We start from the raw sequence: 115343 nt of genomic DNA on the forward strand, positions 1-115343 counted from the left end.
AAATTAACAGACAAAAGGAATTATTATGAATAAGGCAATTATTGCGCTCGTATTATCAGCAGCTTCATTTGGCGTGTTAGCTAACAACCATGCTGGCGGATTTGTTTCGAATGATGGTTCTGTTGGTCCAAAAGGTGGGTTTGTTGCAACGGCTCAAGCAGTGACAACTGTCGTTCAAGCGAAAGAGCTTCCTGATGATGCATGGGTTTCACTTGAAGGTCATATTGTTAAACAGATTGGTAAAGAGCTTTACGAATTTAAAGATAGTACTGGCTCAATCGCTGTAGATATTGATGATAGACGCTGGCGTGGACAGGTTGTGACGCCTGAAACAAAAGTTCGTTTAGATGGTGAAATTGATAAAGAGTGGGCTTCATTAGAAGTTGATGTGAAGCGAGTAACTATTATCAATAAATAATCGTAAATCTTTAATGAGCCCCATGATCGGGGCTTTTCTGCAATGAAAACTCCGCTTGCTAGCTTCTGTCTAATTCGTATGTTAGTTAGATAGCTTTATCTATCGCTCTTTCAATCGCTTTACATTCGGGACTATTTCCACTGGACTGTTCTATTTTCCCAGGTAAGTTACCTTCGGGAGTATCCATTTTTATCTCGCAAGTATCTGACTTAGTTTGGGGTTTAGTGTTTGATGAACAAGCTGTTACTAAAGCGATAACAAAACATACTAATATAGCTTTGTTTTTATGCATACTGTCTATCCTGTTTTAAAGGGGGTATTCTGAGGCTACAAAGGTTAAGTGCAAAGCGCAAAGAAATCCATGAGGTTGTGCTGTGTGGTTTTTGTTTTCTATAACAATAAGGTAACTTCAAGTGGTATGCCTGTCAAAAACTCCTTACTTTGGATTATTGGTTAGTCCTTACTTTATCTACAGTGCTTATAACTTCGGTGTTTTCCCTCATTAGAATACTTCGAGATTGTTTTTATTTAATTCTACAAATGCTATGCATTGAGTAGTATTTGTAGAATTTGGTATACCAGATTAACTACCTATGACTGCTTTCATTGCTTCGTTTTGTTTCGTAATTGCATTCAGGTAAGCGGGACTCGATTTTAAATTATCATGATGGTTAATAATATTTTGAGGTATTTTGAATTCTAAATTCAAAGGCTATTGAGTTGTTTGGAAAAGGAAAATATCGGCGATAGAAAATTTATTATTCGCGATGTATATCACAATTTATCCCACTTATAATCAAGAAGATAAAAGGATTGGAAGCGAATATTGAGTTTGGCGTCAAAGAAAACTCTTGGGAAGACTACAGGTAGAAAAGGATTCCGTTTCTCGCTATTTCAAGATAACAGATATAATCAATCTCCTGTGATGTAGATATTTAATTATGATTGTTCTTTCGAAAGTGCTGCAAAGATTGCCGTTTCCATTTTTTCAGGGGTAGTATTGGGTGCAAAGCGCTTGAGCGGGGTGCCGTCACGACCAATCAAAAACTTAGTAAAATTCCACTTAATTCTCTTACCTAGCAAACCGGGCAGTTCGTTCTTAAGATAGCGAAACACTGGATGTGTAGCGGCTCCATTGACTTCTATTTTCTCGAACATCGGGAAACTCACACCATAGTTAATATAGCAGGTCCGTGCGATTTCATCAGCGTTGCCAGGTTCCTGTTTCCCAAACTGATTGCAGGGGAAACCAAGCACCACCAAACCTTGGGCGGCGTATTTCTTGTAGAGAGATTCAAGTCCACCGTATTGTGGTGTAAAACCGCAATGACTGGCTGTATTAACGACTAGAACCACCTTACCTGCGTAGTCTGCCATAGAGACAAGCTGGCCACTAAGACTTCTAGCCGTTAATTGGTAAAAGGTACTCATATTCTAGTCCTCAAATGTGTGCGATGTAGCATTGAAGATATTGATGGTACAGTTTAGTGCTTTAATTTTATTATTTACATAAATAATTATTCGCAATTGCCATCCCGAATTTTGTCATAAAGCTTAAGAAATTACAGCTTGTGATAATCATAACCTCTATGAACTTAATAAGCTCCAGCGAGAATTTGACGACCTTTCTTTCAGGAACAGGGGCAACCTTGAGCAATATTTCCCCTTCCAGTTTTATGGGTGAATAAGTTCGGCGCACTGCAGCAGCGGATTGCTGGAGGGTGGACTTATAATTTTCGTTATGCTTTTTTGATTTAAATCAAAGTTGCATGCTATTTGCAATTTATTAATTGACCATTAATTAGTCCCTAAACTATAAATGGTAATGATACTGATTATTATTATTATCATAAAGGTTAACTATGCGTACGGATATTAATGGAACATTTTTACTCAGCTCATTAGCGCTTTTTGTTAGTCAAGGAGCCTTCTCTGCATCAACGCCTCCACCGCGTGCCCATATTGATGCCAGTGAAACGATGGTTGTCACATCAACTCGAAGTGAAAGTAGTTTATGGAATAGCCCAGTAACAATGCAAGTCATTGATAAGCAACAGCTTGATAGTTCGACAAACATAGCGCTAGCAGATGATTTACGCGATATTCTAGGTGTTGAAATTACCGATAATGCCTTAGCGGGACGTAAACAAATTCGCATTCGTGGGGAAGCATCTTCTCGAGTATTGATCTTAATTGATGGGCAAGAAGTCACTTATCAACGGGCAGGGCAAGATTATGGTGCTGGGCTGCTTATTGATGAATCCGCATTGGAACGCATTGAAGTGGTGAAAGGCCCCTATTCAGTACTTTACGGCTCTCAAGCTATTGGTGGTATCGTTAATTTCATAACCAAAAAAGGTGGCAATAAGCCATTGGGAGGCACTGTTAAGGCGGTATATAACTCCGCAACGACAGGGTGGGAAGAGTCAGCAGCGGCATGGGGGAGCATAGGTAAGTTTGATTATCGGCTCAACGGAAGTTACTCCGATCAAGGTGACAGAGATACTCCCGAGGGGCGCCTAAAAAATACGGACCATCGCAATAATAGCCAAGGTATGTGGTTAGGTTACACCGAAGGTAAACATAAATTTGGTCTTTCCCTTGATAGATATAAATTGTCGACACAAACATGGCATGAAGACCCAAGCTATGAACACTTCAGTGTCAAAATTCCTGATTTAACTCGTGAAAAAATTGGTCTTTTTTATGATTATCAAGCGGATGGTGAATATATTAAAAATATTCATTTAGATGCTTATGAACAAACTATTGAGCGTGATTTTGAAAATAAGCTGGCGGTTGTGACACCAACAGGGAGCCCAATGATTGGCGATTTACGAGTAGCTAATCAGACTCAATCGAATGACAAACAATATACTCAAGGGATCACACTACAAACAGATATTACACTACCCGCGAATAATCAACTGGTTGTGGGAGCTCAGCTTCAGCGCGACCGTGTAAAGCAGTCTTCAAAAAGTTCAACAGAGTCCCAAAGCTCAACGCAGTTCCCTCCTGCCGTCAATTATACAAAAACCAGTGATTCACATAATCGAACAGAGCAAACAAACTGGTCGATATTCGCTCAAAATCAATATGCTTTTGCAGATGATTGGAAGTGGACATTAGGGGCGCGGCAATATTGGTTAAGTTCGGAGTTGTTAAGTGGTTTTGAAAATACAAATCACTCAACAACGGGGAACACTTATCATAACCTTAAAAGCTCAAAAACGCATGATAATCAATTTATTACATCAACAAGCTTACGGTATTCAGGGTTTGAGAATACAGAGCTGCGTATCGCATTCGCTCAAGGTTATGTATTTCCAACATTGAGCCAATTATTTATGCAAACCTCAGCGGGGGGAAGTATCAATTATGGAAATGAGGGACTAAAAGCAGAGCGTTCTAACAACTATGAAATCGGTGCGCGTTATAACGGTAATCAATGGTATATCGATAGCGCTTTATATTATTCTGAAGCGAAGGATTATATCGCTTTAGTCACATGTTCAGGGCAGTCAATATGCAGTGGAAACAGTAATTCTTCACGAACAGGATATCACTATTATGACAATATCAATCGTGCGAAAACATACGGGCTAGAAATGACCGTCGAATACCAAGGATGGGATATCACTCCTTATGCCACAGGGAATTATTTACGTCGTCAATTTGATGGTGTGAATATAAAAACTTGGGATACCGGAGAGCCTAATGTTAGTGGGCGCTTTGGAGCTAAACATCAATTGATTCTAGACCAAGTGAACTTAACCTCAGATTTATATCTTCGAGCTGCTGCAAAAGCACAGGATAAAACGGGTGAAAAGCCAACGAGCACAGCAGGCTGGGCCACTCTTAACCTTGCGTTTAATACAGAATTTGGCTCAGACGATCAGTACCAAATTAACTTATCGTTAAATAACTTAACCAATAAAAAATACCAAACTGCCCACGAATCAATCCCTGCTTCTGGTTTTAGCGCTGCAACAGGCTTTGTATGGAAATTCTAAAAATGAAAAAAATAATAGCTGCACTATTTGTACTCAGTTTTTCAATAGTGAGTGCTGCGAGTGAAAGAATTGTTGTGGCAGGAGGCTCTCTCACAGAGTTAGTTTACGCTTTAGGCGCTGGAAACCAAGTGATTGGTGTTGATGAAACAACAAGTTGGCCAGTGGAAACAGCAAAATTACCTCATATTGGTTATTGGAAACAGTTAAGTGCCGAAGGAATTTTATCTTTGCATCCAACGTTGTTTGTCACTTGGCAAGATGCAAGCCCTCAATTGGTTTTTGATCAGCTAAAACTGCAAAAAGTCAGTGTATTAACGTTACCTCGAATACCAGCTACGGTTGAACAAATGTATCTCAATATTCATACCTTATCGGAGGTGTTACATAAACCGGAACAGGGGAATGCGTTGGTTAATCAGTTACGTAGCCGATTGGATAATATTGCTCAAATAAATGAAAAGAAAGGCAAAAAAATCAATGTGCTATTTATTCTTTCCGCGGGTAGTAGTGCGCCACAAATTGCAGGGAAAGGTAGCGTTGCCGATATCATTTTGACACTGGCTGGTGCGAACAATCTTGCGCAACACACACAATACAGAAGTTATAGCGCAGAAGGTTTGATTGCGGCAAACCCTGAAGTGATCATTGTAACCAGCCAGATGGTAGAAAAGGGCCTTAACCAGCTAGAACAAGTTCCCGGACTTACCCGAACTTCTGCTTGGAAAAATAAACGCATTGTGAGTATCGATCAGGCACTCATTTTAGGTATGGGGCCTCGAATTGCGGATGCCGTTGAGATTTTACACCACAATATTTGGCCAGATGAAACGGATAGTGAGTGATAATATGAAATATGATATTGATTTATCGCCTTATTTTGCATTAGAAGGCCATCAACCATTTAAAGATAGGCATGCAACAATGCCTTGGCGCGGGGCGGTACCAATTAGTGCTGATAAACGACAAGACACATGGCAGAAATTAATCAATTCGACGTTCGAACCACGTAAGCGATTGGTATAACTACATATTCCTTTTTGTGCAACACATTGTACTTTCTGTGGTTTCTACCAAAATCGCTATGATGCCTCTGAAAGCCATATTTATACAGAGTATTTGATCCGGGAGATTGAAACGGAAGCCGACAACGTATTACACCAGTCTGCCCCGATCCATGCTGTTTATTTTGGCGGTGGAACACCCTCTGCACTTTCTGCTAATGATTTAGCGCGTATTATTAATGTGTTACGCCTTCGTTTACCATTAGCTCCTGATTGTGAAATAACCATTGAAGGGAGAGTTCTTAATTTTGATGATGCACGTATTGATGCATGCTTAGATGCAGGAGCAAATCGTTTTTCAATTGGTATTCAGTCATTTAATAGCAAAATTCGTAAAAAAATGGCCCGGACATCAAATGGTGAGGAAGCTCGGAAATTTATGGAAAAATTGTGCCATCGAGATAGAGCGGCGGTGGTTTGTGATTTGTTATTTGGTTTACCTGAGCAGACAACCGAGTTTTGGGGTGAAGACCTGAGAATTGCAAGTGAGATTGGCCTAGATGGTGTCGACCTTTATGCACTTAATTTGATCCCAAGTACGCCACTTGGTAAAGCGGTTGAAAATAATCGAGTCACAGTTCCTGATCCTGCCAAGCGTCGTGACTTGTATTTACAAGGCTGCGAATTTATGGATAAACAAGGCTGGCACTGCATCAGTAATAGCCACTGGGCGCGGACAACACGGGAACGCAATTTATATAATTTGTTGATTAAACAAGGGGCTGATTGCTTGGCGTTTGGCTCTGGTGCCGGGGGCTCTCTCAATGGATATTCATGGATGGGGGAGAGGAATCTGACCTCGTATTATGAAGCAATTAATGCGAAAAGAAAACCGCTCATGATGATGATGCAGACGACCGATCCGCAGTATCAATGGCGCCATCGCTTACAGGCTGGTATTGAAACAGCGCGAGTTGTACTTGAACAATTTACCCCTCATGCGCAAATGCTGTCTCCACTCTTACAGCAGTGGTATCAGTCAGGATTAACACAAGATATTTCGACTGATTTAAGACTAACGAATGAAGGCCGTTTTTGGGCAAGTAATATTCTTCAATCACTTCAAGAGATTATCGTGAATCTTAATTCTATCCAATTCACGCAAGAAAAAATATCGTAAAGGAACATTTAATGAGTAATGTAGCGTTAGCTGATTTTTTGAAAACAGAGCCCGATGGAACATTAGAAACTATTGCAAAACAATATGATACCACCTTATTGGATGTAGTAAGACATTTGCCCGATATGGCTTTGACGATAGGAAAACATTTTGACTTGATTTGGGATGCTGTCCACACATGGGGTAATGTCACCACGCTAGTTCATACGCAGGATGTTATTCTAGAATTTTCAGGTGAGTTGCCTTCAGGTTTTCATCGCCATGGTTATTTTAATTTACGTGGTAAAAAAGGCATGACAGGGCATATCAAAGCTGAAAATTGTACATATATTGCACTAATTGAACGAAAATTTATGGGAATGGATACCGCCTCGATTTTATTTTTTAATCAATCAGGAGATGCCATGTTTAAAATTTTCTTAGGGCGTGATGAACACCGTCAATTATTACAGGAACAACTTGAAGCTTTTCGTTTATTAGTTAAGCAACTTAAAGAGAATAATTAATGGCAAGATGGTTAGTTTTTGGCACTGGTGGGCAGGGTGTTGGCAATATTATTGGCTCAGCTTTGGGGAGATGAACCTGTATCTAAATGGTTATTTTTGAATAAACCGACATCAGTACTCGATATTCACCACCAACAACATCTTTTTCGTTTGTTACGGCATCTAGTCAATACACGAAAAATAAATGTGTGTTGTGTATTACGCGATTTAAACCTTACGGCTCGCTTTGCTGATCACATTATTTTAATGCATCAAGTGCAAATTATTGCGGAGTAACTTTCATTATATTAAATCTTTAGTCCTCTATATGACAAGGAATGGTCTTTTTACTGGAACTACCCAAATTATTGGGTAGCTCAATTTTTTAATGGGGATATTAAGTATTCAAACAGTATCTATTTAGTTGGTTTTCCTTGCCAATATCCGGCGAGTAAAGAGCCCGATAAGTTATGCCAAACAGAAAACAATGCGCCTGGAAGAACAGCCATAGCACCAAAGTATTGCGCTCCTAAAGTTGCTGCTAACCCTGAGTTTTGCATGCCAACTTCAATTGCCAAAGTTCGGCAAGTTGACTCATCAAAACCAAATAAACGCCCGCCCCAATAGCCACCAATTAAACCGATTCCATTATGTAATACAACAGCAATAGCGACCATAAATCCAACAGAAGCAATATGGCTTTGGCTACCTGCAACGACAGCACTGATTATTGCTAATATACAAATCATTGATAAAGAAGGTAAAAATGGTTCAATTTTTTTCACTATTTCACTGAAAAGATGATGAATGACTAACCCTGCAATGATAGGGATAATTACGATTTGTAAGATAGACAGCAACATACCCATGACATTTACACTAATTGATGTATCTGCATATAACAGAGTCAATAAAGGTGTTGCAAATACGCCAACCAAGGTAGATACCGATGAAATCGTAACAGATAATGCCACATCCCCGCGCGCTAAATAGATCATCACGTTTGAAGCCGTTCCACTCGCCACGCTACCCACTAATATCATTCCAACGGCAAGATCAGCTGGCATATCAAAAGCTTTAGCCAAAAGCCAAGCTGCTAGGGGCATAATCAAGTAATGAATAAAGGTACAAATAATCACTGGGGCGGGTCTTGTCACGACGCGTTTAAAATCGCTAATTCTTAGTGTTACTCCCATAGTAAACATAATTAGCATCAGTAAGTAGCTAATAAACGGGGAGACCCCTGTAAATGAGTTTGGTGTATAATAAGCAAATATGGATAAGAGTAGAGCCCATAATGGGAATAATCGAGTGACTTTAGACAACATTAAGACATTCCTTTTTATCTATTTTAAGTGGTTAGGTTTTCCAATAAGAACGAGTCGATATCATGGAGAGGATTGATTTGAGTTTAATGTATCAACTCTCTATTCGAGATATAGCCTTCTGATAAAGAGCGTCGCTCATAGAATAAAGTTGGCGTTTTTTCTCCACAATCAGAACCGGACTTATTTAGCGCATTTTTAAAGTTTGTTGTTATTATATTTGTAGTTTTTTGTTCACCACGATTTGCTTGAAAATTCGTGTGGATATCATGAATCAGATACGGACTAACAACCTAGTAAACTTATCAGGATAGAAGCAAACACGCTATGAGGAAATTGAATGCATATATTCTCTGCATCTACTTTTGTAATCTTCAGCCTACGCTATTTAAACACCATTGCGACAGCGCCAACGATGCCTAAAAGGATATCAGCACCAGCAAAGGCATAGATATTTTTAACTTCTTCACTGCGAGTATCGGCAAAACGTTCAAGTGTTTTCTTGCTTGAAGGGGCTTCAACCTCTTCAAATTGCTGTATATAGCCAGCAGCTTTTGTATTTCTTGTTCGCTTGATTTAGGTTTTTTCCGACTTGATAAAAAAGCAGTAATTGTTCATGTTACGCCCTACAGGGTATTTGGTTAACTTACTAATCTTGCGTAAAGAAAAATGTTCAAACTTAGTGATTATAATCATAATTAGCACTGAATAATAATCATTGTCAATTCAATAAATTGTTAATAAACCCTAAGGGTAGTGCATTACATAGTCTTGGTATTATGAGATGAAAAACGAGAGCTTAAAACTCCCGTTTGTGCATTTAGAAAAATTCTTCGGTCATAACATAGGTTTTTGCCCAACTCGATGGCTTAGTTTCAAGTTTAAGCATGTAGACAAATCAGGGGGAAAAGGTTAAAAGGCTAGCAGCAGCCAAGCCTTTTAACATAGGTGGTAATATCTAGTTTTTCATATATACATTTAAGAATACATTTATATTTATATTAAAAATTTTAGATATGGTTATTAAATGATCTGCATAAATTGAGGTGCCTCCATGCTCATACTCTATATAATGACTTTCTGTAATATCCAAATTAATTGCCATTTCATGAGTTGATATTTTATTTTTCACTCTTATAATTTTTATATATTCACCAAGGTTCTTATTCCTTTGTGTGATTTCTTTCTTTATTATTTCTTTTTCTAGCATATTGGTGTTGGTGCAGTATTTTTGTTGATAATGAATGTTATTATAAATAAAGATATTGTTTTCTGTTGGGTAATGAATTTGAATATAAATTTAAACCCAAATCAATAATTTCACCTTCGCTCTCCAATTCTTTTAATAAAGAAACGAAGAAGGATTCTACGCTAATGTTTAATTGTATTAAAAACATTAAAATTAGACTGAATGATATAGTATTAACACCATTTTCGTAGCGTGAAACCTGTTGTTGACTGACATGAAGTAATTTGCTTATATCTTCTCCTGTCAGATCATTTTCGATACGTTTCTGCCTTAAATAATTTCCAATTAAGATGTTTACTTTGCTATTTAAAATAGCACGATCCATATTAACCCCTATAGTGAGTAAGAATTTTCTGAGATAAAAATTAATCAAATAATAATATTAAGTACAATCGTTTAAAACGCTTAATGATATATTTTTCATAGGCGCAATCGATTGAAAGAGAAAAGTCAATCGTTTGATTTTAATTTTCAGCTTGTAACAACATATTGATAAATAGCAATTAAATCAGTTTTTGCTATTTTTCCAATATTGCGAGATAAATGAATTGACAATTGTATTTACTCGTATAAAGAGTATTTGCGATTTAATTTTTATACGATACATTGAATATTAATTTTAATGATTAAATTATGCTTATTGTTTAGTATTTTATTTATTCTATTTTTTTTATTCTATATTTCTATTTAATTTATACATATATAAATATCCTTATTTACAATGCTGTATCATATTGGTAATAAAATATTACCAATTGAAATGTTTTGTTACAAATTAATTGATTGGATAATAATAAATCAGTCCAGGGAATTTTATTATGTACTGATTTTACTATGAGTAATAACGGATCTATATTAAATCTAGTCGTGATTATTTAGAATATCGGCAGTGGTTTTATATACTTGAGTAAATTAATTGTGAAGGGTGAAATTTTCATGTCTCGTTTCAATATGGAACCATGCGTTTATTATTTATTTACTGCTGAAAAATAAAACAGTATAGCTATTCATATTTCCAAAGGTAAAGGTTGTCTTTAGTGTTTATTGTTATATTCTTTAAATAATTACTTCCTATGTGAATTGAATTAGTGCATTTTTAACTAAATGTAAAAATTAGCACCCTCAAATATTAATTTTCTTATAAAATAATGGGTGAATATACATATTCAAGATTGATTAAATACACATAATTGATGTTTTATCAGTTGTAATTTTTGTATCAGATTTTATCTGCCATGATAGATACAACATCGAATGATAATAGCGAGTTTTAACAGAAAAGGGTTCATGTAAGTGCAAAACAGATATGGTTTTCTTCAAAGGATAAGCAAATCACACGCTAAATGGGGGTTATGATTGCCCTAAACGTATATTAGGAATACATTATAAGCAATTAATATCAGGAGTGGTAGCTTGTTGTGTACACCAAAATTTTGCGAGTTCTATGTGTTTTGTTGTTGATATTATTAGCCTTTATCATAGGTGTTTCAATAAACTTTAGTAAAAAACCAACCCTTATTGATGGCGCTAAACAGACAGTAGTGGATTTTATGCACCAACCGAAAGCTGCTGACATGAGAAATGTTAAATTCTATTCACATGGTTCAATGATGGGTCATAAGGTTATTGGGGATGTATGTGGTGAAGTGTTTACATTTAAAGATGATTTACCATATAAGTATAAGCGGTTTATTGTTGAAGTTGCTGCTAATCATGAAGGCCAGTGCGTGTTTTCCATTCCTTTATTTGATTTCGAGGGGGAAATGATCTCTGAGCCGGATTTTCAGAAGATTTGGGATAATCGATGTCAGTAATTAAGCACATTATTCACTATAATGGTCTTGTGGTTGCTTGGGATCATTAAAGTGATTTCTATTTAGTAACTGTTCTTTGTTAATTTATCGTTCGAAAAATAAATCTCGGTTCAATAGTTCCTCTAGAAGATTCACTGGTGATATTCATGTTGCCATAAGAATTTTAGTAAAAGAAAACTCCTTTGAGTATAACTGTATGAAATAAAGATATTGTTACAGAGCGAGCGAGAAGGCGTATAATTCCGTAGGTAAGTAATTTTATTTAATCATCATTGATGAGATGGAATGATAAAATGAACAGAAGTGAATTGATTGATTATATTCAGCATAATTATGGTGTGGAGCCTGAAACTCCATGGATGAAGTACCCTGAATATATTGTTTTTAGACGAAAAAACAACGCAAAGTGGTTTGCAGTTATTATGCGTATTTCATCTAAGAAATTAGAAATAAATAAAAATGAGGAGGTAATTAATATTATCAACCTTAAAGCTCCCCCTGAACTTATTGGTTCATTGCGGTTAAAAGATGATATTTATCCAGCGTATCATATGAATAAAGAGCATTGGATTACGATAAAGTTGCCAGGGCGCCTTACTGATGATGAACTCAAGGAGTTAATCGAAGATAGTTATAGGCTAACAGCTTAGCATTTCATTATATTGCTAGACTATCCCATCCATGGGAAAAATTTCCATACTAACTAGTTAAGCTTTCTTGCGATGATAAACAATCGAGGAAATGGCATTAAAACATAGCCATTATCTTGTGCTGGGTAAGCTTCTGTTAATAATTCATGGTAACGAGCGAGAAATTGTTCGGTTTGTTTTTTATCTAGGTTTTCAACGTAGGGTCTTAATCCTGTCGCGCTTAACCAATCAATGATTGAATCAATCGATGGCATGACGTGATAATAAGTCGTTTGCCATATATCAACAGAACAATGGGCTGCTGAAAGCAAATCATAATATTCAGCTATTGATAAAAGCGCTGTTCTATTGACGGCGGAAATCGCTTGCTCACTGGCCACTTTGCGCATTAAAGCATGTGTGGGTTCATTCCAATTATTTGGCATCTGGATGGCTAAAATACCGTTGCTTTTTAATTGATCAACAAGATGAGGGAATAATAGGTTGTGATCAGGTAACCATTGTAACGAAGCATTGGCAAATATAAGGTCCTGTTTGATTTCAGGAACCCAGGTTTCAATGTTTGCATCTATAAACTGGCAGTCAGGAAGGTTCTTTTTTGCTTCAACTAGCATGGCAGGAGAGTTATCGACCCCAATTATTCTTGCTAATGGGTACATTTCACGAAGTATTTGAGTTGAATTACCTAGACCACAACCTAAATCGGTTAAATTACATACGTTATCGGCATGAATATGGCGGATTAAGTCATATGATGGGCGAGTTCTTTCCTGTTTAAATTGCAGATACAAATCAGGGTTCCAATCTTGCATGTGCTAGCCTCATTGTTTTATTGAATAATTAAATCATAATCTATGGCCTAACATATTGTACTTCTAGTTAAATATGTATTATTCGAGTTCCCATCATGGCGGCTTGGCCGCCAACTTTCACTTGAGTAATCTTTTTCGCTTGTGAGTGAATGTTTACTTGAATCGATGAGGTGCATCCCATGGCACGACCTTGCTCAAATAGAAATTGAGTTTCATTTGGTAAGACATAATTGACCAAATAGCAGCCAAGCGCTCCGCTAGCGCTGCCTGTTGCCGATTCCTCATTTATTCCATAGAGCGGTGCGAAATTTCGGCAATGTGCTGTGATTGATGTGTCTTGATTTAACTCAAATACATGGAAGCCGATCGTATTGAATTCACGGCTTAGTTTCGCTATTGCTTCATAATTAGGCTGTAGTAAATCTAAATAACCTGTTTTTACGGGAATAATAATGTCGGGTAACCCAGTTGAAATTATCATGATAGGTAAGCTTGTTTCAGTGATAATGTCACTCGTTATGCCAAGGGCTGCTGCAACTTCATTGATATTAGGTCCATCTCGCAGGGTGGGTAGCGCTTGCTCCATAACGATATTGTTCGGGCTAACAGACACACTTAGAATACCGGCCTTGGTTTTTTGGGTGTAACACCCAGAGCAAATCAGCTTAAGTGACGCTAAAGTGAAAAACACCGCTAATGTGGCATGACCACAAAAATCGACTTCACCTTCAGCGGTGTAGAAATCTACTTCAAAATCAGTTTGTTCACCATTATAGACAAATGCTGTTTCTGAAAAACCGACTTGTTGCGCAATAGCTATTTTTTGTGAAGTACTGAGTGCTGGCGGGTTGAGAACAACACCAGCAGGGTTGCCACCAGTATTATTTTGTGTGAAAGAATTCACAAGGTATACCTGAATATCTTGCTCAATTTCGCCGGTATTTTTAATTTGCATTTATTTTCCCGAGTTCTAAATAGATATCTTAAATTTTTGAGTGCACCTTACTCATTGGTTTAAATTTCATGAGAGGTAGAAATGCTATATTAACATTAACGCATTGTGTAATAGAGTCATTATGATGCTGTCTTTTATTGATAACTTAATGAACCCATAAATAAAGTATTAATAACTTGCTTAAGCTAACATAGTGATGATGCTTAACTCGAAATGACATGGAATTTAGTTGAAGTCGGTTGTAAATTTGATATAAGGTGGATGATATTATTTTTGATTTAGGTGAAAATGATTAGATTATGTGCTGATAAAACTAACGCAGGAGAAATAACTTATGTTTCCAGAGTACCGCGATTTAATTTCTCAACTTCGTCAATCAAGCCCTCATTTTCGTGCTCTTTTTGAAAAACATAATCAGTTAGACCATGAAATTGCAAGATTGGAACATTCAGACCGAAGAGGGTATGGCGATGAGGTGGTTGAGTTAAAAAAACAGAAACTACGATTAAAAGAAGAAATATATAAAGTGCTTAAAAATCCTGATGAAGAATAAAAATTTTATTTATATGGCAATAAATTTTATTATTGCCTAGAAGTAATCGTAAAATTTAACCATTAGAACAATGTTCAAAGTTATGTTTAAGTTGTTTGATAGCATATTTTTCTATATCTCTTAAACTCATGTTCATGGTATCCAAACCTTTTATATCCATTTTAAGTGTATGAACAGAACTATCATCACCGAGTAAAATTATATGTAACCCTGTAACCTTTGTGTTTTCTTCTAATATATTTACTTGAGTTAGATTAAATCGCATAAAAATACCTTTTATAAAAGTTATAATTATTAATTAACCTACTCTAATTGCATGTTTATTTCCTTTACAAATAGTTAAAGATTGTAACTGTCATTCATCTTAATATTGTCATAATAGAAATAAAAATCCCTCAATACTTATTAATTAAGTCTGAGGGATTGTTGTTTATTTAAAGTTTATTCTTTATAAATAGATACATGAGGGATACCGTCATCACCTATAGTTCCACGGTACATACCTTCTGAATTAAATTCCATTGCGTAATTGCCAGATTTATCCAATACAATTACACCGCCACTGCCTCCGATAGCTTTAACGTCATCGAGTGCATTACGAGATGCATCAGAAAGGGTGGCTTTATTATATTTTACCTGTGCTGCAATATTATGAGCCGTTGCTGTACGAATAAACATTTCTCCAGAGCCTGTTGCGGAAACAGCTACGGTATTATTATCTGCATAATTTCCTGCACCAATAATAGGCGAGTCACCAACGCGACCATACCGTTTGTTTGTCATACCCCCTGTTGATGTACCAGCTGCAAGGTTACCTTGTTTGTCTAAAGCAACAGCTCCAACAGTGCCATATTTATAATCGTATAACATAGGGTCTACAAATAGTGCAGCTGTTTTCCCATCATGATCTAATACGACTTTTTCTTTTTCTTTCGCTTTTTGCAATTGTTCCCAGCGAAAATCAGTACGGAAATAAGATGGATCAACAATTTCAATGCCTTGCTCTGCAGCAAATTGCTCAGCACCTTTAGAAACCATCATCACGTGAGGGCTTTTTGTCATAACAGCATAGGCGGCATTGATTGGGTTTTTGATATTGGTAACACCAGCAACGGCGCCTGCTTTCAGGTTACTACCATCCATAATTGAGGCATCCATTTCATTTTTTCCATCGTGAGTGAATACCGCACCTTTGCCTGCATTAAATAAAGGCGAATCTTCCATTACATTAATGGAAGCTTGTACTGCATCAAGGCTAGAACCTCCTTTATTCAATACGTTATAACCTGCTTTTAGCGCTTCATTTAATTTATCTTGGTATGCTTTTTCTTGTTCAGGCGTGATTGTATTTTTTGTAATAGTACCAGCACCACCGTGGATAACTAGCCGGATCGGCGTTTCAGTAGCGGCAATTGCTTGCAAAGAAAAAGAAGCAGTAAGTATGCATCCTAACAAAAGTAACTTCATGATTAACCTCTTTAGGTGGTTAGCTAAGATATTTTCATAATGCTTAAAAAGTATGGGATTGGAGTATGATGTTAGCAATTAGGAGAGTCGTAAAATGAGGAAAAAGTCACAGGTTATCAATAATGGTTTTTTGGGGGATGAAATTATTTAATAAAAAAAGCCCCTGCATGCAGGGGTATCTAATGGAAATGTATATTTATAGTTATTGTTATAAGGTGTCTATTGCTTAGATAGACCATTAGATAATACCAGTGATTAGTGCTTAATCCAAATCAGAGTAATCATAAAAATGGTAAATTAAGTGGTATTTTGTAGATTAAATTACGGACAAATAAGAAATTATTGAAATATAGTATAAGAATAAAATTAAAAAGATAATAAATTGGTTTTTGACTTGAAATACAAAATAATACTCCCATAACAATGATGAAAGCTGTTTTTATGATAAGGGATAAAATATGACTAACGCACAGTGGGTAACACAAGCATTAAATGCGGTATTGGGCGAGGATATAGGTTCGTTGTCTGTGGCTAAGCAATATTTTTCAGATAAATATATCCAAGTTGTTGATGGGAAACAAATTAATTTTAATGAGTTTATTGCCCATTTGCAGGTATTGAAAGAAGCCACTGAATCAATCGTTATTACTATAAAATCGATCGCAGAAGGGGATGGGTGTGTTCATACTCAGCATCTGGCAAAAGCGACTAAAAAAGATGGTTCAATAAGTGAATTTGAGGTATTTGCTTGTTTTCAAATAGAAGATGGGAAAATTATCCGTTGCGAAGAAATGACAAGAATGATTAAAGGCAGTAATACGGATGAAGATTTGGGCTCAAGAACATAAATTTTGATTGTTTTTGTAAGGGCTTAATATTACTGGTGTAAGTAAAACCTAATGTAACACTAGGTTTTACTTTATTCTATTTTGTGTTAACTGGTTTTATATTAACTTGAGTAAGTTAACTGTAACCCTGTGCCAACTTCTTGTACGGGCGCAAATTTCGCTAAATGTATTTTGGCGTTAAGATCGGTACAGTGACATGGGTGTATAAATTTTAAATCTTGCTGGCGAAAGTAATTACCTGTTTGTTCTAAAACTTCTTCTGAGGCTTGCTGCAAATGAAACCCGCCTATCACAGTAACAATGTTATTGATGCCAGTTACATGCTTTGCATATTCAGTAATATTGCAAATTCCAGAATGAGAGCAACCCGTTATCACAATTAGGCCTTCCGATGTTTTAATGGCAAGTGCAGAGTCATCAAAGACATAGTCGTCAACGATATTATGGTTGAAGTCGAGGGTAGTACCAATGGGGTCTTTTCCTTCAAAGCTATTGGCTCTAGGAATTTGGCCTAAAAATATAATATTTTCAGAAAGATAATATGGCTTAGTCGTTTCAATACAATGAAAATAAGAAGCTAAAAACTCTTTAGGTGTATTCGCTCCGATGACTTTAGATTGAAATTTTTTTGGAATTAGGGCATCTGGATGGTATATCAGGTGCTTAGCTTCTTGTGTTTCAATGTTACGGCGGTCAAAATGTTGAATTAAGTGACTTAAGCCCCATGTGTGATCGTTGTGGCCGTGAGAAAGAACCAGATCAGTGATCTCAGCAAGGTCAATATTTAAGATATGTGCATTATCAATAAATATATCTGAATAGCCTGTATCGAATAATATTTTTTTATTATCAGCTTCGATATAGTAGCAAACACCGGGTTCACCGCAAAAATAGCTATCAATTAGGGTATTATTATCTACAAGAACAGTAATTTTTATTGTCATCATGAACTCATGTTTAATAGAAGTAATCGTAATCTGTTATATCAGATAAACTGTAAAAAGTTATTAAATGGCGATAAAACATAGTAACAAAAATTGGAGGAATGAGAGGGATATGAGAAAATTATCGGAGGCGACTATCTAAAGCCAACCTCCTAAATAAATTGCGATACAAGATAATACATGTTTAGACAAATTATTTTACTTTTTTCACCTCGTAGTGAATATCACTGTCAACTTCATGGTCACTTTTCGGTTCTGTGTGAAAAATAGAAATAATATCTTCTAATAAATCTGATTGAGACTCTAACGCTTTTAAGGATGATTGCAATTCGCGAGTCATAGCTGCATTCGCTTGTGTGGTATTATCTAACTCATTAATTGCTAAGTGTATTTGGCTTACCCCATGGGTTTGCTCATTCGAAGCAAGGGCAACACTTTGGATCATTTCATTGATATTAGATGTGTCTTGTGCAATTGAAACGATATTATCATTTGCATCCGCAGCTAATTGGAAACAGTGATTAATTTTATCGTTTGAATTATTAATTAATAGCTTAATTTCTTTGGATGCCTGAGTACAACTAATTGATAATTCGCGTACTTCATTTGCGACAACCGCAAAGCCCTTGCCATGTTCACCCACTCTGGCAGCTTCTACAGCGGCATTCAATGCTAATAAATTAGTTTGAAAAGCAATGTTATCGATGGTGGAGGTGATTTTACTGATTTCTTTGGAAAAATCGACAATATCATCCATGTTTTCTACAACATCAGAAATAAGTTCATTACTTTTATCAATCGTTACACTCGTCTCGGACATCAATTGACACGATTGGTTAGTGTGGGCCGTATTTAATTTAAAAGAGGAATCGAGCTCTTCGACACTGGCTGCTGTTTCAACAATGGCTGCGGCCTGTTGATCTGCTCGAATAGAAAGGTCGTGATTCATTTGAGTGATGTCACCAAGTTCAACTTTTATATGGTGAGTGTTGTCATAAATATTTTTGACGATATCAATCAGTTTACTTTGCATATTAGACACATGCTGTTTAAGTAACTTGATCTCATATAACCCTTTATTATCAAAGCTGTGATATAAAACGCCTTGGCTAACTTTTTCAATACCATCAATAACTTGGTTTAGTGGGCGAATAAAGAAAAGTTGTAGAATAAATCGAATAAATAGAGCTAAGAGGATAACTATTGAGATAGTAATGATTAAACCAATCAAACTTTGTTTATACAGTTGCTCACTTGCAAGAGCAATATCATGATAACTACTATTTAATTGTTGATGATAACTTACGTAGTTTTTCTCAAATGTATCCTGAAATCCTTGAGTCGGCTGGTTTAAAAAGTCATATGTTTTTCCTTGAACTAGAAAGACTGAAAGTTCATTCAATGCAGCATATAACGCTTTATATGATTTTTCTAACTCAGCAAATTTATCGCTATTTTTGTAGAGTGAGGTGGCAGTGAATGCATCCCAATAATTACCTGTTTCTGCCATTTTTTTATGATAAAACTCGATAAGGCTATCTATGTCAGTATTTGAAGTTTTCATCTTATTGATAATCAACAAATGGCGAGAGCTAGCACGATTTAAAGTATTTCGTGCCTGTAATAAAGACTGCCATGTATTATTCAACTGTGTTTGTTCGTTATAGATAGTATCGAGCTTGGTTAATGTTTCTTGATATTGTTTTAAAGAACTAAAGAAAAACCAACAGGTTGAAAGAAGAAGGGCGATAAGCAGGCCTGAAATAAACCAGACTAGGGTTGTTGTCTTAAAACCAGAAAAAGAGAATTTAGCTGAACTAAAATTAATTTTTTTTAAATTACCAGACATCATTGATTATTTCCTTTCATACCATCGAGTAGTATGTTTGTACGCATACTAAGAACGACTTCTAAACATAACGTTATTAACCATGAGCAAATCGAAGCTGTCCGATAGCTAAAAAGTTATATGTAGTCACGCGAAAGCATCAGGCGTAGGGACTAAGTAAATGTATCGGCACTAATTCTGGATACTTTATATTCAACAATTTGACTTAGCTCATAAAATTGAAAGGGATTAGGCAACTTTTACTGATAACGAGGGAATAAGAGGAAATAATTGTTGTAGATTGCTACCTACAAGAGAGTTAATTTACGAGTGATTTGTGATAATAATAGTCAACGTTTAAAATTTGAGTCTAGAGTGCGGTATGCTTTCTTTATTCTTTAAATGCCTTTTAGGTACTTTAGCCGTATTGATTATTGCACTATTTTCACGTAGTAAAATTTACTATATTGCAGGTTTAGTTCCGTTATTTCCTACATTTGCATTAATTGCTCATGTTATCGTCGTTCAAGAACAAGGAACAGAAGCTCTCAGAAAAACTGCACTGTTTGGGCTCTGGTCTCTCATTCCTTATGCAATGTATTTACTAACGGTATATTTATTAGCAACGAAAATGACCGCTTGGGGAAGTTTAAGTATGGCAACCGCTATTTGGATAATAACAGCGGCAATATTAGTTTATATATGGCAACTCACTCAATAAATAACATAGAGTAAAATAATTAGCTATAAAACATCATAAAACTAAACTCTCTCGATATGCTGACGGCTTAAACATGGTTGGCTATAGTCGCAAAAATTTAAGTATTAACTATAATGATAAGCAATGTTTTCTATTGAGCTGTACCATTAAAATGTTATTAAGAACCCTGGTATTACTGTTAGTTGCTGGCTGTGCGTATATTGCAGGAATTATGACTGAAGTTAAACTTGATGCTGAGTTAGATACTGAAAGCCGAGTGAAAAGTTCTGTCGAAGATTTTCTTGCTTACCCTTCGGCTGCAAATTATAAAAATGTTCAATATTATGTATTGACGAAAAATGAAGAAGGGGATGAAACGGGCTATTATTGCGGTGAAGTCTTTGGTTTTGAAAATGAGTTACCCCATGGCTATAAAAGATTTATCGTTAGGCTTCATAAAAATAGAGCTGGAAAAGTAATGATATCCATTCCTTTTGTAGAAAAAACAGATGATATTATTCCCGCAGAACAATTTGAAGCTGTGTGGGATAGATATTGTAAAAGAAGCTAAATTAATGATAGCTCGTTGAGTTGCTAGCAAAACGAGCGTCACTAATATTAATTTGATTTAACTGCTATCGTCGCTAGGAATGTGGGTAGATAATTGTCAACGACAAAGCGTGGATTAGGTTGCCAGTCCTCTTTAAAGCCTGTGATATGAAAACCTACCTTTATTTGCCCACCAATGAGATCTGTCAGTGAATGACCAAATACAAAAGCTTCTTGCTTTGCCTGCTTTTGTGCTATTTGCTCTGCCGATAAAGTAGATAGTTCGGAGTAAGGCATAGTGTAACTTGGCTTTATTATACCTTGTTCGTCATATTGCTTATCTCGTTCCCCAATAAAAACAACAGGATTAAAAAAACTGGATAACAGCCGTCCATTTGGTTTTAAAACACGGTAGCATTCTTGCCAGACAGGGCTAACATCCGGAATATACAGATTAGAAATAGGATGAAATATAATATCAAATGTTTCATTAGCAAACATGTGTAATGATCGCATGTCACCTTGAACAATCTCTAAGGTTAAATTATCTCTTTCTGCCACCATTTTGTCTTGGTCAAGCTGTTTCTGAGAAAAATCAAAAACAGTCACATTTGCTCCTGCTGCCGCGAGTACCGGAGCTTGCTGCCCCCCCGCAGAAGCTAAGCAAAGAATTTTTTTATCTTTTACATTCCCTAACCAAGTATCATCAACAGGAGTTGGTGTTAAATGAACTTGCCATTTTCCCTGTTTGGCATCATTGATAGTTTTGGAATCAACGGGGGTTGACCAAGCAAGTTGTGATTCAGCTTGTTTATCCCATGCTTTTTGATTTGCACTAATGAAATCTGTCATAAAATGACTCCTGTATACAATAATTTGTCACAGTGTAGCAAAAAATAAGCAAATTAAAATAAAAATGTACCAATTGGTACACAATTAACTCCCTACCATTAGATGATATGTGATGCCATTAAATTCAAAGTTAGTGGCATTGCTCATGCCTATTTTTTGATGCGCCATAAGCGATCTGAGATTGTCTGCATTAATAAAGGCAATAGGCTTTCCTTGGTTGTACGAACAAATTTTATCAAAAAGTGATTTGAGAATATTTCTCCCTCGATAATCACTATCGATACAAACAGGACCATAGAACCAGTTGCCTTGTACAATTTCTGCATGCTGTTTAATGATCAAATGTGCTATAGGGGGGAGGGATGAGGAATTAGGGTCAAAGCTAAATACGACAGCGATAATTTTATTTCCATCTCGAGCTACAACGGTAGTCAGACTTCCTGCAAACATTGCATTGACTTTGGCTTGAGGGTATTCACCGAGTAATCCACCTTGTTGAGATTCAGAATTAGATTGCAATAATTGAGCGACAGCAGGACAATCTGGTTGTGTCATTAATTCATATTTAATATTCATTATTACCTCGTAATGATTGCTAAATACGTTTAAATTTATGATATGAAGCGCAGGGGTATTTATGGGAGCACATTGTCGTGTGTTAATTCTAACCTCATAATATCGGTTATTTATTGTTTGTCTATTGAATCAGCATGTTAACTAAATTTTATCCAGTATTCTTACTTATTATTTCAAATGTATTTATGATGTTTGCTTGGTACGGCCATTTAAAGTTCACAACAAAGCCGTTGTATGTTGTTATTTTCTTTAGCTGGTTAATTGCATTGGTTGAATACTGTTTTGCAGTGCCAGCTAATCGGTTAGGGCATCAGTATTACAGTGCGGCTGAATTAAAAACAATGCAAGAGGTGATAACACTCTGTGTTTTTGTTCTTTTTTCGGTATTATATTTAGGTGAAAATTTTACCATTAACCATTTAATTGGTTTTATTTTTATTTTTGCAGGCGCCTTTTTTATCTTTAAGGGGCCATTTTAATGTAAAAAGAGCAGCTTGAACTGCTCTTTTTGGAGAGAACTTAATTTATACCCATCCTTTTTCATGAAACTGCTTTAATATCACAACAAATTGCTGCATTTCTTCGGGGGTTCCTAGTGTGAGTCTATTCCAGCCAATGGCAGGTGGGAATTCACGGCCAACCATAACATGAGCTTCAGCCATACGTTGTTGATAGGTTTTTACGTCACCTTTAACTTTATGGAAAATAAAATTAGCCTGTGATGGGGCATATTCTAACCCAATCTCATTTAATGCTTTTTCTACGATTTTTCTCGAAATATTGTTAGATTTTAGGCTGTATTCAATAAATGATTTATCCTTTAGAGACGCTATTGCAGCGACTGCTCCCGCTGTATTGGTATTATCAATAGATAAAAATTCGTCTACAGCAGCAATAATTTCGGGGGTCGCAACACCATAGCCAACTCTTAAACCTGCTAAGGCGAAAATTTTTGAGAAAGTACGTGTGACAATCAGGTTATTTTGGCCTTTTTTGACTAATTGAATAGCACTCGTAAAATTTGGGTCTTCAACAAACTCGGCGTAAGCTTCATCAACGATAAAAAATGTGTTGTCAGACTCTTTACTCATCCATTTAACCAACTGGCTATAAGGCGTGATCATTGCTGTCGGGTTATTCGGGTTACAAATATAGACCATTGATAAACCGTCAAAATCATTAGCAGCTTTTTCCATTCCTTCTAGATCAAATGATAAATCAGTTTTTAAAGGAATTTTGGTTATCTTAATACCTAATGGCAGAGAATAAAGTTCTGCATAATTGAACGTTGGATCAGGGGTGACTAGTTGAATTTTTTTACCGAGTTTGTTTGCTTTATTTGCCAACATAGCGACAACAGCTTGAATCGTTTCAGATGATCCATTACCCATACTAATGTGCTTATTAGATAAACTGTAGAGCTCACCAATATTATGCTGTAATTCAGCACGAGCGTCATCCGGATAACGAAATGCATTAGGTAACGCTTTGATAATGGCCTCTTTTGCACTCGGTGACATCCCTAATGAATTTTCATTAAAATTCAGCAAGAGAGGTTGTTTTTCACTTGGTATATTTATGTTGTTTGTTTGCGCAATGGCTTGATTAAAAAGTGAGTTAAGTGCAATTCCACCTGCAACTAGTGATGTGGATTTAAGAAACGAACGGCGATCCATAGTTATTCCCTGAAATTATTATCTTTGAAAGTATTAGATTACTCAAAATAGTTCCAAAGTAAATAATTATTTGCTTTTTATGATTACTTATTCATCTGGTTAGTTTCTGAACTATTGCAAATTTATCTACGGTAAATAAGAAAAGAAACATGTCATGCCAAGATAGCAAAGTAAGGGGGATCAATTATGGGGGGGTATAACCATTGAAGTCATATAAACAAAAAAGGGTAGTTTATTCTACCCTTGGTAAAAATTATTGGCCTTGTACTGGAAAGTTAGGTGTAATTTCTACAACCGCAACTTTAACCATATATTGTTTACCATTTTCTCCTTTAGGAGCATCTGCAGCAATTTTTTTCAGTGTTTCATCTGGTTGAGTAGTTTGAATTGATGTTGAATACTGCATCATACCACGGTGACGATTTGCATGATTAGAGTGGCGGTAATTATCGCAAGGCCTATCATTATATTGCTGTTGGTTTTGGTACCCTCCGCGGTGCCATGAACCATTACCATCTCCTGGGTAAGCGAATGTTGAAAAGCTAATCGCGATTAAACTTGCACTGAGAATTAATGGTTTTAATATATTCATGTTATATCTCCTTTAGATATTTATTGATTATTATTCTGCCATTGGAATTAATTAATTCAATTGAATTTACTTATCTAAATGAATAAACCATAATTCAGTCATGTTTCTTCCTTTATTTTTTCATAATGCAAATCATTTGTTAAATAAATGAATTTTACGTTAAATCGTTATTTTTTTAATTGGTTTTGTTTTGTTGGGTTTCATGGAAGAATTTAGCTAGTTTGCTAATTGATACAATTGATGCTACAGCAATATCTTTATTATAATCCTCACATAAAGCTAATAGTCTATCGATAGCATCTTCTTGTTCAATAGAACAAATATAATCGCCTAATGCATTTATCGCCGCTATTTTAACATCATTGTTGGTACCATGAGTTAGGCTAACAAGGTTTTTAACGATTTTTTCTTTCATAAAAATATATTAAATCAGTCAGGTAGTATATAGGCCAGTATAAAACTAAATAAATAAAAAATGTTTTTTTTATTAATGTTAATTTAATAGATATAGATTGAATCAATAATAATAGGAAGGACATTGGTTATGTTTTCAATTTAAAAACTAATTTTTATAAAGTAGTGTCAACTGGTTAGGACAAACGTAAGTGCGTAAGGCAAAAGCTCAAATTGTTTACTCAAATTGATATAATACATTTATACTAGGTTAAGTTATCATAAAGTAGAAAGGTGATGCGTTGAAACGTATAAAAACAAAATTATTAATTGTATTGCTATTGGCTTTAGGCGTATTTGCATACCATTCTTATACCAGTATTGGTGACTCAGATGTTAAAAATGAAGCGCAAAGCATGGTGGAAAAAAAGCTAGGAAATGCATCAGTAATTGAGTTCAGTGATGTGGATATAGTGCAAAAAAGCGAGTTTAAGGAAGGAGAAAGTTATCGGGTTTGCGGCTTATACCGCTTATCGAGCCAAGATAGCTCGCTACCATTTGTTGCAAATGTCAGCATTAAAGAAGGGCGTTTCTCTGAGCATGGGCAATTGATTATTAGTGAAACACCTGAATTACAATTCTCGATTGAACAGTTGTGTGTTAAAAAAACAACCAATTAATAAAAAAGCGCTCAAATTTTAGTTTGAGCGCTTTTTCTTTTTTTAAAAATTAAATGATTAAGATTTATTCAAAAGCAGTTCAGTTTGAATCTTACAAGCTGAAATGGAGTCATTTAATGATTTATTGAAGTCACCTTCATTAGCAAACTTAGATTTATTGCTACGTACGGTGTCAATCGCTGATGTTAGATTTTCGCGGAGGTCTGACTCTACAGTGGCTAATTGCTTGAGGTCGACATTTTCACTTTTCAATTTAGCAATGGTTGATTGGGTTAATTCACTGCTAGTTTTGTCAGTGCTGTATGCTTCACTTAGTGCTTGACCAGTGATCTCACAATAATCTTTGGCTATTTCACTAATATTTAATGGGGCATTATCAGCCATAACAAGGGCTGGAGCCAGGCAAAAAGCCAGTAACAAACGCTTCATAGTCATACCTCTATTTTGCACACAATGAATAATAACTCTATCTGGTACTAGAAAAATACTATAGCAGATTAGGCCTAAAATGGGGGATGACAAAGAGGGTTTTAGCATGATTTCATAAAAAAGAGCCAGTATAAATACTGGCCGCTATAATTAGCAAAAGCAATGTAAATGAAAATTACGTTATATACAGTATCATATAACGGTGTGAGGTAAAGCGATTTTAACTTGTTTTGGTGAAAGTTAAGATTAAGTATGATCTTGATCAGAGTTTGAACCCATATTAGAGGCGTGTTATCGAAATATGGGAGAAATAAAAAATAACCAGCTAGAGGTCAGGTAGACTCATAGCTGGTTTTGTTCATGTAACCTAACACGGAGATTACTGTTTTAACCAATGGCCATGTTTTAAGACATCTTCGACAAGTTCATGTAAGACAATATGGGCTTCGTTATCATCATGGAAGCCTTTAGTTTGAAAGGTTGTTGGGCCATTATCATGAGTAATCAAAAGATAGCTGCCAGGGTAAACTTCTAAAACACGTGCTTTTAGCTCAGCAATGAAGGATTCATATGATTTTTCAGGGAGCTGAGAAAGTGGGTCATCAGATAACTTGATATTAATTTCCATACGTTAACCTCTTGTCTATAAAATTTAATTAGGCTCAGTTTATTGTTAAGTGAAAGTATAAGCAACTATCTAATTGTGACGATTGTAACGTGATAGGCTTTTTGATTATAAATTAACCTCATTTATTGATTAGATATTCCAAATAATATATGAATTAAGCAAAATAAATATTACAAATATTTTTGTTAAGAAATAAGTTAATTAAGATTGAAGTGATAAAATGAATAATGGTTTTTTATTTATTTAAGTAACTTTTTGGTTAAAATAAATACTGAAAATCAATCATTTGATTTATTTCTTACTTAATCATAAAGAATTTTTTCTTGGTTAGGTTTTTCAAGGTGTTATATGTGTTTATTTGTGAGTATCTAACTTGTTTTAATTAAAATACAATGTGGTTAACGATTGATGAAACGGAAATTAATTTACATTAAAGAGAAAAAAATATAATTTCTGATAATCATATTAAGATGATTTGGCTTTTGTAGGCTAAACTCCTTTTTCTGGAGTTATGTTTTAAATGTGAGGATTTGATTTTCGATTAATACATTATTAATCGTTCTAATAAAAAAGGAGTGTAATTTGATAGAATTTATAAACTCACTAACTAATATTATTTGGGGTTCGTTACTTATTTATTTATTACTGGGAGCAGGCCTGTATTTTACGCTTCGATCAGGGTTTATTCAAATTAGGCATTTTGGCCATATGTTTAGTGTCTTAAAAAACAGTAAACAATCTGATAGCGCAGGTATTTCATCTTTTCAGGCACTATGTACAAGTTTAGCCGCTAGGGTCGGTACAGGAAACTTAACCGGGGTCGCAATTGCGCTAACAGCTGGCGGACCGGGTGCTATTTTTTGGATGTGGGTCGTTGCTATACTCGGGATGGCAACGTCTTTTGTGGAGTGTACTTTAGCACAGTTATACAAAACCAAAGATGATAAAGGAAATTATCGCGGTGGGCCTTCATATTATATGCAAAAAGGCTTAAACCAACGATGGATGGGCGTGTTATTTTCAATTTTCCTCATTATTGCCTTTGGTTTGGTATTTAATGCAGTACAAGCTAATTCTATCGCTCAAGCAACCGCAGTCGCCTTTGATTTCAATCCAATTTATGTTGGCATTGGCTTAGTTTTATTAAGTGGAATTATTATTTTTGGTGGATTGAAATCCATTGCGAGGGTTGCTGAATTAGTTGTTCCTGTTATGGCGTTAGCCTATTTGTTATTGGCATTTTGGGTTGTTGGGCACCATATTGAACGATTACCTGAAGTTTTTATGCTGATAATCCGAAATGCATTTGGTTTGCAAGAGGCAGCGGGTGGTGCTGTTGGTTATGGTGTTGCTCAGGCTATGACACAAGGTATTCAGCGAGGGCTATTCTCTAACGAGGCCGGGATGGGGTCAGCACCGAATGCAGCGGCATCTGCAGCGCCTTATCCACCTCATCCTGCATCTCAAGGGTATGTGCAGATGCTTGGTGTTTTTATGGATACCATTGTTATTTGTAGTGCGACCGCAATTATTATTTTGTCATCTGGTGTTCTAGAAAGTGGGATGGATAACATTAATGGCATTGAATTGACACAACTAGCGCTATCTTCTGCCGTTGGTAGCTGGGGAAGTACCTTTATTGCGATTGCTATCTTCTTTTTTGCGTTTACATCAATCATTGCTAACTATGCATACGCTGAAAGCAATATGATTTTTCTAGAAAATAACCATACAGCGGGTTTATTTATTTTCCGTTTAGCTGCCTTAGGTATGGTGATGTTTGGCGCACTTGCTGAAATGCCATTTATTTGGAAACTTGCTGATTTATCCATGGGGTTAATGGCAATAACAAATCTAATCGCGATCCTTTTATTATCGGGTATCGCTTTCAAACTCGCTAAAGATTATAACCAGCAATTGGTTGCAGGTAAAATACCGACTTTTGATATTAATCAGCACCCTGAATTAAAGAAACAGTTTGAGGAGGGGATATGGGAAAAAGAAGAAGTCGATAAGTGGGTTGAGAAAGAAACATCTCGCTAATATAAAAAACGTAAAGCATAAAATTCTTAGGTGAAAGCCTGAGAATTTTTTTATGAAAAATTATCAAGGTTTAATAAGAATAAATGCTTGTTTTATAATTCTTTGAGCTATAAGGTTTTTTAAGATGATAAAATAAATGTATTATCACAATATATATCATTTTCTAATTTAAATAGCCGAGAGAGTTATGAAATTGAATCAGTACGCCGCAACGCTGTATGGAGTTATTTCAATCTTGTTGTGGAGCACAATGGTAGGACTGATCCGCAGTGTAAGTGAAAATTTTGGGCCTGTCGGTGGTGCAGCATTAGTTTATACAGTCGGTTCCCTTGTGTTAGTACTTGCCATGGGGGTGCCTAAAATAACGAAGTATCCCAAACGCTACTTGCTTTGGGGAACGGTACTGTTTGTTAGCTATGAAATCTGTTTTGTATTAGCGTTAGGCTTAGCCAATAGCCGGCAGCAAGCTATTGAACTTGGTATGGTGAATTATTTGTGGCCAAGTTTTACTATCGCACTGGCTGTATTTTTTAACCGTCAACGTTTCACTTTATTATTGGGATTAGGTTTAGTTTTAGCATTTATGGGGTTGATCTGGGTAATTTCAGGAAATCAACCATTGTCGGTGCAAAGTATTTGGGCAAATATTCAAAGTAATCCACTGTGTTATTTTTTAGCCTTTATTGGGGCTATTGTTTGGTCGTTTTACAGCAATGTCACTAAGTGTATTTCTGGAGGTCACAATGGTATGGTACTATTCTTTATCATGACCTCTATTGGGTTATGGATATTGTATTTTTTCAGTACTCCAACACCGTTTATTATCAATAAAGAAAGCCTGTTATTATTAGTGGTGGCCTCAATTGCGACTGGCGGTGCGAATGCATTATGGACATTTGCGGTTATCAAGGGCAATGTGGCTTTTTTAGGGACACTCTCTTATTTTACCCCAGTTATATCAACTGCATTCGCGTCTATGTTATTAAGCACGGCATTAACGTTAAGTTTTTGGCAAGGTGTGTTAATGGTGACAATGGGGTCGGTGATTTGCTTTTTAGCGACGAGGCAAAAACCAATACGCGGTTAAAAGGTGCAGCGCGTCCCAGATAAGCGCTGCAACAGAAAATATACTGAAGTGAATTTTTGCGGGCTTATACATTAATAAATTTATTAATGGCGACGGCAACGCCATCTTCATCATTAGTTGTGGTCACAAATTTAACCATTTGGCGAATTGGCTCTAAAGCATTGCCCATTGCGACAGAAACACTGGCGTATTGTAGCATTTGGATATCATTATTTTGGTCACCAATACTCATGACTTTGTCAGGTGTAATACCCAGTTTTTCACAGATACATTGCAATGCCGCGCCTTTACTTGAGGTTTTATTTGATACCTCTAGGAAATACGGGCTTGTTCGGGTTAAAGCGTAATTATCGAAGACATTCTCTGGAAGATAACTGATACCAATATCTAATTTCTCTGGATGGTCAATCATCATAAATTTAGTAAATTCCAAAGAAGAGTCCATTTCATTAACGGGGCAATAGATAAGCGGAGTGTGAGTTAAATAAGCATCTGCAACTGTATAGTGACTAATATGGCGGTTTGCCGTGAACATGCTGTTATCCGCAAGAGCATGCATGTGAACCCCGACATTTCTAGCCAGTTCCTCAAAATATTGGAAGTCAGCGAAATCTAACAAATTCTCTGCCAGATGACTGCCATCATTGGCTTGGTGAATGACACTACCATTATTACTAATACAATAGTTATCTGCGGTATTTAAATCTAGTTCCCGTAGGTAAGGGGAGATCCCCGAAAATGGCCTACCTGAGGCTAAAATAATATGTACACCTTTTTGTTTGGCTTGAGTGACAGCCTCTTTTACTGCGGGAGATATTTGGTGTTGGGAGTTAAGTAATGTGCCATCTAAATCAATGGCGACCAGTTTGATTGACATCCAATGCCTCCTAAAATGCGTGCTTTCTGCCAATACCTTACTCCAATTATTCAGAATGTAAATTATACAAATAGTTATAATTTTATTCACAATAGAATAATGGGTGTTTGATTTGAAATTGAACAGAATACAAGGCAGGAACTCTGTTCAATAGTCGAAGCTTGAAATGACAATGTTTTATAGCATTAGCATGTGAATCAATAGATTAATGCGGCTAAAATATTCTCACTCATAATTATGAATCAAATGAAGCGGTTGCTTCACATCTAATTGAATTTGGTCATTCTGTCTAAAATCAAATGGCGTAATGCCATATTCTTTACGGAACATATAGGTAAAGTGGGATTGTGACCCAAAACCAAAATCCAGAGCGATATCGAAAATAGACTGGCTGCTATTGCGCAGTAAGTTAACCGCACCAGCAAGACGGCGTTGACGGATATATTTACCCAGTGAAATCCCTGTGACTTCTTTAAATATTTTTTGCATATGCCAAAGTGAATAGCCTGAATAAGCCGCGAGCTCTTCTAAGTGGATCACGCGCCCTAAGTGTTCTTCTATCCATTTACTCAAAGCATAAACAAGTGCTAAGTGGTTATCTTGTGGCATCTCAAATGTTTTCTAGTTTTACGGTAGCAGAAGTATACACAACTTCATTTCATGATGACAAAGGCTGCTTGTGCGGTATTTCCCATTTTTAGGGTAAAAAAAGCACAATCAGAATAAGTTACTGGCCAATAGCACCTAAAATGAGCGGGATTTTTGTAAAAAGAGGTTAATTGCATATTTTCCTCAAATTTGACGCTCTAAATTAGAGTACCATTTATTCTATAAACGCATTACGTGCAATGCCATAAATGATATCTATCATAAAATGGCAGTACCTTAATATTGTAATCATTTGAAAAATAAAATCATCATAGAAATATGAAGGAATTGTCGGTGTTTGGTCGTAAATTAATTATTGCTGTAAGTGCTGTTTTAGCGTGTCTTTTTTTCTATCTCTTAGCGATGGACAACCTGTGTGATCAGGGAGGAGAAAACTTTATTTTTGGTATTTGTCGTGTAACTGACTTGTTACCATTTTGAATTTGCTTTTTAATGCACAATCCATGATATTGAGTTGGGGTAGCTATCCCGCTGTATCATTTTGTTATGTGATGAAAAAAAATAACTAATAGCACCTGCTTTTGGGCCGTAAGATATGGTAAAAACAGCGCCAGAAGAATGTAGTGTTAATAAGAAAATTCAAATAAACTTGTGTCATTATCATTATTTTGGACGATAAAAAGCAAGTAAGAGGACGAAAGGGTAAAGTTATGTCGCAACAGCAACAGACGCTAAAGCGGGGATTAAAAAACAGGCATATCCAATTGATTGCTTTGGGAGGCGCTGTTGGTACAGGGTTATTCCTTGGAATAGCAACAACCATACAAATGGCAGGGCCATCGGTTTTACTTGGCTACGCACTGTGTGGGTTTATTGCTTTTCTTATTATGCGCCAGTTGGGAGAAATGATTGTTCAGGAACCTGTCGCGGGTTCGTTTAGTCATTTTGCATTTAAGTATTGGGGTGGCTTTGCGGGTTTTCTCTCAGGGTGGAACTACTGGGTCATGTTTATCCTTGTTGGGATGACGGAACTCACCGCCGCAGGTAAATATATGCAACATTGGTGGCCTGAACTCCCGATATGGGTTTCTGCCGCGGTGTTTTTTATTGCTGTGAATGCGGTTAACTTGGTCAATGTGCGCTCTTATGGGGAAACGGAATTCTGGTTTGCATTAATCAAAGTCATTGCAGTGGTTGCTATGATTATTTTTGGTTGCTACTTACTGCTCAGCGGTCATGGCGGCCCACAAGCGAAAGTCAGTAACTTATGGGAATATGGTGGTTTCTTTGCTAATGGCTTTAATGGGCTAATAATGGCTTTGGCAATTATTATGTTTTCATTTGGGGGATTAGAGCTTGTCGGTATTACCGCCGCAGAGGCAGAAGACCCAGATAAAAGCATTCCAAAGGCGATTAACCAAGTTGTATACCGTATCTTAATTTTTTATATTGGCTCGTTAGCGGTATTACTCGCATTATATCCTTGGGTTGACCTTGATGGCAAAACAAGCCCATTTGTATTAATTTTCCATGAATTAGGGGACTTACTGGTTGCTAATTCATTGAACGTTGTCATTCTAATCGCTGCGTTGTCGGTGTATAACAGTGGGGCTTACGCGACAAGCCGTATGTTATATGGCTTGGCACAACAAAGTAACGCACCTAAATTTCTTGCGAAAGTGAATAAAGGTGGCGTTCCCGTCATGGCTTTATTGGTTTCAGGTATTGCGACTTCTGGCGGGATTTTAATTAACTTTGTGATGGAAGGTAAAGCTTTCGAATTGTTAATGTCATTGGTCGTGACAACGTTAGTTCTAAACTGGATTATGATTTGTGTGTCAAATTTGAAGTTCAGAGCAGCAATGAACAAACAAGGTGTTGAAACGAAATTTAAAAGCATTTGGTATCCATTTGGGAACTATCTGTGCTTAGCATTTTTACTGCTGATTTTAGGGATTATCCTAACAATGGACGGTTTGCGCATTTCAGTATTAATTATGCCATTATGGATAGCAGTTCTATGGGTTGGATACCAATTCTCAGGGGCTAAAAAACAAGACTTAGCCAAAAGCCAACAATTCAGTTAGATTTGGTTTTTTCTTATAATAAAAAGACCGGTGGGAATACCCGACCGGTCTTTTTATACTGCGATGAAGTCGTTAGGTCACCATTGCCAACGTAGCCAAGCAAATAATACGTTACCGTTATTATAAGTCCCTGGAATATAAGTGGCTTGCAGCGAAAGCTTGTCATATTCCACTGATACTAGCGGGAGCGGTGCTGGGATTGGAATATAGTACATATCCCTACGGGCAGTGACACTCAGAGTGAAACCTGCTCCCATGCGAAAACCATCAATGTCCCCTGGGATCCACATTTTTTGGAATGCATAACCACCAATTGGCTCCCAATCATTATGTGAATCTTTAAATGCCATTGCATAGATAGCATGCCAGTCATTGTCTTCATCATAACGATATTTACCAAGGCCAAAACCCCAAGGTCGCTCGTTATACTCATCCGTTTTTTTCTTGTCGTACATTGCACGGTTGTGCCAAGTCACCGCTGGAACATATAACTCATATTTGTCAGAGTCCCATGTGGTACTGACATTATTTTTAAATTTATCCCATAAATTTGCCGATTGTTCTTGCGCAACGGCAGGCGATGATATGCAGATTGAGGCGCTCATGAGTAGCGAAGCACCTACAGCCAACTGTATGTTTTTATAAACTCTCATTGTAAATCCAGTTCTGTATCGCAGATATAAAAATGATGATTAGCTCGCTAATGATTATCAGATTAGCATTATTATTATAATTTTGAGCTCAATTATTTTAATTAAGATGTACAGAATATAACAGTATTAATTACATAGTTAAGGATAATAACTCGCTGGTCATATTAGAACTGTTTAATTTTGCCTATTTTTAAGGGGGATAACCGACAGTAGAAAGGGATATTAGCTGATCAAATTGGTTATTGAATAGGTTAATTCTCCTAAAAACCAATAATTGACAAAATACTCCATTTTTTAATTAGATAATGTGATTACTTGATGAAAATAAATGAGCTGAATTGAGTTAAAAAAGATAAGAAAAACCAATGTATCACTCATTATAGCTGTGGCTAACTTTCTGTAATAAAGAGATATTTCGTATTATTTAGGTGATAACGACTAGTAATGTTGATAGAGCAGACATTTATGAAAAATAGCGTGCAAACAAATCCAAAAAGTATGATGCACGTCAAATAATGACTTGTCTCAATGGGATGAAATGGAGGACATAGGCGGCGGTTATAAGTTGCTGCATGTCAACACGGCTAGGAGCTAATTTTTGAAAGTTTATGGCAGATACATTGCTGTAAGCAACATTAGCTTCTAACTAAAAAAGGAACATCACCATGATGAAACGCCAAGAACCACTGACTGAATACCAAGCTAAATGCTTGGCTATCGCCACAGATAAAATATTATCACCAAAACAAAAAGCCAATTTTTTAGCGGTAGAAGCGGATAGCCACATTCCCTATCTTGCGGTGAGCGAACCCCTCGCAGAGGCGTTAAGTGAACGTGTTATTTGTGATATGTATGAAGGAAATGCACCATATAAGCCGCGCTATGTGTTGCCTGACTATGTAAAATACCTCAATCAAGGTTCAACATACTTAGAATTAGCCCCTGCAGAGGACTTTGATGATGCGCTTAATCATCTGATGATTTTGTATCATCACGTTCCGTCGGTAACCAATTTCCCTGTATTTTTAGGGTACTTAGATAAAGTACTCATGCCATATGTAGGTGAGTTGACAGAAGAACAATTGTATCCAAAATTAAAAAGATTTTGGATACAATTAGACCGAACTCTACCTGATGCCTTTATGCATGCCAATATTGGGCCGGATGACAACGTGATTTGCCGTTTGATTTTACGTATCGATGCGGAATTGAAACAAGTAGCACCTAACCTGACATTTGTTTATCACCCACAGCGCACACCTGAATCACTTTTCTTACAAGCGATTGAAAATATTTGTGAATGTAGCAAACCGCATATTGCGAATGATATTATTCATCGTGCTGCATTTGATGAACAAGGTTACGGCATTGTCAGCTGTTATAATGCATTGCCTGTTGCAGGTGGAGGAAGCACTTTAGTCCGTATTAATTTGCGCGAGGTTGCATTACGCAGTCAAAATTCAGTTGATTTTTTAAATGTGCAATTGAAAAAGTATTGTGAGTTACAAATGGAACTTATAGAAACACGTAGCGCATTTTTATTTGAGGAATCAAACTTCTTCCAAACCAGTTTTCTTGTCCAAGAAGGGTTAATAGAACCAGAACGCTTTGCCCCGATGTTTGGTATTTATGGTTTAGCCGAAGCCGTGAATATCCTCATGGAAAAAGACGGAGCGAAAGGCGCATATCAAGCAAATTCACCCGCCTTACCACTGTCTTATCAAATCAGTGAACAGTTGGCAGACTTTGTCGAAACCACACCTGTTAAATATGGTTATAAAAACCGAGCCATGCTCCATGCTCAATCTGGGATCAGTTCGGATATAGGAACTACACCGGGGGCTCGCATTCCATACGGTGAAGAGCCGGATCCTGTTTCGCATATCCAAGCCGTAGCTCCTCATCACAAACACTATTTATCTGGGATCAGTGACATTTTAACCATCGATGAAACGATTAAACAAAACCCGCAAGCACTAATGCAATTATGCAAAGGGGCATTTAGCTGTGGAATGCGTGAGTTTACTGCAAACGTGGCGAGTAATGATTTAGTCCGTGTTACTGGCTACATGGTACGTCTGTCGGATATCGAAAAATACAAAGAACAAGGTTCTAGAAGTAACACTACCTGGTTAGGGGAGGAAGCGACTAAGAACTGTAAAATTACAGCCCGTCAGCAACGAGTAATTAGTCATGAGCAATCGATGCGCTACGCTGAATAAGGTTATTCCTTTTTCCTGTGTAGATGGGCCGGGTAATCGGCATGTTATCTTTTTGCAAGGTTGCAATTTACGGTGTTTGAATTGCCATAATCCATATACCATGGCGCTTTGTGACCATTGTGGGGACTGTGTTTTTACCTGTCCTCACAATGGGTTATTGTTTGTAGATGGTCAGGTTATCTGGGATAGCGATGCCTGCCAGCTTTGTGATACCTGTTTACAAACTTGCACTAAAAATTCAAGCCCGATGACGGTGCCATTAAGTGTTAATGACGCAATCAATGATTTGAAAAAAAATGTTGTTTTCCTGAATGGCGTAACCATTAGTGGTGGGGAAGCAACAACACAATTACCTTTTATTATTGAATTATTTAAAGCAATTAAGGCCACACCAGAGCTCAAGCATTTAACCTGCTTTATTGACAGTAATGGACATCTGGCTTCTGCGGGTTGGAATAAAGTGATTGAGTATACGGATGGCGTGATGATTGACCTGAAATCATGGAGTGATGAGTGTGCTTTAAGGCTAACAGGAAAAGATAACCAGCGTGTTTTTCAATCAATTCAATATTTGGGGCAAGCGGGGAAATTGTATGAATTGCGTTTATTGTATATTCCTCAGCAAACAGATTACTTAGAGCATATTGATAAACTTGCTGATTTCCTAAATCAATTGCCTACAAACACACGGATAAAGATTAACGCCTTTCAACAACATGGCGTAAAAAATGAAGCAGCTAGCTGGCCTGCGGCAACCCAAACAGAAGTGGAGGCATTCGCTCAACTATTACGACAACGAGGCGTTGGTCATATTCATTTGCCTAATGTGTACTTATAAATCATGTCAATTTTTCCTGTGTGAGATATCCTCTCTTTTTATCTAACTCATTAAAATTCATTCACTAACCGCTGGTATTTGTTAAATGTTATGAGACAATTAAGGCGGTTTTATTGTTTGGTTTAAAATGATGTCAGTAAACCTTGCTTATCAATCTATTCAATTGCTTTAGCCGACGAAAAGGGGAATCACACATGAGGATTAATGCGTTAACCATAGCCGGAACAGACCCATCGGGTGGGGCGGGTATTCAGGCAGATTTAAAAACGTTCTCTGCATTAGAGGCTTATGGTACGAGTGTGATGACAGCATTGGTGGCTCAAAATACCCGAGGTGTGCAATCTGTTCAAGACTTACCCCCTGAATTTGTAGCGGCACAATTAGACTCGGTTCTCAGTGATGTGCGAATTGATAGCGCAAAAATCGGTATGCTGTTTAACCAAAGTAATGTCGCAGTTGTGGCGAATGCACTGAAACAATATCCTATTCCGTATGTGGTATTGGACACTGTAATGGTGGCTAAAAGTGGCGACCCGTTGCTATTACCAGATGCGGTTGATGCGCTACGTCAACAGTTATTACCCCTCGTTTCTATTATTACACCAAATCTACCCGAAGCCGCGGTATTGTTAGACGAAAAAGTCGCACAAACAGAAAGCCAAATGCTGACTCAAGGGTATAAATTGCTTGAGAAAGGTTGCCAAGCGGTATTGATGAAAGGTGGTCATCTAAGTGATGCTGAAAGCCCAGATTGGTTAATCACACCAGAAGGTGAATGGCGTTTTACGTCAGTTCGTATAAATACTAAAAATACCCATGGTACAGGGTGTACTTTGTCAGCAGCTTTGGCTGCGTTGCGGCCTCGTTGCGCTGATTGGCAAGAAGCGGTTACGCAGGCTAAAGCGTATTTACAAGCTGCGTTAGAACAAGCAGATAGCTTAGAGGTTGGAAAGGGAATTGGTCCTGTGCATCACTTCCATGCATGGTGGTAACCTTAAAAGATTGAAAGCCCAAATACTTGGGCTTTCATATTATGTTTTAGGTTAATAAGTTGCATTGAGGAGGTAACCGGCACTGAATGGCGTTTGGCTGCACTGAGAACGTAAAGGTATCTCCCGAGAGTGGCTCACCATCAAGGTTTAAGATCATATCGTGAGGAGATGAAATTTTTACCCACGATAATTGCTTTTCAACTAAGTGTTCGTTTTTATCAGCTGAAAATAAATTCGATAAAAATGCGGGTATCACATCCCTTGCAGGAATAATCAGTAAATTTAATGCACCGTCATTAATGAGTGCTTGTGGTGTCAATTGCTGACCTCCACCTGCTTGTCGGCCGTTTCCGACAGCAATGACTAACGTTTCTCCCTCCCAACTAAAATTTTCCCCTTCAATATGGCAAATGTCCGTTTTTAGTGTGTCAGGACGCAGTAAGCCATTTATCACGTAAGCCGCTCCCCCTAATGCTGACTTTAGTGCTTCTGGTGTTTCGGTGGTAATACGTGTCCCAAAGCCGCCAGTGGCCATATTGAGGAAATAATATTGCTCATTGACTTGCGCAATATCAATAGGCACAGCTTTGCCTTTTAATGAGAGTGCTAGGGCAGATTCAATATCCATTGGGATATTCGCGCTAGTGGCAAAATCATTTGCTGTACCCATCGGAAGGACCCCTAAAGCAGGACGAGACTCGCTAGGGAACTTCATCAGGGTGCTGGCAACCGCATTCACTGTGCCATCACCTCCGGCGGCAATAATGGTATCAACACCGTGTTTTATCGCCTGAGAAATAAAATAATGCGTATCATCCAGCTCCCAAGGAATACGGACTTGAATTTTATGGCCTTCTTTACGCAGGTGAGTAATGGCTTTTCGCAGCTCAATGTGATTTGCTTGTTTACCATTAAGAATAACCATGGCTGACTGATATTGATTCATAAATACCCATCCATTTGGCTTAACGTATGTCAAATATTCGTTAAAATGAGTATAAATGGATTAATAAAATATTGATGAGCTTTTTTTAGTTTTTTTACAGAAATAGAGTTAACAAGAGAAATGAAATAAAGTAGCAGATAAAAGAAATGGCTAGCTCAAGGGAGATTGAGCCAGCCAAGGAGGTGGTTCCTAGTCTTATTTTATGACTTTCTAGTTCTTCGTTTTCGAGAGTGACTATACGATATTGAATAACCAATTGATGTGATCTGTTGCATAAAATTGGATATTCAGCGCATTTTTTAATGGAAATGTCAATAACGCGAATGATTATCATATAAGAAAAAAGCATATAAAGTGAAATAATATCGTTTTATATATTAAAAAAAGCCAAAATATCAAAGTATTAAACGATGAGGTTTTGGCTTATAGTGAACAAGCTATTTAAAAATAACTAAGTGGTGATTAGCCTGCAATTTGATTTTCTGGCTGAGTTTGATGAGGTGCTCGGGTGGTTGTTCCTGCTAGGTTACGGATCAACAAACCAAAATTGACATCAACATCTTCAGGGATTGGCAGATAAACCACATGGCCGTTGCCTGGTGCAACATCAATCGTTTCACCTTTGCGGTTTGTTAAGGCGTCTAAGGTAAAGACGATATTACCCGCAGGTGTCATCATCTCTAAGCTGTCTCCAACGCTAAATTTATTTTTTACATCAACCTCTGCCATACCATTGACACGTTTGCCGGTAAATTCACCCACAAATTGCTGAGTTTCAGAAACAGAGTAGCCATATTCATAGGTTTGATAGGCATCGTGGGTGTGGCGACGTAAGAAGCCTTCAGTATAACCACGGTGCGCTAATCCTTCTAAAGTGGAGAGTAACGTTGGGTCAAAGGGTTTTCCAGCGACAGCATCGTCAATTGCACGTCTATAGACTTGCGCAGTACGAGCACAGTAATAAAACGATTTTGTACGGCCTTCAATTTTTAATGAGTGAACACCCATTTTTGTTAAATTTTCTACGTGCTCGATTGCGCGTAAATCCTTTGAGTTCATGATATAAGTGCCATGTTCATCTTCAAAGGCGGTCATATACTCGCCAGGTCGTTTGGCTTCTTCTATCATAAAGACTTTATCTGTTGGCGCACCCGCACCTAAGGTTGGCGTCACATTTTGTACTGGGATGGGCTCATGAATATGGACAATGTTACCCACATCGTCTTCTTTACCTTCTTGTACGTTATATTCCCAGCGGCAAGCATTGGTGCAAGTCCCTTGATTAGGGTCGCGCTTATTAATATAACCGGAAAGTAAACAACGGCCGGAATAGGCCATACAAAGGGCACCATGGACAAAAACTTCAAGCTCAATTTCCGGTACCTGTTGGCGAATTTCAGCAATTTCGTCGAGGGATAATTCGCGCGATAAGATTACGCGTGTTAAGCCCATTTGTTTCCAGAACTTCACCGATGCCCAGTTAACCGCATTGGCCTGCACAGATAAATGAATATCCATCTCAGGAAACGCTTCACGAACCATCATAATAAGGCCAGGATCAGACATAATCAGTGCATCTGGTCCCATTTCAATGACGGGGGTTAAATCACGAATAAAGGTTTTTAATTTCGCATTGTGAGGGGCAATATTCACGACCACATAAAACTTTTTACCCAGCACATGGGCTTCTTGAATGCCTTTGGCTAAGTTTTCGTGATTAAATTCGTTATTTCGTACGCGTAAGCTGTAACGAGGCTGGCCTGCATAAACGGCGTCTGCGCCATACGCAAAAGCGTAGCGCATATTTTTTAACGAACCGGCGGGGGATAAAAGCTCTGGTGTAAACATGGTTATTCTCTATCTGATGTCAAGTCAGCACTCACTCATACGAGAGAGTGTTTTTAAGGGATGGGGATTTTACTCCTATTTGCTAAAAAAACCAAATATCCCACAAGAATAGTATGTCTATTGGTTACTTAACATTCATCCCAACGGTAGCCAAGGCCATAGATTGACCGAATAAAAGTTTTTTCGTTATCGAGGGACTCTAATTTACGGCGTAAATTTTTGACGTGGCTATCAATTGTACGGTCTGTTACCACGCGGTGGTCGTCATACAAGATATCCAGTAACTGGTCGCGAGAAAATACCATGCCTGCATTATCAGACATAAATTTAAGCAACCGAAACTCAGCAGGTGTGAGTTCAAGTAACTGTGAGCCATAGCGTACTTGGAAGGCATTTTCATCGATAATAAGTTTGGTTTGGTTATTGTTGGTCGTTATGTTTGGTTGGCAACGACGTAAAATCGTTTTGACACGAGCCACAACTTCTCGTGGGCTAAATGGTTTACAAATATAGTCGTCAGCGCCGATTTCTAACCCTAATAAGCGATCAATCTCTTCAGTTTTTGCCGTCACCATAATAATGGGAACATCACTGAATTTTCGCAGTTCACGACACACTGAAATACCGTCCAGACCCGGTAACATTAAATCTAATAAAATGAGCGCAGGTTGGTGTTGTTTCACATACTCAATGACTTCGTCGCCACGTGCAATTAACGCAGGTTGGTAGTTTGCAGCTTGTAAGTAATCAAACAGCAGTTGGCCTAGTTTAGGTTCATCCTCCACAACCAAAATAGGGGTATTGCTCTGTTCAGCCATGATCATAACCCTTTATCTTTTAATTGAATCGGCAAATTGATGGTAATTTTGACACCTCCTAATGATGACGGTGCTGCAGAAATTGTACCATGATGAGCCTCAACAATATTATAGCAAATGGCCAGTCCTAAACCGGAACCACCACTGGCGCGATTACGTGAGCCTTCAGCGCGATAAAAACGCTCAAATAAATGTTGGCATTGCTCAGCTGTAAGCCCCGGGGCGCTATCTTGCCAAATTATACAGAGCTGGTCTTGGTCTTGTGTGATTTGGATGGCAATTTTACCTTGTGGATCCGTATAGCGTAAGCTGTTTTCCATTAAATTATAGAACAACTGGGTGATGCGATCTGGGTCTGCAAACACGTAGCCTTCTGCAATAAATTTCCGTTCAACTGAAAGTTGTTGGTCTTCTAACCGCCAGCGGGCTTGGCCTATTGCCATTTCAATTAAAGGGATAATATCGGTAAGTTGCATACGGTAGACCAATGAACCTCTATCCGATAATGAGAGCTGGTGGAGGTCATTAACTAGCTTAATTAAAGTTTGGGTTTCATTGAGTAGAGAATTGATTGTTTCGGGAGTGGCTTGCCGGACGCCATCTTGCACTGCTTCTAATTCGCCTCGCAGAACTGATAATGGTGTGCGGAGTTCATGGGAAATATCCGCCATATAGTCACGACGCATTTGTTCGTTTTTTTCGAGAGTCGAGGCCAGATGGTTAAAATCTTTAGCCAGTTGCCCTAGTTCATCGCGGCCAGATTCAGGAACTCGTGTGGCAAAGTCACCATTGGCGAGCCGGTTAGTGCCCTCGAGTAACCGCTTAATCGGTTTTAAAAAGCTACGAGCAAGGAACAATGTGGCAATCAGAGCCACAAACAAAGATAGCCCAGCGATGATCCAACTGGTATACATTTGCTTGGTATCAAAACGGCGGTCAAGGGCGCTGCTAATTCCTGTTTCATAACTGGCAACGAGCCAGCCGACGGTATCGCCATTGCTAGTAACAATAGGTTCACGAAGAACTTTACTCGGCAAGGGCGTGTCTTGCCCGAAAATGAGTCGGTCTTGTGTATCATAAACCCAAAAAAAGGTTCGCCAGCGTTGGCGCATCGGGCCACGATGTTGTTGATGTTCTACAGAACGCAAAATGCGAAAGAAAATGCGATCATTACCAATCAAAAACCGCCAATTGCCCATTTCTTCATATTGTTCGGCAAGGGCAGAAGAAACCAGCTCAACGCGTTGTTGATCATTTTCTTTAATATAATCAATAAAGCCGTGCTGGAAACTCATGCGTACGCCTTGGTGCATAATCAGCACTAACAACAAGCATGTCGCAAAAATAGCCAGAAAAAGCCGAGTACTCACGCTATTCAACCTAAGCTTCATGGGTATCCTCCGCAATTTGCTGCGTTACTGATTTCTTGCGCTGCCAACGTTGTCTCAAGCTATCAAAACTTAAATACACAACAGGGGTGGTAAATAACGTTAGCAATTGGCTCATTATTAAGCCACCGACAATGGTGATCCCGAGAGGTTGACGGAGTTCTGCGCCATCACCACTACCCAACATTAACGGTAATGCACCAAAAATAGCTGCGAGTGTTGTCATCAAAATAGGGCGAAAACGTAATAAACTGGCACGAAAGATGGCTTCTCGGGCGGTTAAACCCGCCGTTCTCTGGGCTTGAATGGCAAAATCCACCATAATAATCGCGTTCTTCTTGACGATCCCAATTAATAGCATGATGCCAATTAAGGCGATTAAACTAAATGGCGTATCAAATAATTCAAGAGCTAATAATGCCCCGACACCTGCAGAGGGTAGGGTTGATAAAATAGTCAGTGGGTGAATATAACTTTCATATAATATACCCAGAACCAAATAAACGGTCACAATGGCGGCTAAAATTAAAAACAATTGTGACTGTAAGGTTTCTTGGAATATTTGTGCCGTTCCTGCAAAAGTGCCTCTTACCGTCGATGGTACGCCAAGTGCAGTCATGGTTTTTTCAATTTCGACAATGGCATCATTTAAGGTATAGCCGTCCGCAACATTAAACGCGATAGTGGATGAAGCAGATAGCCCTTGGTGATTCACACTTAGCGGTGCATTTGCGGGTTGCCAACGTGCAAAATAAGACAGTGGGATAGCGTCTCCATCTTTGTTGATGACAAACATTTTGTCGAGAGCACTGACATCTTGCGTATATTCAGGAGCAACTTCCATCACGACTTTATATTGGTTCATCGCCTCATAAATAGTGGAAACTTGGCGTTGGCCAAATGCGTTGTTAAGCAGACTGTTAGCTTCACGGACATCGATACCTAGCTGGGCCATTAAGTCCCTATCGTAGGTGATCGCCATTTCCGCGCCTTTGTCTTCCTTATCCGAGTTCACATCTGTTAGCTGTGGCAATTCACCGAGTGCTTTACGAATAGCGGGTTCCCAGTCACGCAATGCTGAAAGTTCATCTGCAAGCAGGGTAAACTGGTAACTGGCATTGGCCTGTCGACCTCCCACACGAATATCTTGTACTGGCATCATAAACAGGTTAGCCCCAGGCTCATTGGCTAATTTCATGCGTAACCGATTAATGACTTCAGCTGAACTTTCAGTACGTTCACCCAGTGGTTTTAATGAGATATACATAAAACCGCTGTTTACTCGGCTACCGCCAGTAAAACCGGTGACATTATCCGTCGCTGGGTCGGCTTTAACTTGCTGCATAAAACGGGTCATTTTTTCTTTCATTGACTGAAATGAAATGCTTTGGTCTGCGCGCACAAAGCCCAGCACTCGGCCAGTATCTTGTTCAGGAAAGAAAGTCTTCGGAACGGTGATATACAGGTAAACATTTAAGCCGATTGTGGCAAATAGCATCGCGAGAACACTCCGGCGATGTCCGAGCACCCAATTTAAAGCGACACCATAGCTTTCTTGCAAACGCAGTAACACACGTCCAAACCCACGATGTTTGGCTTTGACGTTGCGAGGACGTTTCTTCAGTAAATAAGCACACATCATGGGGGTGAGCGTTAGCGAAATCACCAATGAAATACCGATAGCGGTTGCAAGGGTAATAGCAAATTCGCGAAATAAGCGCCCGACTAGCCCATCCATTAGCAATAGGGGAATAAAAACAGCCACCAAAGAAATGCTCATGGAAACGACAGTAAAGCCGACTTCATGCACGCCTTTAACCGCGGCAATAAACGGTTTTGTGCCATTTTCGATATGACGTGAGATATTTTCTAATACCACAATCGCATCATCGACCACAAAGCCAGTCGCAACCGTTAGTGCCATCAATGACAAGTTATTTAAACTAAAGCCACATAAATACATGGCCGTAAAAGTTCCAATCAATGAGACGGGGACGGCAACAGCAGGGATCAAAGTAGCGCGACCTGAACGTAAGAATAGCAACACAACGAGGATCACCAAGGCAACGGCAATCAGTAGGGCGCGCTCGACTTCCGCTAAAGACGCGCGGATGGTCGGTGTCCTATCTTGTGCTACTTTTAACTCAATGGCGGCGGGGATCATATCATTGAATTCGGGTAATTCATCACGAATACGGTTAACCGTTTCAATGATATTGGCACCCGCTTCACGACGAATGACAATCAAAATAGCCGGTTTACCGTCTGCCATACCTGCCGCACGCACGTTTTCAATGGAATCTTTAACATTGGCGACATCGCTGAGTTTAACGGCATTACCTTGGCTATAATGAACAATAATGGGTCGATAATCTGCGGCTTTTTTTAGTTCATCATTGGTCTGTACCTGATAACGTTTTTCGTCATCATTGATATAGCCTTGCGGTTGGCGAACGTTAGCACTGCTGATGGCTGAGCGCACGGCATCAAGGGAAACCCCTTGGTTAAATAGGGCGGTTGGGTTGAGTTCAACGCGTACGGCAGGGAGCGAGCCTCCCCCCACAGAAACTTCACTAACCCCTTCAATTTGGGCAATTCGTTGGGCTAAACGCGTCGAAGCAATATCATAAATTTCGCCAGTATTTAGGGTGTCTGAGGTCATGGTCAAAATCATAATTGGCGCATCAGACGGGTTTGACTTGTAATAACGTGGACGGCTTGGCATACCGCTGGGTAGCAGGTTCTGTGCGGCATTAATTGCGGCTTGAACTTCGCGTGCAGCGTTATTAATGTCTTTGTCGAGATTGAACTCTAGTGTAATGGTGGTTCGCCCAAGCGCACTGCTTGAGGTCATTTCACTGATCCCAGCAATACTGCCTAAAGAGCGTTCAAGTGACGTCGCAACGGAGGACGCCATAGTTTCGGGTGATGCCCCTGGAAGTGACGCTGTCACGTTAATCACAGGGTAGTCCACTTGAGGCAACGGAGAAACGGGTAAAAACAGAAAGCTCAGGGCACCACACAAAGTAATCGCAACGCTGATAAGCGTCGTTGCTACCGGTCGGCTAATAAACAGAGCAAAAAAGCGCTTCATTATGACACCTGTGCCTTCTTCGCTTGGCGACGGTCTTTAAAGTAATGAGAAAGACGGTCGAACAATAAGTAAATAACTGGTGTGGTAAATAAAGTGAGGATTTGGCTCATAATTAAGCCACCAACCATACAAATCCCTAATGGTTGACGTAATTCTGCACCTACACCAGTACTCAGCATCAATGGTAAGGCACCCAGCAAGGCCGCCATGGTGGTCATTAGAATTGGGCGAAACCGCAGCAAGCAAGCTTGATAGATGGCATCATAAGGGGACATTCCCTGTTCACGCTCCGCGGCAAGGGCAAAGTCAATCATCATAATGGCATTCTTTTTCACAATGCCAATTAGTAAGATGATGCCGATGACCGCGATGACATCAAGGTCTTTCCCTGCCATCATTAAAGCAAGTAATGCACCAACCCCGGCTGTCGGTAGGGTAGATAAAATCGTAATCGGGTGGATAAAACTCTCATATAAAATGCCCAATACGATATACATCGCCACAATGGCAGCTGCAATTAACCAAATAGTACTGCTCAGTGCCGCTTCAAAGGCTAAAGTCGCTCCTTGGAATTGCGTTGTAATAGATTTTGGCATCGCAATTTGAGATTCGGCCAATTTCACTGCATTGACAGCTGACTCTAGAGAAGCGCCATCCGCTACATTAAACGAAAAAGTCACCGCGGGAAATTGGTCTAGGTGATTAATGGCTAATGGCCCATTACCTTCTTGAATGTTCACTAAAGTACTCAGTGGTACAATGGCACCATCAGTCCCTTTTAGACGGATATCATTCAGCGCATCCATACCATCACGGGTTTGTGTGTCATGTTCTAATATCACACGATATTGATTTGATTGCGTATAGATAGTCGAAATCATTCGCTGCCCAAACGCATTATATAAGGCGTTATCAATAGCCGACATCGTGATACCAAAACGGCTTGCCGTATCACGATTAACATTCACATAGGCAACTAACCCTTTATTTTGCCAATCACTACTGACATCGGTGAGTTCAGGTTGTTGTTCTAGGGCATCTAACAAGCGTGGAACCCAAGTGGTTAATTCTTCTAATGAACCAGCCTGTAAAGTAAATTGATACTGTGTGCGCGCTACTTGCGTATCGATGGTGAGATCTTGCATGGGTTGCAGATAGAGATTCACTCCAGCAATGTTATCAACGGATTGCTGGAGACGATCAATAATCGCCATCACTCTGTCTTCACGCTCATCAAGAGGCTTTAATGTAATTTGGAGACGCGCATTGTTTAATGTCGGGTTGCTGCCATCAACACCCACATAGGTGGTGACATTGTCGACTGCAGGATCTGCTAATAATTTTGACGCGACTTCTTGCTGCTTTTGCGCCATGGCTGCAAATGAAATAGATTGGCGGCTTTCAATTGAGCCCTGAATAATTCCACTGTCTTGCAAAGGGAAAAAACCTTTTGGGATCCACAGATACAGTAAAACAGTCAGCACCATGGTACCTAGCGCCACAGAAAGGGTTAACCATTGGTGATTAAGAATACGTTTTAACCAAATTGCGTATCCAGCAACCATACGGTCAAAGAAGCGCTCACACGCTAGTTCAAAACGGTTATGTTTATGCTGCGACTCCGGTTTTAATAAACGCGCACACATCATTGGCGTTAGCGTCAATGAGACGACAGCAGAGATCAAAATAGCCACGGCTAGGGTAATGGCAAACTCGCGGAATAACCGGCCGACAATATCCCCCATAAATAACAGTGGGATTAATACTGCAACCAAGGAAAAGGTGAGGGAAATAATGGTAAATCCGATTTCACCAGCCCCTTTGAGTGCGGCGACCAGCGGTTTATCGCCTTGCTCTAAGTAGCGAGAAATATTTTCAATCACCACTATCGCATCATCGACCACAAAACCGGTGGCGATGGTTAAAGCCATTAGGGTGAGGTTATTGACAGAAAAACCACAGAAATACATCACTGCAAAGGTGCCAACAAGTGACAACGGTACGGCAATACCCGGTATTAAGGTGGCAATTCCATTGCGTAAAAACAAGTAAATCACCATCACTACGAGGGCGATGGCTAGCATTAATTCAAATTGGACATCATTAACGGATGCACGAATGGTACTGGTTCTATCGGTTAAAATTTCGACATTAACCGATTTAGGTAAGCTTTCAATCAATTCGGGCAATAGCGTACGAATGGTATCTGTGGTTTCAATCACGTTAGCGCCGGGCTGTCGCTGAACATTGATCACAATCGCTTGCTCATTATTCGCCCATGCACCTAAATAGGCATTTTCAGCACCTTGTGCAATGGTTGCAATATCACCTAAACGTACCGGCGCACCATTTAGGAAGGCCACAATAAGTTGATGATAGTCGTCAAGTGACTTCATTTGGTCGTTAGCAGACAGCGTTACCGCGCGCGTAGGGCCATCGAAACTCCCTTTTGCGGAGTTGACGTTCGCATTATTAATGGCAAGGCGAATTGTTTCGCTATCTAGCCCTTTAGCAGCCATGGCTTGTGGGTTGATATTCACACGAACAGCAGGACGTTGGCCGCCGGCTAACGTCACTAAGCCCACTCCATTTACTTGGGATATCTTCTGGGCAATTCGCGTTTCAATAATATCCTGTACTTGCGTTAACGGCATTGCATCAGAGGTGACCGCTAAGGTGAGTACAGGTGGATCAGCAGGGTTTACCTTATTATAAATTGGAGGATAGGGTAAATCCGATGGTAGTAAGCTACTGGCAGAATTAATCGCTGCTTGAACTTCTTGTTCAGCAACTTCTAGAGGCAAGGTTAATTGGAACATCAGCGTGATAACGGATGCCCCTCCTGAACTTTGCGATGACATCTGTTTAAGCCCTGACATTTGGCCGAACTGGGTTTCCAGTGGTGCTGTCACTGCCGAGGTCATCACATCAGGGCTGGCGCCTGGGTAAAGGGTAACAACTTGAATCGTTGGGTAATCGACTTCAGGCAGGGCAGAAACAGGTAAGAAGCGATAACCGATGATCCCTGCGAGTAATATAGCCACCATGAATAATGTGGTTGCTACAGGGCGCAAAATAAATAAACGAGAAGGCCCACCGCCTTTTAACATTTCAGGCCGCATTACGCTTTCTCCGCGCTATTAGGTTTACCTTTGCGGGGCTCTTTTTTAGCGATGCCTTCAGGGGTAACAACTTCGACCGTTGTGCCATCGGTGAGTTTATCAACACCATCCGTGATGACTTTGGTATTTGCCGCGAGCCCACTTTCAATAACCACTTGTTGGCTATCTTGCATACCCACGGTTACATTGTGTTTACTGACTTTATTATCATCACTCAGTATCCAAACATAATGGCCTTCATTGCCCATTTGCAGTGCAGCGGTTGGGATCACCACGGCATTTTGCAGCGTTTCAACTTGCATTTTTACGTTAACAAATTGATTAGGAAAAAGTTTTTCTTCTTCATTGGTAAAGCGCGCTTTTATTTTCAGCGTGCCGGTCGCAGCATCAATTTGGTTATCAGTACTGAGTAGCTCACCACTTGCGATTAGCGCGATATTGTTTCTGTCCCAAGCTTCAATCAATACTTTCTCACCAGAGGATTGTGCCTGCTGGATCGCGGGAATATCGCCCTCAGGTAACGCAAAAAGGACATCTGCAGGTTGAGTTTGCGTGATGACGACAAGAGGAGTTGAGGTTCCGGAAGAGATAAAGTTTCCAACATCCACTTGTTTTAAACCCACGCGTCCTGAGATAGGCGCAGTAATTTTACTGTAGGTTAATTGCAGTTTGGCATTATCAACAGCTGCTTGGTCAACTTTAATACTGCCTTGAGCCTGTAATACCGCCGCTTTTTGGTTATCTAACTCTTGTTGCGAAATCACTTTAGTGCCAGCAAGCTTTTGATAACGAGCTAAATCTAATTGTGCATTTGCTAATGTTGCTTTGTCTTTTGCCAATTGCCCCTCTGCTTGTGATAGCTGAACTTCAAATGGGCGAGGGTCAATCTGTGCCAATAAATCTCCCTTATTGACGTATTGCCCTTCGGTAAAATACAGCTGCATTAACTGGCCTTCAACACGGCTGGTTACAGTGACAACATTCGCGGCTTGGACTGTGCCTAAACCCGATAAAAAGCGCGGAACGACTTTTTGTTCTGCGACGGCAAATTGTACAGGGGCTAAAACACGTGGTGGGCGGCCCATTGCACTTCGCTGTGAGTTTGGTTTTGCTACGGCGTCAGTAGATTGTGTATCTGATTGTTTTTCTTGATGATAAAAATACCAAGAAGCGCCAGCTGCCGCAATAATGGCAATAAAAATGGCAGAGCGAATAAAAGGTTTACGTTGTTTTTGTTTATTCATTTTGGGTAATTCGCTTAACTCAAAAAAGTGGATGAGATCCGTCAGGCTGTATACTAAAAAACTAACAAAAAAGAGTCAGTTAGACATATTAGTAGTTTAACGTGATAGGTACAAAGAAAAATGGAGGAAATATGAATAAGTGTCAATTTCTGTACTTGTATGCTGCGGTGTGTGTAAAGGAGGGCGTGGGGGAAATTAATTTTTCTCAATAAGAATTGCACCCTAATAAATAGGGTGCAAGAAATGTTATAAGCTAGAAGCGTTTAGAACCGCAGATTTTTCGTTTGAGGATTCAGAATTGACTGTCCAACCCTTCCAAGATAGAGGAATAAAGGCTACAGCAACCGCTAATAATGAGACGCCAGCAACATAATAGGCAGGTGCCATGTGAGACTGCTGCAACCAAGCACCAGTTAATATTGGTGTTAAACCACCAAAAATTGCATAAGCCACATTGTAAGCGAATGACAGGCCAGAATAGCGAATTTCAGGTGGAAATGCGCGTGTACTGATAATTGGTGTCGTTGCAATCGCGCCAACAAAGAAGCCCATCAAGCCATAGTTAAAAATCAACGTACTCGCCGCAATATCACTGGATAATGACGAATAGAAGTAAATTGCCGTTACGGCCAATCCACCCCAGGATAAAGTCATTGAGGTACGTGTTCCTGTTTTATCACCTAACCAACCCCAGAAGATACAGCCTAATGTTAAGGTTAATGTTGCGGCACAGTTAGCTTGCAATGCAATATTTCGGTCAATGTTATAGATCCCTTTTAACACCACATCTGGCGTCATCAAAATAGTGACAACGATAGCGGTTGATAATGACCACGTCAGTGCTGCCGTGATCATACAGGCTTGCTTATGAGATTTAATCACAGTTTTGACGGGTAATTCTTGTGACAAAGCTTTTTTAGCGGCCAGTTCTTTGAATATCGGAGTTTCTTGTAAAAAACGGCGTAAATACACAGAAATAAACCCAAAAATACCACCAAGAATAAATGGAATACGCCATGCGAAATCATGAATTTCAGTTGTGGTATAAGAGCGTTCAATAATAATAGCGACGATAGAGCCTAATAAAATACCGCCAGTGATCCCAGAAGTCAGTGTACCAACACCTAAGCCATAGCGTTGCTTTGGTGTATGCTCTGCAATAAATACCCATGCTCCTGGCATTTCACCACCAATCGCGGCACCTTGCATAATACGCATTAACAGCAGCAGTAATGGGGCTGCAGCACCAATGGTTTCAAAAGTCGGTAAAAAACCAATCACAAATGTTGGGAATGCCATTAAGAAAATACTTAAGGTAAACATTTTCTTGCGGCCAATTTTATCTCCAAAGTGAGCCATAATAATGCCACCAAGAGGACGAGCAAGATAACCTGCTGCAAATAGGCCCAGTGTTGCCATTAGCGCGAGAAATTCGTTATCCCCTGGAAAAAATAGTTGGGAAATAATTTTTGCGTAAAAAACAAAGATAACGAAGTCGTAAAACTCAAGGGTACCCCCTAAAGAGGATAAGCCTAATGTTTTATAGTCTTCTTTGCCCAAAGGCCTCGCAGAGGGCTGGCTGGCTGTTTGCGGTGTCATTATAGTTTCCTTCTAACTACCTGAAATACTAAATTGCATAAATTCAAAATAATAAGCATTGGCTCATAATAATGAGCTAATCATTTTTATTGGTGCAGATAAGAGGTATAAAACGTTGGATGGGTATAACTTAGTTTAATACACAGTATCTTTTTTGCATGTGTATATTTATAGCAGGAAATTCTATATTCTGTAAACCTCAACCCTAAAAACAAGAATAACATTCCAATTAGTTTTGTTTGTCTGGATTATTGATTTGGTGCGATGATAAATAACCTTATATGATGTTAATAATATGAATTTTGCAGAATATCGTATATTTAAATTAGTCAGTTACAGTGTTAATTATATTTAATTTAATAAATTCTTACTGAAATATAGTAAACAAATATTACCTAATTATTTTTTGTTATAATTAACTTTATTCATCTCGATAAACTAAATAACTATAAAAGCATTTAATTAATAGATAAATAACAAGCCTACTTGCGAAAATTTGGGTTTTTAACGGGATTTTGTTAGTACAGGGAGTGTTTTGTAAACTGCACGCGCCCGCCAAGAAACAGGACGCGTGCAAAGTAAATTTAAACGAGGAATAGTGTGGCTAAGCCAAGGAAAATAAAGAACCCGCCAGTGTCTGTGATAGCGGTGATCATCACGCTAGAGCCGATAGCAGGGTCTTTGCCCATTTTCAGCATAATGAGCGGAATAAGCACCCCCATAATCGCTGCCATCAGTAGGTTCAAAATCATCGCTAATGTCATGACAGCGCCCATAGCGATATCGCCATATAGGAAATAGGTAACGACACCCATAATTCCGCCCCAAACAACGCCATTAATAAAGGCGACGCCAAGCTCTCTTAACATTAAGAAAGAGAAACTATTATTTTGTATCTGGTGCAGGGCAATGGCGCGAACAATCATGGTGATGGTTTGGTTTCCCGTATTTCCCCCAATTCCTGCCACAATTGGCATTAATGTGGCTAACGCGACTAATTGGGAAATGGTATCTTCAAAGACGCCAATAACACGAGAAGCGACAAAAGCGGTACATAGGTTAATGGCTAACCATGTCCAACGGGTTTTAACGGCTTGGCCAACCGGGGCGAAAACGTCTTCTTCAGGGCTTAACCCCCCCATACGACGAATACTGTTATCGTTTTCTTCACTGATGTTATCAACGATATCTTCAACCGTCAGGCGGCCCATCAGTAGGCCGCTATTATCAACAACAGCAGCAGAAATTAAGTCATAACGTTCGAACGCACTAGCGGCATCTTCGCCTTTTTCATCGGGCAAGAAGGTCACAGTGTCAGTTTTCATGACATCGGCCACTATTTTTTCAGGGGATTGCGTCAAAATAGTGGTTAGTGGTAATTCACCTTGCAGATAATTATTGTTATCGACAACAAAAATTTTATCGGTGGCTTCTGGGATCTTGCCTCGTTGGCGTAAATAACGTTGAACCGTTTTTAGTGTCACATTTGGGCGTACGGTGACGAATTCAAAATCCATCATTTGTCCGACGCTATCTTTCGCATATTGTAAAACTTCGCGAATGCGGCTACGTAGGCTAGGCTCTAAATAGGTGAGGAGCCGGCGCATGGTGTCACGAGGTAAATGCTCAGCAATATAAGCTTGTTCGTCAACATGCAAATTAGCAACGGCGCGAAGCAGTTCTCTGTCAGACATATCCTTAATTAGGCTATCCCAAACAGATACGGAGGCCTCAACTAAGACTTCACCACGTTCGTTATTATCAACAAGACGCCATAACGCGAGACGCTCATCATAAGGGAGCATTTCTAAGATATCGGCGATATCCGCAGTGTGTAAATCAAGTAGCAATTCTTTTACAAGACTAATTTTTTCACTAATTGCTTTGTCATCAATACTGACGTGTTGATCATTTTCAACAAGCGCATGGACGAACTCTTCGTCATCTAAAAATAGCGTCAGGATTTGCTGGCGAATATGTGCCAGTTTTTGAGAGTGCGGGTTGACTGTTGGCACCGCATCGATTGAAAAAGCAGGTTGTGACATTTTAATCCTTAAAGCAATAGCAGCGCAAAAGCGCTTTTTATGAATTCGTCTGCGAGCGGACGAAATTTATTATCATTATTGTCGCCTATTTAAATAATATATCAAATAGTTGAGTCAAATAAGCGGTGATTTCAAAGTCATCAGCGATGAAGAATAAGCATAAATCACTACAATAATGGCCGCAAATCACTCATTTTCTGCACAAATAGTTAACGACCAACCGGGGACATCTTCCCAATAGCCACTTTCTTTTTCTAAATCCAATATCATCAATGTATTTTGCACGAGATATTCAGATGGTAAATAGAGAGTCCAGTGCCCATCATCCGTTTCTATCCGTAACGAAGAGGGGATTGTGGTAGATTGGCGTTGATTATTTAACAAAATGGCTAGCCGCAAAATTTGAATAAGCGGCATAAATTGTTTTCTTTTAAATAAATTAAATTTAGGGATATCGTCATACTTAATAGCCCTACGATGATTACGTACTAATGTTGCCAGTAATAGTTGCTGTTCTTGGTTGAAGCCCGGTAAGTTGGTATTTTGCAAAATATAAGCAGAATGGCGGTGCATACCACTATGATTAATACTTAACCCAACCTCATGGAGCATAACTGCCCATATTAAAATGGATTCCAGTTGTGGGTTAAGTTGCTTAGGGTTTTGTTGTCCCCACTGGAAATAGAGTTCTTCCATGGTTTTTAATACGCGTTTAGCTTGCTCTCTATCGATATTATAATGCTCAGCAAGGCTTAAAGCAGTACGCTGGCGGATATCTTGGTGGCGGAAACGGCCTTCCATTTCATATAAAACACCTTCACGCAATGCACCGTCAGACAAACGTAACTCTTTAATTTCTAATGAATCAAATACGGCAAGTAAAATCGCTAAGCCAGGAACAAATACGTGTTTACGTTCATTCGATAGGCCTAATATATTCAGGGTGCTAAATGACTTATATTTCAACGCCATTTGCTTGATTTCGATAAGACGTTCCCGCGTAATAATACCGTCTTTATAGCCTAATTCTTGTATCACACTATGGGCAGCTTTGATGGTGCCCGAGGCGCCCATCGCAACGTCCCAAGTTTGTTTCTTAAATAAAATCGCGGTGCTTTCTAATTTTAAGCAAGCCCCTAGGTAGGCTCGATTGAAATATTCAGGGGTAATTTCTTCATTTGGAAAGTAAGTACGGGCAAAGCTAACACAGCCCATACGGCGGCTTTCAATCAAAAGCGGCTCAAATTTTTCACCAATAACTAACTCTGTCGAACCACCACCGATATCGAGTACTAATTTACGGCCTTTTTCGGGTTGAGTGTGCTCAACGCCCATAAAAATTAACCGTGCTTCTTCTTGACCTGAAATAATTTCAATAGGGTAAGGCATGATTTCTTTAGCGCGCTGCAAAAACAGTTTTACATTCGTTGCTACACGTAATGAATGAGTGCCAACAATGCATACGTTTTCAGGGGGAAAGCCTTGTAACCGTTCGGCAAACAACGCGAGGCAGGCAAGCCCACGTTCCATGGCTTCTTCACTTAATTCATTGGTATCACTTAGACCATCAGCTAGGTGAACACGTTTTTTTAACCGTGTAAGAACTTGCAATGCACCATTAACGATGCGAGCAATGACCATGTGAAAACTGTTTGAGCCTAAATCTATAGCCGCAATTTCTTGTGGTCTCGGTGTTGAGGCGTTGGTTATTGGCATATTTTTAAGCTCTTGTATCCGGTGTTTCGATTGATTTTAAATAATCATACACAGCAAGCTGGGCCTGAATTTTACGTTTATTTCCGCGGGGAACATAATGATTACTTAAATCTTTGTCAACATAACGTGCTTTAACAGTATCGCTAAATTGCAACTCTAAAATATCCAATACCCGTTGTTTTAAATGCGGGTCGACTAAGCTAACGGCGACTTCAATGCGGTAATCAATGTTGCGGGTCATCCAGTCAGCAGAAGAAATAAAGACTTTTTCGTCCCCCGCATTGGTGAAAACATAAACACGGTCATGTTCAAGAAAGCGGTCAACAATACTGGTTACCTGAATATTTTCACTGTAGCCGACTTGGCCGGCGACTAAAGAGCACATCCCTCTGACTAATAAACGAATTTTGACACCTGCATTGGAGGCATCGTACAGTTTGTCAGTCAATTCTTTGTCGACTAAGTTATTAATTTTTAATGTGATACCACTGGGCCGTTCAGCGAGCGCATTTTCGATTTCTTGGTCAATTAAGGCCATCAAACGAATACGTGTATTTTGTGGTGATACCATTAAATTATCGAAAGTCACTGGGCGGTAAGGGTTTTCAATAAAATTAAATACCCGACGAACTTCGTTGGTGATCAGTTCATTTGCAGTGAGTAGGGAGTAATCCGTATAAAGCCGAGCGGTTTTTTCGTTAAAATTGCCCGTACCGATATGGGCATAACGCACGATTTGGCCTTCTTCCATGCGTGAGATAATAAATAATTTTGCATGGATTTTAAGCCCGGGCGCGGAGAAAATAACATGCACGCCCGCTTCAGTTAATCGTTTTGCCCAATGAATATTAGCGGCCTCATCAAATCGTGCTTGTAACTCAACGACCACTGTGACTTTTTTTCCATTATGAGCGGCATGAATGACAGAATCGATAATGCGTGAGTCTTTCGCGACACGGTAAATATTAATTTTAATCGATAATACATTCGGGTCAAAAGACGCTTGGCGCAATAATTCTAAAGTATGTTCAAAGGTATAGTAGGGATAATATAACAGTACATCGCGTTCGCGAATGGCATCGAAACCGTTACGGAAGTTATCAAACCAGCGGTGACGCAGCCTTGGTAATGGCTTGTTTAATAGGTTTTTATTTCCTTCATTAGGGAAATTAATAAAGTCTTTAAAATTGTGGTAGCGGCCACCGGCAATCACGGAGTCATCGCTGGATAGCCCCAGTTTTTCACGTAAAAGAGCAACCATTTCGTCAGGCATATCACGCTGATAGACAAAACGGACGGGTTCTGCGGTTAAACGTTGTTTTAATGTAGATGACATTATTTCGAGCAAGCTCGATTCCATCTCTGTTGCGATGTCGTACTCTGCATCACGCGTCATTTTCATCGAATAGGCATTGAGCTTATCGTAATCAAAAAAACCTTTGAAAATTTCATCGAGCGTATAGCGAAGGATATTATCAATTAGGATCATTGACTTGCGACGCTTTGGCATTTCTGGAGGCAGGTTAACAAACCGCGGGACTTTATCGGATGGAATTTCCAATAGTGCATATTGAATCTGATTGCCATTGATGATTTCAACTGCAAGATAAGTGTAGTCATCTTTTAGAAATTCAACGAGATTGGTATCAGGATTAATTAATATTGGCGTAATATGCTGCCGCAGATTCTGGCGGAAATACTGACGTAACCATATCTGTTGGCGAGGCGAAATTTGACGTTCGTTAATCAAGAATATTTGATTGCGAGCCATTTCCAATAATAAGTCATTATAGAGAATGTCGAATTCTTGTTCTTGTTTGGCAACTCTTGACTGAATTCTCTTTAACAAGTGGCGAGCACCGCTTGCCGAGCCGCGTTCTTCATTAATTAAAATACGGCGTTTAACGTCGGCGAAGCGGACTTTATAAAACTCGTCTAGATTATTGGAATAAATTCCCAAAAAACGCATTCGCTCAATAAGAGGGTTACGCTTGTCGGCTGCTTCTTGTAAAACACGCTCGTTAAAAGACAGCCAGCTTAACTCTTTTTCATGATAGAGACGTTCTTGGGACATTCTAACTCCGTATTAGACTCTTGTTACTTTATGGCTATGATACCAGTCAGTTAGCTAAATGTGTTGTTTAATTGCTTTATCTTGGGTAATAACACTTTCTGGATTAGCAGATTGTTGCTTCATCGTAAAATATTGTTGCTGAAAAATACACATACGGATAGCGGTGTGATAGCGACCATTGACAAAGAATTCGTCGATCAGTTCGCCTTCAGTATGGAAGCCTAGTTTATTATAAATATGGATAGCTTTAACATTTTCTTTATCAACAATAAGATAAAGTTTATATAAGTTTAGTACGGAAAACGCGTAGTCCATTGCTAATTTCGCAGCGCGACTCGCATAGCCATGGCCTTGATGGCTCGGTGCAATGATAATTTGAAACTCAGAGCGTCGGTGAACATAATCAATTTCTACCAATTCGACTAAGCCAACTTTCTCACTGTCATTTTCAACGATAAAACGGCGTTCAGACTGGTCATGAATATGTTTATCGTAAAGATCGCTTAATTCAACGAAAGCTTCATAAGGTTCTTCAAACCAATAACGCATAACACTGGCATTGTTATCAAGCTGGTGAATAAATGCTAAATCTTCACGTTCAAGTGGGCGCAACCTAAACGGATGAACTTGCCCGGTCGTCATAAAAATACCTCTATTTAGTTAGGAAAATGGTTTTGTTCTTCGACTATAAGGATAACATTTATTTGCGATAAAATAATGACACAGCACAGAGAGATTATCACCTTGTTGAAAAATAATTCATTTTACCCAACGCTAATGTTTTTATGTAATAGCTTGCGATCGTGTTTTTATGTGAATGCGAAGAAAAAGGGTGGATACCCACCCTTGAAATGACGTTTTGCTCATCACGAATATTATTCGTTAGCGTAACCTTGTTGCGGTAAAATTCGGTTATCTAACACAGCTTTACCTTTTTGCATTGTTAATCGGCCACTAATGAACCACTCAACAACTAATGGGTAAATCGTATGTTCTTGGGCTTTTACCCGCTCGATAATATCGTCTTCGTTATCCTGTTCAAAGATAGGCACTTTAGCTTGCAAAATAACTGGCCCGCCATCCAGTTCTTCGGTAACGAAATGAACGGATGTGCCATGTTCTTTATCCCCATTTTCTAGCGCTTTACGATGCGTGTGTAAACCGGGGTATTTCGGTAACAAAGAAGGATGGATATTGAGTAATTTACCCGCAAAGTGGTTGACGAATTGGGCTGATAAGATACGCATAAAACCCGCTAATACGACTAAATCAGGCTGATATTGGTCGACTTGTGCGAGTAATGCAGCATCATATGCTTGGCGGTCAGTATACTGTTTGGCATCTAAAAAACAGGCTGGTATTCCAGCCTGTTGTGCCCGAACAAGCCCATAAGCATTGGCTTGGTTGCTAATGACAGCAACAATGTGAGCGCCAATTGCCCCAGTGCGGCAGCTATCAATTAATGATTGCAAATTACTACCGCTGCCAGAAATGAGGACAACAATTTTTTTCATTAGCGGATCACAACCTGCTCTTCACCCGCTGGTAATGCGCCAATTGTACCGATTTGCCATGCGTTTTCGCCAAGCTTGTTCAACAGAGCAAGTGCATTTTCAACTTCCTGTTGTGGTAGAGCAATAATAATCCCCACACCACAGTTGAAGGTACGGTACATTTCATGAGTGCTCACATCACCAGCTTGCTGCAGCCAGTTAAAGACAGCAGGCCATTGCCAGCTGCTACCGTCAATAATTGCTTGTGTGTTGTCAGGCAGTACGCGAGGAATATTTTCCCAGAAACCACCACCAGTAATGTGGGCAATTGCATGGATATCGCTGTTTGCGATCAGCTCTAATACATTTTTAACGTAAATGCGTGTTGGTTCTAATAAGTGGTCAGCTAAAGGTTTCCCATCTAATTGAGTTTCTTCTAGGTTGGTTTGGCTGACTTCGAGGATCTTGCGAACCAGCGAGTAACCATTTGAATGCGGGCCGCTAGAGGCTAAAGCAATTAAGGCGTCTCCAGCACTCACTTTGCTACCATCGATGATTTCTGAGCGTTCAACAACACCCACACAGAAACCAGCCACATCGTAGTCTTCACCATGGTACATTCCCGGCATTTCCGCGGTTTCACCACCCACTAACGCACAACCTGACTGTTTACAACCTTCTGCGATACCCGTAATCACACTCGCAGCGGTATCGACATCTAGTTTACCGGTCGCGTAATAATCAAGGAAGAACAGGGGCTCTGCGCCTTGAACAATCAAGTCATTGACACACATAGCCACAAGGTCAATCCCAATGGAGTCATGACGTTTTAAATCCATTGCTAAGCGTAATTTGGTACCGACACCGTCAGTGCCTGAAACTAAAACAGGCTCACGGTATTTCTGCGGTAGGGAACATAATGCACCGAATCCCCCAAGACCTCCCATGACTTCTGGGCGGCGGGTTTCTTTTACGACACCTTTAATACGTTCAACCAAGGCGTTACCCGCATCAATATCAACACCGGCATCTTTATAGCTGAGAGAGGTTTTATCAGTCACTACGGCCCCCAAGGCAATTACATTTTTGAGAAAAATAACATCATTGACATTATTCTAACAGGCTAGGCAAACGTTTGCGATAGCTTTGTGTTGGAAATTTTTGGGTACGCATAATCGAAGAATGGTAGAACGTTATAGAAGTTGTATAGCAAAATAAGAAATGTATTTATTTAAATCAAATTTGCGGTTTTACCAATTTCAACTTAACTGAGATGAGGTATAATTTTTAAAAAAATGGCGTTAATCGTTGTTGTTTTGACCAAAATCAAGCGTTATCTAGTGGCAACCAAAGCTAAAAGAGGTATAATCCGGCGATTTTTTTGTCCGCCGCCGTCTTAAATAGTAGGAGAAACCCATGAAGATCGTTGAGGTAAAACACCCTCTCGTTAAACATAAACTCGGCCTGATGCGAGATCATGATATAAGCACAAAGCGCTTTCGTGAACTGGCCTCAGAGGTTGGTAGCCTACTGACTTATGAAGCAACTGCTGACCTTGAAACTGAAAAAGTGACTATCGATGGTTGGTGTGGTCCTGTAGAAATAGAACAAATTAAAGGTAAGAAAATCACTGTAGTACCAATTCTTCGTGCGGGTATTGGTATGATGAACGGTGTATTAGATAGCATTCCAAGTGCACGTATCAGTGTGGTAGGTGTTTATCGTGATGAAGAAACACTGCAGCCTGTCCCTTATTTCCAAAAACTCGCCTCTAACATTGAAGAACGTATGGCATTAGTGGTCGACCCAATGTTAGCGACGGGTGGCTCAATGATTGCTACCATTGATTTATTAAAAAATGCGGGTTGTACCTCGATTAAAATCTTAGTTCTTGTTGCAGCGCCTGAAGGTTTAAAAGCGTTGGAAGCTGCGCATCCAGATGTTGAATTATATACCGCTTCAATTGATGAGTATTTAAATGAAGAGGGATATATCGTTCCGGGTCTCGGTGATGCGGGCGACAAGATATTTGGTACTAAATAATGATAAGCCGACTGAGAAGTCGGCTTTTTTTTGATTAATTGTAGAGACTCACTGCTTATTCAGTGATTAGCCATTTCGCTAAAAGAGGATAAAGCCACATGACACGTCGCACCATCAGTGTTGAAGAAAGACCACCATTATTACAAACTATACCACTGAGCCTTCAACACCTATTTGCTATGTTTGGCGCAACCGTTATCGTACCGATTCTGTTTGGTGTAAACCCCGCTACAATTTTGCTGTTTAATGGGATCGGAACGCTGCTGTATCTGTTTATTTGTAAAGGGCAAATTCCTGCTTATTTAGGCTCAAGTTTTGCATTTATTTCCCCAGTGCTGATTTTATTACCATTAGGTTATGAGCTGGCACTTGGCGGCTTCATTATCTGTGGCGTGCTGTTCTGTATTGTTGCACTGATTGTTAAAGTTGCAGGAAGAGGGTGGATAAACGTCATGTTCCCCCCAGCAGCAATGGGGGCAATCGTAGCCGTAATTGGTTTAGAATTAGCTCAAACGGCTGCAGGTATGGCTGGGCTATTACCTAAAGATGGCGCAGTGGTTGATTCGAACACGTTAATTATTTCCCTGACCACGTTGTCAGTCACTATTCTCTGCGCGGTCGTTTTCCGTGGGTTTTTATCTATTATTCCAATTTTGATTGGCTTTTTAGCGGGTTATGCATTGTCCTATTTTATGGGTATTGTGGACTTTACCCCGGTTGTTGAAGCGCCGTGGTTTGCTATTCCTACATTTTATACTCCACGCTTCGAATGGTTTGCTATTTTAACTATTTTGCCCGCTGCATTAGTGGTTATCGCTGAGCACGTAGGGCACTTGGTCGTCACTGCGAATATTGTTGAACGTGACTTAATGAAATCACCAGGTTTACATCGTTCAATGTTTGCTAATGGGTTTTCTACGGTGATTTCCGGTTTCTTTGGCTCGACACCAAATACGACTTATGGTGAAAACATTGGGGTCATGGCTATTACCAAGGTATACAGCACTTGGGTAATTGGCGGAGCCGCAATTATTGCTATTTTATTATCTTGTGTTGGTAAATTAGCGGCTGCTATCCAATTAGTACCAGTTCCTGTGATGGGCGGGGTTTCACTCTTATTGTACGGGGTAATTGGTGCATCAGGTATTCGAGTGTTGATTGATTCAAAAGTCGATTATAACAAGCCACAAAATTTGATTTTAACCTCAGTGATTTTAATTATTGGTGTGAGCGGAGCCGTTATCCATATTGGTCAAGCTGAACTCAAAGGTATGGCGCTAGCAACAATAGTTGGGATCTTTATGGCATTATTATTCCGTTTTATAACGTTTGTTAGGCCTGAAAAGCAGTTTGTGACATCTGAAGTCCAAGAGCTTGATAGCAATAAAAAATAAGCCACACAATTTTCCATATTGCCGTTCAATTGTTTGAACGGCATTTGGTCACCGTTCTTATTCATCTATCCGTGTTTTTTATGGTAAACTGCTAGATGAAAATTGATTTGTACAGCCAGAGGCGCTTCTGAACACACCATCACAGCTTTCATTACCACTATATCTGCCAGATGATGAAACCTTTGCGAGCTTTTATGCAGGGGAAAATGGGGCGTTGCTGTCTGCTATTCAGTCTGCTATTAATCAACCCCATGGCAGTTATATCTATTATTGGTCGCGTGAAGGCGGCGGGAAAAGCCATTTACTGCACGCAGCTTGTGCAGAGCTGTCTGAACAAGGCATTGCAGTCGGTTATGTTCCTTTGGATAAACGTGCGTATTTTGTTCCTGAAGTACTAGACGGTATGGAACATTTATCACTCGTTTGTATTGATAATATTCAGTGCATCGCGGGTGATGAAGAGTGGGAAATGGCGATTTTCAATTTGTATAACCGTATTTTGGAAATTGGTCGCACTTGTCTATTAATTACTGGGGACAGGCCTCCTCGGCAAATCGAACTGAAATTACCCGATTTAGCCTCTCGCCTTGATTGGGGGCAAATTTATAAACTGCACCCACTGAGTGACGAAGATAAGATTTGGGCACTGCAATTACGCGCTCGTATTCGTGGTTTTGAATTACCGGAAGATGTTTGTCGTTTCGTATTAAAACGTCTAGATAGAAAAATGGGAACGTTGTTTGATATCTTAAACAAACTTGACCACGCATCAATTGTCGCTCAGCGAAAATTAACGATTCCTTTCGTAAAAGATATTTTAAAACTCTAGTTGATTAAATGAGTTGGCAGCCATATAGCTGCCAAAATAGAGTTTATAAGATTTCACAAACCTGCTCAGGCGGACGACCTAAACGTGCTTTATCACCATTAACAACGATAGGGCGTTCAATCAATTTAGGATTTTCATGCATTGCTTTAATGAGTTGATCCTGAGTTAAGGTGTCATCGTTTAAATTCAATTCCTTATACAACTCTTCTTTGGTGCGCATTAATTGACGAGCATCTTTAAAGCCTAACATTTTAAGGAGTTTTTTGATTTCAGCGACCGTTGGGGGCGTTTTTAAATACTCGACCACCGTGGGGGAGATACCCTTATCAGTTAAAAGGGCTAAGGTTTCACGGCTTTTAGAACAGCGTGGGTTGTGGTAAATCTTAATCGAATCCGTCATTATTATAACTCCTTACGGTTTTGCATTTTTGTCACGTAATTGTAGTTTTCTAAGCGCATCAATGCGAGCGTCATAACGCTGCTGTTCGTAACTGCCTAAACGGCTTTGACGGCTAGCATCGCTGAGATAATTAATTGCAGTGTCATAGTTACCCCGTAACGCCATCCCTTCTGCGTAAGCAGCAAGTTCTTCGGTACGCTTACCTTGTTTTGCGGACGCTTCTGCCAGTAAATCCCAACCAATCGGGTCATCAGGGTAATCAAACGTATATTTATTCAGTAAGGTTGTTGCTTCTTTATATTGATGATTATTAATTAATGCATTAGCTAGGTTGACAATAAATACGGTATTTTTCGGTGATTTTCTCAAAGCATTCTGTAAACGAGAGACCGCTCTAGAGACTTGATGTTGTTCAATGTCGACATCAGTCATGCTATCGATAAACCAAGGGTTATCGGGTTGTTTCGCTAATAGCTCTGTCAGGATTTTTCCTGCTTCTGCGTACTTTTTGTCTTGAGAAAGTAGTAGCGCTTTACCGTATTGCGCTGCAATTTGTTCTTGTGCAGAACCTTTACCATAGTTTTCAATGATTTGGTCTAAAGCATGTTTTTGCTCGGTACTATACATAGCCAAAATACGAACTCGGGCTAACATAAAGTCCAGTGATGATGGCACACTCACTTTAGGGTATTGGTTCGATCGGTTTCTGGCATCAGCTAAACGGCTATCCGGCAAGGGGTGCGTTAATAGAATTTCAGGGGGCTTTGACATATAGCGAGTTTGGTCTGACATTGTTTGCATAAAATCAGCCATCGCATGCGGGTCAAAGCCAGAGCGCCTTAATGTCTGTAAACCAATACGGTCAGCTTCTTGTTCATTGGCTTGGGTAAAGCTGATCATACCTTGCTGAACCCCAGCCATTGTGCCTGTTAAAGCGGCAAAACCGGCTTGAGGATTCGCCATCACTAACAGCAAAGAACCAATCGTCCCTGCAATCGCGAGAGGAGTGGTGCTTTTTTGGTCTTCCATCATTCGCGCAAGGTGCCTTTGCGTAACGTGAGATATTTCGTGCGCCATGACGGATGCTAGCTGACTTTCATTTTGGCTGTATCGGAACAATGCTGAGTGTAGCACTACATTGCCCCCAAAATAGGCGTATGCGTTAATATTGGGGTTGTTGACTAAATAGAACTTAAACGGTGTTTTAACTGAGTCGGCATTTTTCACTAACCGCATGCCAAGTTTGTTAACATATTGGGTTAACAATGGGTCATAAATAAGAGGGGTGCTGGCACGTATTTGGCGTGTAATAGCATCTCCCATAATAATTTCTTGGTTGATGCTAAGTGTGCCTCCTGCTGTGGTTCCTATATCGGGTAAGGTATCTTCAATTGCACTATAAGCAGGTAATACTGCACCGTTCATTAGCGCAGCGATCATGAAAGCCAATAATGGATATTTTAAATTTTTCTTCATGAAACGTGAGTATCCCATACAACATTTTAATTTAGGGTAAGTACCGACTTTATTTCGGGTGTGCTTTAAGTAAGGCACTTAAAAATACGAAAAGTTTAAAACACATGATAGCAAAAGCTATCGTAAAATCTGTTCTTCGGTATAATTTTCGTTACTTTAGGAACTGTCCTTTGTGTTATTCCCTAGGAGCAATAAATGCTGGAATTGTTTTTACAGTGGTATCGTCGGCGTTTTGCTGACCCACAAGCCATAGCCCTTTTTACATTACTCGTATCAGGGTTTGTGATCATCTTCTTTTTCAGCAGTATACTGGCTCCATTGCTGGCGGCAATTGCTTTAGCTTATTTGCTTGAATGGCCAACCAATTTATTACAACGCATAGGGTTATCCCGTTCAGTTGCTGTCGGTATTATTTTGACCTTATTCGCCGGAATAAGTGCCATGGTTATTTTAATTATTGCACCAACCGCATGGCAGCAAGGGATTAATTTGATGGCCGATCTGCCAAATATGGTTAACCGTTTCAATGAATTTGCACAAAAACTGCCAGAGCAATATCCAGCACTAGTGGATGTCGGCATTATCGATATGATGGCAGATAACCTGCGTAGCCGTATGTCGGGTATTGCAGACTCTGTGGTTAAAGCGTCAGTTGCTTCATTAATAGGTATTTTTACTTTAGCAGTTTACTTAGTTCTAGTGCCGTTGATGACATTCTTTCTTTTAAAAGATAAAGAGCGTATTAGCAAAAGCTTCCTCAAGCTGTTACCGAAAAATCGATTGTTAGTGGGTAAAGTTTGGGTCGAAATGAATGAACAAATCACCAATTATTTGCGAGGAAAAGTTACTGAAATGGTGATTGTTGGGGTGGCAACATATTTATGTTTTGCTTACTTTGACTTGCGCTATTCCGTATTGCTGTCGGTTCTTGTCGGGGTAGCGGTATTAATCCCTTACATTGGTGCGGTCGCAGCCACGATCCCCGTGGTTATTGTTGCGCTCTTTCAGTACGGTATTGGTAGTGAATTTTGGTACTTAATGTTGTTTTATTTAGTTATTCAAGGTTTGGATAGCAACGTTGTGGTGCCTTTATTGTTTTCTGAAGCCGTGAATTTACATCCACTAGTGATTATTTTATCTGTTGTGGTGTTTGGTGGGTTATGGGGCTTTTGGGGCGTGTTTTTTGCAATACCTTTAGCAACACTGATTAAAGCGGTTATTCATGTCTGGCCGGAAGAGCCAACGGAGTCAACGAACTAGGTTAGTAATAGTGCTGTATGGGGGCATACAGCACTAAGAAGTAACGATTAAGCGTGTGTATTGATGTAATCAAGCACGATTTCGTGGTGGTTACTGGTTTTAAAATTGTCAAAGACGTGCTCTATTTTCCCAGTAGGGTCAATAAGGAAGCTAATGCGATGAATCCCATCATAGGTTTTCCCCATGAATTGTTTTTCACCCCAAACCCCAAATTGCTCACATACTTGGTGGTCTTCATCTGATAACAAAGTGAAGTTCAACATCTCTTTTTCAGCGAAACGAGATAGTTTCTCTGGTTTGTCTGTGCTAATACCTAATACTTCGACACCTTTCGCTTTAAGTGTATCCATTTCATCACGTAGACCACACGCTTGAACAGTACAGCCAGGAGTCATCGCTTTAGGATAAAAGTAAACTAATACGCGCTGACCCTGATAATCAGAAAGATTGATGAGCTCACCATCTTGGTCAGGAAGGCTAAATTGAGGCGCCTTATCACCGGCTTTCAATGGGTTCATTAAATATATCTCCGTTAACTTTGCATGTTGGGGTTGTTAACAATACTTATGTTGCCTTTAGCATTTAGCATTGTACATAGTTGTTGAAATTTATTTTTTATAATTATGCCATTATCGTCCAACGGATCGTGTGCAGTAATCTGAATTTCCAGTTGAGCGGGCATATCATTATTGGCTGGTTGTGTTTTAGAAACAAGCTCTGCGATATTACACTGCGAAGTTGTGAATAAATTTGTGAATTGCTCGACAATACGAGGTGCATCGTCGACAACAACATTCACTGTTACTGTCGATGGGTAATAGGTTGTTTGCACACTCTGAGTTCTTTTCATTACGATAAGCAAGTCGAGCTCGGCGCCTTTAGGTGGTAATGTCGCTTCTAAAAGGGTGATAGCATTCCAACTGCCGGAGAGCATCATAATGAAGGTGAATTCCTTGCCAAACATCGCTAAGCGACTATCTTCAATATTACAATCACACTCGCTGACGAGACGTGTAATAGTATTCACAATGCCCGGACGATCTGTTCCCAGCGCAGTAATGACAAGAAATTGCTGTTCAGTCTTAGGCAAAGTCTATTCCTTAGTATTTTAATTATGTCAGTTAAACATTTAATTAGAATATAGCAGTAAAATTCTAGCGCTAACAACTGACTGGCTATGAGGGTAAGGAAACCATAAAAAAGGCAATCTGCCAAGGGGGTAAATAGACTCTTGCGAGAAATATCAGTGAATTATTACTTCTATTTAAGTTAATGTCCTCGGCATTAACAAAATTCATTAAATTCTTGCTATTGGGTGGTTTTCTTCTTTGAAATGAAAAAGTAACATGGTAGTTCAATTATTAAGGGGGTATCGCTATGGCTAATGGAAACGCAAATTATAAAGATTTTTTAACGGGAAGCATTGTTGCAGTTATTACACCAATGGATTCGGCAGGGCGTTTAGATAAAGCGAGCCTGAAAAAGTTGGTGGATTATCATGTTGAAAGTGGAACAACTGCGATTGTTTCTGTTGGTACAACTGGCGAATCAGCAACCTTAACGCACAAAGAACATGTGGATGTCGTGAAAGCGACGCTTGAATTAGCAGATGGTCGTATTCCTATTATTGCAGGAGCCGGTGCAAATGCTACCGCTGAAGCTATTTCTTTGACAAATGAGTTTGAAAACAGCGGTGTGGTTGCTTGCCTGACGGTAACACCTTATTATAATAGGCCTTCTCAAGAAGGGCTATATCAACACTTTAAGGCAATTTCAGAAAACACCAGCTTGCCACAGATTCTTTATAATGTACCATCACGCACTGGCTGTGATATGTTGCCTGAAACTGTGGGGCGTTTAGCAAAACTGGCGAATATTGTTGCAATTAAAGAGGCAACAGGGAACTTAGCTAGGGTTCATCAAATCAAAGAACTGGTTGATGATGATTTTGTACTGTTAACAGGTGATGACGCAACGGCGCTTGATTTCATGCAACTAGGTGGTAAAGGCGTTATTTCGGTCACATCTAACGTTGCGGCCGCACAGATGGTAAAAATGTGTGACTTAGCGCTTGCAGGCAAATATACTGAGGCGCGTGAATTAAATAAAAAACTGATGGGGCTTCATCTTCAGTTATTTGTTGAACCAAATCCAATTCCAGCGAAGTGGGGCTGTCATCGCTTAGGTCTGATTGCAGATGGGACATTACGGTTGCCAATGACACCGTTAACCACCTCGGGCCAGCAAAAAGTTGAGGAAGCCTTGAAACTCGCTGGATTACTGTAAAATTTAGGGAATTTTAATGGCAACATTATTGCAAAAATCGAAGGTTATGAAGGTTGCTGGCCTGTCACTTGTTGTGTTACTGGCAGCCTGCTCCAGCGATCAGCGCTATAAACGTCAGGTCAGTGGTGATGAGGAATATCTCAATGCTGCGCCATTGAAAGTGTTGAATGTGCCACAGGGGCTTACATTACCAGAACAAAATGGTGAGTATGATATCCCTAAAGCCACATCAACAGGGGCAATAGGAAAAGCGTTAGACATTCGTCCACCAGTACTGACAATTTCGCAATTAGCGGGTTCTCGTACAGAGGATAGCGCTCAAGCAAGTCGTTTGTTGCTAGAAAATACACCTGAAAATAGTGCACTTTGGTCACAAGTTACGATGATCTTAGAGCAAAGAGGGATTCCAGTTTCATCTAAAGACGATGGCTCTCGCTCAATTGAAACCGATTGGGTGAAATGGGATCGCGCAGATGAAAACGTACCGATTGAGAGTCGCCATAAAGTTACAGTGCGGCCAGAAAACGGTATGATGGCATTAACGGTAACTAGCTTAGGCTTACGTCAAGGAGGAGAGACAATTACGGATGTTGTCGAAACTCAACGTTATAACAAGCTGTTATTGAATGAATTAACCGATAACTTATATACGTTACGTGATACTTCAAACAAAAATAGTATCCAAAATGCCTACGGTATCATTGATGTTCAAACCGGTAGTGATGATACTGGCTTACCTTTAGTTGTGGTTCGTGCGCCATTTGATGCAGTATGGGAACGTTTACCTCACACCTTAGAAAGTGTTGGTATGAAAGTGGGTGACCGTACGCGCTCAAGTGGTTCTGTGATGGTAACTTACAAAGGTTTAAGCAGCTCAGAATGGCAGGCTTTGGGTATTGATGACCCAACTGTGCCAGAAGCAGATTATAAAGTGCAGGTTGGTGACTTAAATAACCGTAGTACACTGCAATTTATCACCACCAAAGGTGTGCCTTTAACACAAAAACAAAATGATGAAATGGTTGCAGCGCTGAAAGCAGCATTTAGTAAAGCACCTGCCAAAAAGTAATCATTCAACATTTTGAGATGACTAATTAAACCGTAGCTTAAATACAAGCTGCGGTTTTTTTATTTAAATTGGATGGGTTTGTATTGGGGTAAAGATATTAAGCTTCATACGCATAGGCTGGTGGTTATCAACTCTGTATTTTGTTTATTTCATGCTACTCGTAATCTATATACTTAGTTAGTTATTAAATAGCATTTCATCAATTTGAATTTTCCTTCTCTGGTAGGCTAATTTTATCTTTCATGTTTTCACCTAAAACAAATGGACAAAAAATCAGTGTTTATGGTTAAGTAATCGTTTGCGTCTGCTCGGGAATTTTATTATCATGATTAACAGTGAATTATAAAATATTGAATATCAGCTAGTTAGCGTTTCACATGGTGAATTTCAGTAACTGACTGAAACAGAGCAGAAAATTAACAATGAATAGGCCATTTAATTGGTTTTTGTTCTTCTGTTACTTATCTGAATCTGCTGTGCAGGTTGATTTTTGTTTAGTTTAATCACATCCCTGGAGTGTGTAAGATGCAAAAGAAAGCTGAGTTGTATCGTGGTAAGGCAAAAACAGTCTATACCACAGAGGATCCTGATCTACTGGTTCTGGAGTTCCGTAATGATACATCAGCACTCGATGGTGAGCGTATCGAGCAGTTTGACCGTAAAGGTATGGTAAATAACAAATTTAACCATTTCATTATGAGCAAATTAGAAGCAGCCGGTATTCCAACACAAATGGAAGCATTATTGTCTGACACAGAAGCCCTGGTGAAAAAGTTAGATATGGTGCCTGTTGAGTGTGTGATCCGTAACCGTGCCGCAGGTTCACTAGTAAAACGCTTAGGTGTTGAAGAAGGCATGGTGTTAAATCCGCCACTATTTGACTTATTTTTAAAGGACGATGCCAAACACGACCCAATGGTGAATGAATCGTACTGTGAAACCTTTGGTTGGGTGAGCAAAGAAAACTTGGCAAAAATGCGTGAGCTAAGCTACAAAGCCAATGAAGTACTCAGTAAAATTTTTGCGGATGCAGGGTTAATCTTAGTCGATTTTAAACTGGAGTTTGGCTTGTATAAAGGCCAAGTGGTATTAGGCGATGAGTTTTCACCAGACGGCAGCCGTTTATGGGATAAAGAAACGCTCAATAAAATGGATAAAGACCGTTTTCGTCAGAGCCTTGGTGGCTTAATCGAAGCTTACGAAGAAGTCGCACGCCGTATTGGCGTACAGCTAGATTAATCAATTTCCTATAATTTGAATGAGAATTTAGCCTGCATTGCAGGCTATTTTTTTAGTCGCTAATCGAGGGTGATTGTTGGCTAATAAAATGTGTAATCCATGATGAGAGAGCGGTATCAGTAGTCTTTATTTGTAGTTGTTGACTAAGTGACGTCAACGTAGGCGCGGGCAATGGGCTTTCGACTTGTAACTCTGGATGGCTTAATATTTCCGTTGGCTGACCGTCAGCGATGAGTTGGCCATTTGATAAATGCAATACGCGTTGAAAACGGCGGGCAACAAAATCAAGGTCGTGGCTAATAGAAACGACGGTTACCCCTTTTTCGCGTTGCAAGGTTAGCCAATGTTCAAATTTGCGCAGCCAAAAAGCGTCGAAGTCACGGCTTGGTTCATCAAGCAGCAATAACTTAGGTGAAACGGCCTCTAAACAGGCAACAGCAACCATCCTGCGTTGACCTGCATGTAAATCTAAAGGGTGTTTATCTGCTACATCGACTAAGTGACAAATTTCAAGTGCTTGCTGTACTCGCGCGTGAATATCACGTTTATGATATCTTTGGCGTTTTAAACCAAAAGCAATCTCATCACGCACACAACTATGAAAAATTTGTTTCTCAGCTTCTTGGAATAAAATACCGATATGGTTGGCTCTTTGTGGTGAGGAAAGAAGGTTAAGCGGCTGGCTATCAAGCTGAATATCACCTTGTGTAGGGCGCAATAACCCTGCGAGCAGGCGTAATAATGTTGATTTACCTGCGCCATTATCCCCAACTAAAGCGACCCATTCACCAGGGTGAATAGATAGAGATAAAGATTGTATATTATCAATAGTAGAGCTTGGCCAACGATAGCTCAGGTTTTTAAGCTGTAACATGCCGCTCCTTAAACATCTGTAGCAATTGCGCTTCATTGTGGGGAATTGTGTCTCGCCAATGCCCTAATTTGACCAGTTCACCTATAGCACGCCAAGCCTCTGGCATATTGATTGTTTCAATAGCATCAAGAAAAACATCATCCAAACAGCCTATAGCAACCACTTTCCCAGATTCTAAAAAGGCTTTGCCAGTACTCAACAAAAGGAATGAATCACAGAAACTGATGGCAGGTAATAAATTGCGTTCAAAAAAAATAATGCTGCAGTTTGTGTGTTCTGTATAGTGTTGCAATTGCACTAAAATACGTTGTGTTGCACTGGGTGTTAGCCGACTAAAGGCTTCATCGAGCAAGAGGAGTTTAGGTTGCATCGCTAATGCACTTGCTAACACGACGCGTTGTGCTTCACCACCCGATAATGTCGCAGGATGGCGCGTACGTAGAGCTTCACAAAACGTGAGCGCAATCGCGTGTTCAACTCGTTGACTAATTTCACTGGGTGACAAGCCAAGGTTTTCAGGCCCAAACGCAATTTCTTGTTCAACGGTAAACGCGCAACCCGAGAGTTGTAATTGGGGGGATTGCTGAACAAGTTGGCGTGATACTGATACCTGAACCACAGAGCTGTCAGCTAAGGGAACTTGTAATACTTCAGCGGTTCCTTCTATTTTCCCTTGAATAAGGTCACTATGCCAACCTGCAAGTATTTGCGCTAGTGTGCTTTTCCCGCTGCCATTACCGCCAAATACACATAGCCATTGGCCTGCATTAAGCTGAAGATCTATCGGTCCTAATAAGGACAGCTCCGCGCTTTGTGGAATGAAGCGCATTTGTTGTAGATTCACCACCATAGAGAGAGACCACCTTCAATAAAAATTAACAAAACTAGCCCATACCTAAGTAGGGCTTGGAATGAACTATCCGTAGGTGGGTTCAATGTCGTGCGTTTAGCGCAATAGCGAAAACCACGCATATCTAATGCGGCTCCACGAATACTCAGATCACTAAGAGTATTACTGGCAAGTGGAAATAATAGGGCCGGTAATGATGTAACACGTTGCCAAAAGCGCCCGTCAAGAGGGACGCCTCTTGCCAATTGTGCCTCACGGATGGTGTTTAATTGCTGACGAAATTGTTCTGCAAGCAATAACGGACCCGCGAGTAGATATGCAAAACTAGCAGGTAAACGGCTAGCAAACAGCGCACGAATAAAGCGTTCAGTCGGTACATATTGCAACCAAAGCTGAGAAGCGCTAATAATCGTTAATAACTTAAACCACAATGCTAGTGCAAATTCAGGACGGCTATTTTTTAAGGCATCCCCGGTTAATTGTTGAGCTAGCCAACCCCCGTGAATTAACCAAAGCCCTGCCGCCATGGGGAGCATAATCCATGCAACAATGCGCCAACGATGACGTGCAGGTCGCCAAAATAATAAAGCAGCGAAAGTACTGCAACCTAGCACAATTAATAGCCAGTTCAGAGGTAAGAAAAGCGAACTTACACTGAGCCAAAACCAAATTGTCAGCGAGGTGAATGGATGCATTTAACTGACCTTCGCCATATTTGGATAATTACGTTGGACACGTTCTGGTAATTGTCGAACGAGTAGCCAAGCAATAATGGCAGATGCAACTTTGTCCGCAATATTGGCGCCTAATACCGTAATTGCCACTGATTCTAATAAGTTATCGCCAACAGCATGGAAATACGCGACAAAAAAGTCTGCTCCGCTACCGGTTGTTCCTGCAAATAAGTATGTACGTATAGGAACAGCAACTATCATTAATGCAAAAGTAATCACTACACCGGATAAAACCACTCTTGGTAAGGTGCGAAAACCACCTGCGCGAGCTAATAACCCAGCGCTGAGTCCAATCATCATCGCAACAGGTGCAAATGCAGCGGCAATTGGCCCACTGAGTAAACCCCATAATAAATTAGTTAATAAACCACTTAATAACGCAACCCAAGGGCCTGCTAATAACGCACAAATTAACGTTCCTATAGAATCCAGAAAAATAGGCAGTTTTAGCATTGAACTTAATTGGCCAATAACCATATTAATGGCAATAGAAAAAACAATTAAAGTCAGTGTACGACTAGAAATAATCGACGTTTTACCCATGACAAAGTCATTCCTTACAGTAATGGAATAATAAAATTAGCGAGAAGTGATGATAAGTTCTTCATAACCTGATAACGGGCAAGGTTCACGAATGAAATTTACCTTTTCCAGTTCCCCAATAATCAGCTCTAATGTTGTTCTGACCGTACAACCCGGCATCATATGACCACCGAGGACTTGCCCTTGCTCATCAGAGACAGCTAAATGCAGGTGTTCGCCTTTGGCATCTAAAGTGCCAATTAATGAAACAATTTCAAATTTACCTGTTGTTTGAAAGGTCTCTTCTTGGCCTGCAAAACGTAGTGCAACGTCAGTTAAGCTGCCGACACTGCTAGCAATGAACGCAGCTTGTAGGCCATGTTGCTCAATTTTATGTCTTAATGTTAAAAGTGCGTCTTCGCCAGGGATTAAACGAATAGCAATAAAACGCGCGTTTGAATAGGGCGATAAAGATTGGTTCATATTCTTAATCCTAATAATTGTGCTTATGCAGAGCGTCGCACAACCATTTAAATCATTAAAATTATAAATAATGCTAAGTTATGATTTTTCTGTATTAATTATCTGTGATTATTATACGCAATTGAGATGGATTGTCTGGTTGTAAAGATATTTAGACCTATCTTCAGCAAAAGGCACTACAAGTTGGTTTTTATCATGATAAATATAAGAAAAACGCAGAAATAAAAAAATAAACAGTGATGAATACTCCGAATATTTAGCTTAAGTTTTACTGGTGGTGGGGATTATCTGTATTGCCATGCTAATTTTTGTATAATTAAGCTTGTTACCGTGAAATATGCTGAGAATACATACTTTTAAAAAGTATTAAATAGATAATAAAGAACAGCTAAAATGTCGCATTTTAGTTAATTAATTGTGTGGAGATAGTGAGATTTTTTATTAATTAAAAATATCGTCGCCGTAAAAATAAAAAGAGTTGGCGTTAATATTTGCTTCTTTGATGATGAGCCAATAACATGTTTTTAAATCAGCCTAGTTGCTGCTAATAAATTATAATTGTGCGTTTTACAGGGACAAATCTATGAGTCATGTTGATCCAACATTAATCATTTTACTGGTCTTAGCCGGGTTAGGTATCATTAGTCATAATATGACAGTCACCCTTGCGATGCTATTTTTATTGGTGGTCAGAATAACACCATTAAATAATTATTTTCCATGGATTGAAAAATATGGCTTAACGATTGGGATACTTATCTTAACAATCGGTGTTATGGCTCCAATTGCGAGTGGTAAAATAACGGCTAATGAGGTATTAAGCTCATTTTTGAATTGGAAATCGATTTTGGCAATTGTTATTGGGATCGCAGTTTCTTGGTTGGGTAGTAGGGGCGTCACATTAATGTCCCATCAACCGTCTACGGTTGCAGGCTTACTGGTTGGAACCGTCATTGGCGTTGCTTTATTCCGTGGTGTACCGGTAGGGCCCTTAATCGCTGCTGGGATTTTGTCACTATTAATTGGTAAATCATAGTATTACGATGGTGAAATTACTTACTGTCATTATAGAACAACTACATATAGTTGGTATGCGTCGTCTTATGGTTCTTTCTGGCGACGATGCATGGGTAGAACAACAACTAAAACAACTTCAAGTTGCTATTGATGGCGATTGGTTAACGATTTCATCAAACTTACCGCAAGGGGTTTCCCCTGAAAATGCGCATCTATTATTGGGCCGTGAATTTTTACATGGCATTTTTGATGTACGTAAAGGGTTTCATAGTGAAGCACTAGCCATGCTTGCTGGCACATTAAAAGCAGGGAGCTTGTTAGTTTTATGTACGGCGCCTCAAAAAGAGTGGGCGACAAATACCGATCTAGACAGCTTGCGCTGGAATGAACAATTGGGGCTCATTTCGACACCGAATTTTGTACATCACTTGCAGCGAACTTTTCAAACATCTCCCGATATTTTATTTTATACACAAGGGAATGAGCCTGATTTTTCATTACTAAAAAACAAACCATTATGGCAAGCACCGACAGGCCAGCCAACAGAACAGCAGCAGCAAATAATTAGCCGATTATTAAGAGCGGAACATGGAATTTGGGGTTTGATAGCGCCGAGGGGGCGCGGTAAATCGGCAATAGCAGGGATGTTAATACAGCATTTTGCAGGAGAGTGTTGGTGTTGTGCTCCTGCAAAAGTGGCGACGGAAGTCTTAAGCCGGCATGCAGGTAAAAAGATTAATTTTTGGTCTCCAGATAGCTTACTCGCATACTGCCGTAGCAATGAAAATATAACCGCAGATTGGCTGATCATAGATGAAGCTTCTGCAATCCCTAATTATATTTTACGAGAACTAGTGGGGTATTTCCCTCGAGTTTTATTAACCACGACAGTCGATGGCTATGAAGGAACAGGGCGTGGATTTACGCTAAAATTCTGTGCAAGTTTAGCCCATTTCACTTTACTGCAACTTGATAACCCAATGCGCTATGCGGCTAATGACCCCTTAGAATTATGGGTCAATGAGGCTTTATTGCTGCAAGAACCCGTCACTCAAACGGTTTTTGCTGGAAATATTGAATATAAAGCGTTAACCCAGGCATCATTAGCGGAAAATAATGAGCAATTAAAAGCGTTTTATGGCTTATTGATGAGTGCACATTATCGAACGTCACCATTAGATTTACGACGTCTATTGGATGCCCAACAGCAACATTTTATGGTGGCAAAAACCGAGTCTCATAATTGTGCTTATATAGGTGCATTATGGATGGTAGATGAAGGACAGTTGACCGAATCATTGAGCTGGCAAATATGGGCTGGGCTTCGTCGACCAAGAGGAAATTTAGTTGTCCAATCTTTAGCAGCTCATAGTTATTTCCCTATTGCGGCACAATGGCTATCTCGCCGAGTGATGCGTATTGCCGTTGATGCGAACCACCGTAGGCGCCAAATTGGTTTAACGCTTTTAGAAAAACAGAAAGCAATTGCTACAGAGCAAGGGTTAGATTTTTTGTCTGTTAGTTTTGGATTAACACCAGACTTAGTCGCATTTTGGCAAAAAGCGGGCTTTCGGTTAATGCGAATAGGTTCGCACAAAGAAGCGAGTAGTGGCTGTTTCACGGCAATGGCGATATTATCGCTATCAGATCGAGCAAGGCGACTTTGCCAGCAAGGGGAAATGCAATTAAAACGCGATATTTATTGGCGAAATGATCTGTCTGAGTTTGCTTTAGAAACCAGTGAGCAGCAGCAATTAACCCCTGATGATTGGATAGAACTGATCGGTTTTAGTGAGTTTAAACGGCCTATTTCTGCGAGCCAAAGTGCGATTATGCGTTTATTAAGGGAAGAAACAGCCGGGCTTGCGCTGCTCAGACGGCACTTGCTGTCAGGCGAGCCTATCGCACAGATTTGTGCGGATATTGGTATGACAGGGCAAAAGCAATGGTTACAACGAGTAAGAGAAGAGGTTGGTATACAGGTAAAACAATACCAACCAGCGCTTTTAGCTGAAATAAAGCAAAAGGTTATTTCTTCTTGTCTTTAGGCCAATCGTCTTCATCATCCCAAAGGTGGTTATTATCTTGATGTGGGGGAATTTCTGGCTTGTCATCTAAAAACTTTTTGGGGTCCAATTTCATCATTTCTTTGACTGAATTCCAGATAATACCTACCAATAAGAGTAAAATTATCCACCAGTAGTCGGCTAACCATTGCATACATTACCTCTATGAAACTGGGTAAAAGCTAAATGTTGATTTTAAATTATTTAAAATTTATACCATTAGAGTACCATTTACACTTTATATGAAACTGTGTGTTTTTTCAGAGATAGCTACAGAAAATATACCTACAGAGCTTATTGTTTATTTAAATACCATGGCAAATGCACCAACAATGCCAAGCAAAATATCAGAGCCTGTAAGTGCGTAGATATTTTTAACCTCTTCACCGCGAATATTAGCAAAGCGTTCAAGTGCTTTTTCTGTTGAAACGGCTTCAATCTCTTCAAATTGCTTTTCATATCCGGCAGCAATTAGCTTTTGGGTCTCTTGCTCATTTGGTGTAACGATAGCAATTACCTTTCCGGCCTTCATAAAAAAAGAGTAATGATTCATGGGGCTTCCTAATAGTCTTAAGTTTAGGCTCCTGTCATTTTCTCAGGCTTTGCAAGTCAATGACTGGGGCTATTAGCGCTCTTTTCGTCGTAGAACAAGAGAATAATAATCGCATCAACAGGCAAAAGCGACTTTTCATTAAGCTTGTTTACCATTAGAGTATACCATTGATATTATTATGAGTTACCACAGATTTTATGCGGTTTTTACCATTTAATTTATTTATTCGGGAGGAGGGGTGATTTTGAAAAAATTGTTCCTCATTGTTATTGGATGGTTAGCCGTTGCGCTGGCTTTTGCTGGCGTCGTTCTTCCTGTTTTGCCTACCACACCTTTCTTATTATTGGCGGCATGGTGCTTTTCTCGTTCATCTCCACGTTTTCATCATTGGTTATTATATCGCTCTTGGTTTGGGGGGTATATTCGTCACTGGCAAAAGCATAAAGGGTTACCGAAAGGGGCAAAACCAAAAGCAATTATATTGATAGTTCTCACTTTTTCACTATCAATCTGGGTTGTTAGTTATTTATGGTTAAAAATTGGTTTATTGGCACTGTTGTGTTGGCTGCTTATTTTTATGTATCGGCTTCCAGTTGTTGATGAACAAATTTCCAAACAAAATAAAGAAGCCCCATAAATGATGTCGCATCATCTATGGGGCATTGGCGCTATAGAAATTGCTTTGTTAGCTTAGAAATTATTCAGGAGCTCTAATATAGCGTTCGAATACATAATCTAAGTTAGTGCTTAACCAATTTTTCCCACGAATATCTTCTTGCTCAAGAACTTGCGTAATGACTTTTGGCGTTAACAGCTGTTCAGCTTCATGGGATAACGGCCAGTAACTAATATGCCAAGGTTCATAGGCAACCCCTGCATTTTTTGCCGTGAAGGGACGGTAAAAATCAAATGTCGCCATGTTATCCGTGAGCCAGTGGTTTAATTCAGCAAAATAGCCGCCAGTTTCATATTCCCAAGGCTCTAATTGCAAAGTTTGCCCTGCTGGGATCCGTAATGGGTCATAAACATCTATTTCGGTTCCCCAATGATGACGGCTTGCTCCGGGTAATGCAGACCAATGTAAAATAGCTTCACACAGCTCACCTTCTGAAAGCGTTGTAATATCTAAAGGTTGGCTTTGTGCATCAAGAACAGGGCGGAGACCAGTGAATTTTTCATTCCAAATTAACTGTTGACGTGAAAAATCGCGAAATGCACTTGCAGATTGTAACTTGAAGCCCGCTTTTACTGCAGCTTGTTGCATGGCTAAAAATGCCTTAGTGGCATTAAATTGTAGACGATGAGTGCCGCCAAGTGTCACTAAATGGTCCGTTGAACGGCCTGTTAACATTGCGATGGTGATCATAATAACAATAGCTCCATGACTCGCTCATAAATTAAGGCCAGTTGTTGCAAGTCTTTGACACTAACGCATTCATCAACTTTATGTATAGTGGCATTCAATGGGCCAAGCTCAATTACTTGAGTGCCCATTTGAGCGATAAAACGACCATCAGATGTACCACCACTGGTAGATAGCTCTGCGTTAAGACCCGTTAGTTCATGGATTGCCTGCAAGGTTGCAGTGACAAGTTCTTGTTTTTCAGTCAAAAATGGCTGACCAGATAATGACCATTCTATTTTATATACGAGGCCATGACGGTCTAACATACTTGTGACCCTGTCACGTATTTGTGTGTCGGTTAATTCTGTGCTGAAACGAAAATTAAATTGAACAAATAACTCACCGGGGATTACATTACTTGCCCCAGTACCCGCATGAATATTGGCAATTTGCATGGTGGTAGCAGGGAAGAATTCGTTGCCGTTATCCCAGATAGTTGAAGTGAGCTCTTGCAAAAAAGCGGTTGCTCGGTGCACCGGGTTGTCTGCTAGATGTGGATAGGCTACATGCCCCTGTGTTCCTAAAATAGTCAAATTTGCTGTAATAGAGCCTCTACGTCCATTTTTTATGATGTCACCTAAATGAGATTGGCTTGATGGCTCACCGACTAAACAATAATCAACACGCTCATTACGAGCCATTAATGTTTCAACAACTTTAACCGTGCCATCTAATGCATCAGCTTCTTCATCTGATGTGATTAAAAAGGCCAAGCGCCCTTGATGGTGAGGGTGTTTTTCGACAAAGCGCTCTGCTGCGACAACCATTGCTGCGACAGAACCTTTCATATCAGCAGCACCACGGCCATACAGATGTTGATTAATAATTGTTGGGTTAAACGGAGGGGTTTGCCAATTTTCGCTATTGCCTGCTGGTACAACATCGGTATGACCTGCAAATGCGAGGGTTGGTCCTTGAGTGCCTCGATGAGCCCAAAAATTTAATGTGCTACCAAAATGCATTGGTTCAATGGTAAAACCAAGTTGGTTTAAGCGCTCGGTAAGGATCGCTTGGCAGCCTTGGTCATCGGGGCTGATAGAAGGGCGTGCAATTAGTTCTTTGGCAAGCTGAATAACGGGACAATCCATTAAATCCACCTGATTATCGAATGAAGTTTTGGTAGTCATTAGCGTTAAACCCAACTAAGTATCGGTTATCTGGAGAAACAAGTACGGGTCTTTTGATCATGGCAGGCTCTGCAATTAGCACTTTTTTAGCACTATCTGCGTCAATAACTGCATTTTTTTCATCATCAGTCAATTTTCGCCAAGTTGTTCCTCGTTTATTGACTAACACTTCCCAATCAATATGTTCCATAAAGATAGAAAGCAGTTCATCGCTAATACCATCAACACGATAATCATGAAATTGATAGTTAACTCCATTGTCTTCTAAGTAACGGCGTGCTTTTTTAATGGTGTCACAGTTTTTAATTCCGTACATAATATAAGGAGAGTTAGGTGTATTGGGCATATGATTTTCCTCAAAAAACTAGCGATAATCCTTACATAATGCGGCAAAACTCACTTGGGATCTAGCCCAAATGTGAGAAATCTATAATAACCTTATAATTACATTAAATGTAATTTAGCCCCGATAATTAATATATTAAAAATAGATTATCTTGAACGCATATAAATTAAGCTAGCCTCAAGGCGAGATCGAACGCGTAATTTTTTAAGAATATTTCGAATGTGAACTTTAACGGTTTCCTCTGAAATAAAAAGTAAGTTAGATATTTCACGATTTTTTAAACCCACAGCCATTTCATGCAAAATTTCAGACTCTCGTTTTGTCAATGCGGATAGTGGGTCACTATAATGATGACGTGAAATAAGATGTTGATAAATTTTTTCACTAAAAACCAATTGCCCTTTAGAGGCTTTCTTCATACTGTAGAATAGCATATCAAGTTCACTGTTTTTTAATAAATAACCTTGTGCTCCTGCGTCAATAGCACCATATATATCTGTTTTAATTGTCGATGCAGATAACACTAATAAGTAGCTATCATTGCAGTGTTTACGAAGTAATCGTATAGTTTCAAATGTTTTAATACCTTGAATATTGGTATCTATAATAATTAAATTAGGTTTTAACTGCTTTGCCATGCTTAAAGCTTCATAACAACAAGCGCACTCTGCTGTGATAATAAAGTGTGTGTCGGTATTTATGAGCTGCCGCAATCCCAAGCGTATAATAGGGTGATCGTCAATAATCATTACTGTATATTTAGACATAGAGGGTTCCTTTTTTATGTCTCAAATGCCAACGTCTACTCAGGTATTTCCTATAAAATAGACAATTTAATTTCGGTACGTTTATTATATTTAATTGGAGTTTTAATAATTATATAATCAGCAGTATGGAGAAGTGAGATTGATATTAATCGTTTGCTTAATATTTTATAGTTCCATACTAATAATATTGTGCTTGTTGATAATACATTAAAATAGAAAAAATAATATCGAATAGTTAAATTAAAGTTAAACAGATGAACATATTTAAGGTGGGTTTCATTGTGTTATTATGCAATTAATTATTTATATATATTAACCTAATAAAATTAATAATAAATTATTTTTAGTCGTGCTTTTTAAAATTAAAGCAGGGTTGCGCTATGAACAATATAACCAAGGTGACTATGTTTTACTCGGACAGTGACCTAACTCTATTGTAATTGAAAGATTTTTCTGGAAATTGCCGGTATGATCATGATTTGCTAGTGAGATGTGTTTATACTGTTATCGCTCTTACCTTACTTATTTTGAAAGGACTTGACGATGGATGACAAATTAAAACAAAGTGCTCTTGATTTTCATGAGTTTCCACATCCTGGGAAAATTACGGTTACCCCAACTAAACCACTAACAACCCAGAGAGATCTCGCATTAGCATACTCACCAGGTGTTGCAGTTCCATGTCTTGAAATTGCAGATGACCCACTTAAAGCTTATCGTTACACTGCTAAAGGTAACCTTGTCGGGGTTGTCTCTAATGGTACTGCCGTCCTTGGGTTAGGTAATATTGGTGCCTTGGCTGGTAAACCAGTCATGGAAGGAAAAGGTGTACTATTTAAAAAGTTTTCTGGTGTTGATGTCTTTGATATTGAAGTTGATGAAACAGATCCAGACAAATTAGTTGATATCATTGCGTCTCTTGAGCCGACTTTTGGTGGTATTAACTTAGAAGATATCAAAGCACCAGAATGCTTTTATATTGAACAAAAGCTCCGTGAGCGCATGAAAATCCCTGTGTTCCATGATGACCAACACGGAACCGCTATCATTTGTACAGCTGCTGTTATCAATGGATTACGAATTGTAAAAAAAGAAATTGGTGATGTCCGCCTTGTGGTTTCTGGCGCTGGCGCAGCATCAATCGCTTGTATGAATTTATTAGTCGCGTTGGGACTGAAACGTGAACATATCACCGTCTGTGATTCTAAGGGGGTGATTTATAAGGGGCGTGATGAACGCATGGATGTCACCAAAGCTGCGTATGCCATTGAAGATAACGGCCAACGTACTTTGGCGGATGCTATTCCTAATGCGGATATTTTCTTAGGTTGTTCAGGTCCACGTCTTTTAACGCCGGAAATGGTGAAAACCATGGCGCAAGATCCACTGATCCTAGCGCTAGCAAATCCTGAGCCTGAAATTTTGCCACCATTGGCGAAAGAAGTTCGTCCTGATGCCATCATCTGTACTGGCCGCTCTGATTACCCAAATCAGGTTAATAACGTGTTGTGTTTCCCATTCATTTTCCGTGGTGCGTTAGATGTCGGTGCAACAACGATTAATGAAGAAATGAAACTGGCTTGTGTGTATGCCATTGCAGACCTTGCATTGGCAGAGCAAAGTGAAGAAGTGGCTTCAGCCTATGGTAACCAAGATTTATTCTTTGGCCCTGAATACATTATTCCGAAGCCATTTGACCCACGTTTGATTGTTAAAATTGCACCTGCTGTGGCAAAAGCAGCAATGGACTCAGGGGTAGCAACGCGTCCAATTGAAGACTTCGATGTCTATATCGAAAAATTAAATCAGTTTGTTTATAAGACAAATTTATTCATGAAACCTATCTTCTCTCAAGCTAAGACTGCCAAAAAACGTATTGTTTTAGCTGAAGGGGAAGAAGAGCGTGTATTACATGCCACACAAGAGCTGGTTTCTTTAGGTTTGGCTTTCCCAATCTTAGTTGGGCGTCCAAGTGTGATTGAAATGCGTATTCAAAAACTTGGCCTACACATTGAGTTAGGTAAAGATTTTGAAGTGGTCAATAACGAAAACGACCCGCGTTATAAAGAATACTGGCAAGAATACTACCAAATCATGAAACGTCGTGGTGTTTCACAAGAAATGGCACGTCGTGCAGTGATTAATAACCCAACCTTAATTGGTGGGATCATGGTGTTACGCGGTGAAGCTGACGGGATGATTTGTGGTACCGTGGGCAGCTATGGTGAACATTATGAAGTTGTTAAAGATTTATTTGGTTTCCGCGAAGGTGTTCATGCTGCCGGTGCAATGAATGCATTGTTATTACCAACGGGTAATACGTTTATCGCAGACACTTATGTTAATGAAGACCCTTCTCCGGAAGAGCTAACAGAAATCACGTTAATGGCAGCGGATACGGTAAGACGCTTCGGTATTGAGCCAAAAGTGGCTCTGTTATCGCGTTCTAGCTTTGGTTCTTCAGACTGCGCATCAGCACAAAAAATGCGTGATACGCTCTCGATGATCAAAGCACGTGACCCTCATCTTGAAATTGATGGTGAAATGCATGCGGATGCCGCATTAGTTGAATCGATCCGTAAAGATGTGATGCCTGATAGCCCATTAAAAGGTTCAGCAAATTTATTAATTATGCCAAATATGGAAGCTGCACGTATTAGTTATAACTTACTGCGCGTGACAAGCTCTGATGGCGTGACGGTCGGCCCGGTATTGATGGGGGTTGCGAAGCCGGTACATATCTTGACACCAATTGCGTCGGTACGCCGTATCGTGAATATGGTGGCATTAGCAGTGGTTGAAGCGCAAACCAATCCACTCTAACGGTTAATATTAATTAATACGTATTAAAGGCTTCTATGATTTTATAGGAGCCTTTTTATTGAAAATGATTATCATTATCTGTATCTTATTAGCTTGACAACATAAGATGGAAAGCATAATGATTTCAATAAGATTGACCTCTCAAATAGCCACTTTAATGGTTGGGTTATTTTTCCTTATCGGTTGTACACAAAAAATTGAACCGACAATCGTACAATTAGATAGCCAACTAACAGTAAGCAACCAAATTATTGACTTAGCAACAGGTAAGTCTTTAACACCTCAGCAATTAATCGAGCAGCTTGCTCAATCTCCACGCGTCATTGTCGGAGAAAAGCATGATAACCATTATCACCACCAAATTGAGCAATGGCTTGCACAAGAAATGCCAAAAATACGGCCTCAAGGTGCGGTTCTACTCGAAATGTTGACACCGTCGCAGCAAAATAGTGTGAACCGTGTACAGGCGCAGATGCAAAATAACCCTTATATTCGTGACGAAAAGCTACAGTCCGCCTTAAATTGGAATAGTGGTTGGCCTTGGGAGCAATATGGGGCTTTAATCCGCCATTTGCTGAGCTCGCCTTATCCGCTACTGTCGGCAAACCTAGATAAAAAAGAGGTACTTGCCGCCTACGCTAACCCGTCATCAGTAACGGGGCAATATTCAGCTCAACCCATTGTTCAAGAACTTATCAGTAAAACGATTGAAAGTTCTCATGGTGGGGAACTGACAGCGGAACAAGTGGCTAAAATGACCTTTATACAGCAGTTGCGTGACCGTCGTATGGCAGAGTCGTTATTAAATGCACCTACACCCGCGCTTCTATTCGCAGGTGGCTATCATGCAACAAGAGCAATTGGTGTGCCTTTACATGTGCAAGACCTAGCGCCCGAAGAACCCGTAAAAGTATTAATTATTTCAGAAAGAGGTGAAGAAATAGACCATTTACATGCTGATTTTGTGTGGTACACGCCTAAAGGATGACTAAGTAATAGCAAGCTAATGATTTCAAAAAAGTTAATTTTGTGAAGTAATCTTTATTTCCAGTAAGAAATGATTTCCATTTTCATTTGTTATTAATTATCATTTGCATTTATACATAAATACGTCAGTGCATAAGATAAAAATGATTATAACAACATTTGAAAATGAGTATTTAAAGCGAACAACGAAGATAAGTGGGGGCTTCGCATTGGCAATTGCTCTTCATATTGGGGTTGTTGGGTTGTATATATGGGTAACTCACAATCAACAATGGGATGAGTTATTGCCTCCGCCATCAGTGGTGATGGAGATTTCGATTGAATCGCAAGCCGAACAATTGACAGAAGCTAACATTGGCCAACTACAAGAGTTATCGGTGGCGAGCCAGGCTCATGAAGCCCCATCGGAAGAGAAAATTATCCCATCATTAGCCATCAATGAGCAGGCTGAAGTGCAAGTCGCTAAAGCGGTGAGTACAAAACGAACTGCTGAAGTCAAAAAACAAAAGCATGAAAAGCAGGCGGTTGAACAAAAACAAGCGACTGATTCAAAAGCCAATGATGCCCCTGTCACCAGTGATGCTGCAGCGCCATTACAAACTCAAAAAATTGCCGCAGAATTTAATAGCCAGTCACAATCGGTAGATAACGCGAAAAGGCTATGGGAAGCACAAGTATTGGGGAAACTAAATAAATACAAGCGGTTTCCTGAAGACGCCGTAAGGCGGGGGCGAGTCGGTCAATCAACAGTAACATTTACGGTTGACCCACAAGGTTTTTTGCTTGGTAGCGACCTAGTAAGTTCATCAGGAACACGATCTTTGGATAGAGAAGCATTGCAGGTGCTATCGAGAGCAGCACCTTTACCTGAACCCCCAGCTGAAATTTTAATCAATGGGCGGGTAACTGTCAGGATACCTATTGATTTTACTCTTAATGAAAAATAGATTGGATAAATTATGCGTAATAAACTCACTGAGTTTTGTTTTATTACATTACTTGGTTTATATGCAGCAACCAGTGCTGCGGAGGATAGAATGTCAGCACCAATAGCCAAAAAACAACCTTATACTATCACCACTCACGGAGATGCCCGTGTAGATAACTATTATTGGTTAAGAGATGATCAACGCGAGTCTCCAGAAATCATTGAATATTTAACGCAAGAGAATAATTATACGCAGCAGCAACTTGCAAAAGGTGAATCGTTAAAAAAAGAAATTTACGATGAATTGTTTTCACGTATGAAGCAGGACGATGAGTCAGTTCCCTATGATTATAATGGTTATACCTACCGTTCACGAGTTGTCGCGGGGAAAAATTATTCTATCTTTGAAAGACGCCCTGTAAATAGCCAAGATGAATGGGTTGTATTAGTTGATGGTAATGAACGAGCCGAAGGCACTGAATATTATCGTATGGGAGCGTTAGCGATTTCGCCGGATAATACCACGCTAGCGATTGCTGAAGATCGCCAAGGACGTAATGAATTTGCAGTATCATTTCGCAAAATTGATGAGAGCAAGTGGCAGGAAAATGTATTAACCAATACTTCAGGTAATATTGTCTGGGCTAATGACAACCAAACGCTATTCTATGTGAATAAGGACAAGCAAACATTGCTACCTTATCAAGTGGTTAAACATCTATATGGTACACAGCAAACTCAAGATAAACTGGTGTATGAAGAAAAGGATGATACTTTTTACGTTAGTTTAGCGAAATCGACTTCAAAAGATTTTATTTTAATGGGGATCACGAGTACTGAAACCTCTGAGTACCGTTTAATTGATGCCAATCAGCCACAAAATGACGTTAAAATTTTAAAACCACGTCAAACGGGGGTTGAGTACTATCCTGACCATTTCAATGGTAAATTCTATATTCGTTCTAATCACCAGCATCCATTATTTGGTTTATATATTGCAGACAATATTTCAGCACCATGGGTAAGCTTTATTGCACCGCGTGATGGGGTTGATCTTGAAGGTTTTGCTTTATTTAATAATTGGTTAGTTGTGGAAGAACGCCAAAATGGTTTAGTGAATATTCGCCAAATCAGTTGGTTAACTAATAAAGAAAACCAAGTGAGCTTTGATGACCCAACATACATGGCGTGGATCGGAAATAACCTTGAGCCAGATACGGATAAACTACGCTACGGTTACTCATCAATGACCACACCGTCTTCAGTATATGAAATTAATATGCTGACTCAAGAAAAGCAGCTGTTAAAACAAGAAGAAGTTAAAGACTTTAATAAGCAAAACTACCAAAGTGAGCGTATTTGGGTTACTGCACAAGATGGGGTAAAAGTCCCGGTTTCTTTAGTTTACCGTAAAGATCTATTCAAACATGGCCAAAATCCATTGTTAGTCTATGGTTATGGCGCTTATGGGTATGGCATTGATCCTTCATTTAGTTCATCTCGTTTGTCTTTATTGGATCGTGGCTTTGTTTACGCGATTGCACATATTCGTGGTGGTGGTGATTTAGGTAAAAATTGGTACATACAAGGCAAAACAATCCACAAGATGAATACCTTTACTGACTTTATTGATGCAACCAAAGGGTTATTATCAGAAGGTTATGGTAAAGCAGGACATGTGTATGCCATGGGGGGCAGTGCGGGTGGCTTATTAATGGGAGCGGTTGTGAATATGGCGCCTGATTTATACGAGGGGGTTGTTTCCGCTGTTCCATTTGTTGATGTGGTAACCACAATGTTAGACCCATCAATCCCTCTGACCACCGGGGAATACGATGAGTGGGGTAACCCTGAAAATGAAGAAGATTACTGGAGAATTAAAGCGTATAGCCCTTATGACAATATCAAAGCACAACATTACCCACATATTTTAGTGACGACAGGGTTACATGACTCTCAAGTTCAATATTGGGAACCTGCAAAATGGGTAGCTAAATTACGAGATATTAAACAAGGCAATTCATTATTATTATTAGAAACTAATATGAATGCGGGGCATGGTGGTAAATCAGGGCGTTTTAATGCACTAGATGATATCGCCCAAGAATATAGTTTTATTCTCATGCTTGAAAATAAAGATAAATATTTTCCATATTTAAAATAATAATTAACCTATAAAATTTAGGTGATTTCAGGCCAGCAACAATATTAATGACATTGTTGCTGGGCCTCTTCACAGGCTTTATTTGGTCTGTGCTAGCAGTGTGAGCGTATGACACACAGTACGTTTACAGGAATGGTTTAATGAATAATAAAACAATAATTATGGTTGCTAGCATTATTGCCACTAGCTCCCAAGGGATTGCTTTGGCTGAAAATACGCAGCAGCAGAATAAGCAGAAAGAAGGTGTGGTTAATTTTAGCCAATTAAAAGTCTCAGGTGCGCAGAAACAAACGCCATTAGTCAAAGCATTGGAAAAACCGGGTGCTTATAGCGCGGTGGGTACGGAAAATAAATTGCAGTCGATGGATAAAATTATTCGTACCATGCCCGGAACCTATACTCAAATGGATGCCAGCCAAGGCACCGTTAATGTCAATATTCGCGGGTTGAGTGGTTTTGGTCGCGTGAATATGATGGTGGATGGTGTCACGCAAAGTTATTATGGAATTTCCCCAAGTCAATATACACATGGACAACAGCCAAATAATGATTTTGGCGCTTTAATTGACCCAAATTTTATTGTTGAAGTTGAAGTAGAGAAAGGGCAATTAAATGGAGGCAATAGTGTTAACGCTTTAGCAGGGAGTGCAAATTTTCGTACTATCGGTATTGATGATGTGATTTTTAAAGATAATGTATATGGGCTGCGTAGTAAAGCTAGCTGGGGAGATAATGGTCTCGGTTATAATGGCATGGTAGCGGTCGCAGGAAAGACATTATTGCAAGATGATGGCTATTTTGGCGGTTTAATTGCGGTTAGCGGCCATAATATTCCTGGTAGTTATAAAAATGGTGATGGGTTTGATAGTGATGAATTTGCCACCGACTCCACTTTCAAACAAAAGCCACAATCGCAATTAGCTAAATTGAAATATAAACCTAATGACAGCCATGAATTAGAATTCAGTGGTCGTTTCTTACAAAATAAGCTCACACGAAGAAAGATTAATAGTGAAGATTATTATATTAAATATAAATATACGCCGCTAAATGAATTAATTGATGTTGAGGTTTTAGCGAGTCATGGAAAAAATGACCAACAATTTGAAGGTGACTCATTAGGTTGGGCATTAAGGCAAGGTAAATCCAAAAATATTGGCGATGGTCTTAATCTTTCTAATACAAGCCGGTTTTCCTATGGTGATATTGATTTTGAATGGAAAATAGGTTCTAAGTTATCTAAAACGAAGTATGAGCGAGAGGTTAGTTCTGTTATTGACCAAGATACGTTGAACTATAATCCATTCTCGCCAAGTGGGTCGTTAGATCTTGCGAGCGCATATACACAATTGGAAGCCAAGTATGGGATCTATACAGCAATTTTTGATTTGAATTATATGAATTATCACTTAAAAGGTTTTAAACCTGCATGTGGTGATCAAGATTTTTGTTTTCCACAGGAAGCTGCAACTTTAAATTTACGGGGTAATGGTTTTAACCCCGGAGTTTTATTATCAGCAGAAATTATTCCTGAATTCCAGCCATTTGTCAGTTATGCGCATTCAATGAGAGCGCCGAATACGCAAGAAGTTTTTTATTCTCAAGAAGGTGGTAATTCAATGAACCCATTCTTAAAAGAAGAGAAATCACAGACATGGCAAGTTGGTTTTAATAGCTTTAAACCGGATTTAATTTTTGAAGGTGACCAATTTAATATGAAGGCATTATGGTTCCATACAAAAATTAAAGACTATATTACGAGTAAGCCTTATTTACTTTGTCGCCCAAGATCAAATGCTGAACTGGCTTGGTGTTTAATGAATGATGATGTATGGGACAAAGAATTCCCAGAATTTATGCGTAAAAGTTATATGTATGTCAATGAGCCTCATGATGTTAATCTTCGTGGCTATGAATTACAGGCTAATTATGATGCAGGTATAGTTTATTCAACATTATCCTATACCAAAGAAACTGGGGATCAACCTAACTCCATAGCTAAGGTTGCTGATTTTAGTGCGGGAGATTTCACTGAGCTTCCTGATTATTATGTGACCTTGGATTCAGGTGTGCGTTTATTGGATGAAAAATTAACCGTAGGTACAACTATTACATGGACCGGCCCTTCAAAACGAATTGGTGTAGAGTCTATCGTTGATAACGATGGAAATGCACTAAAAGATAAGTATGAAAAACAACCTACAATCATTGATTTATATACAGACTATGAAGTTAATAAAAACTTTAAATTGATGATGACGGTTAATAATATCACGAATAAAAATTATTCGGATGCATTAAATCGTGCAAATTCTACCGCTATTATGGAAGAACGCGGTAAAAATAATGCAACAGCAAGAGGGCGTACTTATATGATTGGTGGACAGGTGCGTTTCTAATCAACGTATAAATTTAACACCACTTATCCCGTTATTTTTATCGAGATAAGTGGTTAAAATAATTATTTCGATATTCTTTTTACTTTAACCTTCTCAATATGAGTAACTTGGCTTTCAACCCAGCCATCATTCAGGCGAGTTTTCAGTGGTTGGCCAACTTTCACTTGGCTGGTTTTTTTCAGTACGGTGCCTTTAGCGGTTTCACTGATACTAAACCCGCGAGCTAAGGTGGCTAATGGGCTAACTGCTTCCATTTTTGAACAAGCGACAGCGAAACGTTGGCGGTAACTGTTAACCAAACTCGTGACCATATTCTGCAAATGATACTGTGTCTGCTGCAACTGACGTTGCTGTTTTTGCAATTGAGGGCGCAAATCATTTTGCAGTAAACGACGGTCGAGCCTTTCGAACTTAGATGTTGAATTTTGTAGTTGTCGAGTCATCGACTGCGCCAATTTTTGTTGCAATAAATTAAGTTGATTATGTTGCCGTGCCAAACGTAATTGTGGGTGTTGTTGCTGTAAACGGTGATGCAAACGAGCAAACCTTTGTTGTTGACCTGCTACATAATAATCCATTGCCATTTCAAGGTGTTGCTGCGCAGATTTTAGCTGACGGAGCATTTCTAACTGGTTACGGCTAACAAGCTCGGCCGCTGCAGATGGGGTGGGTGCTCTTACGTCCGCCACATAGTCGGCAATCGTCACATCGGTCTCATGACCAACAGCGCTAATTATAGGCAGTTGACTAGCAAAAATGGCTCTAGCAACGATTTCTTCATTAAATGCCCATAAATCTTCAAGTGAACCGCCCCCGCGACCGACGATCAACACATCACATTCTTGACGCAAATTTGCTAGCTCAATCATCCGAGCAATTTGTGCTGGTGCCATCTCACCTTGAACGGCCGTTGGGTAGATAATGATAGGCAGGGAAGGGTCGCGACGACGTAAAATATTTAAAATATCATGTAGGGCTGCACCCGTTGCCGAGGTAATGATACCGACGGATTTAGCTGGGCTAGGTAGTGGTTTTTTATGAATAATATCAAACAAACCTTGGGCACTTAGTGTTTGTTTTAATAGCTCAAAACGTTGTTGCAGTAAGCCTTCACCGGCTGGTTGCATGCTCTCAAGGATTAATTGATAGTCACCTCTAGGTTCATATAAGGTCACTGTCGCTCGAACTAAAACTTGCTGGCCATTTTGTGGGCGGAAAGTGACTCGTGCATTTTGCCCACGGAACATGGCCGCTCGCACCTGCGCTCGGTCATCTTTTAAGGTTAAGTACCAATGACCTGAACTGGGTTGTGAAAAATTGGAAATTTCAGCTGTTAACCAAATACGCCCCATTTGGCTATCGAGAAGTTCTCGAACCGATTGGTTAAGCTTACTAACAGAGTAAATTGCGCTATTTTGTGAAGTCGACATGTGAGCCAGATCAAATTTTAAAACAATGACTTAATCGATAGATACTAACGCAGCTATAGGAGTTATCAAGTTTTTTTTCAAAAAAGTGCTGGAAGCAACCGTTTTCGGTGTGTATAATGCCGCGGCAATATTTTATACCTTTCCATAACGCTGCCTGGTGGGATATTGCCTATGTTACGCATTAAAAAAGAAGCACTAACTTTCGACGACGTTTTACTCGTTCCTGCACACTCAACGGTATTACCGAATACCGCAGACTTATCAACTCAACTGACTGCAAACATCCGCCTGAACATTCCTATGCTTTCTGCAGCCATGGATACTGTCACAGAATCTGACCTTGCTATTGCTTTAGCACAAGAAGGTGGCATTGGTTTCATCCATAAAAATATGACTATTGAGCGCCAAGCGGAAGAAGTTCGCCGCGTAAAAAAACATGAAAGTGGTGTCGTAACGGACCCTGTTACAGTAACGCCGGATACCACTATTCGTGAAGTGCAAGAAATGGCTGAGCGCAATGGTTTTGCTGGTTATCCAGTCGTGGCAAACGATAACTCATTAGTTGGTATTATTACAGGCCGTGATGTTCGTTTCGTGACAGATTTAGACCAACCTGTTACTGCGGTGATGACGCCAAAAGAACGTTTAGTCACCGTGAAAGAAGGCGAAGCACGCGAAATCGTTTTGCAAAAAATGCACGAAAAGCGCGTAGAAAAAGCCTTAGTGATCGATGATAACTTTCATTTGTTAGGGATGATCACGGTTAAAGACTTCCAAAAAGCAGAACGTAAGCCAAACGCGTGTAAAGACGAGCAAGGCCGTTTACGTGTTGGTGCTGCGGTTGGTGCAGGCGCAGGGAATGAAGAACGTGTTGACGCGCTGGTGGCTGCTGGCGTTGATGTTTTATTAATTGACTCATCACATGGTCATTCAGAAGGCGTACTACAACGTATCCGCGAAACTCGCCAAAAATACCCTGACTTACAAATTATTGGTGGTAACGTTGCAACAGCGGAAGGGGCGAAAGCCTTAGCGGATGCAGGTGTTAGCGCGGTTAAAGTGGGAATTGGTCCGGGTTCAATCTGTACTACGCGTATCGTCACTGGCGTGGGTGTACCACAAATCACGGCTATTGCTGAAGCGGCGGAAGCACTTGAAGGTACGGGTATTCCTGTTATTGCGGATGGTGGGATTCGTTTCTCAGGTGACATCTCTAAAGCTATCGCGGCAGGCGCTGCGTGTGTGATGGTCGGCTCAATGTTCGCAGGAACTGAAGAGTCTCCAGGAGAAACTATTTTATTCCAAGGCCGTACTTACAAAGCATACCGTGGTATGGGCTCACTTGGTGCAATGTCTAAAGGCTCGTCAGACCGTTACTTCCAATCAGATAATGCGGCAGACAAATTAGTGCCAGAAGGTATTGAAGGCCGCGTAGCGTATAAAGGCCGATTAAAAGAAATCATTCATCAACAAATGGGTGGCTTACGCTCCTGTATGGGGCTGACAGGTTGTGGTACTATTGATGCATTGAGAACAAAAGCAGAATTTGTTCGTATCAGTGGAGCCGGTATCCAAGAAAGCCACGTCCATGATGTTACTATCACGAAAGAATCTCCAAACTATCGTTTGGGGCAATAATCGATAAAATTTCTCAGGGTGGCGCATTCGTTCGATTGCGTCACCGATTCTTATTTTTGACTTGAATTTTTGGAATTCTCCTCAAATGACAACAAATATCCATAAACATCGCATTCTTATTCTTGATTTCGGCTCGCAATATACACAGCTGATCGCCCGTCGTATCCGTGAAATTGGCGTTTACTGTGAACTCTGGGCGTGGGACGTTACAGAAGAACAAATTCGAGAATTTAATCCAAACGGTATCATTCTTTCTGGTGGGCCAGAAAGTACGACTGAATCAGATAGTCCACGTGCTCCTGATTACGTATTTAATGCAGGTGTTCCTGTATTAGGTATTTGTTATGGCATGCAAACCATGTCAATGCAACTGGGTGGCGCAGTTGAGGTCTCTGGTGAACGTGAGTTCGGTTATGCCAATGTTGAAATCACTGAGCAATGTGAATTATTCCGTGATATTCATGACTCTCTGAACGAAGCTGGCAAGCCAGTACTTGATGTCTGGATGAGCCATGGTGATAAAGTTACCGCTATTCCTGCGGATTTTAAAACTATTGCCAGCACGCCAAGCTGCCCATATGCCATCATGGCAAATGAAGAGAAAAAATTCTATGGTGTTCAATTCCACCCAGAAGTGACTCACACTCACCAAGGCCTAAATATTTTAACGCGCTTTGTGAAAGATATTTGCCAATGTGAGGCACTGTGGACGCCAGCTGCAATTATTGAAGACACGGTAGCCCGTTTAAAAGAGCAAATTGGTGATGACCATGTACTGCTCGCGCTATCGGGTGGTGTTGACTCATCGGTTACTGCGTTGCTATTAAACCGCGCAATTGGTAAACGTTTAACCTGTGTATTTGTTGATAACGGTTTATTACGTTTAAACGAAGCAGACCAAGTGATGGAAATGTTTGCAGGTAAATTTGACCTGAACATTATCCATGCTAAAGCAGAAGATCGCTTCTTAAATGCGTTAGCTGGGATCAGCGATCCAGAAGCTAAACGTAAGAAAATTGGTCATGTATTTATCGAAGTATTTGATGAAGAGTCATCTAAGCTGCCTAATATCAAATGGTTGGCTCAAGGGACTATTTATCCAGACGTTATTGAGTCAGCGGCATCAGCAACTGGCAAAGCGCATGTTATTAAGTCTCACCATAACGTCGGTGGTCTGCCGGATGACATGAAACTTGGTTTGGTTGAGCCATTAAAAGAATTGTTTAAAGATGAAGTCCGTAAAATTGGTCTCGAGTTAGGTCTCCCGTACGACATGCTGTATCGCCACCCATTCCCTGGCCCAGGTTTAGGGGTTCGCGTATTAGGTGAAGTGAAGAAAGAGTACTGTGACTTATTACGTCGCGCAGATGCTATCTTTATTGAAGAACTGCACAACGCGGATTTATATCATAAAGTTAGCCAAGCGTTTACCGTATTCTTACCTGTCCGCTCTGTTGGCGTCATGGGTGATGGCCGTAAATACGACTGGGTGGTTTCATTACGTGCAGTAGAAACTATCGACTTTATGACCGCGCATTGGGCGCACTTACCATATGATTTCCTAGGCCGAGTTTCAAACCGTATTATTAATGAGGTCGATGGCATTTCCCGTGTTGTTTATGATATCAGCGGTAAACCGCCTGCAACAATTGAGTGGGAATAATATAGCAATTGTTGATAACAGTTTTTAGTTATCGATAAATTCAAAGGCATCAGTTAGTTACTGGTGCCTTTTTGTTTTTAACAGTCTTTAATTGTTGATAGTTGCAGATAATTTTGACGGTATTATTGACGGTATTGAAAATAAAATAGACTATATGAGTGACTCAATACCGTCAGCAAAATAATAAAAATGACGGTATCACGCAAAGGAATACCGACATGTTAACCGATAAAAAATTAAAGAGTTTAAAGCCTCAAGATAAGCTTTATAAGCTATCTGATCGTGATGGTTTATATGTGGCAGTATCAAAAACTGGTGTTATTTCATTTAGATATGATTACCGATTTAATGGACGTAGAGAAACGGTAACGTTTGGCCGTTACAGTGATGACGGTATTACGCTTGCAGAAGCAAGAGAAATGCTTCTTGATGCTAAAAAGCTTCTAAACGCAGGTGTATCACCATCTTCAAACAAACGTGACGGTATTGATAGAAGAAAAGCTGGGACGGTATTGCAGGACTATACCGTCAGATATCTCGAAGATACCCGATTTGCCAATAGCACAAAGGCTATGAAAGAAGCCATCGTACGAAAAGAAATTTATCCGACTTTGGGTAAATTACAACTAGAAGAAATCACAACACAGAAAGTTCGAGCGTTATGCGAAAAGATTAAAGATCGCGGAGCAAGAGCAACAGCGTTACAGGTACGCGAAATTATCGGCTCTGTCTTTAGCTATGTTATTGACCGTGGATATGATATTCAAAATCCAGTTGATGGCATTAAGGCCTCTTCAATTGCTACTTTTGAAGCGCGTGAGCGCTCAATGTCACCTAAAGAAGTAGGATTATTCTTTAATGAGTTAGAAAATTATAGCTGTTATCCAACGTTAAAACTTGCTGTTAAATTTGTATTAATAACGTTAGTACGAAAGAGTGAGTTTACAAACGCAGCCTGGGATGAGATTGACTTCGAAGATCGTCAGTGGGTAATACCTAAAGAACGCATGAAACGCCGTAGAGCACATGTTATCTATCTTTCAGATCAGGCCATGGATATTATTACTGGCTTTAAGGTCTGCGCCATGGGGAGTAATTATTTAGTTCCTGGTCGATACGATATCAAAAAGCCGCTTTCTAACGCTGCGTTAAATAATGTAATTGACGGCGTTGTTAAGCGTATAAATGCGAAGGGGATTAATTTTGAGCCGTTAACAGTCCATGATTTGAGAAGAACAGCCAGCACACTTTTGCATGAGGCTGGCTTCAATTCTGACTGGATAGAGAAGTGTTTAGCCCACGAACAAAAAGGCGTACGTGCTGTTTATAACAAAGCAGAGTATGCAGAGCAGCGCCGCGATATGTTACAGCAGTGGGCTAATATGGTGGATGGTTGGATAGAAAAAGAGAAGGGTAAAATTTAAGAGGTTTATTTTTCTGAGCCTAAAACTTTTGTGGCCAGTAGTGTTGATAGCATCGATGCACCGACCACCAGCCAAAATACGGAATAAAAAAGCCGCTCTATAATTACAGGGCGGCTGTCGTTTTCGGTACCGATTGCAGAAAAAATATATCCTGCAATCCATGCGTACGCTATCAAAATGAATTCAATCAATGGTAGCCTCCTTGGTTATAAATTGAGGTCCAGTAAGTTCAATACTGTTATTCGGGCATTCGTTGCCCCAAGCATCCCAACCTTGTGACATGTCACGCGCAAATAATTCTATGCGATTAACGTCACCGTATAATTGTTCAAGCCTATTTTTAGCCTCCCAAGGCTTTTGGCTGTGCTCACCTAAGCAACTAAATACAACCTGTTTAACGCTGGCGCTCATTCGCTCTAATCCATTACCGCGAGTCGCTATTAACACGTCCTCGCTATTGGCTCTGGTGTAGTTGCCTCCGTTCATTTTTGTTTCGGCATTGAGTAGATCCAGCAGGTCATGCCAATCAAACAAAGTGCCATTTTGTAGGGCTTTATCAAAACGTTCATGAGCTAGTGAATTGAATTTAACCCATGTGAACGCTTTTGATGTGCGTACGGTAAAGCCCCATGCCTTGGCTAGCTCAAATGCTTCTTGCACAAAATTACCTGTATACCACATGGCAAGGACTGCATTATCTGCGGCAATGGTATGAACTGGTAGGTGTTTTAAATCAAATAGGCTGGTGGTTTGGTAGTGGTTATTGGCGGCACCGTTGGAAACTTTATTGCTGTATTGCCAAGGGGGATCGCAATAAATAAGGCTGTATTTTTTCATTATCACCTACACTAAGTTGATTATCTTTCTAAAATAGAAAGCAATTCTCAAAGCAAAAATATCAAACTTATTTTCGTTGTTTAATGCAACTCTATAATATTCACACTTTTCACAAGAGCATTCGTAATAAAATAACTCTTCTTTGTTGAGTTTTTTATTGCAATGTACACATCTGTTATTCATTCTCCGCATCCTTCAGCTCGAATTTAATATCGACATCTTCGTTAATTGACATCTTGATGCACGTACTGTCGTAATAAGGGCTAAGTTGGTCACGTTCGCGCTGTAGGTCTATAGAAACATATTATCGTGGTAATAAAAATATCGGCAACGAAACCAATTATCACCAACCTTAATTACATCATTTGGCTTTAATTCATTTACTGCTTTATTCATTGATTAACTCCAGTTCATCAGGTTTAAAATTAGCCATAGTCCCATATTTATCTTGAACAATGACGCTATGAATATAATTATTATTATTTTCAATTACTGTGAATGTTATATTTTTAAATCTTACTAAGTCGTCACTCTGCTTTACTTTGACTTTATCGCCAATTATGAACTTCACGAATCACCTCTCCGCACTTAATCTCAACATCCCGCACCTGCATTATCTGCATAGCACGGCTCTCGCATTCTTGCTGTGTATATATTTGCTCTGATACAGGCACAGCAGAACCCTGTATTAGCATGAGTAATACATATCCGATTATTTGCATGGTTGTTTAATATTGAATGTACACTGGAATGTTTCGTTTATCGTCTGATTCTTCATGCACAGTAGAGCTACCGCAATCATGAATATTTTCAACACCAGTTACTGACATATAACCAATTGGTTTTAGGTTGTTAATTCGTTCCACCTCATCGCATAGTTGAATTAATTTTTTGGGGTGTATTAATTTATCCCAATCGCTTAACCTGAAATTAAATTCGTTATTTTCAAGTTCGGCTTTAATTAATGATTCACTACGTTTCTTTAATTCTTTCGCGTATTCTAACAATTCTTTATTCATTTTTTATTTTCACCCCGTTGCTGATTAATATATCTTCACATTTATCTATTCCATCAAAATAACCAGTATCGTATTCGTTATGGCAAATACCTTTGCGTTGTGGAAATTCAACCTCTAAACTCTCGCGTGATGCTTACCATACATCGAATAAATTTATCGTTGATGATTTATTCTTACTGCGCCACTCTTCAAATTGCCGCCTTGATTTATCCATCATTCCACCTTATTCCTCTGGTTGCACCCATAAATCAACAACATCACCAGTATATTCAGCTATAACTTCCAGCCTTTCATCCTCAGATAATTTCGCCCATTCCGATTCTGTGTAACCAATATCAGCGCTACACGTAGAGCCTTGATTATTCGTTCTTGCATATAACAACATCTGCTTACTCATATTCATTCCTCTTCATTGCATCCCTGCGAGTTAAATTAATCCTTTCCCTGATTAATCCTCACCCCATTCATCAACCCACGCTTCAAGTGGTGTTTTTCCTGCTTCGTAATCATCACGCCAAGCGTCTGCATCTGCTGCGCTGCCGCCGTGGTCTGCTGCTACTTGCATTAATAAATCGTGCCATTCTTCAAAACTACAATTTTCATTATTCATATATCTATCTCCTGTTTGCATCCTTGCAAATATATCCTTTGGTTAATAATCGTTGTTGTAATAAATCTCATCAGCGTCAGATTCATCTAAAACTAACAGGCTACCGCCGTAATAAAGCGCACCAACAAGGCGCTCAAACTCAGAACGGAACTGAACAACTTGCTTACCAAGCGTGTCATGGTATTCAAGCTCACCAGCGTATAGGCTGTAAACTGGATACCCATCATGCATAACTGCTACGTCTTCACGCATTTCTCTAGTGGTTTTTTGATGGAAGCTAAGGTAGGTATCGCACTGATGATATTCTTCTTTGCTTCTATGGCTCTATGGAGAGTCGCTAGCTGGCTCTTTCTCTAAGCCGATATGAAAAAATCCTTTTTCCCATGTATATTCTCCCTCGGAAATAATCACTAGTGGTCTTCCCCAGCCCTCATGAGCCGCTTCCTCTTGATATTGATCTACGTATGCCTTCCAAAGGTCAGATGCTTTGATATATTTTGGAATTTCATGTGATTTGATAAATTTCAATACCAAATCTTTCATTCCGCTAACCATTTGCTCACTGACGCAATTCAATTCCCATTGGCTAGAAAGCTCTTTAGCCATTAATAGGTTATATTTAGGCAGATCGACCACTTCACTAATATTTTCTGGAAGCGCTGATTCAAGAGCTTTTTTAACTCGGTCTGGAAAACTCCCCCAGCTGAAAGTATCTTTAATTGCTTTTTCATAAAGGCTTTTAACATGAGTACGGATCATTTCTGCATACTCAGGTGACTTTTCAAACTCTGAACAATGTTTAGCTATATCGCTGGCTAAGCTGTCAGCAATAGTGTTGTTATCTTTCATGGTTATTACCTAATTGGTTAGTTAAATTACATAAGGAATGGTTATTGCTTAGCCTTTTTAGCCCCGGGTGCTTGTCTGGCTTGTTTTATGTTTTCTTCATCCTCTTTGTACATGGTTGGATTGGTGATGCAGGCTTCTAAATAAGCGTTTACCTCATCCAACAAATAAACATGCTTGCGAGGGGCTAGATAGATTTTTCTTAGAACGCCTTCTTTATCACGGCTATCTAATGCCGTTCTACCCAAGCCAGTTACTTTTTTAACTAAGTCAGAAGAGATAACTTTGCCAAAGGCACCGATTTCTTCTATGCCAACAATTTCTAATTTTAATGATTCTAAATTCATAATTTCCCCTAAGGTGGGGGCGAACCCCACCGTCAAGTTTATTACTGGTATTCGTCTTTCATGTCGTTCAGCGTCAAGCTGAATGAATCGAACAGTTCGTCGCCAAGCTTGCGTTTGTTGGCATTAAGGAATTGAACAACCTTTTCGAAAGCCGCTTTAGCTTCTGGTGAGCCACCAGCAGGCAGGCTGTTAATTTGTGCTTCAAGGTTGTTGTTTGCATCGATGCGGTGATAGGCCTGAACCGCTTTATTTTTCAACTCTGTGAAAAGTGCGGTACCAAGTGATGATTTGAGTTCATCAATTTGTAATCGAATTTCTTTAACTTCATCCAGTGTTGAAGCATCAGTAATTGATTGGCGCAGTAATTCAGGGTTAAAGCCATCATCAACAATTTCACCTGTGATTACATCGTTGTTGCCGCTGGTGGCTTCTTGATGCTGCTCAGGCTCATTTTGCTGAGTAATTTCATTGAGGCTTACACGCTCTTTTGCTGGTGTAACATCTTTGATGGTGCGCTCTTCAAGTTCATCTGGCGTATAAACCCCCATGATCACTTCAGGGCAATACAGGCGCGACCAGTATTTAACAGCCAAGTAAGCAATTTGTTGCTTCGGCATGGTTTTCCATAGTGGGGAATTACGTGTTTGCACATCGGCTAAGTAAACAGGCTCACCGTACGTAATTTCCGTTTCACCTCTGAGAACTGCACCAACACGAATGTATAAACCTGATTCGTCACGATTTTCTTTTACGCCTACAATTTTTTCCCAGTCACCGCCATATTCGTAATGAAATCTGCTATCAACAACTTTTGAGCTAGTGATAACCGAATTAACTAGTTGCGCTTCATAACCAAGCGTGCCATTTATTAAATGTGTTTTTTGCCCTACAGCAAAAGGGTCCATTCCCCAGCGAGACGCTTGCATTACAATAGCTAAACAATCAGCAGGTTTGCCCTGTAAATGTTTAGGTACCGTTGCTGAGCCTGATGCCATTAAATCAGCAATACGGATAACACAATTCATTGCTTCTGGATTAAAAAGAAGTGACATGTTATTCATGACACTGGTTTGCGGTTGGTTACTTAAAGCGACTTCTGACATGATGATTACCTCTAAATTGATAAGCGCCACGCAGTAAGCAGGGCGCTAGAATTGATTAAGCTTCTTCTAATTGAAGTTCTTCTAACTTGCGTGTTTCAAAGTCAGTAAGATTAATGGTGAGTGTTTCGGTAACTGGTGCGGGCCATACGCCAGTGTTCATTGAGTTATTGATATCGCGCAGCGTCTTTTTGTACTCCAAGCGACCGAGCTCTAATAACTCTGGCGATGCCTCAACTATTGCAACCCAGTGGTAATGAGGATCAGAGTTAACGAATATCCAATAAAACTGGTCAAGCTGCGCGATATCGGAATACATACCTGCACTGATGTGATAATCACGATTAAGTATTTCCCTACGGATCATCGATGTAATTGCATCTTGTTTAAATCGACCAAGAGAGACGGATTTCAGGTCAAAGCCTATTCGATGATTATCATTCAGTTGAATTTCAATATCTGGCCTAACTCTTGTTTCAAGTCCTGTATCATCATCAACACCGTAATAACTAACTTCTGATACTCGGTTTGGATGATTGATTAACGCGCTAGCTTCTGGATGATTCATTACAGCATCGCGCATGTCTTTAGCGGTTTGAAAATCAATTGTTTCAACTTGAATTTTAGTTTCGTCACTTCTCCAAGCACTGATTAAATCATCTTCAAATATTGCATCTGGTTTAATCGCTTTAATTGATGCTGCAATTTCTTCTTTCTTTCCTGATTTTTTGAGAGGTTCAGGTTTGCTAGTTTCCTCGCCCCATAAATCAGGATTAATTGCGTAAACTTGATTGAGTAAAAAATCACGACTTCCAGATGTTTTTAATGGCTCTGGTAGTGTTGCGTTAAACTCTTTAATACACGCTTTCATTGCGGCGGCGGTGTGTTTATCTGATTCAGGTATTTTTCTAAATTCATCAGGTAAATCAGCATATAGCCCGCCAATTTCTTCTACTGAACCAGATAACGGTAATGGTGCTGGTAGTGTTGCGTTATGAGCTTCAATTATTGCTTTTAGCTCGTCAGTGCTGCGTGGCTGAGGTAAACCAGCATTATATTCATCAATCCATTTCGTCATGGAGTCAGTGTTTGTAAATGCTCCCTCTGGAATTTCAGGACGAACACTGAATTCAGTGCCGAACTTTTCAGGCTCCATCGTCAATGTATGAAACGCGCTACCTAAATCAAAACAGCGTTTATTTTCACGAAGAATGATTTTGCTTACATGTCTGAGGTTGTAATACATCAGGCTTATACGAGCATCTTTCAGCATTGAACTACTGATACCGTTTGAGCTGTGATAAACATCATTAGGGATATCAGGGTAACGACCCGGTTCAAAGTAAGGTGGTTCATTTACGGGGCATTCTTCAATAATTTCCGGCATGATATTACCAGTTTGTTTATCTTCACTGGCGTGAGTAATCACATCAGGATCCATCTGTTCGCTAATATCTACTGGTTCAGGTGATAGCAATGACTTGAAATACTGCTTGCGGTCAGCGTTTGAGCGAAACATGTCAGGATTTTTAATTACATGGATAAAAGCATTGGTAATGTCATTATCATGCATAAGCATCAGCTTTGGTGTTGATGTGGTAGTGATGCTTAAATCAAAAGCCACTTTTTCGAACGGTTCAAATTCTTCGCTAGTGGCTGTTTTGTTTAAGTGATTAGTTAGCTTATCAATATTTTCAGGCGTGTTAATGTCATTAGCCATTAAGATTGCGCTAACAATGTTGCTTAATTTGCGTTGTTCAAATTGCTCTTGTTCTTGATTGCTCATTAGATAATTCCTTGTCGGTTTGAATTGCTATCCAAGTGACGAAAGCCCACTCGATACCATCTTTAAAGTTTATGAACTCTTGTCTTTTTCCACGTACGATAAATACATGAAAACCATTTTCGATAAAAAACATCATTTCAATCACCTTTTGATAAACAAATTGTTTATGTTTGTGGTGCGAAAAAAATCCAGCTAAAACAGCTAGATTGATTAATATTGTCACTGTCCAAATCTTGCATTCCGAATCTACGGGTTAGCTAAGACATTCTGCGGCTCACAGAATTCAGGAGTGTGATGGCCGTTCTGTATTGTTAAAGAGCGTTAACCTTGTGGGTTAATATGAGATAAAGAATAAACCATAAACGACAGTTGTCAACTGTTAAAAACAAATAAATAACCAAATCGTTTATCTTTTCTGTAAATAAAAAAGCCAGCTCGAGACTGGCTATAAATTTAACACTTTGTTTTACTTTTCGTTTTTACTAATTATGAACTCAATAAAGTCTTGTATCTTTTCTTTTTCGTTATCGGGCAATGCCGCAAATTTTTTATGATCGTAGTGAAGAACATCTGAATCATCTTTAGACATGAGTAATTCGTATGGCTTACGGCCTAAGGCTTCCGCAATTGCAGCAACGCTATCAACTGTAGCACTGGACTCATTTTTGATAATGCGGTTTACAGTGGCTTGGCCTAAACCGGATTTAACTGATAACTGGGCCTGTGATTTAAAACCATCGATTAGCATGAATGTTGTTATGTTATCACCAAGTATGCGCCCAATGTCGGTAGGCTGGCGTGCTAATTCATCCGCAATCTGTTCAGCAGGCACATTCAAGTGATCCTTATCCATGTAATACTTAGGTAGCTTGGTAAGGTGCTCAATCTTTCTAGCAATAGGATCGCTAAGCGAACGATGGCTTTTCATGTCAGAGGACATTAAATAACGAGAAATAACATTAGGAGCACAACCAAGCGCAGCCGCTAGGCTCTTCTGTTTCCCTTCGTAATGCTTTTCTATCACAAAGACAAGATTGTCTCTTCTGATATCCTGAATGCTTTTCACTGTATTTTTCCCTTGCGTTTATTTTGTTCGATATTGTTTATTCTGTTTATCTATTAAATATCAAATTAACCCTTTAGGTAAATTACCGATTTGGTTATCATGATTTGAAATTGTGAGTCTGTTTATCTTTATGGTGGTTAATATGAAAGATTTTAACTTCAAAATATTCTGGAATGCTCTATCTAAGCGTGAGCGCCAGCAATTTGCAGATAGCGCAAATTTGACCGTTCAGTATGTTTCTATCCATCTGCGATATTGCAGTCGTAGCGTATCATTACAGACAGCTAAGAGATTGCAGAAGGCTCTTAATACGTTCGGAATAGAGCTAACGCTAGACCAAATAGCAGACAAATTTATGAAGTAAATCACACTAGGCCGCGAAAGCGGTCTTTTTATGATTAGATGGATAAACAATAACGTTTAAATGGTTGATTATTTTTTCTGTAGCGTATAATCTTACTGCTAATTAATCATAGATAAAGAGGTATCAATGAAGATTATCACTAGAAAGGAGGCCGTTACGAATGGCCTTAGTCGTTTTTATACGGGAAAACCATGCAGGCATGGGCACGATTCAGAACGATTCACTAGCAATGGTGTTTGTGTTGAATGCTCAGCAATTAACTCAGCGGCCTATCGCAAAGAGATAAGCAAGCTATTGAAACAGGCAAGAGAAATCAACGCGACGGCGTAGAGGTGGCCTATGTCTACATATAAATGGCTTAGGCTCTGGCATGACATGCCTAACGATCCTAAATGGAGAACAATTTCAAGGGCTTCAAAGCAGCCAATTGCATTAGTTCAGGCTGTTTACATTCATCTTCTTGTTGATGCGTCACAGAATGTCACGAAATGTCACGATGTGTCACAACGCGGTCACGTGACAGTCACGATTGAAGATTTAGCAAGTGCTCTGGATGTTGAAAATGAACAGATTGAAGCTGTTTTAAATGCCATGCAGGGACGTGTTTTAGATGGTTCGAAAATTACTGGTTGGGAGAGCCGCCAGCCAAAAAAGGAAGACTTAGGAAACGCAGAAACAGGAGCAAAATCAGCAGCTCAGCGAAAAAGAGAGCAACGCGAAAGAGAAAGAATTCAAAGAGAGGAAGAACAAAATAAAAATGCATGTCACGAAGATGTCACGAAATGTCACGATGTGTCACAACAAGATAAAGATAAGATAAGAGATATAAAACCTCTCTCTAATACGCGCGAGGATAATTTTCAATCTGATCCGAATGCCAATAATTCTATCTTGAACGGTCGTGTTCCAGCTGGTGGTTTTGGTGTGAATGACAAATTTGTGATGTATCACGGCTGGGAACCTGATCAGGACTTTACGCAAAAGGCAGCGTATTGGGGAACGATACTCAAAGAGCCGTTACAGCCTCATGAGCTAGCCGAGTTTATAACCTACTGGGGGGCAGAGGGAAAAGCCAAAACACACGAGCAATGGGAACTAGCCCTTGCTAAAGGTCTGAAACACAGTCGATTGAAAAATGAAAAGGTGGTGAAAAATGGGGCAGGTCAGAGAGCTAAGATCGATAGCCAGTTCGCAGGAAAGCCAAAAGCGATGCAGGAATTCTTACAACACGTCCTCGATGAATACGGGCAAGACGCTGTTGACGCTTTGGTTGAAGATGATCGAAATCTACGGCGACAAATGGAAAAACAAGAATGGCACGGAACCGTCATTGATGTGGAAGCAAGCGCTAAGCGCATTGAGTGATCAGCAACTGGACGGATTGTTTAAATTCTGTATCGACCGCTGCATGAATGGAAATCCATGGCCACCAGAGTTATCAGACGTGATTGTCGCGTTATCTGGTGAAGCGGCTAAGCATAATCCGTTTGGACTTGATCCTGACGAACAGCTTAGAGATTTTTTAACCTACTGTGCTAAGCGCAATAACTACCAGAGCGCGGAAATGTATCCGTTCAAACACCCGGTTCAGTACTGGATGTTTACAGACCTCAGAGCGAAGATGATTGACCTAAGGCTAACTGAGGTTGAGTGTGAGAAGCGACTAGACAAAATGCTTTCCCAATGGACTGAGCGAGTTAGAAAGGGCGAAAAGGTACCAGAGCCAACACTGACACTTACCGATAAATCAAAACCTCGTCCTGCTTGGATGGATTTAATTGAAAAAGGTAAACAACGGAGACAATAAGATTCAAAGGTTATCAAAATCGTAAGCAGGATTAACATACAGTCATTTTTGATATGCAGGATGATAAATCCCATAGGTTGAATGTTAAAATCAAATGTAGAGCGTTACAGAGCGTTTTAAATGGTGGTAAGAAAATCAATTCTTACTGATTTTTTATGGTTGAAAAGATAAACAAATTGTTTATATTAACCGTGTGGGTTAATCGAATTCGAGGTAATGGTTATGTTATTTCAGGATCATGTCGTTGAAGTACTAAAAAACGGTAAATGCATGACAATTAAGGAAATCATGAGCGCAATTGAGAGTAAAGGCGTTAAGGCCCCATACAACACCGTTTATTTTGCGGTAAAGCAATTGGAGCGCTTCTTCGTTGTCTCAAAGCATAATCAAAAAAGTGAAGATAGCAGCATGATTTCATTCAAATTAAAACCGGACTATGAAACTGGATTAGATGAGCAAAAAGATGCACGTAGACGGCAGGTAGGGCAATTGAGCCGACTGGATTTCAAAGGGGATAAAGGCATCCGTAAAAAGTCACAAATTGCACGTCAAGGCTTCAAGCAAGTTGGTGAGCCAGCAAGGCAGCAGGTTTGGTTGAATGAATTACTAGCAAAACCGAGAGCTAAGCGCATTAAGCGAGGCTTAGCTGTATGAAAACCCTTGAATATCCAGTTGTTCCTGTACCTAAGCCGCGCATGACGCAGCGTGACAAATGGCAGAAGCGTCCAGCCGTAATGCGTTACAGGGCGTTCTGTGACGAGGTGAGAGCAAGAGGCATTAATCTGCCTGAGAGCGATTACCACGTTATTTTTGTTATGCCTATGCCTAAGTCATGGAGCAAGAAAAAACAGGCTGAAATGGACGGTAAGCCCCACCAGCAAAAACCAGACAAGGACAACTTAGAGAAAGCCTTGCTGGACGCCATCTTTGATGATGATTCGCGTATCTGGGATGGGCGAGTTTCTAAGGTGTGGGGAACCACTGGAATGATAACGGTAAGGTTACCAGAAAAATCGACAATTCATGAACTTATTACCAATACGTAAGTTTGTGAGCGGATTAACGAATCGTTGAATGAATGAGGTAAGTCCTTATGAGTCCAGAAGATTTTATTAGAAAGAACATCATTCAGAAGCTTAAAGAGCTTGATTATCAGGGGGGGGGCATTACAGCTTGCCGCTGATGAAGGTATCGCACATTACCGTAGATGCTCACAAGCAAGTAAGCGCGGCGCCATGTTTGATGATTGCTTTCACGTAGCAAAGGTTTGGATGGATAAGTACGGCGGTAACACAAAGGCAAAACCTAAGCGCCGTGGGAAAACAGTAGTTAAACAAGTTTCGTTATTTTGAGGGTAAGGTTATGAATGAGAAAGAGTTTAAAGAAATGATGCATAGAAAACCGCATGAAATGCCTCAGCGTGGTAATCCAGTGCCATCTACAGGAAACTTGCGTGACCAGTTCGCAATGGCTGCAATGCAGGGAGATTGGGCGGCACAGGATGAGCGTTCAGGTTATTTTGATGAAAACTCTGGTGAAGCAACGTTTAGTAAGAGTGCTGAGATGTACTACCGCATGGCAGATGCAATGATGAAAGCTAGGGGTAAATAACCATGGTAGATATCTCAATAAAGCACCCTAAAATTGATGATTTCCATAATGGCATTAAGCCAATGCCTAAGTTATTCCGAGTGGTAAGCGTTGACTTGATGTTTTGCGTAGCGGCCTTGGTAGTGGCTATGGCGTCATATTTGATTGTGATGCCACCGTAGTTAGATTGGTAAGGCGAGTTAAACACCGCGACGGCTGGTGCTGGCAACTGGTTAGAGAGCATAAAGACCAAGAGGAATGGGATTATTGCTTTGAGTCTGACCGTGAGTGTTTTAACAACCTGAATTGGGAATTAGGGCTGTTTTATTAAACAAACAATCGTGACATGTCACGCGAGGTAAATATGAAAGTAACTAATCCAACAGAGTTTGAAAGGTGGTGCGCTGATGAAATGGGGCACACAGTTGAGTATATAGTCATGCAACGCAATAAAAACATGCTTGGCTGTACTGTGTACAAGCATGAAGAAATTGATAAGCGATATCGCGCATGGAGTGCTGCTACGTCGTTTATCAGGAAAAACTTAATATTCAGAAAACCAATGCCAGAGGTGGAGAACCATGATTAAACGTTACTTGGTATTTGCTGCGCTCTGGTGCATGTTCTGGTGTGTATTCGCTTTAGCTGCAGGGATGTTATTCAATGGCTAAATCACCAGCAGAGCGCAAAGCAGCGCAACGTAAACGCCAGCGTGATGCTGGCTTGGTTACTCCGCAGTGGCAGGTAGAGGCCGAAGAGCACGAAATGATTAAGCGTAATTGTGCGTTGCGTAGACCGGGGCGCGAACCGTACGACGAATCGGAATACATTCAAATGCTCATTCGTAACGATGATGCGCGGCTCAAGCGTGAGATTGAGGAGCTATCAAAGCGGCGCTGTGGTAAGTGCGGGGGGCAGCTACCAGTAGCTAATTGCTGCCTGTCTGGTGCCGCTGAGTGCTGGAATACTAAAGGGTGGCATGAGATTAAATTGGAGGTAGAATGATTAAATAAGATAAAGCAAAGGAATAAATTATGACGTTAGCGGAGAAGTTTTCTATTATTGGTAGTGTGGCGTCTGCCATTGCGATTGTTGTTAGTTTTACTGTGTTTACCGTTCAGAGAAATGAAGATATTACTAGAAGAAATAATGATAGAAACAATGAGTTACTGGCTTTAAGGAAAATTATCTTATCTAATTGCCAGAAATTGAGAAAGCTTATAGAGGAAAATAGTAAAATATTAAATAAAATAGAATCAAAAAGCTATGCTGGAATTGAAGCAAAGCAAGCGGGAAAAACCTTCTATATTAATTTCAAGGATGGATACACAGAAAAAACGAAAAAGTATTATTGGAAGACTAGCCTAAGATTTTATTTGTTACACTCAAGCTTAGAAAAAGAAATGTTAGTTGTTGCGAAACATAATGTTGAAGTCGTTGATTTGATACTTGACTTAAATTTGCTAATTGAGTCAGCGAATAATTCAATTCTATTTATGTGTAATAAGTTATACCTTTCGACGATAGATACTTTAATTAGTCGAGTTAACATTATAAAAAATGATTTCAATAAAGTAATGCACACAATAGATTTGCTTGAAAAGCAAATTGCACTGAAATAACTTTATGGTTTGAATGTTATCTTTTAGTTGGTCATAATAACCGCAGAGGTGATGATTATGACCACAAAGAAACCACGTAAGCCACCAGCCAGAAAACCTACACCGCTTAACGCTCAAATGGAGCGGTTTTGTCAGGAATATATTAAAGCACCTACCAATCAAACTGATGCAGCTTTAGCGGCAGGCTATGCCGCAGGTAGCGCATGTAAGCGTGCGTCCCAACTCATGAGAGACCCACGCATCATTGACCGCATAGCGCAGCTTATGCAGCAGCGAAATAAGCGCAAGAAGCTAGACGCTGACAGCGTATTAGAGCGATTGGTTAATATGCTTGATGCTGACATAGCTGACATACTCACTAATACGGGTGATATCAAACCTATCAGTGAATGGTCACCTATTTGGCGAAAGAGCGTTTCAGCGTTCGATATCATTGATATTGACGGCGACACACGAATCAAGAAAGTTAAGTTGCTCGACAAAGTGAAGATATTAGAGCTTGTCGGTAAGCATGTAGACGTTAACGCCTTCCGTGAGCGCTATCAGGTTGATGTAACCATATCCCTTGCTGATAGGCTGGCAGCAGCCCGTAAGCGTGCCGCTGGTGGTGAGCAATGATTGAAACCATGTCACCAGAAGAACAGCTGATTAACGATATCGGCATGTTTACACATGACCCGTTAAGCTATGCGTTATATGCATTTCCTTGGGGTGAGGCTGGTACCGAACTTGAAAATGCTAGTGGGCCTCGTCAGTGGCAAGCGGAAGCACTGAACGAAATAGGTGAGCACCTACGAAATCCAGAGACACGGCACCAACCTCTACAGCTTGCTAGGGCGTCAGGTCATGGTATCGGCAAATCTGCATTCATATCGATGATTATCAAATGGGGTATGGACACCTGCGAAGATTGCAAAGTGGTTGTTACTGCCAACACCGAAAACCAGCTACGCACTAAAACATGGCCAGAAATTGCGAAGTGGCAGCGCCTATCTATCACCAAGGACTGGTTTACTTGTACTAAAACCGCCATCTATTCTAATGACCCCAATCACGCTAACGCTTGGCGTGCTGATGCTGTGCCATGGTCAGAGAACAATACAGAGGCTTTCGCAGGGCTGCACAATCAGGGTAAGCGTATCATTCTGGTTTTCGATGAGGCCTCTAACATTGCGGATCTGGTATGGGAAGTAGCAGAGGGTGCTTTAACGGATGAAAATACAGAAATCATCTGGATAGCATTTGGTAACCCGACACGTAACACAGGGCGTTTCCGTGAATGTTTCCGCAAGTTTAAGCACCGCTGGAAAACTAAGCAGATTGATAGCCGTACGGTTGAAGGTACCAACAAAGAGCAGATTGATAAATGGATAGAGGACAGGGGCGAGGATAGCGACTTTGTTAAGGTTCGTGTGCGCGGTATCTTCCCATCAACCTCTGAAACTCAATTTATACCGACCGGCTTAACTGATGCTGCCATGAAGCGCACAGTGACACAGGCCGAAGTATCACATGCACCGATTATCATAGGCGTTGACCCTGCATACTCTGGTGATGATGATGCGGTTATATATTTACGCCAAGGGTTACACAGCAAATGCCTATGGACCGGTAGCAAAACTACTGACGATATGGTTATGGCTAAGCGTATTGCAGACTATGAGGATCAGTATCAGGCTGATGCTGTTCATATCGACTTTGGTTATGGTACCGGCATTTATTCTGTCGGGATGAGTTGGGGGCGAGATTGGCAGCTTGTGCAATTCAATGGCGCATCTACTGACCCTCAAATGCAGAATAAGCGCGGCGAAATGTATAACAATGTTAAGTCATGGCTCAAGATAGGTGGGGCTATTGACGATCAGGAAGTGGCAGAGGATTTATCAACACCAGAGTATAAGGTGCAATTAAGTGGAAAAATACTCTTAGAGTCAAAGGCTGATATTAAAAAACGCATTGGTCGCTCACCGGGGAAAGGCGATGCACTAGCGTTAACATTTGCTTACCCAGTCACCAAAAAAGAACGCCACAACATTTCTACATCTAGTCAGGGCAGTCACGTTGTTAGTGATGCTGATTACGATCCTTATGCCTAACTAACAGGTAAAAAAAAGCCCTCACAGCGAGGGCAAATGTAAGCAAAGGAAAGTCACTTGATAACGGGCAAAGGAACATCTGAATAACAACCGATAACCAAAATGTATATCTTGGTTTTATATTTGTCAAATAAGATATACAATAAATCATAAAGCATATTATTGTTTATTTTATCGAGGTGTTATATGTGCGGAAATATCCTAGGTGGCACTCCCAAGATTAAAACCCCTCCACCAGTTCAGGCGGCACCGCAAGAACAGGACGAGGCTGTAGTTGGCTCGCGTGATGAAGAACTACGCCGCCGCCGTGCTGCCGCTGGTCGTAAGTCAACATTGCTAACAGGTGCGCAGGGTACAACAAATGCAGCATCAACCAGCGGTAAAACGCTGCTCGGTCAGTAACCTAACGGGGGCGGTATGAGTTTAAAGCAGGATTTATTAAAACAACTCTCGCAGCTTAAGAATGAGCGCCAGTCATTTGAGCCGCACTGGAAAGAGCTTGCAGAGTATACACGCCCTCGCAGCACTCGTTTTAACACATCGGAAGTTAATCGCGGTGATAAACGTAATACGAAAATCATCGACCAGGAAGCGGCTAAGGCTGAGCGTACTTTATCAAGTGGCATGATGTCAGGGATAACCAGCCCTGCACGCAAGTGGTTCCGTTTGGCTACGCCAGACCCTGACATGATGAATTATGGCCCTGTAAAAATGTGGCTTGAAGTTGTAGAGCAACGAATGAACGAAGTGTTCAACCGTTCAAATATCTATCAGTCACTACCGCAAACCTATGCCGATATCGGCACCTTTGCCACCAGCGCATTAGCTGTGCTGGAAGATAACGAGCGCGTTATTCGTACTGTACCTTTTCCTGTTGGTAGCTATTGCATTGCAAATGGCCCTGACTTAACTGTTGATACATTTTCCCGTGAATTCAGCATGACAGTGCGACAGCTTGTTATGGAGTTCGGTCTAGGTAATGTGAGTCAGCAGGTAAAAAGCTTATGGGATTCTAGCAATTATAACCAGTGGATCACCATCAATCATTCAGTCTACCCAAATTTAAACCGCATCAGCGGTAAGTTGGACGCTAAGAACAAGCTATTTAAGTCCGTTTACTTTGAAATGGGCGGTGATAGTGATCGTGTTCTACGCGAATCTGGCTTTGATGAATTCCCTATTATGGCGCCACGCTGGGAAGTTAACGGCGAAGACGTCTACGGCTCTTCTTGCCCCGGTATGATTGCATTGGGTAGCGTGAAAGCATTGCAGCTATTACAGCGCCGCAAAGCACAGCAGATTGATAAAGTGACCAACCCACCTATGCAAGCGCCTGCCTCAATTAAGAATCAGCGCATTTCACTGGTACCGGGTGGAATAACTTATCTTCCAATGGCTGGCGCTGACCAGATGATTAAACCGATATTCCAAGTGCAAGCCGACATTAACGGCTTGATTGCTGATATTGGTGATACTCGTAATCAAATCAAAGAAGCCTATTTCTCTGACCTTTTCATGATGATGCAGTCTGTAAATACACGCTCAATGCCTGTTGAGGCAGTAATTGAAATGCGTGAAGAAAAGCTACTCATGTTAGGGCCTGTCTTACAGCGTTTGGATTCTGAACTACTCGACAAGTTAATTAATCGTACGTTCGCAATCATGGCGCGTAAAAACCTATTACCTGTTCCACCAGAAGAAATGCAGGGTATGCAGCTTAAGGTTGAATACATTTCTGTCATGGCACAGGCGCAGAAATCAGTTGGTGTTAACAGCGTTGAGCGTTTCGTTGGTTTTGTTGGTGGTTTAGCGAAACTCAAACCAGAAGCACTAGACAAGCTGAACACTGACGAAATGATTGATAACTACGCTGAATCAATCGGCGTTTCACCAACTATCGTTTCATCCAATGACCAAGTAGCCGCTATTCGCCAGCAGCGTGCAGAGCAACAACAGCAGATGCAACAAATGCAAATGGCACAAGAGGCGGTGGCAGGCGCTCAGGCTCTTGGCAATACACCAATGGATGATAACAGCGCATTAGCTGCGCTTGCTGGTGGTGGTCAATGACAGATGCTTATGAGCAGTTAAGGGAAATTGCAGAGCTTAAAGACAAGCTAAGAAAAGAACGTGAAGACGATGATTTAAAACAGGTTATGAATACTGAATATGGTCGTCGTTTTATCTGGAAAACACTATCTGCCAGTGGTGTTTTTGAAGTTTCATTTACGTCTGATCCCTACATCACTTCATTCAATGAAGGTAGACGCAATAAGGGGTTAGAGCTGTTTAACGATGTAATGAGTGTTTGCCCTGATCTCTATTTGGTCATGGCAGAAGAAGCCAAAGAACAGGAGAACAATCAATGAATTTATTTCAACGCTTACTGTTTCGTCGCCTTTGTAATGAGGTTCCAGTTGATGGCGGTGAAGGTGGCGGCGGTGCGCCAGCGCAAGAGCCAGTACCAGCAAAACAAGATGCTCCAGCAAATGGTGATAATCCAGCGCCTGCAGGTACAGAGCATAGTAAGACTGATGATAAGGCCAATGCTGAGCCAAAAGGTGATGACAAGAAGCCTGTAAGCGCTGCGCCTGAAAAGTATGAGTTTACGGCTGGTAAAGACCAAGAGCTTGATAAAGAAGCTG

The 115343-nt window shown here is 39.9% G+C and carries 116 protein-coding genes and 4 pseudogenes (1 of these 120 only partly in view); 56 read left to right on the plus strand and 64 right to left on the minus strand.

Annotation, left to right across the window (positions count from 1 at the left end; translation table 11 throughout):
* Positions 1-25 precede the first annotated feature (25 nt).
* Positions 26-418, plus strand: coding sequence for a YgiW/YdeI family stress tolerance OB fold protein (locus PR725_RS05600; protein WP_004911541.1), 393 nt, complete (start codon positions 26-28; stop codon positions 416-418).
* 85 nt (positions 419-503) lie between these two features.
* Here the strand turns inward: PR725_RS05600 and PR725_RS05605 are convergent, their stop codons facing one another.
* Together PR725_RS05605 and PR725_RS05610 are read right to left on the minus strand one after the other, a co-directional pair.
* Positions 504-710, minus strand: coding sequence for a hypothetical protein (locus tag PR725_RS05605; RefSeq protein ID WP_004261484.1), 207 nt, complete (start codon positions 708-710; stop codon positions 504-506).
* A 647-nt stretch (positions 711-1357) separates the two neighbouring features.
* Positions 1358-1849 carry a glutathione peroxidase gene (locus tag PR725_RS05610; RefSeq protein WP_109913092.1) on the minus strand — a complete coding sequence of 164 codons (492 nt, stop codon included), beginning with the start codon at positions 1847-1849 and terminating at the stop codon, positions 1358-1360.
* A 431-nt stretch (positions 1850-2280) separates the two neighbouring features.
* On the opposite strand from PR725_RS05610, the gene PR725_RS05615 reads away from it, so the two are divergent.
* The 5 genes and pseudogenes from PR725_RS05615 to hmuV all read left to right on the plus strand — a co-directional run.
* The gene (locus tag PR725_RS05615; RefSeq protein WP_272567985.1) at positions 2281-4431 is read left to right on the plus strand and encodes a TonB-dependent receptor; all 2151 of its coding nucleotides are present in this window, start codon (positions 2281-2283) and stop codon (positions 4429-4431) included.
* The gene (locus PR725_RS05620; protein ID WP_109913090.1) at positions 4419-5273 is read left to right on the plus strand and encodes a heme/hemin ABC transporter substrate-binding protein; all 855 of its coding nucleotides are present in this window, start codon (positions 4419-4421) and stop codon (positions 5271-5273) included. Before PR725_RS05615 ends, PR725_RS05620 begins: the two co-directional genes overlap by 13 nt.
* Positions 5254-6612, plus strand: a pseudogene (gene hutW, locus PR725_RS05625) (heme anaerobic degradation radical SAM methyltransferase ChuW/HutW). The gene PR725_RS05620 and the pseudogene hutW overlap by 20 nt, the downstream one beginning before the upstream one ends.
* Before the next feature lie 11 nt (positions 6613-6623).
* A complete protein-coding gene (gene hutX / locus PR725_RS05630) occupies positions 6624-7118 on the plus strand; it encodes a heme utilization cystosolic carrier protein HutX (RefSeq protein WP_109913089.1) in 495 nt (164 codons plus the stop codon).
* Positions 7119-7157: 39 nt separating this feature from the next.
* Positions 7158-7388, plus strand: a pseudogene (hmuV, locus tag PR725_RS05635) (heme ABC transporter ATP-binding protein); the annotation flags it as partial.
* 125 nt (positions 7389-7513) lie between these two features.
* On the opposite strand, the gene panS reads toward hmuV, so the two are convergent.
* The 3 genes from panS to PR725_RS05645 all read right to left on the minus strand — a co-directional run bounded on the left by panS (position 7514) and on the right by PR725_RS05645 (position 9996).
* On the minus strand, positions 7514-8425 hold the full coding sequence (gene panS / locus PR725_RS05640) for a ketopantoate/pantoate/pantothenate transporter PanS (protein ID WP_272567991.1): 912 nt from the start codon (positions 8423-8425) through the stop codon (positions 7514-7516).
* Positions 8426-9380: 955 nt separating this feature from the next.
* Positions 9381-9632 carry a helix-turn-helix domain-containing protein gene (locus PR725_RS21825; RefSeq protein WP_004911521.1) on the minus strand — a complete coding sequence of 84 codons (252 nt, stop codon included), beginning with the start codon at positions 9630-9632 and terminating at the stop codon, positions 9381-9383.
* Positions 9633-9672: 40 nt separating this feature from the next.
* Positions 9673-9996 (minus strand): helix-turn-helix domain-containing protein, encoded by a 324-nt coding sequence (locus PR725_RS05645; protein ID WP_004911517.1) that lies wholly within the window; start codon positions 9994-9996, stop codon positions 9673-9675.
* Positions 9997-11089: 1093 nt separating this feature from the next.
* On the opposite strand from PR725_RS05645, the gene PR725_RS05650 reads away from it, so the two are divergent.
* Positions 11090-11485, plus strand: a complete 396-nt coding sequence (locus PR725_RS05650) for a hypothetical protein (RefSeq protein WP_109912405.1) — start codon at positions 11090-11092, stop codon at positions 11483-11485.
* 293 nt (positions 11486-11778) lie between these two features.
* Positions 11779-12135, plus strand: a complete 357-nt coding sequence (locus PR725_RS05655) for an MmcQ/YjbR family DNA-binding protein (protein WP_004911514.1) — start codon at positions 11779-11781, stop codon at positions 12133-12135.
* Between the two features lie 53 nt (positions 12136-12188).
* Here the strand turns inward: PR725_RS05655 and tam are convergent, their stop codons facing one another.
* Together tam and PR725_RS05665 are read right to left on the minus strand one after the other, a co-directional pair.
* On the minus strand, positions 12189-12947 hold the full coding sequence (gene tam / locus PR725_RS05660; RefSeq protein WP_272567996.1) for a trans-aconitate 2-methyltransferase: 759 nt from the start codon (positions 12945-12947) through the stop codon (positions 12189-12191).
* Positions 12948-13014: 67 nt separating this feature from the next.
* Positions 13015-13902 (minus strand): PhzF family phenazine biosynthesis protein, encoded by an 888-nt coding sequence (locus tag PR725_RS05665; protein WP_196718340.1) that lies wholly within the window; start codon positions 13900-13902, stop codon positions 13015-13017.
* Between the two features lie 334 nt (positions 13903-14236).
* Here PR725_RS05665 and PR725_RS05670 point away from each other — a divergent pair, with 334 nt between their 5' ends.
* Entirely contained in the window at positions 14237-14455 is a 219-nt protein-coding gene (locus PR725_RS05670; RefSeq protein ID WP_110731982.1) for a YdcH family protein, read from the plus strand.
* A gap of 55 nt (positions 14456-14510) precedes the next feature.
* Here PR725_RS05670 and PR725_RS05675 read toward each other — a convergent pair whose 3' ends face one another.
* Together PR725_RS05675 and PR725_RS05680 are read right to left on the minus strand one after the other, a co-directional pair.
* Complete coding sequence (locus tag PR725_RS05675) at positions 14511-14720, minus strand: hypothetical protein (protein WP_109912410.1); 210 nt, start codon at positions 14718-14720, stop codon at positions 14511-14513.
* 176 nt (positions 14721-14896) lie between these two features.
* Entirely contained in the window at positions 14897-15922 is a 1026-nt protein-coding gene (locus PR725_RS05680; RefSeq protein ID WP_109912411.1) for an isoaspartyl peptidase/L-asparaginase family protein, read from the minus strand.
* A 458-nt stretch (positions 15923-16380) separates the two neighbouring features.
* On the opposite strand from PR725_RS05680, the gene PR725_RS05685 reads away from it, so the two are divergent.
* Positions 16381-16770 (plus strand): nuclear transport factor 2 family protein, encoded by a 390-nt coding sequence (locus PR725_RS05685; RefSeq protein ID WP_004911500.1) that lies wholly within the window; start codon positions 16381-16383, stop codon positions 16768-16770.
* Positions 16771-16871: 101 nt separating this feature from the next.
* Here PR725_RS05685 and PR725_RS05690 read toward each other — a convergent pair whose 3' ends face one another.
* The gene (locus PR725_RS05690; protein WP_004911498.1) at positions 16872-17714 is read right to left on the minus strand and encodes an MBL fold metallo-hydrolase; all 843 of its coding nucleotides are present in this window, start codon (positions 17712-17714) and stop codon (positions 16872-16874) included.
* A gap of 193 nt (positions 17715-17907) precedes the next feature.
* Positions 17908-19566: a methyl-accepting chemotaxis protein gene (locus tag PR725_RS05695; RefSeq protein WP_109912412.1), complete on the minus strand. Its 1659-nt coding sequence runs from the start codon at positions 19564-19566 to the stop codon at positions 17908-17910.
* Between the two features lie 358 nt (positions 19567-19924).
* Between PR725_RS05695 and PR725_RS05700 the strand changes: the two genes are divergently transcribed.
* Both PR725_RS05700 and PR725_RS05705 read left to right on the plus strand, forming a co-directional pair.
* On the plus strand, positions 19925-20263 hold the full coding sequence (locus PR725_RS05700; protein ID WP_109912413.1) for a GlpM family protein: 339 nt from the start codon (positions 19925-19927) through the stop codon (positions 20261-20263).
* 73 nt (positions 20264-20336) lie between these two features.
* A complete protein-coding gene (locus tag PR725_RS05705; RefSeq protein ID WP_004911484.1) occupies positions 20337-20813 on the plus strand; it encodes a hypothetical protein in 477 nt (158 codons plus the stop codon).
* 47 nt (positions 20814-20860) lie between these two features.
* Here PR725_RS05705 and PR725_RS05710 read toward each other — a convergent pair whose 3' ends face one another.
* Together PR725_RS05710 and PR725_RS05715 are read right to left on the minus strand one after the other, a co-directional pair.
* The gene (locus PR725_RS05710; protein WP_272568005.1) at positions 20861-21643 is read right to left on the minus strand and encodes a class I SAM-dependent methyltransferase; all 783 of its coding nucleotides are present in this window, start codon (positions 21641-21643) and stop codon (positions 20861-20863) included.
* 84 nt (positions 21644-21727) lie between these two features.
* Entirely contained in the window at positions 21728-22219 is a 492-nt protein-coding gene (locus tag PR725_RS05715; RefSeq protein ID WP_109912415.1) for an N-acetyltransferase, read from the minus strand.
* Between the two features lie 134 nt (positions 22220-22353).
* On the opposite strand from PR725_RS05715, the gene PR725_RS05720 reads away from it, so the two are divergent.
* Complete coding sequence (locus PR725_RS05720; protein ID WP_109912416.1) at positions 22354-22698, plus strand: DMT family protein; 345 nt, start codon at positions 22354-22356, stop codon at positions 22696-22698.
* 45 nt (positions 22699-22743) lie between these two features.
* Here PR725_RS05720 and PR725_RS05725 read toward each other — a convergent pair whose 3' ends face one another.
* From PR725_RS05725 to PR725_RS05735, 3 genes are all read right to left on the minus strand, one after another.
* Positions 22744-23895, minus strand: a complete 1152-nt coding sequence (locus PR725_RS05725) for a pyridoxal phosphate-dependent aminotransferase (RefSeq protein WP_004911470.1) — start codon at positions 23893-23895, stop codon at positions 22744-22746.
* A gap of 253 nt (positions 23896-24148) precedes the next feature.
* Positions 24149-24487, minus strand: coding sequence for a hypothetical protein (locus PR725_RS05730; protein ID WP_004911469.1), 339 nt, complete (start codon positions 24485-24487; stop codon positions 24149-24151).
* Positions 24488-24662: 175 nt separating this feature from the next.
* On the minus strand, positions 24663-24902 hold the full coding sequence (locus PR725_RS05735; protein WP_004911467.1) for a HEAT repeat domain-containing protein: 240 nt from the start codon (positions 24900-24902) through the stop codon (positions 24663-24665).
* Positions 24903-25182: 280 nt separating this feature from the next.
* Here PR725_RS05735 and PR725_RS05740 point away from each other — a divergent pair, with 280 nt between their 5' ends.
* Positions 25183-25560 carry a hypothetical protein gene (locus PR725_RS05740; RefSeq protein ID WP_004911465.1) on the plus strand — a complete coding sequence of 126 codons (378 nt, stop codon included), beginning with the start codon at positions 25183-25185 and terminating at the stop codon, positions 25558-25560.
* 57 nt (positions 25561-25617) lie between these two features.
* On the opposite strand, the gene PR725_RS05745 is transcribed toward PR725_RS05740, so the two are convergent.
* Together PR725_RS05745 and PR725_RS05750 are read right to left on the minus strand one after the other, a co-directional pair.
* Positions 25618-25989 (minus strand): hypothetical protein, encoded by a 372-nt coding sequence (locus PR725_RS05745; RefSeq protein WP_231136920.1) that lies wholly within the window; start codon positions 25987-25989, stop codon positions 25618-25620.
* A 379-nt stretch (positions 25990-26368) separates the two neighbouring features.
* The gene (locus PR725_RS05750; RefSeq protein ID WP_004253462.1) at positions 26369-26617 is read right to left on the minus strand and encodes a DinI-like family protein; all 249 of its coding nucleotides are present in this window, start codon (positions 26615-26617) and stop codon (positions 26369-26371) included.
* Positions 26618-27199: 582 nt separating this feature from the next.
* Here PR725_RS05750 and PR725_RS05755 point away from each other — a divergent pair.
* Both PR725_RS05755 and yddG read left to right on the plus strand, forming a co-directional pair.
* The gene (locus PR725_RS05755; RefSeq protein ID WP_004911454.1) at positions 27200-28660 is read left to right on the plus strand and encodes an alanine/glycine:cation symporter family protein; all 1461 of its coding nucleotides are present in this window, start codon (positions 27200-27202) and stop codon (positions 28658-28660) included.
* 187 nt (positions 28661-28847) lie between these two features.
* Positions 28848-29747, plus strand: coding sequence for an aromatic amino acid DMT transporter YddG (gene yddG, locus PR725_RS05760; RefSeq protein WP_272568013.1), 900 nt, complete (start codon positions 28848-28850; stop codon positions 29745-29747).
* A gap of 64 nt (positions 29748-29811) precedes the next feature.
* On the opposite strand, the gene yidA is transcribed toward yddG, so the two are convergent.
* Both yidA and PR725_RS05770 read right to left on the minus strand, forming a co-directional pair.
* Entirely contained in the window at positions 29812-30624 is an 813-nt protein-coding gene (gene yidA / locus PR725_RS05765; RefSeq protein ID WP_196718345.1) for a sugar-phosphatase, read from the minus strand.
* A gap of 225 nt (positions 30625-30849) precedes the next feature.
* Positions 30850-31233, minus strand: coding sequence for a helix-turn-helix domain-containing protein (locus PR725_RS05770; RefSeq protein WP_004911441.1), 384 nt, complete (start codon positions 31231-31233; stop codon positions 30850-30852).
* Between the two features lie 333 nt (positions 31234-31566).
* Here PR725_RS05770 and mgrB point away from each other — a divergent pair, with 333 nt between their 5' ends.
* Together mgrB and PR725_RS05780 are read left to right on the plus strand one after the other, a co-directional pair.
* Positions 31567-31713, plus strand: coding sequence for a PhoP/PhoQ regulator MgrB (gene mgrB, locus PR725_RS05775; RefSeq protein WP_004911439.1), 147 nt, complete (start codon positions 31567-31569; stop codon positions 31711-31713).
* Between the two features lie 230 nt (positions 31714-31943).
* Entirely contained in the window at positions 31944-33320 is a 1377-nt protein-coding gene (locus tag PR725_RS05780; protein WP_272568017.1) for an amino acid permease, read from the plus strand.
* Between the two features lie 77 nt (positions 33321-33397).
* Here the strand turns inward: PR725_RS05780 and pagP are convergent, their stop codons facing one another.
* Positions 33398-33973: a lipid IV(A) palmitoyltransferase PagP gene (gene pagP, locus PR725_RS05785; RefSeq protein WP_109912424.1), complete on the minus strand. Its 576-nt coding sequence runs from the start codon at positions 33971-33973 to the stop codon at positions 33398-33400.
* Positions 33974-34638: 665 nt separating this feature from the next.
* On the opposite strand from pagP, the gene PR725_RS05790 reads away from it, so the two are divergent.
* From PR725_RS05790 to thiD, 3 genes are all read left to right on the plus strand, one after another.
* Entirely contained in the window at positions 34639-36195 is a 1557-nt protein-coding gene (locus PR725_RS05790; RefSeq protein WP_196719470.1) for a YjjI family glycine radical enzyme, read from the plus strand.
* A complete protein-coding gene (locus PR725_RS05795) occupies positions 36167-37033 on the plus strand; it encodes a YjjW family glycine radical enzyme activase (RefSeq protein ID WP_109912426.1) in 867 nt (288 codons plus the stop codon). Before PR725_RS05790 ends, PR725_RS05795 begins: the two co-directional genes overlap by 29 nt.
* Positions 37034-37227: 194 nt before the next feature.
* On the plus strand, positions 37228-38025 hold the full coding sequence (gene thiD / locus PR725_RS05800) for a bifunctional hydroxymethylpyrimidine kinase/phosphomethylpyrimidine kinase (RefSeq protein WP_115167137.1): 798 nt from the start codon (positions 37228-37230) through the stop codon (positions 38023-38025).
* A 46-nt stretch (positions 38026-38071) separates the two neighbouring features.
* Here thiD and yegS read toward each other — a convergent pair whose 3' ends face one another.
* From yegS to purM, 14 genes and pseudogenes are all read right to left on the minus strand, one after another.
* Positions 38072-38971: a lipid kinase YegS gene (gene yegS, locus PR725_RS05805; protein WP_004911418.1), complete on the minus strand. Its 900-nt coding sequence runs from the start codon at positions 38969-38971 to the stop codon at positions 38072-38074.
* A gap of 462 nt (positions 38972-39433) precedes the next feature.
* The gene (gene trhP / locus PR725_RS05810) at positions 39434-40819 is read right to left on the minus strand and encodes a prephenate-dependent tRNA uridine(34) hydroxylase TrhP (protein ID WP_196718348.1); all 1386 of its coding nucleotides are present in this window, start codon (positions 40817-40819) and stop codon (positions 39434-39436) included.
* 128 nt (positions 40820-40947) lie between these two features.
* Positions 40948-41643 carry a two-component system response regulator BaeR gene (gene baeR, locus PR725_RS05815; protein WP_109912428.1) on the minus strand — a complete coding sequence of 232 codons (696 nt, stop codon included), beginning with the start codon at positions 41641-41643 and terminating at the stop codon, positions 40948-40950.
* Positions 41640-43028 carry a two-component system sensor histidine kinase BaeS gene (gene baeS / locus PR725_RS05820; RefSeq protein ID WP_109912429.1) on the minus strand — a complete coding sequence of 463 codons (1389 nt, stop codon included), beginning with the start codon at positions 43026-43028 and terminating at the stop codon, positions 41640-41642. The genes baeR and baeS overlap by 4 nt, the downstream gene beginning before the upstream one ends.
* On the minus strand, positions 43018-46119 hold the full coding sequence (gene mdtC, locus PR725_RS05825) for a multidrug efflux RND transporter permease subunit MdtC (RefSeq protein WP_272568027.1): 3102 nt from the start codon (positions 46117-46119) through the stop codon (positions 43018-43020). Before mdtC ends, baeS begins: the two co-directional genes overlap by 11 nt.
* Positions 46119-49241 carry an MdtB/MuxB family multidrug efflux RND transporter permease subunit gene (locus PR725_RS05830; protein ID WP_272568029.1) on the minus strand — a complete coding sequence of 1041 codons (3123 nt, stop codon included), beginning with the start codon at positions 49239-49241 and terminating at the stop codon, positions 46119-46121. The genes mdtC and PR725_RS05830 overlap by 1 nt, the downstream gene beginning before the upstream one ends.
* On the minus strand, positions 49241-50485 hold the full coding sequence (locus PR725_RS05835) for an MdtA/MuxA family multidrug efflux RND transporter periplasmic adaptor subunit (RefSeq protein WP_109912431.1): 1245 nt from the start codon (positions 50483-50485) through the stop codon (positions 49241-49243). Before PR725_RS05835 ends, PR725_RS05830 begins: the two co-directional genes overlap by 1 nt.
* A gap of 246 nt (positions 50486-50731) precedes the next feature.
* On the minus strand, positions 50732-52084 hold the full coding sequence (locus PR725_RS05840) for an MFS transporter (RefSeq protein WP_004911396.1): 1353 nt from the start codon (positions 52082-52084) through the stop codon (positions 50732-50734).
* Positions 52085-52668: 584 nt separating this feature from the next.
* Positions 52669-53955: pseudogene (gene mgtE / locus PR725_RS05845) on the minus strand (magnesium transporter); the annotation flags it as partial.
* A gap of 360 nt (positions 53956-54315) precedes the next feature.
* Positions 54316-55845, minus strand: coding sequence for an exopolyphosphatase (locus PR725_RS05850; RefSeq protein WP_109912433.1), 1530 nt, complete (start codon positions 55843-55845; stop codon positions 54316-54318).
* A 4-nt stretch (positions 55846-55849) separates the two neighbouring features.
* On the minus strand, positions 55850-57919 hold the full coding sequence (gene ppk1 / locus PR725_RS05855) for a polyphosphate kinase 1 (protein ID WP_123381894.1): 2070 nt from the start codon (positions 57917-57919) through the stop codon (positions 55850-55852).
* A gap of 54 nt (positions 57920-57973) precedes the next feature.
* Entirely contained in the window at positions 57974-58561 is a 588-nt protein-coding gene (speG, locus tag PR725_RS05860; RefSeq protein WP_004911388.1) for a spermidine N1-acetyltransferase, read from the minus strand.
* Between the two features lie 233 nt (positions 58562-58794).
* Entirely contained in the window at positions 58795-59433 is a 639-nt protein-coding gene (gene purN / locus PR725_RS05865; protein WP_004911384.1) for a phosphoribosylglycinamide formyltransferase, read from the minus strand.
* A complete protein-coding gene (gene purM / locus PR725_RS05870) occupies positions 59433-60473 on the minus strand; it encodes a phosphoribosylformylglycinamidine cyclo-ligase (RefSeq protein WP_272568041.1) in 1041 nt (346 codons plus the stop codon). Before purM ends, purN begins: the two co-directional genes overlap by 1 nt.
* 355 nt (positions 60474-60828) lie before the next feature.
* On the opposite strand from purM, the gene upp reads away from it, so the two are divergent.
* The 3 genes from upp (at position 60829) to hda (ending at position 63678) form a co-directional block, all read left to right on the plus strand.
* Positions 60829-61455: a uracil phosphoribosyltransferase gene (upp, locus tag PR725_RS05875; RefSeq protein WP_004253541.1), complete on the plus strand. Its 627-nt coding sequence runs from the start codon at positions 60829-60831 to the stop codon at positions 61453-61455.
* Positions 61456-61553: 98 nt separating this feature from the next.
* On the plus strand, positions 61554-62849 hold the full coding sequence (gene uraA / locus PR725_RS05880; RefSeq protein WP_272568043.1) for a uracil permease: 1296 nt from the start codon (positions 61554-61556) through the stop codon (positions 62847-62849).
* A gap of 127 nt (positions 62850-62976) precedes the next feature.
* The gene (hda, locus tag PR725_RS05885) at positions 62977-63678 is read left to right on the plus strand and encodes a DnaA inactivator Hda (protein ID WP_036957653.1); all 702 of its coding nucleotides are present in this window, start codon (positions 62977-62979) and stop codon (positions 63676-63678) included.
* Positions 63679-63721: 43 nt separating this feature from the next.
* Here hda and arsC read toward each other — a convergent pair whose 3' ends face one another.
* Together arsC and PR725_RS05895 are read right to left on the minus strand one after the other, a co-directional pair.
* On the minus strand, positions 63722-64078 hold the full coding sequence (gene arsC, locus PR725_RS05890) for an arsenate reductase (glutaredoxin) (RefSeq protein ID WP_123381896.1): 357 nt from the start codon (positions 64076-64078) through the stop codon (positions 63722-63724).
* A 12-nt stretch (positions 64079-64090) separates the two neighbouring features.
* The gene (locus tag PR725_RS05895) at positions 64091-65554 is read right to left on the minus strand and encodes a beta-barrel assembly-enhancing protease (protein WP_004911374.1); all 1464 of its coding nucleotides are present in this window, start codon (positions 65552-65554) and stop codon (positions 64091-64093) included.
* 195 nt (positions 65555-65749) lie between these two features.
* Between PR725_RS05895 and PR725_RS05900 the strand changes: the two genes are divergently transcribed.
* Positions 65750-66814 carry an AI-2E family transporter gene (locus tag PR725_RS05900; protein WP_004911372.1) on the plus strand — a complete coding sequence of 355 codons (1065 nt, stop codon included), beginning with the start codon at positions 65750-65752 and terminating at the stop codon, positions 66812-66814.
* 47 nt (positions 66815-66861) lie between these two features.
* Here PR725_RS05900 and bcp read toward each other — a convergent pair whose 3' ends face one another.
* A complete protein-coding gene (gene bcp / locus PR725_RS05905; protein WP_004911370.1) occupies positions 66862-67332 on the minus strand; it encodes a thioredoxin-dependent thiol peroxidase in 471 nt (156 codons plus the stop codon).
* Between the two features lie 14 nt (positions 67333-67346).
* Entirely contained in the window at positions 67347-67904 is a 558-nt protein-coding gene (locus PR725_RS05910) for a glycine cleavage system transcriptional repressor (RefSeq protein WP_004253549.1), read from the minus strand.
* Between the two features lie 287 nt (positions 67905-68191).
* Between PR725_RS05910 and dapA the strand changes: the two genes are divergently transcribed.
* The 3 genes from dapA to purC all read left to right on the plus strand — a co-directional run bounded on the left by dapA (position 68192) and on the right by purC (position 71408).
* Positions 68192-69100, plus strand: a complete 909-nt coding sequence (gene dapA / locus PR725_RS05915) for a 4-hydroxy-tetrahydrodipicolinate synthase (RefSeq protein ID WP_004911368.1) — start codon at positions 68192-68194, stop codon at positions 69098-69100.
* A 16-nt stretch (positions 69101-69116) separates the two neighbouring features.
* On the plus strand, positions 69117-70169 hold the full coding sequence (gene bamC, locus PR725_RS05920; RefSeq protein ID WP_117162289.1) for an outer membrane protein assembly factor BamC: 1053 nt from the start codon (positions 69117-69119) through the stop codon (positions 70167-70169).
* 525 nt (positions 70170-70694) lie between these two features.
* Complete coding sequence (gene purC, locus PR725_RS05925; RefSeq protein WP_004911363.1) at positions 70695-71408, plus strand: phosphoribosylaminoimidazolesuccinocarboxamide synthase; 714 nt, start codon at positions 70695-70697, stop codon at positions 71406-71408.
* A gap of 232 nt (positions 71409-71640) precedes the next feature.
* On the opposite strand, the pseudogene PR725_RS05930 reads toward purC, so the two are convergent.
* The 5 genes and pseudogenes from PR725_RS05930 to PR725_RS05950 form a co-directional block, all read right to left on the minus strand.
* A pseudogene (locus tag PR725_RS05930) lies at positions 71641-72282 on the minus strand (energy-coupling factor ABC transporter ATP-binding protein); the annotation flags it as partial.
* Entirely contained in the window at positions 72269-73132 is an 864-nt protein-coding gene (locus tag PR725_RS05935) for an energy-coupling factor ABC transporter ATP-binding protein (RefSeq protein WP_109912440.1), read from the minus strand. The pseudogene PR725_RS05930 and the gene PR725_RS05935, both read right to left, overlap by 14 nt.
* Positions 73123-73827 carry an energy-coupling factor transporter transmembrane component T gene (locus PR725_RS05940; RefSeq protein ID WP_164528761.1) on the minus strand — a complete coding sequence of 235 codons (705 nt, stop codon included), beginning with the start codon at positions 73825-73827 and terminating at the stop codon, positions 73123-73125. The genes PR725_RS05935 and PR725_RS05940 overlap by 10 nt, the downstream gene beginning before the upstream one ends.
* Positions 73828-74409 carry a hypothetical protein gene (locus tag PR725_RS05945; protein ID WP_004911353.1) on the minus strand — a complete coding sequence of 194 codons (582 nt, stop codon included), beginning with the start codon at positions 74407-74409 and terminating at the stop codon, positions 73828-73830.
* Positions 74410-74445: 36 nt separating this feature from the next.
* Positions 74446-74871, minus strand: a complete 426-nt coding sequence (locus PR725_RS05950; RefSeq protein WP_109912441.1) for a PPC domain-containing DNA-binding protein — start codon at positions 74869-74871, stop codon at positions 74446-74448.
* 583 nt (positions 74872-75454) lie between these two features.
* Between PR725_RS05950 and PR725_RS05955 the strand changes: the two genes are divergently transcribed.
* Together PR725_RS05955 and PR725_RS05960 are read left to right on the plus strand one after the other, a co-directional pair.
* Positions 75455-75907, plus strand: a complete 453-nt coding sequence (locus PR725_RS05955) for a DUF441 domain-containing protein (RefSeq protein ID WP_004911348.1) — start codon at positions 75455-75457, stop codon at positions 75905-75907.
* 7 nt (positions 75908-75914) lie between these two features.
* On the plus strand, positions 75915-77936 hold the full coding sequence (locus PR725_RS05960) for a tRNA(Met) cytidine acetyltransferase TmcA (RefSeq protein WP_272568053.1): 2022 nt from the start codon (positions 75915-75917) through the stop codon (positions 77934-77936).
* On the opposite strand, the gene PR725_RS05965 is transcribed toward PR725_RS05960, so the two are convergent.
* Positions 77917-78108, minus strand: coding sequence for a YpfN family protein (locus PR725_RS05965; RefSeq protein WP_109912443.1), 192 nt, complete (start codon positions 78106-78108; stop codon positions 77917-77919). The genes PR725_RS05960 and PR725_RS05965 overlap by 20 nt on opposite strands.
* A gap of 147 nt (positions 78109-78255) precedes the next feature.
* A complete protein-coding gene (locus PR725_RS05970; RefSeq protein WP_004911337.1) occupies positions 78256-78507 on the minus strand; it encodes a hypothetical protein in 252 nt (83 codons plus the stop codon).
* Between the two features lie 244 nt (positions 78508-78751).
* Between PR725_RS05970 and PR725_RS05975 the strand changes: the two genes are divergently transcribed.
* A complete protein-coding gene (locus tag PR725_RS05975; protein ID WP_004911334.1) occupies positions 78752-79144 on the plus strand; it encodes a DUF454 family protein in 393 nt (130 codons plus the stop codon).
* Positions 79145-79204: 60 nt separating this feature from the next.
* Here the strand turns inward: PR725_RS05975 and PR725_RS05980 are convergent, their stop codons facing one another.
* The 4 genes from PR725_RS05980 to PR725_RS05995 form a co-directional block, all read right to left on the minus strand.
* Positions 79205-79873 (minus strand): M15 family metallopeptidase, encoded by a 669-nt coding sequence (locus tag PR725_RS05980; RefSeq protein ID WP_123381900.1) that lies wholly within the window; start codon positions 79871-79873, stop codon positions 79205-79207.
* Complete coding sequence (gene dapE, locus PR725_RS05985) at positions 79870-81000, minus strand: succinyl-diaminopimelate desuccinylase (protein ID WP_004911329.1); 1131 nt, start codon at positions 80998-81000, stop codon at positions 79870-79872. The genes PR725_RS05980 and dapE overlap by 4 nt, the downstream gene beginning before the upstream one ends.
* Before the next feature lie 13 nt (positions 81001-81013).
* Positions 81014-81385, minus strand: coding sequence for an ArsC family reductase (locus PR725_RS05990; protein WP_164528763.1), 372 nt, complete (start codon positions 81383-81385; stop codon positions 81014-81016).
* A 146-nt stretch (positions 81386-81531) separates the two neighbouring features.
* On the minus strand, positions 81532-82152 hold the full coding sequence (locus PR725_RS05995) for a LuxR C-terminal-related transcriptional regulator (protein ID WP_004911325.1): 621 nt from the start codon (positions 82150-82152) through the stop codon (positions 81532-81534).
* 543 nt (positions 82153-82695) lie between these two features.
* Between PR725_RS05995 and maeB the strand changes: the two genes are divergently transcribed.
* The 5 genes from maeB (at position 82696) to PR725_RS06020 (ending at position 91453) form a co-directional block, all read left to right on the plus strand.
* Positions 82696-84975: an NADP-dependent oxaloacetate-decarboxylating malate dehydrogenase gene (maeB, locus tag PR725_RS06000; protein WP_109912445.1), complete on the plus strand. Its 2280-nt coding sequence runs from the start codon at positions 82696-82698 to the stop codon at positions 84973-84975.
* A gap of 118 nt (positions 84976-85093) precedes the next feature.
* The gene (locus PR725_RS06005; RefSeq protein ID WP_004911323.1) at positions 85094-85963 is read left to right on the plus strand and encodes a ChaN family lipoprotein; all 870 of its coding nucleotides are present in this window, start codon (positions 85094-85096) and stop codon (positions 85961-85963) included.
* Between the two features lie 142 nt (positions 85964-86105).
* On the plus strand, positions 86106-86909 hold the full coding sequence (locus tag PR725_RS06010; RefSeq protein WP_109912446.1) for a cell envelope integrity protein TolA: 804 nt from the start codon (positions 86106-86108) through the stop codon (positions 86907-86909).
* Positions 86910-86921: 12 nt separating this feature from the next.
* Positions 86922-89054, plus strand: a complete 2133-nt coding sequence (locus PR725_RS06015) for a S9 family peptidase (RefSeq protein WP_210782789.1) — start codon at positions 86922-86924, stop codon at positions 89052-89054.
* A gap of 140 nt (positions 89055-89194) precedes the next feature.
* Positions 89195-91453 (plus strand): TonB-dependent receptor domain-containing protein, encoded by a 2259-nt coding sequence (locus PR725_RS06020; protein WP_109912448.1) that lies wholly within the window; start codon positions 89195-89197, stop codon positions 91451-91453.
* A 62-nt stretch (positions 91454-91515) separates the two neighbouring features.
* Here the strand turns inward: PR725_RS06020 and xseA are convergent, their stop codons facing one another.
* The gene (xseA, locus tag PR725_RS06025) at positions 91516-92883 is read right to left on the minus strand and encodes an exodeoxyribonuclease VII large subunit (protein ID WP_123381902.1); all 1368 of its coding nucleotides are present in this window, start codon (positions 92881-92883) and stop codon (positions 91516-91518) included.
* Positions 92884-93054: 171 nt separating this feature from the next.
* Between xseA and guaB the strand changes: the two genes are divergently transcribed.
* The 3 genes from guaB to PR725_RS06040 all read left to right on the plus strand — a co-directional run bounded on the left by guaB (position 93055) and on the right by PR725_RS06040 (position 97608).
* On the plus strand, positions 93055-94521 hold the full coding sequence (gene guaB, locus PR725_RS06030) for an IMP dehydrogenase (protein ID WP_004253607.1): 1467 nt from the start codon (positions 93055-93057) through the stop codon (positions 94519-94521).
* A gap of 85 nt (positions 94522-94606) precedes the next feature.
* A complete protein-coding gene (gene guaA / locus PR725_RS06035; protein ID WP_110731973.1) occupies positions 94607-96184 on the plus strand; it encodes a glutamine-hydrolyzing GMP synthase in 1578 nt (525 codons plus the stop codon).
* Positions 96185-96402: 218 nt separating this feature from the next.
* A complete protein-coding gene (locus tag PR725_RS06040) occupies positions 96403-97608 on the plus strand; it encodes a tyrosine-type recombinase/integrase (protein ID WP_272568069.1) in 1206 nt (401 codons plus the stop codon).
* Positions 97609-97613: 5 nt separating this feature from the next.
* On the opposite strand, the gene PR725_RS06045 is transcribed toward PR725_RS06040, so the two are convergent.
* The 13 genes from PR725_RS06045 to PR725_RS06105 form a co-directional block, all read right to left on the minus strand.
* Positions 97614-97799, minus strand: a complete 186-nt coding sequence (locus PR725_RS06045) for a hypothetical protein (RefSeq protein WP_061063957.1) — start codon at positions 97797-97799, stop codon at positions 97614-97616.
* Positions 97792-98445 (minus strand): MT-A70 family methyltransferase, encoded by a 654-nt coding sequence (locus PR725_RS06050; RefSeq protein WP_272568072.1) that lies wholly within the window; start codon positions 98443-98445, stop codon positions 97792-97794. The genes PR725_RS06045 and PR725_RS06050 overlap by 8 nt, the downstream gene beginning before the upstream one ends.
* A 388-nt stretch (positions 98446-98833) precedes the next feature.
* On the minus strand, positions 98834-99016 hold the full coding sequence (locus PR725_RS06055) for a hypothetical protein (RefSeq protein ID WP_272568239.1): 183 nt from the start codon (positions 99014-99016) through the stop codon (positions 98834-98836).
* 157 nt (positions 99017-99173) lie between these two features.
* Positions 99174-99464: a hypothetical protein gene (locus PR725_RS06060; protein WP_267721995.1), complete on the minus strand. Its 291-nt coding sequence runs from the start codon at positions 99462-99464 to the stop codon at positions 99174-99176.
* A gap of 223 nt (positions 99465-99687) precedes the next feature.
* Complete coding sequence (locus tag PR725_RS06065) at positions 99688-99861, minus strand: DUF7167 family protein (RefSeq protein WP_272568076.1); 174 nt, start codon at positions 99859-99861, stop codon at positions 99688-99690.
* A gap of 51 nt (positions 99862-99912) precedes the next feature.
* Complete coding sequence (locus PR725_RS06070) at positions 99913-100074, minus strand: hypothetical protein (protein WP_172974374.1); 162 nt, start codon at positions 100072-100074, stop codon at positions 99913-99915.
* Positions 100075-100116: 42 nt separating this feature from the next.
* Entirely contained in the window at positions 100117-100326 is a 210-nt protein-coding gene (locus tag PR725_RS06075) for a hypothetical protein (RefSeq protein WP_272568079.1), read from the minus strand.
* A gap of 72 nt (positions 100327-100398) precedes the next feature.
* Complete coding sequence (locus tag PR725_RS06080; RefSeq protein ID WP_272568082.1) at positions 100399-100923, minus strand: hypothetical protein; 525 nt, start codon at positions 100921-100923, stop codon at positions 100399-100401.
* 41 nt (positions 100924-100964) lie between these two features.
* A complete protein-coding gene (locus PR725_RS06085; RefSeq protein ID WP_196723596.1) occupies positions 100965-101267 on the minus strand; it encodes a hypothetical protein in 303 nt (100 codons plus the stop codon).
* Between the two features lie 41 nt (positions 101268-101308).
* A complete protein-coding gene (locus tag PR725_RS06090) occupies positions 101309-102370 on the minus strand; it encodes a RecT family recombinase (protein ID WP_272568086.1) in 1062 nt (353 codons plus the stop codon).
* 55 nt (positions 102371-102425) lie between these two features.
* Complete coding sequence (locus PR725_RS06095) at positions 102426-104153, minus strand: PD-(D/E)XK nuclease-like domain-containing protein (RefSeq protein ID WP_272568088.1); 1728 nt, start codon at positions 104151-104153, stop codon at positions 102426-102428.
* Positions 104125-104376, minus strand: a complete 252-nt coding sequence (locus PR725_RS06100) for a hypothetical protein (protein WP_272568092.1) — start codon at positions 104374-104376, stop codon at positions 104125-104127. Before PR725_RS06100 ends, PR725_RS06095 begins: the two co-directional genes overlap by 29 nt.
* 243 nt (positions 104377-104619) lie before the next feature.
* Positions 104620-105219: a helix-turn-helix domain-containing protein gene (locus PR725_RS06105; protein WP_061063964.1), complete on the minus strand. Its 600-nt coding sequence runs from the start codon at positions 105217-105219 to the stop codon at positions 104620-104622.
* A gap of 524 nt (positions 105220-105743) precedes the next feature.
* Between PR725_RS06105 and PR725_RS21830 the strand changes: the two genes are divergently transcribed.
* The 17 genes from PR725_RS21830 to PR725_RS06190 all read left to right on the plus strand — a co-directional run.
* Positions 105744-105869: a hypothetical protein gene (locus PR725_RS21830; protein WP_316928176.1), complete on the plus strand. Its 126-nt coding sequence runs from the start codon at positions 105744-105746 to the stop codon at positions 105867-105869.
* 53 nt (positions 105870-105922) lie between these two features.
* Positions 105923-106948: a DnaT-like ssDNA-binding domain-containing protein gene (locus PR725_RS06115; protein ID WP_272568096.1), complete on the plus strand. Its 1026-nt coding sequence runs from the start codon at positions 105923-105925 to the stop codon at positions 106946-106948.
* Positions 106917-107390: a replication protein P gene (locus tag PR725_RS06120; protein WP_140179594.1), complete on the plus strand. Its 474-nt coding sequence runs from the start codon at positions 106917-106919 to the stop codon at positions 107388-107390. Before PR725_RS06115 ends, PR725_RS06120 begins: the two co-directional genes overlap by 32 nt.
* Positions 107391-107612: 222 nt before the next feature.
* Positions 107613-108044 carry a hypothetical protein gene (locus PR725_RS06125; RefSeq protein ID WP_272568099.1) on the plus strand — a complete coding sequence of 144 codons (432 nt, stop codon included), beginning with the start codon at positions 107613-107615 and terminating at the stop codon, positions 108042-108044.
* Positions 108041-108436: a RusA family crossover junction endodeoxyribonuclease gene (locus PR725_RS06130; protein WP_272568103.1), complete on the plus strand. Its 396-nt coding sequence runs from the start codon at positions 108041-108043 to the stop codon at positions 108434-108436. The genes PR725_RS06125 and PR725_RS06130 overlap by 4 nt, the downstream gene beginning before the upstream one ends.
* A gap of 99 nt (positions 108437-108535) precedes the next feature.
* Positions 108536-108742, plus strand: coding sequence for a hypothetical protein (locus PR725_RS06135; protein ID WP_006658842.1), 207 nt, complete (start codon positions 108536-108538; stop codon positions 108740-108742).
* A gap of 34 nt (positions 108743-108776) precedes the next feature.
* Positions 108777-109001, plus strand: a complete 225-nt coding sequence (locus tag PR725_RS06140) for a hypothetical protein (protein ID WP_272568105.1) — start codon at positions 108777-108779, stop codon at positions 108999-109001.
* 2 nt (positions 109002-109003) lie between these two features.
* Positions 109004-109162: a hypothetical protein gene (locus PR725_RS06145; protein WP_272568108.1), complete on the plus strand. Its 159-nt coding sequence runs from the start codon at positions 109004-109006 to the stop codon at positions 109160-109162.
* Positions 109163-109344: 182 nt separating this feature from the next.
* A complete protein-coding gene (locus PR725_RS06150) occupies positions 109345-109569 on the plus strand; it encodes a hypothetical protein (RefSeq protein ID WP_272568111.1) in 225 nt (74 codons plus the stop codon).
* A gap of 74 nt (positions 109570-109643) precedes the next feature.
* The gene (locus PR725_RS06155) at positions 109644-109985 is read left to right on the plus strand and encodes a hypothetical protein (RefSeq protein ID WP_272568113.1); all 342 of its coding nucleotides are present in this window, start codon (positions 109644-109646) and stop codon (positions 109983-109985) included.
* Between the two features lie 29 nt (positions 109986-110014).
* Positions 110015-110602 carry a hypothetical protein gene (locus tag PR725_RS06160; RefSeq protein WP_196723587.1) on the plus strand — a complete coding sequence of 196 codons (588 nt, stop codon included), beginning with the start codon at positions 110015-110017 and terminating at the stop codon, positions 110600-110602.
* Between the two features lie 51 nt (positions 110603-110653).
* On the plus strand, positions 110654-111220 hold the full coding sequence (locus PR725_RS06165) for a terminase small subunit (protein ID WP_272568115.1): 567 nt from the start codon (positions 110654-110656) through the stop codon (positions 111218-111220).
* Positions 111217-112698 (plus strand): terminase, encoded by a 1482-nt coding sequence (locus tag PR725_RS06170; protein ID WP_272568118.1) that lies wholly within the window; start codon positions 111217-111219, stop codon positions 112696-112698. Before PR725_RS06165 ends, PR725_RS06170 begins: the two co-directional genes overlap by 4 nt.
* Before the next feature lie 186 nt (positions 112699-112884).
* Positions 112885-113100 carry a hypothetical protein gene (locus PR725_RS06175; RefSeq protein ID WP_004253720.1) on the plus strand — a complete coding sequence of 72 codons (216 nt, stop codon included), beginning with the start codon at positions 112885-112887 and terminating at the stop codon, positions 113098-113100.
* Between the two features lie 15 nt (positions 113101-113115).
* Positions 113116-114768, plus strand: a complete 1653-nt coding sequence (locus PR725_RS06180; protein WP_272568120.1) for a portal protein — start codon at positions 113116-113118, stop codon at positions 114766-114768.
* Positions 114765-115067, plus strand: coding sequence for a Bbp19 family protein (locus PR725_RS06185; RefSeq protein ID WP_272568123.1), 303 nt, complete (start codon positions 114765-114767; stop codon positions 115065-115067). The genes PR725_RS06180 and PR725_RS06185 overlap by 4 nt, the downstream gene beginning before the upstream one ends.
* Positions 115064-115343, plus strand: partial view of a peptidase gene (locus PR725_RS06190; protein ID WP_272568126.1) — the 5' end (the start) only. 392 nt of this gene lie beyond the right edge of the window; 280 of the gene's 672 nt are visible here — the first part of the coding sequence; the start codon lies at positions 115064-115066; the stop codon falls past the right edge of the window. The genes PR725_RS06185 and PR725_RS06190 overlap by 4 nt, the downstream gene beginning before the upstream one ends.

It is taken from the genome of Providencia sp. PROV255, assembly GCF_028478065.1.
Taxonomy (GTDB): Bacteria; Pseudomonadota; Gammaproteobacteria; order Enterobacterales; family Enterobacteriaceae; genus Providencia; species Providencia rettgeri.

Bases quoted from the DNA above. Each gene is read 5' to 3' on its own strand.
- PR725_RS05600 (WP_004911541.1), top strand. From the start codon at position 26: ATGAATAAGGCAATTATTGCGCTCGTATTATCAGCAGCTTCATTTGGC.
- PR725_RS05605 (WP_004261484.1), bottom strand. From the start codon at position 710: ATGCATAAAAACAAAGCTATATTAGTATGTTTTGTTATCGCTTTAGTA.
- PR725_RS05610 (WP_109913092.1), bottom strand. From the start codon at position 1,849: ATGAGTACCTTTTACCAATTAACGGCTAGAAGTCTTAGTGGCCAGCTT.
- PR725_RS05615 (WP_272567985.1), top strand. From the start codon at position 2,281: ATGCGTACGGATATTAATGGAACATTTTTACTCAGCTCATTAGCGCTT.
- PR725_RS05620 (WP_109913090.1), top strand. From the start codon at position 4,419: ATGGAAATTCTAAAAATGAAAAAAATAATAGCTGCACTATTTGTACTC.
- hutX (WP_109913089.1), top strand. From the start codon at position 6,624: ATGAGTAATGTAGCGTTAGCTGATTTTTTGAAAACAGAGCCCGATGGA.
- panS (WP_272567991.1), bottom strand. From the start codon at position 8,425: ATGTTGTCTAAAGTCACTCGATTATTCCCATTATGGGCTCTACTCTTA.
- PR725_RS21825 (WP_004911521.1), bottom strand. From the start codon at position 9,632: ATGCTAGAAAAAGAAATAATAAAGAAAGAAATCACACAAAGGAATAAG.
- PR725_RS05645 (WP_004911517.1), bottom strand. From the start codon at position 9,996: ATGGATCGTGCTATTTTAAATAGCAAAGTAAACATCTTAATTGGAAAT.
- PR725_RS05655 (WP_004911514.1), top strand. From the start codon at position 11,779: ATGAACAGAAGTGAATTGATTGATTATATTCAGCATAATTATGGTGTG.
- tam (WP_272567996.1), bottom strand. From the start codon at position 12,947: ATGCAAGATTGGAACCCTGATTTGTATCTGCAATTTAAACAGGAAAGA.
- PR725_RS05665 (WP_196718340.1), bottom strand. From the start codon at position 13,902: ATGCAAATTAAAAATACCGGCGAAATTGAGCAAGATATTCAGGTATAC.
- PR725_RS05670 (WP_110731982.1), top strand. From the start codon at position 14,237: ATGTTTCCAGAGTACCGCGATTTAATTTCTCAACTTCGTCAATCAAGC.
- PR725_RS05675 (WP_109912410.1), bottom strand. From the start codon at position 14,720: ATGCGATTTAATCTAACTCAAGTAAATATATTAGAAGAAAACACAAAG.
- PR725_RS05680 (WP_109912411.1), bottom strand. From the start codon at position 15,922: ATGAAGTTACTTTTGTTAGGATGCATACTTACTGCTTCTTTTTCTTTG.
- PR725_RS05685 (WP_004911500.1), top strand. From the start codon at position 16,381: ATGACTAACGCACAGTGGGTAACACAAGCATTAAATGCGGTATTGGGC.
- PR725_RS05690 (WP_004911498.1), bottom strand. From the start codon at position 17,714: ATGACAATAAAAATTACTGTTCTTGTAGATAATAATACCCTAATTGAT.
- PR725_RS05695 (WP_109912412.1), bottom strand. From the start codon at position 19,566: ATGATGTCTGGTAATTTAAAAAAAATTAATTTTAGTTCAGCTAAATTC.
- PR725_RS05700 (WP_109912413.1), top strand. From the start codon at position 19,925: ATGCTTTCTTTATTCTTTAAATGCCTTTTAGGTACTTTAGCCGTATTG.
- PR725_RS05705 (WP_004911484.1), top strand. From the start codon at position 20,337: ATGGTTGGCTATAGTCGCAAAAATTTAAGTATTAACTATAATGATAAG.
- PR725_RS05710 (WP_272568005.1), bottom strand. From the start codon at position 21,643: ATGACAGATTTCATTAGTGCAAATCAAAAAGCATGGGATAAACAAGCT.
- PR725_RS05715 (WP_109912415.1), bottom strand. From the start codon at position 22,219: ATGAATATTAAATATGAATTAATGACACAACCAGATTGTCCTGCTGTC.
- PR725_RS05720 (WP_109912416.1), top strand. From the start codon at position 22,354: ATGTTAACTAAATTTTATCCAGTATTCTTACTTATTATTTCAAATGTA.
- PR725_RS05725 (WP_004911470.1), bottom strand. From the start codon at position 23,895: ATGGATCGCCGTTCGTTTCTTAAATCCACATCACTAGTTGCAGGTGGA.
- PR725_RS05730 (WP_004911469.1), bottom strand. From the start codon at position 24,487: ATGAATATATTAAAACCATTAATTCTCAGTGCAAGTTTAATCGCGATT.
- PR725_RS05735 (WP_004911467.1), bottom strand. From the start codon at position 24,902: ATGAAAGAAAAAATCGTTAAAAACCTTGTTAGCCTAACTCATGGTACC.
- PR725_RS05745 (WP_231136920.1), bottom strand. From the start codon at position 25,989: ATGAAGCGTTTGTTACTGGCTTTTTGCCTGGCTCCAGCCCTTGTTATG.
- PR725_RS05750 (WP_004253462.1), bottom strand. From the start codon at position 26,617: ATGGAAATTAATATCAAGTTATCTGATGACCCACTTTCTCAGCTCCCT.
- yddG (WP_272568013.1), top strand. From the start codon at position 28,848: ATGAAATTGAATCAGTACGCCGCAACGCTGTATGGAGTTATTTCAATC.
- yidA (WP_196718345.1), bottom strand. From the start codon at position 30,624: ATGTCAATCAAACTGGTCGCCATTGATTTAGATGGCACATTACTTAAC.
- PR725_RS05770 (WP_004911441.1), bottom strand. From the start codon at position 31,233: ATGCCACAAGATAACCACTTAGCACTTGTTTATGCTTTGAGTAAATGG.
- PR725_RS05780 (WP_272568017.1), top strand. From the start codon at position 31,944: ATGTCGCAACAGCAACAGACGCTAAAGCGGGGATTAAAAAACAGGCAT.
- pagP (WP_109912424.1), bottom strand. From the start codon at position 33,973: ATGAGAGTTTATAAAAACATACAGTTGGCTGTAGGTGCTTCGCTACTC.
- PR725_RS05790 (WP_196719470.1), top strand. From the start codon at position 34,639: ATGATGAAACGCCAAGAACCACTGACTGAATACCAAGCTAAATGCTTG.
- PR725_RS05795 (WP_109912426.1), top strand. From the start codon at position 36,167: ATGAGCAATCGATGCGCTACGCTGAATAAGGTTATTCCTTTTTCCTGT.
- thiD (WP_115167137.1), top strand. From the start codon at position 37,228: ATGAGGATTAATGCGTTAACCATAGCCGGAACAGACCCATCGGGTGGG.
- yegS (WP_004911418.1), bottom strand. From the start codon at position 38,971: ATGAATCAATATCAGTCAGCCATGGTTATTCTTAATGGTAAACAAGCA.
- trhP (WP_196718348.1), bottom strand. From the start codon at position 40,819: ATGTTTACACCAGAGCTTTTATCCCCCGCCGGTTCGTTAAAAAATATG.
- baeR (WP_109912428.1), bottom strand. From the start codon at position 41,643: ATGATCATGGCTGAACAGAGCAATACCCCTATTTTGGTTGTGGAGGAT.
- baeS (WP_109912429.1), bottom strand. From the start codon at position 43,028: ATGAAGCTTAGGTTGAATAGCGTGAGTACTCGGCTTTTTCTGGCTATT.
- mdtC (WP_272568027.1), bottom strand. From the start codon at position 46,119: ATGAAGCGCTTTTTTGCTCTGTTTATTAGCCGACCGGTAGCAACGACG.
- PR725_RS05830 (WP_272568029.1), bottom strand. From the start codon at position 49,241: ATGCGGCCTGAAATGTTAAAAGGCGGTGGGCCTTCTCGTTTATTTATT.
- PR725_RS05835 (WP_109912431.1), bottom strand. From the start codon at position 50,485: ATGAATAAACAAAAACAACGTAAACCTTTTATTCGCTCTGCCATTTTT.
- PR725_RS05840 (WP_004911396.1), bottom strand. From the start codon at position 52,084: ATGACACCGCAAACAGCCAGCCAGCCCTCTGCGAGGCCTTTGGGCAAA.
- PR725_RS05850 (WP_109912433.1), bottom strand. From the start codon at position 55,845: ATGCCAATAACCAACGCCTCAACACCGAGACCACAAGAAATTGCGGCT.
- ppk1 (WP_123381894.1), bottom strand. From the start codon at position 57,919: ATGTCCCAAGAACGTCTCTATCATGAAAAAGAGTTAAGCTGGCTGTCT.
- speG (WP_004911388.1), bottom strand. From the start codon at position 58,561: ATGACGACCGGGCAAGTTCATCCGTTTAGGTTGCGCCCACTTGAACGT.
- purN (WP_004911384.1), bottom strand. From the start codon at position 59,433: ATGAAAAAAATTGTTGTCCTCATTTCTGGCAGCGGTAGTAATTTGCAA.
- upp (WP_004253541.1), top strand. From the start codon at position 60,829: ATGAAGATCGTTGAGGTAAAACACCCTCTCGTTAAACATAAACTCGGC.
- uraA (WP_272568043.1), top strand. From the start codon at position 61,554: ATGACACGTCGCACCATCAGTGTTGAAGAAAGACCACCATTATTACAA.
- arsC (WP_123381896.1), bottom strand. From the start codon at position 64,078: ATGACGGATTCGATTAAGATTTACCACAACCCACGCTGTTCTAAAAGC.
- PR725_RS05895 (WP_004911374.1), bottom strand. From the start codon at position 65,554: ATGAAGAAAAATTTAAAATATCCATTATTGGCTTTCATGATCGCTGCG.
- PR725_RS05900 (WP_004911372.1), top strand. From the start codon at position 65,750: ATGCTGGAATTGTTTTTACAGTGGTATCGTCGGCGTTTTGCTGACCCA.
- bcp (WP_004911370.1), bottom strand. From the start codon at position 67,332: ATGAACCCATTGAAAGCCGGTGATAAGGCGCCTCAATTTAGCCTTCCT.
- dapA (WP_004911368.1), top strand. From the start codon at position 68,192: ATGGCTAATGGAAACGCAAATTATAAAGATTTTTTAACGGGAAGCATT.
- bamC (WP_117162289.1), top strand. From the start codon at position 69,117: ATGGCAACATTATTGCAAAAATCGAAGGTTATGAAGGTTGCTGGCCTG.
- purC (WP_004911363.1), top strand. From the start codon at position 70,695: ATGCAAAAGAAAGCTGAGTTGTATCGTGGTAAGGCAAAAACAGTCTAT.
- PR725_RS05935 (WP_109912440.1), bottom strand. From the start codon at position 73,132: ATGGTGGTGAATCTACAACAAATGCGCTTCATTCCACAAAGCGCGGAG.
- PR725_RS05940 (WP_164528761.1), bottom strand. From the start codon at position 73,827: ATGCATCCATTCACCTCGCTGACAATTTGGTTTTGGCTCAGTGTAAGT.
- PR725_RS05945 (WP_004911353.1), bottom strand. From the start codon at position 74,409: ATGGGTAAAACGTCGATTATTTCTAGTCGTACACTGACTTTAATTGTT.
- PR725_RS05950 (WP_109912441.1), bottom strand. From the start codon at position 74,871: ATGAACCAATCTTTATCGCCCTATTCAAACGCGCGTTTTATTGCTATT.
- PR725_RS05955 (WP_004911348.1), top strand. From the start codon at position 75,455: ATGAGTCATGTTGATCCAACATTAATCATTTTACTGGTCTTAGCCGGG.
- PR725_RS05960 (WP_272568053.1), top strand. From the start codon at position 75,915: ATGGTGAAATTACTTACTGTCATTATAGAACAACTACATATAGTTGGT.
- PR725_RS05965 (WP_109912443.1), bottom strand. From the start codon at position 78,108: ATGCAATGGTTAGCCGACTACTGGTGGATAATTTTACTCTTATTGGTA.
- PR725_RS05970 (WP_004911337.1), bottom strand. From the start codon at position 78,507: ATGAATCATTACTCTTTTTTTATGAAGGCCGGAAAGGTAATTGCTATC.
- PR725_RS05980 (WP_123381900.1), bottom strand. From the start codon at position 79,873: ATGATCACCATCGCAATGTTAACAGGCCGTTCAACGGACCATTTAGTG.
- dapE (WP_004911329.1), bottom strand. From the start codon at position 81,000: ATGGATTGTCCCGTTATTCAGCTTGCCAAAGAACTAATTGCACGCCCT.
- PR725_RS05990 (WP_164528763.1), bottom strand. From the start codon at position 81,385: ATGCCCAATACACCTAACTCTCCTTATATTATGTACGGAATTAAAAAC.
- PR725_RS05995 (WP_004911325.1), bottom strand. From the start codon at position 82,152: ATGTCTAAATATACAGTAATGATTATTGACGATCACCCTATTATACGC.
- maeB (WP_109912445.1), top strand. From the start codon at position 82,696: ATGGATGACAAATTAAAACAAAGTGCTCTTGATTTTCATGAGTTTCCA.
- PR725_RS06005 (WP_004911323.1), top strand. From the start codon at position 85,094: ATGATTTCAATAAGATTGACCTCTCAAATAGCCACTTTAATGGTTGGG.
- PR725_RS06010 (WP_109912446.1), top strand. From the start codon at position 86,106: ATGATTATAACAACATTTGAAAATGAGTATTTAAAGCGAACAACGAAG.
- PR725_RS06015 (WP_210782789.1), top strand. From the start codon at position 86,922: ATGCGTAATAAACTCACTGAGTTTTGTTTTATTACATTACTTGGTTTA.
- PR725_RS06020 (WP_109912448.1), top strand. From the start codon at position 89,195: ATGAATAATAAAACAATAATTATGGTTGCTAGCATTATTGCCACTAGC.
- xseA (WP_123381902.1), bottom strand. From the start codon at position 92,883: ATGTCGACTTCACAAAATAGCGCAATTTACTCTGTTAGTAAGCTTAAC.
- guaB (WP_004253607.1), top strand. From the start codon at position 93,055: ATGTTACGCATTAAAAAAGAAGCACTAACTTTCGACGACGTTTTACTC.
- guaA (WP_110731973.1), top strand. From the start codon at position 94,607: ATGACAACAAATATCCATAAACATCGCATTCTTATTCTTGATTTCGGC.
- PR725_RS06040 (WP_272568069.1), top strand. From the start codon at position 96,403: ATGTTAACCGATAAAAAATTAAAGAGTTTAAAGCCTCAAGATAAGCTT.
- PR725_RS06050 (WP_272568072.1), bottom strand. From the start codon at position 98,445: ATGAAAAAATACAGCCTTATTTATTGCGATCCCCCTTGGCAATACAGC.
- PR725_RS06060 (WP_267721995.1), bottom strand. From the start codon at position 99,464: ATGAATAAAGAATTGTTAGAATACGCGAAAGAATTAAAGAAACGTAGT.
- PR725_RS06065 (WP_272568076.1), bottom strand. From the start codon at position 99,861: ATGAGTAAGCAGATGTTGTTATATGCAAGAACGAATAATCAAGGCTCT.
- PR725_RS06070 (WP_172974374.1), bottom strand. From the start codon at position 100,074: ATGAATAATGAAAATTGTAGTTTTGAAGAATGGCACGATTTATTAATG.
- PR725_RS06075 (WP_272568079.1), bottom strand. From the start codon at position 100,326: ATGCGTGAAGACGTAGCAGTTATGCATGATGGGTATCCAGTTTACAGC.
- PR725_RS06080 (WP_272568082.1), bottom strand. From the start codon at position 100,923: ATGAAAGATAACAACACTATTGCTGACAGCTTAGCCAGCGATATAGCT.
- PR725_RS06085 (WP_196723596.1), bottom strand. From the start codon at position 101,267: ATGAATTTAGAATCATTAAAATTAGAAATTGTTGGCATAGAAGAAATC.
- PR725_RS06090 (WP_272568086.1), bottom strand. From the start codon at position 102,370: ATGTCAGAAGTCGCTTTAAGTAACCAACCGCAAACCAGTGTCATGAAT.
- PR725_RS06095 (WP_272568088.1), bottom strand. From the start codon at position 104,153: ATGAGCAATCAAGAACAAGAGCAATTTGAACAACGCAAATTAAGCAAC.
- PR725_RS21830 (WP_316928176.1), top strand. From the start codon at position 105,744: ATGGCCTTAGTCGTTTTTATACGGGAAAACCATGCAGGCATGGGCACG.
- PR725_RS06115 (WP_272568096.1), top strand. From the start codon at position 105,923: ATGTCTACATATAAATGGCTTAGGCTCTGGCATGACATGCCTAACGAT.
- PR725_RS06120 (WP_140179594.1), top strand. From the start codon at position 106,917: ATGTGGAAGCAAGCGCTAAGCGCATTGAGTGATCAGCAACTGGACGGA.
- PR725_RS06125 (WP_272568099.1), top strand. From the start codon at position 107,613: ATGTTATTTCAGGATCATGTCGTTGAAGTACTAAAAAACGGTAAATGC.
- PR725_RS06130 (WP_272568103.1), top strand. From the start codon at position 108,041: ATGAAAACCCTTGAATATCCAGTTGTTCCTGTACCTAAGCCGCGCATG.
- PR725_RS06140 (WP_272568105.1), top strand. From the start codon at position 108,777: ATGATGCATAGAAAACCGCATGAAATGCCTCAGCGTGGTAATCCAGTG.
- PR725_RS06145 (WP_272568108.1), top strand. From the start codon at position 109,004: ATGGTAGATATCTCAATAAAGCACCCTAAAATTGATGATTTCCATAAT.
- PR725_RS06150 (WP_272568111.1), top strand. From the start codon at position 109,345: ATGAAAGTAACTAATCCAACAGAGTTTGAAAGGTGGTGCGCTGATGAA.
- PR725_RS06155 (WP_272568113.1), top strand. From the start codon at position 109,644: ATGGCTAAATCACCAGCAGAGCGCAAAGCAGCGCAACGTAAACGCCAG.
- PR725_RS06160 (WP_196723587.1), top strand. From the start codon at position 110,015: ATGACGTTAGCGGAGAAGTTTTCTATTATTGGTAGTGTGGCGTCTGCC.
- PR725_RS06165 (WP_272568115.1), top strand. From the start codon at position 110,654: ATGATTATGACCACAAAGAAACCACGTAAGCCACCAGCCAGAAAACCT.
- PR725_RS06170 (WP_272568118.1), top strand. From the start codon at position 111,217: ATGATTGAAACCATGTCACCAGAAGAACAGCTGATTAACGATATCGGC.
- PR725_RS06175 (WP_004253720.1), top strand. From the start codon at position 112,885: ATGTGCGGAAATATCCTAGGTGGCACTCCCAAGATTAAAACCCCTCCA.
- PR725_RS06180 (WP_272568120.1), top strand. From the start codon at position 113,116: ATGAGTTTAAAGCAGGATTTATTAAAACAACTCTCGCAGCTTAAGAAT.
- PR725_RS06185 (WP_272568123.1), top strand. From the start codon at position 114,765: ATGACAGATGCTTATGAGCAGTTAAGGGAAATTGCAGAGCTTAAAGAC.